Raw genomic sequence first — 115,343 nt, 5'->3', positions numbered from 1 at the left:
TGGATAGGCTGCTCTTGATTGAGACACTTAATTCCACACTGATCCATTTTATTCTCAGTTCGCAGGTCTCAGGGAACGTGGACCCGGACAGGGTCGATTCGCTGACTCAGGGACTGAAGAGAACACGCAAATGGATCGAGGAGACCCTCACCAACGAAGCAACACCTTCATCCACCGCGAACATTCTTAGCCTGATCGTCAAGAGGATGGCCCAGCTGGAGAGCATCTTACCCAAGCTCTCTCAGAAGGCAAAGGATGTTGAGACCCAAAGTACGGCTGCGGAGATCCTCTCATTGCTTGAAGGGTCAACCCCTGCAAAGACTGCTCCAGCTGCAGGTGCAGAACCAACAACGACTGCCGCTCCTCTTCCGGGAGAGAGGGCGGCTGGTCTTGTACCACTATTGCCCGATGAGCATGCAGAGGAAGAGGCAAGAGAGCCCTTTAAACGGGTCGATATGGAGGATGATGAGTGGGGACTCATATCACAGGCGAATCGCCTCATCCAACAATACTCTCGCCGTTGTCATGTCCTACTTCCGACCTTCTGGTTCGAAGTGATGCGGGAGATCCACAGATATCAATCAGACTCACCGTATATTGGCGACGTGATCCAAGTTCCCTCGGAATTCCTGACCCGGATCATCAAGGGCCTTCTCACAGAGGCACCCGGCGCCCGACTCCTACAGGACCTCATGAAACACAGACCACAGGAGAAGCAACTCTCTCCATCCGAGACTGAACGAATAGAACGGGCAGTCGCACGATACTTTACGGGACTGGAGAACTTGCTGAAGGGCGAGGACCTTCGAGTTCAGGACAAGATCTCTGAGGCCCAGACTGCCTTTGACGGCTTTGGCTGGGGTGGTCCCGAACTAGAAAAGCGAATCATCAAGCGGATTAATCAGCGATGCCAAGAGGCACTCCAGAACGCGGAATCGGACTCGGATGACCATAGAAAAGTAATCTATGCAGAAGTAACGAAATTGCTCTGCAAACTCCAACATGCCATGCTGGCCGAACCAAGACTTCGCGAGATCCTTGCATTGATGAAGCCTTAGTCGCGGTTCACGTTGAACTGTGCCACAGTGGTCAGCCATATCGCATATAAGTAGAGAGAGCTAGTGAAAATTATCAAGCCGAGGGAATTAGAGTGAGCGGTCTCAATAAGATGCTTAACCCAAATGTGACGGCGGTCGTGGGTGTTTCCACATCAAACCCCTTCTCGCCGGGAAATGTGATCTTCCGAAAATTATGTTTTGAGAACGGTCTCAAGACCTATCCCATCAATCCCAAAGGTGGTACAGTTGAGGGCCAAAAGGTCTACAAGTCCATCGAGGAGGCCCCCAATGACATAGACCTTGCGGTCATCTCGGTCCCTGCAAAATATGTTCCGGGAGTTCTTGAACAGTGTGGCGAAAAAGGAATCAAATCAGTCATTGTTGTTTCTGGAGGTTTTAGTGAGACCGGTACAAGTGGAGCAACTCTTCAGGAAGAGATCATTGAGATTGCCAACAAGCATGATATGACAATGGTGGGCCCCAACTGTATCGGGGTCTATGTTCCGGATGTCGTGGACACCTTCTTTCTCCCATCTGAACGAGTTGCCCGTCCACGCAGAGGCCATGTGGCGATCATATCCCAGAGCGGAGGCTGGCTGGTAGAGCGACTAGAAGAGTTTGCTGAACGCGATGTGGGAATTGCGGCTGCAGTCTCTATTGGAAATCAGGCACAGACAAAGACCGCCGATTTTGTCAGGTTCTTTGGCAAAGATAAGAATGTGAGAGCGATCCTCGCATACATTGAAGGTTTTGGAAAAGAAGAGGGTCGTGACTTTGTTGATGCATGTGATGAGATTGCACCAAAGAAACCAATCATTGTCTTCAAGGGTGGCCAGTCCGAGGCGGGGCATCGTGCGACTCAGAGCCACACTTCATCCCTTGCTGGAAATGGTGCGGTCGCTACAGCGGCATTCAAACAATACGGAGTCATTGAGGCCACCGATGAAGATGAGGTCATGGCATATTCGAAGGTGTTCTCATTTCAACCAAAACTCATGAGCGGACCGAACATCGGGTGCCTGACCGTTAGTGGTGGTCACGGAGTCATTGCCACCGATGAGGCTGACTTCTATGGTCTCAAATTCCCCAAGTTCAACGAGGAGGATCAAGAGGCTATGCGATCGGTCATGAGCCCTGCATATCAGGCAATAGCGTCATTCAGAAACCCGTGCGATCTCACCGGAAGCGCATCAGATGTTGATTATGAGCAGGTCCTTGACAAGATGCTTCAAGTAGAATATATTGATGCAGCCCTGCTCTTGCTTCTACCGTACGCGCCCGGCATCTCATTACAGATCGGAGCCCGTGTGGCGAACGTTGCAAAACAACACGAGAAGACAGTAGTAGCATATGTCCCGGATTTGGAGAAGTACGAAGTGATCATCAGAGGTTTCGAACTGAATGGTATCCCTGTGGGAGATACTATCGAGGAGGCCGTCCAGATGCTTAATGGTATCTGGAAGAGATCGCAGTATCTCATGAGAAAGGGACTGTTAAAACGGAGATAAAAAGCAGAAATCGAGGGCTCTCATGCCCTCGAATATTTACCGGGATCGATTCCTAGCGAACTCAGTGTTGATATGAGTTCAGGCGAGAGGATGAGGGATCGCTCAAACAAGTCATCAACGGTTCGGCACCCATTAAGATACATAACAGTCTTGAGACCCTCGATGAGTTTTTTCAGGTCGTTAATCACATCCTTTGTCGTCCCTTCTACTGCGGACTTGAGGAGTGGATGTGCGACTCCGGCCGCGTTTGCACCAAGAGCGAGGGCCTTTGCAACATCAAGTCCACTACGAATGCCGCCTGTTGCGATGACATCCAAGTCAGTGGCATTAGTGACCATTATGACAGAGAGAGCAGTGGGAATGCCCCAGTCCCAGAAGTCAAGACCAAGCTGTGCCTTCAGCTCGTCACCATCTCGCAGAGCACGATAATATTCGACTGCCGCCCAACTGGTGCCGCCAACACCACCAACATCCACCCCATCAATGCCGATCTCTTCAAGAGCGAGAGCGACTTCGGCACTGATACCTGCACCAGTCTCCTTGATGATGATAGGAACATCTACGACATCCATGATTGCAGCAATGTTCTCAAGGACGCCAATAGAGTTACAATCACCCTCTGGTTGGCAGGCCTCTTGAAGTGGATTCAGGTGAATCGCCAGAACATCGGCCTCGATCATGTCTACTGCGGCCTCAGCGGCGTCAACATGAGTAGCACCAATATTGGCAATGAGAGGAACAGACGGAGCGGTCTCTCGAACCACGCGAAACGTGTCCTCCAAGGAAGAGTCTTCGACAGCAGCCCGCTGGCTTCCAACCCCAATAGGGATCCGGAGTTCCTCCGCAGCCTCAGCAAGCCGCCGATTAATCTCGATCGTCTGAGGATGACCACCAGTCATTCCCGCAATGACAATTGGAGCATTCGCTCGGAGACCAAGAAAATTGATGGTCAGATCAATAGAGTCTTTATCAATCCGTGGCAGAGCATTATGGATAAAATCGATATGCTCGAACATTGTGGAACGATGACATTGTACGTCTTCTTGGAGACAGATTTCAATATGTTCGAGTTTTCTTCGACGAGTCAATTCTGCCTCGCTGGGACCACCCGATGACTTTTTCATCTTGCGAGTCTCTCCTTCTGCCATTGTTGCAACCAATACATATAGAGAGCCCTGCTTATAGATAGAGGTTTTGGTAGATTTGCGTTATGCGAAGACTTTATCCTATAAATCAGCACCTGCCGGGTACAAGTGGCAGAGATGAGCGACGAATCACGTTATCGAACAGAGCCCCCAATTGAAGACGATGATGAAGAGAGAGCAAAGACGTTTCTACGACCCTTACCGAGAGAAGAACGGCAACTCAGTAAGAGAGGAGTGCCCATGGTGCGTTTTCTTTTCTGGACGATGCCAGAAGACAGACGCGACTTAATCGTCATGCTGCTGATGCCTCTACTCATAGCCGTTATTGATACAGCGATTTTTGCCGCAATTGTGATAGACGCGCTTCCTGATACGGCTGTCTTCATGTTTTATCTGCCTATTGCGCTTGCAATCCCCATCGGAATGACAGTGCCACAATTAAAGCACACACTAATCTCGTCAATTCTTGCCTCAATATTCTTCGTCATCCTGCTCATCCTGTTCCTTGCGGTGCCAGGCATGCTTGTTCCTGAAATTGGCATTGGAGAATTTATCATCACCGGAGCCTTTGTGGCCGCAGTCTACTTCTTCTTTGTCTTGTTCGCGTCCATGCTTGGATCATTTATAGGAATAATATTTAGAGAGTTCATGTAGAGAACCGCAAGATATCTCTGAAATAAAAAAGAGTGTGACGGGCCCTACAAGAGTATAGGGCCCGCAATCTTGTTCTATGAAGGCAATCGATTCATCAATGCAAAATAGAGATAGAAGACGGGAACCTGCAAGATCACAAGCATCGGCATGTAGGTCTTGATGATCTGGTCAAACCCACCTAGAGCATCCCCAAAGAATGCAAGGATGAATCCCGAGCCGACGACCAGTGCAGTCGCAACTGAGACCACAGTCTTCAGAATGCGTACTTGACTTGCCGTTATCCCGCCAAAGGCTGGTTCTCGGGCAATGTATCTGAAACGTTCTACTGCGAGCGTATTGGCCTCGAACTTTGGTATCAGATTGCCGTCCGCATCAAAGAGGTCAGCAAACTCAATCGAGATCTCACGCTCTCCAACAGCGATCGGCACAAGCTGGATCTCAATGGCCTCGGTCTCACCAGGTGCAAGTGGCAGGTCGATACTTGAGGGAGAGATATGATCCATTGAGTGGAAACGCACACGCAGACCCAAGCTCGATGAGATGTTCCGCACCGTGATCTTCACAGTCGTGGCATGATACTGCACAAATGGCTCGTCCACATTAATTGCGATAATGGGCTTACTCTTGGCTGTTGGACCGTAACGGGAGATCATCTCTTCATGTGTTTTTGCGCCCATTATGCTAAAGGGTGACTTGAGAAGAATTGAGATCAGCATGGCAAGGAACAGTATAGCAAAAAGCACGCCTGCTGCAACTGCAAGGACATCACGTACAGCACTATCAACGTCCTGCATAAAATACACATAGACAATAGCCACAGAAAATCCGAGCATCACCAGATTCAGAAGATGAACCAAGACACTCCAAGGTCTGTGACGTGATGGAGGCGGTGTCGGGACAGAAGCGCTCTCGGAGGGCGTCTCAGTAGAGGTGGGTTGCTGCTGTAGGTCTTCATGTGTGATCCCACGTGGCTCAGGCTGCTCTGGTTGAGTCAGGTCTTCTGTCCAGTCTTCTTCATCGGATGGGTTGTTATCTCTTTCAAAGTCCATTTATCACACCTCCAATTGTTTCTTTTTCAGATAGTACCACAACAGCACAAAGATGACTTCGGCAAGCACCACACCAAGTGTTGCAAAGAATGCCGATGAACTGCCGCCGGTCTCACCAACGGCAATGCTCTGGATACTACGTAGAGCCTGAGCGATACCGGCAATCAGAGCCATGATCCCTATGAGCGAAATCAATACCCTGAAACGCCTATTCCCGGGAAGCATCACACTATACGAATATTCATACAAGAACTCGGTATTCTCTTCAAAGACTCTCCGGAGTATCTCACTCTGATCCACCCAAGGTCGAAAGACGAGCTGTATCTTGCGGTCAGCATCATCAAAGGGATAGAGCTGCAAGTCAACAACATCCACACCGCCGGGGGGAATCTTCTCGGTATAGAAGACATTCGGATCCACATGATCCTGCCCTCGGACCTCCACGCGGTACCTCATCGGGAAGTCAAGTTTATTTCGAACACGGAGCCGTAGCGTTGACCAACTCCGAAGTACGAAACCATGACCGGTCCCCTCAAACTCTTCAATACTGAACGGGACTTTGTGGGGCCAATGCGTGGCGACCATCTTCCGAGATTCTTCCAGTAATTTATTATAAAGAGCAATCCGTCGTCGCTCGATGAACATGAAAACAAGTTGGAGAGGAATCATGGATACAAGAAGAACAAATCCATTACTTGTCACAATGATTCCCGCAAGCCAGAGGCCGTTCTGCAAGGTGTACGAGTCAAGGCCCACGAACGTGAGCAGCCAACGCCCATAACCGATCATGACACCGGTTATGACAGCCAGCCCGAGCACGGAAGCAAATGTATTGCGGATGACCAAGAGTAGCTTGTCCCTTGTAAAGATGGCATCATCCTCCTTCATGGCAATACGTCTCGAGTAGAAACCTGTCACCATTGCACCAATCATATTTGCGAAGAACCCGAGTACATGACGCGCTGCGAGACCCTCGTGGGAGAGAACCATCTTGTCGAAGATGTCAAAGAGTAGATTTCCGAAACCAGTGCCTAGACCTCCGATAAGCGGCCCAAAGATCACCGACGCAAAGGCCGGCACCATGATGGCGATCCGTTCATCGTGGGGAAAGAGGCTGCTGGCGCTGTCAAGAAGAAATGCATTAAGAGAATAGATCACGGCCACGGCAACAATGACCTTCCAGTCAAAGACCTTGATCTTTTCCTCTTCATAGACTGCATCAGCCATAATTATACCACCTTACGCCTAGGTGACTAGATATGTACCATCGGGAATATTTATTCAAATCTCGTTTATGCCAGCTCACAGTTCAGTCCAGCATATGCACTACTACTAGTGGGTTGACAACAGTCGCAGAAAACTTGGACATTTCGGGACATTGAAAATAGGAGTGTATATACTCCCAACCACATCTCATTCATGACCTTAACCATGATGGTGAGGTAGGTAGTACCCACTGCCGTTGGTGGGCGGACTCTGGACATACTGTCCACTATTGTCCAACTTACAATCAACGGTCACACCACATCTAGGCAAGGTCAAAAATAAAGAAATAAATCGGTGCGATGAAATTTTCGAGAACGCCTGATAAGATCTATCGCAATATGTTATTGGCGAGTCCGTACGTGTTCGTCAGGAGATCTAACACCCCCTCGCCAACATAGCTCCAAAAGTATTGCAAACACGATAAATCCGGCAATGGTCGAAATCTGTTCAACAGAAATTGATGGAGTAGTAGCTGTAAAAGAGAAAAATAAAATTGGAATTACCAATATCAATATCTCGCATACGTACTTAGAAACGGTCTTTCTAAGTTCGGTTCTGCGACGCAGACGCTCCTGCTCCTCTTCTTCATCATCGACATATAGCAAACCCATACTCGAATCATGTTCGCCCATAAATCATGAACCCCTGTATCATTTCTCATAAAATCGTTTTAACCTTATTGTAGAATAGATATGGCACGACTGCAAGTAATTTTTAGATAATGGTGGGGCGAATAGGTATGTATGCCAGCGACAGTATCCTTATAGGCAATCGAAATCTTGAGCAAAACTAGCCTGAAATTGGAGGATTCTAAAATTTGTCTCTTGGTGGTTTCTCCGGCGTCATCTCCTACCCGACCTTTACCGAACTAGATGCAATTCTCACACGTAGATTCGAGGTCTTGGCCAGTGCTCTCGAATTTGGACAACCAACATTTCTGTTCCGATGGCCCGGGGGGCAGATCCCACACCGCGATGTCCAAGAACAGGTATTCAACGAACTTGATGAGGTAGCCGAGGAACTACGTGTCTGGCCAGTAGTCCGCTGGAAGGATAAGAACGAAGGAGTATACATCGTCAGATTTGTCCCGATTCAGAAGGAGGGCGAGTCGGACATCAGGATCAATTACGCACTCTTCGTCACGACCCTTGCAACCATCTCGCTGGGGGGTTTCATGCAGGCGGTGAGTCCAGTGTTCCTCTCTCTGTTCTATCCGTTGGGGTGGACCACTTGGGACTTGTTTTTGGTCACGGGGACATTCCTCCTTGGTCTGATGGGCATCATTGGAACTCATGAGATGGGACATTATCTGACCGCAAAACGACGAAAGATCGAGGCCACACCACCATATTTTATTCCTGGACTTCCCGACATCGGAGGCACTTTTGGAGCGTTCATCAAACAGAAGAGCCCACCAAGAGAACGAACCGATCTCTTTGATCTGGGGTTGGCAGGGCCGTTTGCAGGTTTCATTGTCACCCTAGTAGTGCTTTTTGTGGGATTCTTTCTCTCGGTCCCAGTCACAGCAGATGAGCTCACGGCCATTGACGAGGCTTTCCCGAACATGACGGGGTCCCTTCCGGTACCACTTCTCTTTACGCTACTTGAGATCGCATTTCAGGGATACATCCCGGATGGCGGAACTCTATTCCTACATCCACTTGCCTTTGCCGCGTGGGTCGGTTGCTTAGTCACTGCGCTCAATCTATTTCCGGCAAGCCAACTTGATGGTGGTCATGCACTTCGAGCCATAGTCGGTCCCAAGATCCACAAATACATTGGGTGGGCAGCTCTCGGGTTGATGGTCATTTCAGGATTCTTTCTGATGGCGATCCTTGTGTTCATGCTCTCTGGTGGCGGGGAACATCCCGGTCCCTTGAATGACACAGTACCGATCTCTAGGAGCAGGATCGTACTGTTCGTGATCGCAATGATAGTGCTGGTCTTATGTATTCCACCGTTGAGCTTTTCATTCTTCTAAGATTTGCCTGAAAAGCAAAGAGAAAAACAAGACGGAAGTCCGGGATCGGCCGGACTCCGTAGTAGATTTAGTTCACCAGTTTTCTCAAAATGAAGTGAGGATCAGTCATCCTCTTCTTCTTCATCGTCTTCTACAACATCCCAATCTTCGCCCTCTGGAATACGCATGACTCCCAGTTCGATAAGCCGATCCATGACCTTCTCCGCAGCCTCATCGATCTGAGGCTCGAACTTGGCTCCGGTGATCACCAGTTTCCCAGAACCAAAGAGGAGAATAACGACCTTCGGATCACGCATTCGATAGATCAGACCAGGAAATTGTTCTGGTTCGTAGAGAGTATTTTCGAGTTTCATTGCCGCAAGCTCAAGATTGAGTTCGGCTCCGAGGCTGGCACTGGCTACAATATTCTGTACAACGATAATCGGACGACCAATGATCTCGATTCCGGCCTCTCGAAGGTTCTTGACGATCTTGTGGACTGCTCGCCGTGATTCTTTTTCGGACTTGGCACCAGTACACACCATCTTACCGCTGTTGAAGATCAGTGTGGCGGTCTTTGGTTTCTTGAGCCGATACACAAGACCAGGGAATTGCTCGGGATCGAATTCGATATTTGGCATAGTAGCCGCGATCTCGTCGAGATCCAACCGTTGGTTCAATATAACTGAGGCGACGACATTCTCAATCTTTGTCTTAGGCTTTGGTCGAGGCATAATGCTCCTCCTGCCCCTTTATAAAGGACTGTAGGGTCCTATATAAATCGCCTTATAAATGGTGCCATGTGGCGCGATTTCCGTTATAAGATTCTTATAAATGGCACTATGTCATGCATTTCAAAAGCGATCGTCAGAGGCACTCAAGCCACGTATCAGGAACATCAACATGGACAAACGTATCCAGAAAAAGATCACTGAATATTTATGGGACCTGTACGCTCAGTACACAGTTTTTTATTCTCACAATTCTTCCACATTCAATAAAAAAAGCCTTATTCAGTTAGTGATTACAGAATGCATTGGGTTTGCTAAAAGGTGACAACTGTGACAATGGAAGAGAGCGAATATACAGGGTATGATGGTTCAAAGATGTTCCTGAGAGTCTGGAAGCCTGACGGTACACCAAAAGCAGCAATCGTCTGCCTACATGGTCTGGGAAGCCACAGCGGGCTGATATCCCCAGTAGGAGAATACTTTGCGTCCGCGGGATACATCGTCTATGCACCTGATCTAAGGGGTTTTGGTCACTGGTCAGGGGTAAAGGGTCATGTCGAGAGCATTGATGAGATTGTTGAGGACACAAATCATCTCATTCAACTTGTGCGAGAGAAGCACCCGGACCTGAATGTGTTCTTGTGGGGACATTCCTTTGGAGGCCTGATGACAGTCTTGTATTGCGCCGCACATCAACATGAGATTGACGGATTTATAATTATTAACCCGGGCCTCGGTGAACGGTTGGAGGTCAGCTCATTTGTCAGAGGGATCGTCAAGTTTCTATCAGCCCTTAATGTCAAGAAGCTGTTCAGCAATGGGCTTGACTTGGAATTGATCTCACGGGATCCCAGAACTGTTCAGCGTAATAAGGAGGACCCACTGCGATTTGACTTTGCGACCCCCCGTCTGGCCGCTGAGGGTTTTGCCAGTGTTGAACGAGCGATGGACATGGCAGTAGAGATCGCAATACCAGCACTCGTCCAACAGTCCGAAGAAGATCTTATTGTCCTACCGGAGAAGACCAAGGAGTTCTATGAGAAGTTAGCCTCGGCGGATAAGACATGGCGCAGCTATGAAGAGTTGTATCATGAACCATTTGAAGAGGAAGGAGGAGAGCAGACACTCATAGATGCAGTCGAATGGGTCGAAAAACATCTCAACACAGGAGAATAGTACGAAGATACATCCTGAGAAACGCTTTTATTGACCACAAAGGTGGAGGCGCCTTAGACAGAGCCAGCATTAGGTATGCTGGGCCTTTGAGAGTGACCATTCATGAGACGACTACAAGGAGCAGTTGCGTTTCTCATATTGACACTGGTAATTGCAGGGTCAATGAGTTCTATGCATCTAAACCCGAACAAGATCACTGTGACCCAGACGAAGGCGATTCCTGCCGCCACGGATCTTCGTGTCAACGTTCGTGTTTTCAATTACCAAGAGGAGTTTAATGATGATGATTTCGAGTTCCGTGTGTGGAACTACACATATGAAGTTCAAGGCGCGAATGTGACCCTGTGGAATTCAACAGATGGCACAAAGTATGATTCGAAGGTGACCGATGGAACAGGTTATGCCATCTTCTACAACCTGCCAAATGGGACCTACAAATGGAATGTGACCTGGTCCGCGGCTCCGGGTACTGTCAAGGAGGGCCAGATCGTGTCGGACGGCCCCGAGGCCACTGTAAATTGGGAAGTCGGCAATCTAGATCTCGAGAATGATGATGATGACCTCAATGCCACAGTCTTAGATGTGACAGGCAATCCGGCTGAAGGTCTCAATTTCTCGATCCACTTCAGAGAGAATAATAGCATCTACACACAGTTAGTCTTAGGAAGTAGTGGTGTAGCAGATATCACAGATATCCCAGATGGGAACTATACATGGAAGGTGACTGTGATCTCTGGCCCCTTTGCTGGTGAGGTACTCATAGAGGCAAACTTTACAGCAGATGGCACTCTCATCATTGCTCATCAGATAGTCGGGCTTCTTGCAGGCGACATGGACTATTATGATCTTGAGATCTTTGTAGCATTCGAGACCTCAAACGACCCCGTAACGGGGGCCACGATCAATCTCATGTTCAAGAATGGAACTGCGATTGACTCGAAGGTGACTGAGAGCAATGGCACAGTTCTGTTTGTGGATCTCCCAATATCTTTTGTCAACTGGACCATCACTTATGGAGGCGAACCGGTCGGTGATGGAATGTACAGCAGAAATCTCACTGCTCAAACATATGATGTACGTTCTCCTGTGATTACCAGTCCGGGTGATCAGGAGTTCCTCGAAGGCCCCGCAAATCTCACCATCACATGGCATGTCTATGATGAATATCCAAAAGAGATTCGTGTGTATCGTGATGACACCTTGCTAGAACAAGACACATGGACTAATTCCAGCTTTGACTATCTACTGAATGTGTCCGACTATGATCTTGGAGCCTACACGATTCGTCTTGAGGCCGAGGATCAAAACCAGCATATATCCGAAGACACAATCACTCTGCGCATACTTGAGAACGTCACTCCTGAGATCTCACACCCCGATGATGTGACATTCTATTACACCGAGTCCGGCAATCAGATCCAATGGAATGCGACTGACGAACACATCAACAAATACATGGTCACACGAAACGGGGATAAAGTGGTAGATGGGACTATTAATCCTGAAAACCCAGTGATCACAGTCTCACTGAATGATCTTGAGATCGGCGTATACACATACCTCATCTCTGTCAATGACACAAGTGGGAACACCGCCAACGATAGTGTGATCGTCACCGTCAAGGCGGATGACATAGCCCCGGTCATTGTGTACACGCCCAAGAACTTCTCGTGCTTCATTGGAGATCTTGGGCTCCGCTATAATTGGACAGTGACTGATGACTTCAAGGACACATACACCATTACTGTTGATGGACTGGTTGTCGAAGAGGGCGATTGGGTCGATGAGAACATATGGTTTGACTTTGGAGGCCTCTCCCAAGGGCAACATGTGATTATACTGACTGTCACAGACCTTGGAGGTAACACCGCTAGTTCAAGTGTCTATGTCACCGTGAACCCACCATTACTGGTTGCCTTTGGCATCGTGGTGGGTGGTAGTATGACCATTGTTCTTCTAATCGCGGGAATCTACCTCTATCTGAAGAACCGATAATGGAACCAAGAATGCGGCGGCCACTGCGCCGTCGCCTCCCCCCTCTTTTTTGACTCAGCTCTCTCGCAGTCTATTTTTTATTGGTCTTTGAAATCCTCTCACGCTTAATGGTCTCATGCATTTTTTCGAGAGCCTCAAGATCGCGTTGCCTTTTTCGTTCGATGAGTTCACGCTGATGGACCCGCACCATATGAATAGAATAGAGAAGCGCGATAAATCCACCAACTATACCAAAGAGCCATGGTTCATTTGGGATTGGATGACATATCAACTCGGATATGATGTAGATATTGAGGCTTGCAAAAAACACGCCAAAAGAGATGATTACTGCATAAAACGACCAGGGCATCTTAGTCTCGGTCATATTTATCGTATAATTACGTGCTTGACCGTTTATAGAACTTTTCAGATATAGGCAATAAATAAAGTCGTCTATGTATTTGCCATCTCTTCTCCTTCTTCTGATGCCTGCGGGACCTCCGTTGCTGACTCATCTAATGGTTTGATAAGCAGACCCTCAGGTGTCACACTAAGTACGACACGTTTACCCAAGTTTGCTAAGCGCCGTACCGACTCGGGAATGACCAGACGGCCCTTCGCGTCGATCTCCGAGATGTCCCCGAAGAGAACATGTCGTTGCCCCTCGATCAGGCCATCACGGATACGCAGGACACGATCTGCATACTTGGTGACATTAGGGTTGTGAGTCACATTGATGACGGTGGTGTTAAACTCCTCATTCATCTCTTTGAGCATTTGCATGACAACATCGGCGGTCTCAGTATCAAGTTCGCCAGTAATCTCATCAGCAAGTAGGAGTTCTGGCTTGTTGGCAAGAGCAACACAGATCGCCACTCGTTGATTTTCACCACCACTGAGTTGATGAGGCCGATGGTTCAGTCGCAACTCAAGGCCGACTGCTGCAAGCAACATCTTAGCCCGTTTCTCAGCAGCACGCTTGGGAGCACCAGCCAATCGCATAGGGAGCATCACATTTTTGATAGCGGTCAGTCCGGGCACAAGATTACCAGTCTGCCAGACAAAGCCTACCTTTTTCCGTCGATAGAGCATAGCATGATAGTCATTCAGCAGGGTAATATTATGGCCTTCAAAGAGGACCAGTCCAGCAGTGGGTCTATCAAGTGCACCGATCATCCGTAAGAGCGTGGTCTTTCCCGATCCGCTTGGACCAATAATGGAGAGGAATTCACCCTCATGAACTTCAAAATCCACACCACGTAATGCTATGACCTCTGTGGATCCACGCTTGTAGACCTTCATGAGGTCACGAATGACAATCTTGTATTCCTGAGCTAGTTGTTCAAGATCTTCAGTCATGTTTTATCACTCCGAATATTGGATCTCCTCTGCGATGTTCCGATTCAGACTAAGTCGATTTACCATAAAGTTCGCAGCCAATGAGATAATGAAAGCGCCTATGATAATCGCTCCTAGAAGCGTATATGGTATTGTCAATTGAATGTACAGCCGATTCCAAGCAAGGTTGCTGTTTATACCAGTGTACACCAACTGGATATTACTAAAGGCCCAACCTAAAAATAGGCCAAGCAGCGACCCTATGACCAGGGACACGAGCAATGTGAGCGCAGTGTCAATGATCAGAGTCACACCCATAGGAGAGGTGTCAGCACCAAGGGCACGCAAGATCGAAAATGATCTGCGTAGTTTTCTCGTTCGTAATGTCGTAACAATAACAATCCCTACAACAAGGAATAGCATTGAAAAGACAACATCGAGTGTATAGATACCATACACAACCTGCCCCGCTCTACTCTCTAATGCCTCATCAAGATATTCTTGCACGACTTCAACCTTAGAGAAAGACTTGGGGGACAACCCAATTAAATCGTGTTTGACCTGAGTAATGTTGGCATCAGGCTTAAGTGAGATATAGAATTTTTGAACTTGCGTCTGATTTGTGACAGCAACCACATAGTCAAGATTCATAATGACAAATTGATTTTCACTGGGCTGGCCGGGGAAGAATGTGGGATAGCCCATATTGGTGGTCATGAGATCCACAATAGTGCACTCTGAGGTATTTGTCTGATCAAGACTCTTGTTAGTGTGACGTAACTGAATCTTCATCTGATTCGAGTAGACAGGGATTTGTCTATATCCTTGAAGTTCGTAATGATCGATGGGTCGAAATGAAGAGATGATACTCGTATTGTCTTGAGCGACCATGTTGAACGCAGTAGTAGGATCATTCCACAATGTGAAATAGGGCAATAGAAAAGCTGTACGCAACCACGATGATGCTTCGATCCCCCACACAGTCACCGTGCGATTCACATTACCTTTGTATCCAGTAAAGTCCGACTGCCTGTATAATGCGTGACCTACGACTCTGACAACTCCGGATGCATCAGCGACTCCGGAGATATTCCTGATTTTATCAACCAGATCAAGTGTGATATTTGTCGCGGTCTGCGAGACCTCGAGTGAGATGTCCGCCCCGACTTTAAAACGTATTAGACTCGTGACATGATTATAGCCAGTAGTCGCAGACACCGAGGCCAGCGTACTGGCTGCAAAGACCATTGCCACAAACATAACGGCGGTTGCCTCGGTCTTCTTGTGCATCCGGACGGATTTTGCTAGGACCGTCATACTGACTCTGAGTCTTCCAAGTCGCAGGCGATTCAAGACTCGGCCCTTCAGTCCAGAAGTGGGGCGAGAGGCCAATCTGGTACCGGTCACTATGAATATGATCAATATGGGCGTGAGAATGGTCATCACACCAAAGAAGGACGATGGGTTATACATGGCATATCCGCTTAGTAGCAGAAGAGGAACAAGACAATACAGCGTCACTGCAAAAAATGCGACCTCTGCAACAGGGGCGTTCATGAACTCGCGACCTAACAGCACACGTCTGTTAATGATCTGATGTGCTTCAGCGATGGATTGGGTCAGTGAATGATATGCAATCGGAACGCTCGCGAAAAGGCCCAACATGAATGAGAACAAAAATGCAATGACCACCGTGGTTGGTTCTACAAAAAAGGTCAACGTGGCCAAGCGGGACAGATCAAATTCTAAAAACGTCCGAACCGTCCCTGCGAAAAATGATGCAAGAACACCTGTAAGTAGTGCACCAAAACCTCCCAAGATAGCTACCACTGAGGATCGAGTCATGATCCAGAGAAAGACCTGTTTTCCGGAGGCACCTCTTGTCTTCAGCGTACTCGAGTCGCGGTGGATCTCATCACTACCCAGAGTTGAATCATAGTAGACAAGTAAGACGCCCATCATGATCGTGGGAATGGAGAACGCGATCGATACGAATCTCATAGCCACTGCCCATGCAATATACCCCTGCAATGCAGTACGCAATGGGAACCCAGACCAGTCAACAGAGGCATATGGCAGGACAGCCTGCTCAATTCGAACTTCCAATGAACTTAAGGTCTCATCGACTTTAGCCGGATCACTTGCCAGCAAGGATGTCTTGTCCAAACGCGCCCAGACAGAAGTAGTAATCCTGTACTGGTAAGAGCCATATTCTGGCACTTCGCTCCAAATCTTATGGATGGTAACATTATCGGTGATCACACCTAGCGTGCTCACAGCAGGCTCATCCCACTGAATACGTTCCTTAAAGAGTGTGGAGGTGAAGGTCCCTACAATTTTGAGAACGTACGTATGAATCTCGTGACCATTTATCCCCCACGTCTCGTACTCAATAGTATAATTATCTCCAATATTCAACGAGTTGTAACTCAGCTCGGAACTACTGACCCAACAGGTGTTTGCTATAAGTGGACCATTATCAGGGGGAAGGTCCAGTGCTCCTGGAAATGCTTTGAAAAAGTTGGTATCAATACCCAAATAGGAGATCACAGTATCTACAGGATGCTCCTGACTCCAACGCCATTCTTGACGATAATAGACCACCGCTGTCGAACTTACAAGATCCTCTTGTTGCACAATCTTTTGGATATCATAGATGGACATGTTTGAATTCTGTAGAGAATAGGACGCATCGACCATTAGATCTATGGAGACATCTGAAGTGACTTCTTCATAGACCTGAGGGGTCGTGTTATCCACATAGAAGATCAGACCACCAAGGATTCCAGAGGCCATGGCAAAGACGACCAATGTGAGCACGATCTGAGGTGCTCCGGCGCGCAGACGAGTTGATAGAAACATTTCACAATTCTCCTCCTAATGGCGTCACACCTGTCCATGTCGTGTTCAAGGATTCAGCCAAATTGATCTTGGCACCATAGCGTGCCACAAGAATCACAAAGAGAACAATCGAGATCACAAATGTGAAGAAGATACCAACAAGATGCCAGACAGGCAGGGTAATGGTGGACAGAAATGGCCACTGATAAAACGAGGGCGAAGTGTTCAGCATTGCATTGTAAATGAAGATCGGCGCAAATAACAGAAGCAGTAGAGTAGAAGTCAAGAGAATAGTGAGCATCTCAGCAACCTGCACACGCTGAACTCCCTTTTGCCCAGTGCCCATGGCTCGAAGAAGTGCAATCTCTCGTCTACGGTTATGGATATCTTCAGTCCCATATAGTATGAAAACGACAAAGAGCACAACAATAGAACCGATGACACTGATAGTATCAATCGCACCATCAAACATGTAGGTAGAATGATACTTGTAGTTCTGCAACTCTACATCGTCACTCACATAGGGAGTGGTCAATTGTAGAACGCCCTGCCAATCATCTACTATTCGTTCCGCAAGTTCAGTACTGTTCACACCGGACGAGGAGTGCACAAGAACTTTGTACGTCACATCCCAGCTGCTATTTGCAAGGGTCTGCACATAGTCCCAATTGGCCCATATAGTATTCAAGCCGACGAGCCTATACGTGTAGGGGCTCCATCCGTATATCTCCGTCCCAGTATCAGTCAAAGTGAGAGGTGACAGAGCGTCTGCGATCCCAATCACGGACCAAGAGGTCACAGTAGTGTTACCGGAGCTGGAGGTGAACCCGCGGATAATATTGCCCTCGCTCAATGACAATGTTGATGCAAGGTTCTCCGTTATGATCGCGCCGTGTGGGGTCTTGGCGAGCCGTTCCAAGACAGGTCGAAGTGGAGAGGTCTTCATCGGCTGCCCATTCGTATCATATCCGGTCTCAATAAATTCGGGGGGTTTCATTCCAACAACTGATGCACTATGCTGCTGGTCCGAATCAAGCGAGACTGAGAAACACGAGATCTGAGTGAATGACTCAATACCCTCATACGTGCTAAGGTTACCTATGAAATTGGTCCAATTGGCCTGTGCGAAGGAATCCAGTTGGAATGACAGGTCCGATCCAAATGCATAATGCGCCTGTGACATCTTTGTAGCAGGCAGCGAGGAATTCACAACGGCATTGGTCCAAGCGATACTGATCGCAAGGACAATGATCATAGTGACAGGCACTGCCGAAGAGGAGCGACGCCCGACCCTGCGCACACCGATCATCGATGGAATCTTGCCAAATACACGTTTTAGGAAAAGAGATAGGCGATAGGAGATACCTCTGATCCATTTCATATACAAGTTCGTGACTGCAAGGAAGAGGATGAGCGGTGTTAGCCCAATACCGATGTAGATAAAGAGCGCCAAGAATCCATAGGAGAGAATTGTATTGCCACTTTGATAGAGTGATAGCATGAACAGGGATGTCAGAATAATAGTCAGTACATCCCATCGAATCAAGGTCAGGAAGCGTCCGAGTTTAGCAAGCTTGCTCACACGCTCTTCTTTTCGAGGCTTGGGCGCAAGGACAATGAGATAACCAGTAATACCAAAGAAAGACAACAACACCGTAAGGATAACTGAGAGGATGATAGAGTCCATCGAGATCAAGAGCGGTGTGGAGGTAAACAGCGACAGGTCGTACATGAGAAAGCCCGGACTGATGAGACCGAACCTACTCAGGACAACCCCAACTCCGAGACCTCCGATACTTGCGATCACCGAGAGCGCCATGATCTCCTTATAGGTCATCATCTGCGTCGAGGCCAAGGAAGCACCCCGCGCAATGAGCATCTCCGATTCATACCGTCGATCATTAACATTGTATCTCACGGCAATCATAATGGTCAAGATGAAGAGAAGAAGGACTCCCGTATTCCGCAAGAGCTCACTAAAACGTGTCATCATTATCCATTGTGTATAGGAAGCTATCGATGAGGAGAGGATGGGGCTCATGCTGTAATCTGAATTCCATGACCGTGTCGGATCATAGTTGGGATCGAACTTCTCCATGACATTGTTCTCTATCTTCTTCACGTAGGAATAGGAGGCACTCCTATCTAGAGGGGACAGGGGCGACCTGTCGATATCGATAAGAACGGTATCCCTATTAATTGAACAATAATGACCAGTGAACAACCCTTGATCTACGATCAAATCTCCTAAATATTGGTTATACGAATAAAAATTAATATCAGAGAGCATATTGGTAGTGTATAACCCTACAACTCGAACAGTAAAGTTACTTGTTTGAATGCCCTGATAGGAGAGGGTCAGATTAAGATAATCATTAATTCTAATATTTTCGTATTGGGCTCTCCAGATACCTACAGCCACCTCAGTCACACTACCGGGAAAACGACCGAGCGTCAGAGTCGCAAAGTCGGAATATTGTTGGAAACTAGTCTTATTGTAAGCAATCACTGTTGCATATCGAGACCAAGGCGTCGAACCATCTGAGGGTACTTCATAAGAGGCCTCCCCAGTCCAAAAGGCTGTAAGTCTAGTGACCGCACTATAGCTTTTAACGCGCGACAGAGCCTGAGTTGAGTGAGGGCCGGTAACGATCATAGCAGGGGCATCATCAGAAATAAAGTCATTCCATCTATACACAGAGTACGAATCGATATAGATGAACATGCCAGAAAAAATGGCAGACCCCATAAGCAGACAGAGCAGAGTTACTCCTTTACGACGGGCGCCTTGAAAGGCATCACGTTCTACCGGTGCTAATGCCACGATAAACACCTCACGAATCGCTCACGATCAGACCATCACGCATTGTCAAGATCCGATCCAACTTTGCACCAACATCCGCATCATGCGTGACAACTATGAGTGTGCTATTCTCTTTCTGAGTGCTCTTGAGAAGAACGTCCATGACCTCTTCGCCAGTGCTCGTATCAAGATCGCCAGTCGGCTCATCTGCAAGAATGATAATCGAGCTTGTCGAACCGGGAGGCTTGGCGAGAGCCCGTGCAATAGCAACTCGTTGCTGTTCGCCGCCTGATAATTCATCGGGGTGATGAGTGGCCCGATCGCTCAACCCAACAAGTTCAAGCAGGCGTTCGACTTCCTCTTTTCGTTCAGCCTCATCAACGCCAGCAATCAATAGGGGGATCTCTACATTCTCAAATGCAGTTAGGACGGGAAGGAGATTGAAAAACTGAAAGATAAAACTGATCTTATCCCGACGAATCTTTGTCAGTTCCTTTTCGCTCTTTTGGGTGATGTCGATTCCATCAATGTAAACAGTTCCAGAAGTCGGTTTATCAAGAGCACCAATGATATTGAGGCAAGTGGTCTTGCCGGAGCCACTAGGACCCATGATCGCAATCCGCTCGCCGCGCTTTATCTGCATATCAATACCACGAAGAGCATGGACTTCCACCAGCCCCATTCGATACACTCGCGAAATAGAATGTAAATCGACAATAGCGTCTGAATTCAATCTCTCCACCTAACCAAATGTCGGTCTTGTTTAACATTACAAGTTTATAGATAAACTATTCGGCTGACATAATCCTGTTGTAGAAAACGCACCATTGCAAGTATAAATCACAGATTCATGACTTAATTTTTTATTTCTTTGGCCATCATAAATGTTTCCAATAAATTATTTGTTATTCGAGATAACTCTATATTTGAATTCTTTGTGCATACCAAATATAATCAAAAATAGTTACTTGAAAAGCAATAAGCTGAATCTATAATAGAAAAAAATATGCATAGATATATCGACTGATTTAAATATCTCTATGAATCATTATCCATAAACAGCAAAGGCCGCTTGACAAAAACGAATGAGAGAGAAAAGAAAAAAAATAATCTCAGGTTTCACGGAAGCGATACGGAGAATCTAACAACTCTTCAAAGTTCTGAGGAAAATCAAGTCGCAGCTTTGGAATCCCTGTCCAAGAACCGATTGTTCAGATATGCAACTAACTGGTTTACTTCGAAATCAAGCAGTGATGGAACATCTGTCCTGCTGCGGTCGCTCGATTTAATGGCGGGAGAATCAGAAAAAAAATGTTTGTCGTGTTGGATGGGATCTATTTTTCTCAAGGTGTCCATATAGCTGTACTTTCTGTTCATCTTCCAGGATTACAGGTAAGAGATGGAGAGGTAGGTCTCCAGAAAATGTTATTCGTGAGGTCAAGCTCCTTGAAAACAAGTATGGTGTGAGAGAAATTGAGTTCATTGATGATCTTTTCACATTTGACACTAAAAGGGTCCGTGCAATATGCAAAGAATTCAGGGAGGAAGGTTTCAAGATTGGATGGACTTGTTCTACAAGAGCCAATATCCTATCGCGTCATCCTGAGATAGCCGAGTGGCTGCATTCAGCTGGGTGTCATACACTGTATATGGGAGTGGAATCTGGAAGCCAACGAGTATTGAATGCTATGAAGAAGGGCATAACAATTGAACAGGTCAATCAGGCAGTGGAAATCGCAAAGAAAGCTGGATTAGAACTGGTTCTCTCCTTCATGGTTGGATATCCTACCGAAACAGAATTAGAAGCAAATGAAACTATTGATCTTGCATGTAGATTGGACCCAGAGTTAGCACAGTTTACTATTTGTACACCATATCCAGGCACACCACTTTATGATCAGGCCAAACAAGAAAAGTGGATTCGAGTAAAATCTTGGAAAGATTTCTCAGTATTGGGAGCGGTCATGTCACCTCCGGGGATGACCATAGAAACCATTAAACATCTCCTACATAAAGCATATTTAAAGTTCTATTTTCGTCCAGCCTACATATTGAAGCAAATCAAATCAGGGAACGTAGATTATGTAGGACTCATATTTCGAGTGATGTAACAGTATATTCAGCACCAGTACATTCGATAGTTGGATTGATCGTGATGATGCAAGAAATCCTGATCCCAGATATAATTGGAGTCATTCTTGCGGAGCTGTGTGAAAAGTCCACAGACATAGATCGTTCAAGTCAGAATGGATCCCGAAACGTTTTGAATTCAATCGCAAAATGGTGTTCATGCTTCTCATAATCACTATTTCACTGACTTTTCACACAGAGCCGATTTGATGTATGTCGTTTTTTGTGGATCTGTGATCGTGGAACTTCTCAATCCGCCGTGTTTGTGAACATGTCTCACCATTGCTATCTGGTTTTACAGTAATATCCTGCAAAACAGTTATCTATCCCCCCTACCTATCGCCAAGACACGAAGCCACAGCAGTTTGGAGATATGCTTCCTGTGATTGTCCCCGGAACAACTATTGCGGTCACACTCGCATTAGGATACATAGAGATACGAGACAAAGGGATCATACTCAAGAAGATAAAAGCGAAGAGCCGCTCTTTTGATGAAGTGGTCAAAGATCTTGAGGTGTTCTTTAAAGCACGTGGAAAACGGCTTGCACCGGGGATTATAGAAGAAACATTGACTCGTATTGGTGTTCCACGTGCCCGCTCAATACTTGTAGGTCCACCTGATGAGGATGAAGAAACGCGGAAGCCCCCATCGAAAAGTGCGGCCAAGCAGAAAGCAAAGTCTGATGCTTCCAAACCCGCGGCTCCTGTTGAGAAGGTTACACCTACGGCTGAAGAATCCGAAACCCCTGTTCCTTCTAAGATTGATACACAGAGTCCTTCTACGGCCTCCGCCACAACGAGGGAATCGGTACCAGCCTCGTCATCTAAATCAGAGCATAGAAATGTCCAAGAAGAGAGTGTTTCCACTGATCAGATGACACCTTCCGAAAAGGCGGCCGCGAAGCCTACATCCGAATCCGCAACGGCTACCAGTCCTCCTCCTGATAAAGCGGTCTCCACCTCGGTCACTACCACTGACGCGATCGATGCGACTGGAATAAAGTTCCTCTCAGGGAACGATTTCTCAGACATTATGGATGCACTTGCTGCTGTTGAGAGTCTAAGTGATGATTTTGTGCCTCCTACAGAGGAGCAGCCATCCAAACCCGCGCGTCCGCAAATCCGAATCAGTGTATCAGGAGCTGAAGAGCTCCGCGCCTCACAAAAGACCTATGCAGCCGAAGCGGACAAGACACCCCATGTTGAACCCGAAACGCTTGTTGAAGAGGCTAGTGCTGAAGCGGCTAAGGAGCCCGAAGTCTCAGAGGCCACCGTACCTGCATCTGATAAGGCTGCTGACACTAAGGACCATATCATCAAGCCCATTGTCACCGCAAAGGTCATCGTCTTAGGCGAAGAGGGTGTCGGGAAAAAATCGCTTCTTGAGAAGGCTAAGATGGGCCATCCTAAACTGGATGGTGTCGAGCAGGTTCATATCTACGAGAACATATACGAGCTGGCCACACACAGGGTGCATCTGCAGTCTTGGTGTTTCGACGATGCTGCAAAGGCGCATGTCAGTCGGACAGAGTTCTATGAGGACACTGGGGTTGTGATTATCGTCTATTCTGTTACTGATCGTTGGTCTTTTGAGAGTGTTGACTTTTGGATCAAGGAGTCCACAAACTCTCTGGGATACACTCCTCCGATAATCCTTGTTGGAAACAAGATGGATCTTCGTGCTGCTGGTGTTGATAATGATGAACCCCCTGTGAGTCAAGACGAGGGCTACAAACTTGCCGAGGAACTTGCAAATAGATTCGGGTCGGAGGGCAAGTTGCATCCTATTGGTTTTGTTGAGACCTCCTGTCTCTCAGGAGCTGGTGTTGATAGTGTCTTTGTGACCGCTGCAAAGCTTTGGCTCATGTCGAAAGGTCACTGATCTATTGTATTATGTTGCAGTGTACATTCGCACCGAATGAAAGCGCACGTATTTTTTACATTTTTTGTAGTACAATAGAGTTTATACCAGTATAACACCATAATCAATCGATTCAAATACTACGTTTGTAGAAATAATTTCACTGTTCAATACCCAAATTGGGACGTTGGTGATAACGATACCGGACTTCTGTGAGAGCTGTGGGAAAGAAATTGTGCAAGGTCCGCCACCAAAGACGCTAGAGGAGAATTTTATTCAAGAAGAGCAACGTAAATTATCATTATGCCGTGAATGTTTTGAAAGGCGTTTCAAAGTTATCACACGTAAGAGCAGTGGCTATGGTGGTACCATCTATGAACTCGAACCTAAGTCACCACCCCGTTTTGGACTAGGTAGCAAAAGTTTTACCTGCCTCAAATGTTCGTGGGTCGCATGGACTGAGGAGGGACTGGCTGTCCATATGAAGAAGCATCATAGTACCTGATTTTGAACTTTTCCAAGTGTGTTCTCCCATTTCCCATAAATAATTTTAATGCTGTTTTTTTTTTTTGAGAGTTATTCCGTGACAGAAAACATCTTGGTTTCACGAATGATCATGTGACCTCTGACAACGAGGCCCGGTATTTTTGCAGCTGCGCTCTCGAGCATACCCATTCGATAGATTGCTGTCCGTGCACCGTATTGATGGAGCCAGTCTAGTGTCACCAAGTCGAGACGAGTATGATCTTTGAAGTACTCCCGAAGATCACGAGCAATCGCCCCCATTCTATCATACATGGCAGTGGCAAATCCTGCACTGGGTGCGGCAAACGCTAGCAACACCCACAATGGCGCAAAGGGGTCGATGCCGAAATAATCAAAGAAGAGAACGAAGCCTGAGAACTCAGGCTGAATCAAGGCAAGAATAACGAGGAACAGGGCAATATGTTGGGAGATTGAATCACTCCCTAGTCCGGCCACACCAATGACATCTTGATCTGGAGGGATAAGATACACAAGGACGCTGCCTGATGCGATCCCAACAATTATGGCCGATACAATAACGAAGGTCATATACCCGGCGGGGTTGTCTTGCCAGATTGAAGGAAAGCCCAACTGGGACTGCAATATCAGTATTATCACCGTCAGTATTCCCCCAGCGGCAAATCCTTTCTTGCTGAAGAATTCGTACGCCATCTCAAGATTAGTGCTATTCATCTCTCTCTTTCTCGATGGTATTCTATCGGTGTAGATGTTCTCATCCAGTGATAAATCTTCGTTTTATAGAACTGAGCTCATCAATTAAGTTCGCTATCTGATGCATCAGAAGGATTTTACCAGCCGTAATTTTTAGCAACACTACTATGCTGTCAACCTCATAAATCAATTGTACAAGCTTATGTCAGCCGGAGCTGTGTGAAAAGTCAGTGAAATAGTGATTATGAGAAGCATGAACACCACTTTGCGATTGAATTCAAAACGTTTCGGGATCCATTCTGACTTGAACGATCTATGTCTGTGGACTTTTCACACAGCTCCCATCAAATCGGAGATTAAAAAAGCATGAAATGATCATACGAAGTATCCGACAGAAAGAAATATCATGCTAAACAAAATAGTCCAATGTGGGAGATACGAGATGACAGACATTAACTTCGCTAACTACGTTGAGGTAATCCCTGATTGGCCCGAGCCCGGAATGGCCGTATGTGATATCAGTATGCTTCTAGAGGACCCAACAGTCTTTCACGAGGCTGTTGTCAAACTAGCAAAACCCATTGTAGAATTGAGACCTAACAAGGTCATTGGAATTGAACAACGTGGACTTGCTCTTGGTAGTGCTATTGCGTATTATCTTGGGTGTGGTGTCGTTCCTGCAAGATCAATAGCGTATCTTCCAGAGGACTATCATCGCCCAGTGGAGCTTCTACCATCTAGTAGATTCGCAGACCATCGCCTTGCACTTGTTTCCGAATCAGTTGATCCGGGTGACCGCCTCATTATCGTCGACGACTGGATCACACAGGGTACAACAGTTCTTGCAGTCCAGAAGATCGTTGAAAAGCTCGGGGCAACAGTTGTGGGTGTTGCGTGTGTGATCAATAATCTCACAGAGACCCGCAGAAAACTATTGGGTAGACCAGAGATTCACTCACTCATTGAAAATTTCGAGATGGACAAGTTTTCAACCACTGAATGAATCAGATAGTATCACATGCAGTTCGTTAATATGCGAACTGCACCTTTTCTATTATTCACGTGTACTGGTACTGCACTAGTACACGTATGATCTTGGAGAGTACACGTATAACTCATATATCCGACAACGAGCATTATTTTGACGGCGTTTTTTAGCTTGAAACCGTTGTTTTGAGGCATAGGTCTTGCTGGCAGAAACTCACGTGTACTAGCGACAATCTCGTTTTACTAGCACTATGTGAGTACACGTATGAAAAAGATACTAAAAATAAAGAGAAGTGCTGCCGATATTGACCGGCAGCATCATGTCACTAGTCTTGCTCTCGGTCACGAAGTTCTCTTCGAAGGATTTTGCCAACTGCGGACTTTGGAAGCTCATCGACGAACTCGACATCGGTTGGAACCTTGTAAGCAGACATGCGTTCCTTACAGAAGGCACGGATCTCCTCAAGAGTGGCGGTCTCACCAGGCTCAAGAACAATATAGGCCTTCACGGTCTCACCACGGGTCTCGTGAGGGACTCCAATGACTGCCGCTTCCCGAACCTTCGGATGCTCGAAGAGTACCTCTTCTACATCTCGTGGCCAGACCTTGTAGCCGCTCGCGTTGATCAGGTCTTTCTTACGATCAACAATGTACGTCCAACCTTCTTCATCCATCTTAGCAATGTCACCAGTGAAGAGCCAACCATCAGGCGTGAGCACGTCAGCGGTTTCATCAGGACGATTGTGATAGCCCTTCATCACCTGTGGCCCCTTGACCGCAAGCTCTCCGACCTCACCGGGTGGAAGTATCTTTGAGTGGTCATCAAGATCCACGATACGACAATCAGTACTGGGCATTGGAAGTCCAATAGCACCAACCTTTCGAAGGTCCTTGTCCAGCGGATTGGCATGAGTCACAGGACTTGCCTCAGAGAGACCATACCCCTCAATAATGATCGAGTTGGTCACGGCCTCCCACCTGCGAGTGACTTCCACAGGTAGTGCCATTGCTCCTGCAATGGCCATCTTTAGGGAGGTCAGATCGTACTTGGACACTTCAGGATGCGAATAGATAGAGATCGCCAAGGTTGCGACGATCGGGAAGAATGTCGGTTTCTCCTTGTGAATCAACTTGAGCAGACCCTTGATGTCACGGGGATCCACCACCATGAGTAGCTTTGACCCCCATAGAATGCTCAGGTTCATGGTCACGGTCTGTCCAAAGATATGCTGCAACGGTAATGCCGCAACAAAGATTTCCTTACCACGATCGGCCATCCATTCCATCCACGCGCCGCACTGCGCACAATTAGCCTTGAGATTATTATGTGTGAGCATTGCAGCCTTGGGGATACCAGTCGTACCACCTGTGAATTGATAGACAACGAGATCTTCATGAGGATCAACTGTGACTGTCGGCGGTTCGGGCAGTGCATCGGCCATGAACTCTTGCCAAGTGATATCACCCTCGCGCATCGGAGGTACTTTCTTCAGAGCTTTTCTATAGACGACCTTCTTTGCAAGGACTTGCATGACCTTACTGAGCATATCCCAAGCTGCTGCGACAATGACATTCTCAAGATTGGTCTCATCACGGATTGCTTCAACGATACCATAGAAGAGGTTAAGGACGACAAGTGTCTTTGCACCAGTATCCTGAAGGTAGATTCTGAGTTCCTTAGGCATGCTAAGGGGATTAATTGGAGCAATGACTGCTCCACACTTCATAGCACCATAATACGCTATGACAAATTGAGGTACATTAGGGAGCATAAGAGCTACTGTGTCACCCTTCTTAACACCCAACTTTGTAAATGCGTATGCTGCTTTGTCAACAAGTTCTCCAAGCTCGCGATAGGTTATTTCGAGTCCTCTAAAATGCATGGCAATGTTATCAGGGAACTCCTTAACCGAACGATCCAGTTGCTCCCATAGTGGAGCATCATCAAGTTCGATATCCTGAGGCGTGCCGGGAACGTAGAAATTGTACCACGGCCTATCCAATTTGTTATTCTCTCCTCTTAAGTTATTTTTACGGAATACAATCCCTTTCTGCTTGCATACATTTATTCTTTGCGTATGACCGTTCTTGAGCATATTTTTCTACGATTGTGCTCTCTTCGTACCAAAATCGAGAGGAGAATGACAATAAGACAACTATCACTCTAGTAAGACCATATGTCATAACCCCGCAGAGATAGATACACGACTACGTAAGAGCCTCTCGCAGAATCACATGTATGGCCCTTAAGAGAAGACGCGACACACTGATCTCGGACTGCTCATGCCCCGCCATGGCCTGAGAGACCATATGTTGAAGTCTTTCATCACGATTGCCGATCTCCAGCAACACGTCGATAAAATCACTGGTCACTACCTTCTGCACTTTCAAGAGAGAAGAGAAGTCATTTCCAAAATCCTGCATCCAAAGCCGTTGATAGACTGCGAGCGCAGAATCAGTAAGGTCGCCCAGTTCCAACCCCCTAGAGAGAACGAACGCAGCATATTTGGCCGCGACCATAGCATAGTGTATTCCTCCACCAGTGATCGGATTGACCATACCAGCCGAATCGCCGACGAGAAGAGTTCTATGAGCATACGTCTGCGCGATGGGTCCACCTGTCGGTACAAGAGCACCACGAGCAGAGGCGAGATCAGGATTCCGGGGCAAGCGATCGGTCTTGACGAGAAACTTCACGAAGCCACGAAATCGTTCGGGGAGCCCGGCTGCGTGCGTTCCCACAATACCAAGACCTACATTCACCGTGGTCCGCTTTGGAAAGATCCAAGCATAGCCGGGAAGACCTCCAAAATTGGCGAAGAAATGGGTCTCGCGGTCCTCGGTGTATGCCGTAATGATGTCCGACTCAGACATGGGAACCTCCGCGACCCAGCAGGCAGTTATTGCCGTCGAGGGCCATCGCTTATGGAGACCCGCCTCACGAGCAATGATGCTCCCAACACCATCTGCCCCAATGATCGCGGCACCCTCTATACCCGTCCCTCCTGCAAGGGTCACTTTGACGGACTGCTTACCGAATATGACACTCCGCACGCGCTCGCCCACGATCGGGGTGGCCCCCTGCTCCACAGCGGTCTCATAGAGAGCAGCGTCGAATTTTGTTCTCAGGACCATATCGAGGTCAGTGTCGCTACGCATAGCGATGAGACGGTTAGGCGAATGCAGGACAGCCGAATGACTGGAAACCTCAATAAAGTCACCAAGCCTCGGTCTCAAATGAGGAAAATCAGAGGCCAGTTTGGGATTTATGCCTCCACCGCATGGTTTGTCCCGGGGGAAGATCGCTTTGTCTACAAGTGCCACAGAATGCCCGAGTCGTGCGAGATAATATGCAGCCGTAGCCCCAGCAGGCCCAGCACCAACAACAATTACATCATACATCGTCCAATCGAGGAACAACAGTCCAGTCCTCTATTTCAGAGTAGTGATTTAGTGCATAGACCTGTCGAGAGGATTAAAAGCGACCTCCTGTAAAATAAGACGGAGGCCATCACCCAATTGTCAAACCTTAGAGAGAGATTGAACAATCGTCTTACACTTTTGCGAGAGTCCGTGACCGAGAGAGAAGGGATGACCAAGATACTTGTGCGATATGTCTTGCTCATGCTTGTTGTAAATACACTGCTCATCTTCTATACAGTGCTCACACTGATCGGTAGAATGACCTCTGGAGGCATGCCACTCCTCGACTCGTTACCGTTGCTCTTGTACATCCTTCCATTGATCGTCATACTGTTTTCGATACTGAGAGGATACTACCTGACACATGTTGGCCTTGGGGCGATCTTTATTCTACTGATAACAGGGCTTGTCTTCGGCCTCGTATCGATCCTCGTCAGGGGATTCATTGCCCTTGCAATTCTGGATATAGCTGCCGTCATCATCATACCATTAGTAGGAACAATTCGAGCCAAGACCAGCTGGAGAGATGCGGGACGTAAAGGCATAGCATGGATAATCATTCTGAACGTTCTGGGCGCAGGGTTCCCAGCCGCAGTGTATGTGATGGGGCAGTCCCCAATCGCCTCTGTTGACGCCACAGCACCAGCACACATAGGCATTGACATTCCACTCTTGTCAAATAATACACCCACGAACAAGACAATCCAGATGTTAGAATCGGCTGGTGTGGAAGCCAATCTCCACCTCTTCGACTACCTACCTCAATCATGGGAGTCTCTGACAGACTGGCTATCAAACATGAGCGGCCATAATACTCAGGTCAGTATCACGATCAGTCCAGATCGAGAAAATGTTGCAAGCTCAATTGCGCTGGGGTCTAACGCACTCTTTGCAAGCATCTACAACACGATGTCAGCGGATATCGATAGGATTAGAAATGTCGTAGACAATATCAGCACGGGAATTTCTAAGATCACAATAATGTTTGATCTGCGTCTGTCCTCGACCGAATGGAATACGCTGATGACCAACACCCGAACTCTCAACATAATGAACTTCGCAGCATTGATACGTGCCACGGTGGACAGCACGGATCACACTGCGATCCAGCAGGGACTCACATCTCTGCTCTCAAACGCTCAAGAGAGTGGATTTGATACAGGGGTCGTAATCGATACTATTGCCTTTGACGATTATCTTGACGGGGACGGAACTCTCATGCTTGCGTGTGGGATGACTCCAAATCTTATCAATAACGTTTCACGAATCGAAGTTGACGCATCACGCACAAAGTTCTCAAATGCCATGCTTGGAGATGTTGGAGAATATCTCGTCTTCAGTTACGCAAGAACTATGGGATCGCTTGCAGATGACAAATGGAGCCTCCGACTAGGAACGGTTGATCCGTCAGTCAATAGTACCGGCTACAGGTCAATTGAAGGAATCGGCAGCGATATGGCACTAGCAGGAGGTTGTGGCGTCCAACGGGTCACGATCGAGTCACTTCAGGGTCTCATCGCTCTGGGCGACGACGCGCTCTCCGACCTGACCGGGCTCGTCGATGTTTCACAGTTCGTTCCTGTCACGTACACATTCCGTATCTATGCATTCCGGGCTGTGACCCTGGCCATAGATTCATTTGATGGAATCATGTTTTAGGAGGACGAACATAGACCTCAAAGACACCGGACCAGATATCGCTCTCGGGACCGATCTTGATGAGGAGATCACTGAACCCAACACCAAGAGGCTGGGCAGTGCTCTTTTTCCACAGATCTGCAAAGATCAATGAGTGTACATTATTCTGAAAGTCGGCCGTCACACGTGAGATCATCGTTTCCGAGTATGCCTCATCTATCCCGAGTGCCTCTATATTCTGACCGACGCGGAACAATCGTTCCTCATGAACAGCTCCAATTGTCTTGTCGAATCTGTAGCCGATCCCCCCCACAATGTAATAGACCACATGTGGAATAGCAGGTACGTCGTCAATGATGATCATGTCGTCACCAGTCAGGAGTAGATAGTCCGGATTTGCCACGTTGAATGGGATTGAGGCCGCCTCTATTGTGACCTCATCGAACTTGAGGTCCTTTTCTAAAAACGTATTGAGCGTCTTGATCTTTTTGTCCACACGGAATGGAGAGAAGTCACCCTGGTGAACGATATTCTTTGCCTTCCTGATCAAAACATCAATGATCCTCTGGCATCGCTTGAGAAAGTTGATGCGTTCTGAACCGGAATCCAATAGCTTTCCTGCACCCACCACAACACGCAGATATTGGAGGCCCTTTACATTTTTGAGTATGGTCCTACTCAGATACGTCTTATTTTCGACCTCAAGAAGACCCTCATGCTTGGATATCTCCGGCAGAATGGGATTGTTGATGTATATCTGTCGAGGATCCTTTGAACGCCTAGACTTGAAGAAAATACCCACATCGAAACCCTGATCAGGTATGTCAACAAACTGCCGCGTAAAAGCCCCAGGAGGAACGACTTCTTTCGCCCTTGACTTTGCATATATACGGGCATACCGAGAAAACACATCAGACATATCTTTACCGGACAAATTCTGCCACTCCTTTGCTGGCAGTGTATCCTTGTTGGTTATTATCTCTTCTTGTTCTCAATTGAAACTCAGTTTTAGCCGAATTAGCTTCCCCCAAAGAGCTTCTTTAGAGTATTAAATAGATTCGTACTTCGTACAGGCTTGATAAGGAAACCCGCTGCACCAATGGAGATAGCCTCTGCCATAGCAGACTCGTCAGCGCTCACGAACAAAATTTTCGCTTTGGAATTATAACGGAGAATCTCTTGAGTAGCCTGTGTCCCACTCATGATGGGCATTCGATGATCCATAATGACCACGTCAGGCTTGTCATTCATTGCCTTGTACATATCCACGGCCTCTCGGCCATTGTAGGCATGTGCAATGACCTCATATCCCCCCAGAGAGAGAATTCGAGTCATCACACGATGTAAAAACTCATCATCATCAACTATCATCACTTTTGGCATTAGTTACTCCGCACCCCCTTGATTTTTCAAAGACATGGTATAGGGTAGTCTCAAAGTAAACTGGACCCCACGCGATGGCTCGCCCTTAACGAGATCGTGAACATGAAAATGCCCACCGATGCGTTTCACGATCAAATCCGCAAGAGTGAGTAGGCGACCCATTGTTCTATTGATCCCCTCTGCTGGTTCGGCCAGTAATCTCTGTTTTTCAATATCCGAGATACCGTTCCCGGGAATGGAAAAAATCATTGTGAAATGGGATCGTTCCGGCTCTTCGTTCACATCAAGTCGAACAACAGCCTTCTCAGGGCGATTTAGAACAATAGCCGTCATCAATATAGCTCGAAAAACTTCGACCAATTGATCCATACCTTGGACCGAATATGAGAGGCTCGGAAAATCAACCAGTTCCAAAGCATCTTTGCCAAACTCGGACCATATCCCTTCTAGGGCCTGTTCAAAGAGCGTTGAGATATTGACCTCACTCAGTTCCAAGTCCGCTCGTCCGACATGAGCAAGCTTCACAATATTTGTGACGATCCGCTCTCCGCGATTGATCTCCTCCAGTGCATCAGCAAGCAGATTCGCAATCGATTCGGGTAAGACATCTTGGGCAATCGCAAGTTCGATTGCAGAAAGAACCTCCTGATGAATTGAGGTGAGGTCGTGACTTAGGATGCCAAGTAGCTCCTCTAAACGAGAACTATCAAGCTTGAGAGGCGCACCTGCGATAGTGGGACTGATCAGATGAATAAAGAAACCACGTACGCCCGTTTCGCCCAGCCAAGAACACAGGTGGCCACTCGTCACTATCTTTGTACCATCGGATCTCTTGAGAGAGAACACTACCTTTTTCGAAGTATTCGTTTCATCAAGCCCTAGCGAGAGAATGTCCCAAGATGAGGTGGGTTCTGTAAGAAGGGTTTCAATGTTCTTGCGCATCAGGTCAGTAGACGAATAACCAAGCAATGATGCAAAAGAGGGATTGATAAAAAGTATAGTGCCCTCTCTATCTACGACTCCGACAAGATCAGGTGTAATTTCAACGAAGTCCATACACCAACTTGAATCATCCATTTTTGTCATCTCGGCCCAACAATTCCCTGTATCCACCTACCTATTTGATACTATACAATATTAGCATTGCTATGATGTCAAGAAAATCAAAGAACACACATACCATACTATCCAATCATCTATGCAGGATTTTATGGAATTTGAGCGGAGAAGACAACAAAACCACCTTGACCATGCCCGGATCTGAACGGTTCAACCGCAGTAATTTTTGAGAGATCCTTGAAGAGCGTCTGAAAGCTCTCTACATGAGTAAACCCTGTCTCGCTAAGCCACGATGAGACCTCACTTGCAGAATAAAACGTTGCAGGCTGGTAAAACTTGCTCTGATTCTTCCTCGATTCGTACTGTCGGCCCAAGAAACTATCTCGATCGACCAGACCAACAATTATCGTTCCACCGGGAACAAGAACTCTCGCGGCCTCTCTGATAGCTCGAAGGGGATCTTGTACAAAACAAATGGTCACGACCATCACAACAAAATCAAAAGAGGCATCCCGAAAAGGAAGGCGCTCAGCAGTTGCCCCAAGGACTTCAATTCCACGACTCTGCGCAATCTCGGCCATCTCTCGCGCAGGTTCAACACCAACCCTAATTCCGAGAGGCTCTGCAAATCTTCCGGTACCAACACCAATCTCAAGACCTCGGCCACTTGCTGGAAGAACGCGCCGCACTGTTTTGATCTCTGACTCGTAGACGAAACGATTTGCCTTGAACCATTCATCATATTCCTGTGCATTCTTTTCGAATACCTCAATACTTTGCAAGGAGAACCACCAGTCATAGATAGTTACTCGACTCTGTGATCAAGCACACGGGAACATTGTACGAAGCCGATAAATAAATGAGCATTCCAAGTGCCCTCTTATCTTGCCCACAATAGATCAACATAGACTTGTGAGCATAGGTATAAGAGCCATCAACGTGGCAGTTCTCAGATAGTGATGTAAGGTCGTGTGACAGTTGGTCAAAGAAATCCTCGTGCTGCGGGACACCGGCATTCCACTCTTCCACTACAGTTTTGATGGAACGCGGAAGGTCGATGAGATCGTCGCGGCATTTCTCTCTGCCATTGGGTCATTCGCTCAAGAGGCCAGTGATCAACAGTTGCGCGTGATCTCATTTGCATCAAACAAGTTCATCTGGGTCCAGAAAGGAGACATATACTTCATCGCCTTCGTTGCTGTGGAAGACAGCGCTGAGATCTATTACGTCATCCTTCAAGAGATAGCCGAACAGTTCATCGGCCAATACTACGACATTCTACGCAATCTGGACATGGATGGAGTCAGATCGACCTTACACAAATTTGACGACTTTGCCGACAGTATTGAGAGAATACTTCGGAGATTCGACGGAATCCCGGGGCTGACCCGTAGACACAAGACGCTCCTGCTTCCAACTCAGACCACAAGCATCTTGAAAAAAGCCCTTGGGAAGACAGAGGGGAACATAATCTTCCGTGGGGCAGCGGTCACATATGATGGGTACATTGTGGTCTCGAACTTGCGCGTCTATGAAATCGAGGCCGTCTTGGATATGCTTCCGACGATCTTGGAACAGAAATGGGAACCAAAGAAACCAATGCTAATAGGACATGCGTGCCTTGATCCCAAGACAACATTTATTGTTTATAAATTACCTGAATGTGTCTGTGCATTTGTTGGCCGTGTCGGACTAAGTGGCGAGGAGTATTTTGAGAATATATCGCCCTGTATCCATGTGTTGGAGGGACTCTCATTTGCCTCAGCAAAAAGAGTAGACCTCGAGGCATCAGAAAACTTTGTGGCATTCCATGACCTCGATATTGTCAAGCCTCTACACGACACCGCAGACATCATTGAGAACGCACGTGTCCATTTCTCAGGACTTGACGAGTCGATCCGCAGCACCGTGCTACGTGTACTCGGGAAAATCACTTCTGAGATCATGGTCGGTGACCTGAGTGATGTGACAGGTCTAAATAAGAACCAGATATCAGAAGTATTGGCAATTCTTGTTGCACGTGGAATAGTGCGAGTCAGTAGAGTATATCCACAATTGGTATCGCGTGATGAGCGGTTTACCGCGTACCTAGAGATCATTGGGATGCCCAAAAAGGACTATGATATAATTAATGCAATATGGAAATATTGTGATGGCAGCTTTTCGATCTTAGAGATCTCCAACAAGACAAATATCCCAACCTCCAGAATACTGGAAGTTCTCAGAGCTCTGGGAAACCAAGTAGAATGGAAGACAGAGAGGTCTCTTAGTCATACTGACTGAGCCAATCGGAATTCATAGGAACTCTGAACAGTACCTGCTGTGTAAATGACCATAATAAAAAAGAAAAAGATGGCCTCTTTTGAGGCCAGTATATTCTACAGGCTTTATCGTCGGGTTATTGCAACCGCAACTATAACAACAACACCCAAGAGGATGATCACGAATAGCATATTATCTTGGATAAACTGCGAGATGTCCGACAATCCCGGTGGGCCCGGTAGGTCGGAACCACCTGTAGTCACAGTTCCTTCTGTAGTGGTTGTGGTAGTCCCAGTAGTTCCTGTAGTAGTCGTGGTAGTTGTAGAGCCGGATGATGTATTGGTGACTGTGACAACAACCTCATCAGAAGTAACAGTACCATACTGATCGGACACTGTTAGAACAAAGATGTACGTTCCGACTCCTAGACCATCCACACTATAGGAGATGGGTCTGCCATTCCAGATATCCGCTGCTACAACTGTTCCATTCAATTTGATCTGATATGTCAGAGTAGTATAGCCTACAATGGTCCATGTAATAGAATTCCCAGTCGAACCTACTGTATAACAAATGTCAGGGGGATGATCCACGATCGTCTTCATCACGTAGGCGATCTCATTGATGTACAGCTCAAACGAATCGGAGTACCCTGATTGGTCAGTATCATTCAGCTCACTAATGAGGACACTGTTGCATACTACCAGTCCATCATTGCGAACTGTAATGAATGCCTCACCATCGGTTGTGTGAGAAGTTCGACCTGCAATCGCAGTAGCGTTCGATAGGACATGGACCGTATCGCTGTTATCGACATAATTTGACTTGCCCGTAGTGTAAGAGAGGCCAAATTTGAATGGCTGATTGAATATCGGGTTGGCTGTATCCCAGAAGTGTATCACAGGAAAGTCTTCAGAATCCTCAGAGAATGAGACCCCAATGTCGGGCCATATCGGATGATCCTTGTAAATATCAATGCCAAAGGTACTCAGCACAAGCTTGTGTCCGTGATCAATGTGATACTTTATCGCGTCAAAGGCATTTTCCCAGAAGCTAAAACCCATTGGCGCATCGACGACCAACAGTTCAGGTTCTACATCTTCAATAGTGGGAGCCAACCAGATACTGTCATGGATAATACAGAATCGAAGACCGAGTTCCAATAGTGCATAACCTGCGGGTGAAAGGTGCTGATCGACATCGATGTCGCCGTAATACAACAATATTGGAGAGCCATAGTTTATCAGCCAATTTGCGATATTAAGAACCAGTTTGCGTTCCGACTTGTATCCCAAAAAAGTAAAGGAGATCTCTGCAAACCAATTCATGTCACCAGACACTATCAGTCGGCCCTTTCCATAGGTTGTGCCTCCAATAACTGTGACAGTCGAATTATATTCCCATAATGAAAATGCATTATCACCTGTAGGCAAAATTCGGGCGCCGTACAATTTGTTTAGTTGGTTAATCTCATCATTAACAAGATGGGGGATCCGATACGCGCTTTCGAAGGTTAAAGACGCATTAGCATCAACGGGAATGCTAAAAGTGGTCAGAAATCGATTCAACTGGGCCACAGGTTTAACAAAGCTGGCGAGCGGACCATCAGCTGCAACAAATAAGGAACCGCCGCCATTGACCCAAGTGATGAGCGCATCGATCTCGGCGTCTGTATAATTATAATCGGGTACAACAATGATCACCATGTCATACTTGCTCAACCGCTCTAAGGTCAGATTACCAGAGGTGCGTGGATATATCTTCTCAAAGATGTACCCATGATGGACCCACAGGTTGCGAGCCGTCTTATATTCTCCAGGGAACTTGGAGAGATCATCCCAAGCATCTACACCCAAACGTGGTCGATGAGAGAGATCAAATCCAATACGACCTCTAGGTCGAGGTGCCAACCACTCGACCGAATCCAAATAGATCTGTTTCAACGAGTCAGGTACGACATGGACACTGCCAACGATCTGCACGGTACGTCCACCTTGATATGGTGAGTCATACGTGAGACCTGCAATGTTATTCGGATCATTTTTATCTTTTAATATAGGTGTCATATACTTGGCATTTGCAAGGGAGGAAATAACCGACCAATTAAAGGTGGCATAATCAGTGTCAGCAATATTCAGCTCTTCATTTAGAGCCTTAGATTTTGTCGGGGGCTGGATATTGGCCACAGTGACCACTGAGCCGCATTTGAAATTCCAGTAGTTCCCAAAGCCATTATCTCCAGCGGTGTCCTGTGGAAAGATCCCCGCATAGACTATGAAATTGATAGAGCCATCTATCGATAGGATGCCACCACCGCCCAGCCAAAACTCCAATGTGTGATTGACAATATCGTCATCCGGAAGCATATCCGGCAACACTAGAACATCATAATTTGTCGGTTGCAGTTCATGGTTGAGGATCATGGATCGTGTTAGTGTGGTCACAGTATAACCAGCACCTACAAAGAGATTCTTTAATCCTGTAAAGTCACTTGAATATGTCCCGGTTGCACTGTATGAAACACCAGTCGCAATGTCATCATCGTAGAAGAGGGCAACACGAACATTTCGTGAGGGTAACCCCGAAGCGATCACGCTCGACGCTCCATCCTGAGAAGGGGTCTCGCTCATCGCTCCATTTTGAAAAACAACTACATTATTTCCCAAAGGCACTAAACTAGCCAGCAAAAAACTTAGGATCATCAGTGAAAACATTTTTGCCTTCATCCAGAGTCTCTCTCCTTTTAGTAGCACATCTGAAGTGTAACTGTGCGGCATTCTCGCAGTTAATTAATAAATTTTGCTTACTACTATTAAATGATTAAATTATGATTTTGATAATCTGATATTAGGAAGCCTGAGAGAGCACCGGAGAATTTCGACAGTTACATCAAAAAAATGTAATTATGATGATCCCCAATGAATGTCGGACCATCAGAGCAGTACAAAGTCAGGTCTGCGAGTTCAAGTCCAATGACGCCAATGCAATGTTAAGGGAAAATCAAAATATATGGCACAAAGACTATTAAACACTCCATTGATATCAAGTGTGACAATCAAAGGAAGGATGAATCAAAGTCTTTACCTGTACGCTTGACAAAGACTCGGTTTGCCATCTTTTGGTTTAAATATATTTAAGAGAGAACAATAATTAATCGGAATGGATAAGAGGGATTATGAGGCCCTAAACCAAATATGAAACTACTGTGATGCCAAAACATTACTCATGGAAACTGAGCAAAACACTTGAATCCCCACTTTGAAAAACATAGAAATCCTGAAAGGCTTGGTAACCTTGTGACATGGAGAACCTAAAGAGATCTAAGGGAATGCGACTGAAAGGTGTTCAATGGTGAAAGGAAAGATAGTAAGCATTCATTCGTTTAGAGGCGGTACAGGAAAATCAAACATAGCGGCTAATCTGTCAGCAACTGCGGCCCTTGAAGGAAAACGTGTTGCAGTCATGGACACCGATATGGCAAGCCCGGGGATTCACATCATATTCGGTAAGGGTCGTCAAAGACTAGAGTACACACTCAACGACTATCTCAGAGGAGAGTGTGACATCGGTGACACGTGTCTCGACCTCACAGAAGAACTTGGGATCAAAAAGGGAAAACTCTTTCTCATACCATCATCGATGAGTGCCTCAGACATTACTCGCATCCTTCGTGAAGGCTACGAGGTCAGTGATCTGAGAAATGGGTTCCACGACGTGATCAAACAGAAAAAATTGGACTATCTTATTATTGACACTCACCCGGGTCTCGACCGGGAGACCCTACTCTCAATGGCCACCGCAGATTATCTCTTTGTCGTTGCGAGGGTTGATGAGCAGGACCTGCTGGGGACGGCGGCCACTCTAAGCGTTGCAAGAAAATTGCAGGTCCCCGACATTCATATAGTAATTAATAAAAAACCGAAGATCTACGAGGACAAGGACATCATCAGACAAGTCGAACAGAAGTTCAAGGCAAAGGTGGCAACCATTATCCCATTGCTCCCTCTACTGATCGAGGCTGGAAGTAGATACGTGGTGACCTTACGGCACCCGGATAGTGTGTTCACTAAAAAGATGGAAGACCTCTATCGCATATTTGCCAAATGAGACTACTGCTAGGGACTGGTGATCATATCGGGAATGTACATGATTGCCAGTGCCGAGAGTAGGAGAATTAGAGAGATCACTAAGACAATTAGTAACAGACTGTCTTTTGATCGATATCGCGGATACGAATATGCCATGTCGCTCATTACTATAAGCCCATGAGTACTAAGTCACGAAGGTATATCAATTTCACGTATGAGTATTAGTTCAAAAGAATCCTGAAGAACTCAATGAGCCAAGACCGATCGACAGCCCGTTCATATGGATCAGAGGCTCATCGAGTCCAGTCCTAATTGCTTGACGGTCTCAGTCAGTGGAACACCATCCTTACTCCAACCACGAATCTCGTAGAATCGATCAAGGCTCTGCTCGAAGTCATTACGATCTATGTATGCAGCAAGTCCCTTACGTGGACCTTGTGTCTGGGGTTCCCAGAACCGCTTCGGCAGATCATCATCCTTACGAGTCACGCCCTCTCTGATATTGAACAGCCGGGTAAGAGTCGCCACACGATGAGCAAATCGGAATATGTCCTCTTGCGTATAGCTCGCCCCGGTCGCTGCATTAAGCAACCGGATCTTCTGCTCGAGTTTGAGAGGCAGATGGTACGTGAAGTGACAGACGATCAACGAGTCGGTCAGGACTTTTTCATCACGGGAACGAACCATGGATTCCACCATGTCCACCGCTGAAGAATCGGGAGGTTCCGTCGTTGCAGGCCAGCCACGTAGATGACTTGCACCCACCTCAGCAGTGGCGTATGACAGACCCATACCTCTTCTGCCTCGGGGATCCCACGCAGCGCACTCAAGTCCTTTTACATGGACTGCAAGATCGGCACTGCCATGTCCGATCACCTCGGCCGCACGCCGTACTCCAAGCGCCAAGGTCGCACCAATCCTCTCACGTTTCGCAATCATTGGTACGAGCCGGAGCGCTGCTGCAGCATCACCAAATCGGAGATCAAATCCCAGATCGTCACGTGTAATGAAACCACGTTCAAAGCACTCCATAGCAAAACCGATCACACTTCCACAACTGATCGTATCGAGTCCGAGATCATCACAGAGATAGTTGAGTTGAAGAACGGTCTCCGGATCAGATATCCCAAGGTTGCCGCCCATGAGACCTAAGGTCTCGTATTCCACAGTCGATTCGATCTCTTCTGTGGGATTACGTGGGTCTTGAGCTCGATAGGCATGTGTACAGCGCATGATGCAATGCGGACACGAAAAGTGATCTCCGAGAGCGTTCGTCTTGTGAAGGTCATGCATATCGAGATCTTCGTACTTCTCAAAGAATCCGGCCTTCCAGTTTCGTGACGGGAACTGTCCAAGTTCGTTTGCGATCTCAACAAGGGCGGCGGTTCCAATTGACTTGAAGCCCTCCGTGTTCTCACGCCACGTGGCAGTCACTTCACGGTTCACAGCACGTAGCTCATCGGGATCAGATGCTTCGAATTTGATCGTTCCGTGAGCGACCACCGCCTTTAGACGCTTGGAACCAAGGACTGCTCCAACTCCACCTCGCCCGGTCTGATGTGCGATCTCACAGGCACCAGTGGCAAAGGGGATTTGATCTTCTCCGGCAGGACCGATCGTATAGACCGCTGCCTGAGAACCATATTGCTCATGAAGCCGACGCGTTGTTGTATAGATCCCCTCGCCCCAGAGAGAGGGCGCATCATCTATCGAAACACCATCATCAGACAAGACAAGAACACTCGGAGAAGAGGCGACTCCAGTCACACAGACCGCATCGTATCCAGCTCGTTTGATCTCCCGGCCCAGCGGTCCACCGCAATGAGAGTCTAGAAAGAGTCCGGTGAGAGGAGATTTTGTGACCATGCTCCATCGACCTACACTGGGACCGGGAAGGGCTTGGAGGGGGCCTGTTAGAAAGATGAGCATGTTCTCGGGACCAAGAGGATCCACGCCTGCACTGAGATGCGTGAACAGAAGATAGGCACCAAGCCCCTTACCACCGATAAAATCATGATAGACTTCCGGGGCAAGGGTCTCACTGCGAGTTGTCCCAGTCGTCAAATCGACCCAGAGAATCCTTCCATTTCTGCAACGGTCCACGACTCAGCCCTCTCTCAATGACCTGTTGGTCAGGATATCTCGATCTTGGAGATCTCGCCGACCTCAACATCGTGTAGATTGTTCAATACCGCAAGAAGAATATCTCTCAAGACATCACGAACAAATCGGTTTGTGGCGATCTTTTTCCCCTTGACATAGACTTCAAGTACGCTCATGTTTAACACCACAGCTATCTGTCAAGAACTAACTTTTGTACTATATGGTCATTCGATGACATACTGTCCGATACCCACTCACAGTCTGACCGATCATAGAAACGTAAGACCATCTTTATCTGAGCTAGACGATAGAACTTTGAATGTTCACTCTTTTTAGAATTAAGACGTGTAAGAATCCACTCAGTTGTTAGTTGTTCAAGTGGTGGAAGAGAGTCTAATAGAGTCCTGAAGGACTTGGCGTATTCTCGTGATACATTGAGTGTCTTTATCTTATAGAATTTTATATATTCCACATACATGTTTCCAGTCCTGTAGGTGTTACGAAAGTTAACCCGCAATTCGTTCAAAACACGGAAAACGATATGCATATATAACCCGCAAAGTTCTCACAAGTCGTTCAGAGACCATCCTTAGTGAGGATTGACAGATGGCACAGACGGTTGATACCTTCAAGTCTGTTTTCACACAGACAGATTCTCAGGGCCAGAGATACAAACCTATCAGTAGGATTGCTGGCTTTGGAGGTCTACTTGGTGTGTTCGCTGCCCTCGTGGGCATCGTGACGATTATTCTTCCTGGAACATTGCCGGCGGGATCGTTAGTTCAACTTCCGTTCCAAGCGCAGCAGTACCTATTGGAGTATCCTTTGAGCATCACTCTAAGTGCATTGTTCTTAGGGCTTCTAGCCATTGGGGCTCTTTTGCAGGCGACAGCAGCAAAGAGACTTGGTCGGCTTCTCGAATCCGGTTACCCCAGTATCTTCTGGGTGACAGGCTTGGTACTTGCTGGAGTTGCAGCAGTAGTTGTGAGCGGTTTGGGAATAGACACTACCCGACTGATTGATGTTGAGGATTATATCAGTAATATGGCACTGATCACCGCATTCGTTGTGATCATGTGGCAGCTTACTTCAGTGATTTATATTGACACAAGCAAATCATACATAGGAATGCTTGCGGGTCTGCTTAATGGATTCTTCTGGCCCATCTACGCAATCGCGTTTTCAACTCCAGCATTGTATGGAGTTGGGGTCACAGCAGCTTTTGTTGTTCTACTCGTGGGTCAACTTTTTACTGCCATGTATTGGTGGATGCCTGAAACACATATTCGAGAATATGCCAGAAGCACCCCGACTGCAAGATTTGGATTTGGTATTGCTGGACTGATGACATTCATAATCGGCTCAGTAGCAGTATTCACTGGACCATTGACCGCAAAAGGCAATACGATAGTTTGGATACCTTGGTCAACATACGAGTCAGTCACTGTAAACGAGAAGGTCTACTTCTCCTCATGGATCACTGCACCATGGCTAGTGCAAGGCTTCTTGGCCGCAATAATAATTTGGGTAATGTTGGCACCTCGACTGGGATCTGTCGAACTATCTACGAGCGAAGCATCTGGTGACATCATAAGTGGTGGAATGAAATGGTTCATGGTCTTCCTTGCAATAATAGGGATCTTTGGTACGACCATTGGGTCATCCTTGACTCATCAATCAACAGCTCTAGCATTCTTCATCACAGTATCCCCAGCCGCAATCTTGTTCCTTGTGGGAGCAAACTATGCAAGTAAGAACGATCTGGTAGTTGGACTACCACTTGTCGTGACCTCAATCTTTCTCATGGTGTCACCATACACACTGGCACCATTTGTTACGATTCCATGGATTCTGATCATCATCACTCAATTTGCATTGATGATTGAGACCAAGATTCGTGGCGAGGCCATGTTCGCCCAGACAATCCTGACTGTGATCGTCACAGGGATAAGCTCCATTGCATTTATCGCATTCATGCTGGGAGCGTTTGGCACAGGCCCACCAGCTATTTGGCCAGCATACGTCTGGTTCAACATAGCAATGTTTCCAAATGTGCCAATGGCAGTACAGGCCCCGACAGTCCTGACCCTCGTGCTACTCACACTCATCGTACGTAACGTAGCAGTTGTTGGGTACACTCGCGGTACAGAGGGTAGTGGAAGTCCGATCATTGGAATCCTGAGCCTCCTCTTCGCATTCATGGTGGTTACCTTTGGTGATGCGAAAGATATGACCCATCAGGCCCTCACAGCAGCAGCGGTCATATTCATGCTCTACACGATCAGCTTTGTGTTGGTCATCTCATTGAACCTGAGTCTTGGGAGCAGAATTCTGAAGCAGGGACATGAACTTGAGGGTAACCTCATCCGAATGTCAGCTTTGTCAGGACTGATCATCGGTGCAGGGATTGCACTCTATGCATTTGCACTCTTTTCGGGATTCCCAACACCACTGGAAGTAGCAAGCGTGATCACAATCGTGCTTACACTCGTTGTGGGCCTTGAGATTCTGAATCTGATCACTTGGCTATCGGCAGGTATTCGTTTGGGCCTCATGAAGGGTGGCTTCAAGTACAAAGGATTACAGTAGTACATCTCTAAGGGGTGTACTACCCCTTCCTTTTTCTTTTCTTTATCTTATACCATTACAGCAATAAAAACACAGAAGGTAAAAGGTATGACTGAAAAACCTCGCGGCGTTGAGCGACGACCAGATGAAGCAGAGATCGGATTTTTGTTAGTCCATGGCTTCTGTGGGAATCCCCTGGACATGAAGAGCCTTGGAGAATTCCTCGAAGAAAATGGGATTGCCAGCTTTACCATGATCTTGGCGGGACATGAGACCAGTCCTGAAGATTTAGCAAAGACAACTATTGAGGACTGGTACCAGTCCGCAGCGGCAGCCCTTGAGTATGTCAGAACGTGGAGCCTGAAACACATCTACGTTGCAGGTCTATCTTTGGGAGGCCTTGTCACCCTAGACCTTGCATATCGACAGCCACAACTTGAGGGAATTGTCTTGCTCTCGCCCGCAATAAAAGTAGGGGGCTTTCTTGGAAAGCTCGTACCATTGATCAGGCGATTCCACCCCTATAGGACCATCGACACCTCATATTTGACAGAGCTTTATGATCTCCCACGTAGACGCTATGAACGAGAGCCACTTATTGCAATCCAACGACTTATCGCCTATGCCAAGAGAATGCAAGAGAAATTACCAGAGATCAAGACGCCAACTCTCATCATCCAATCGGGAGCGGATAAGACTGTCAATCCTGAAGGTGCGAAGCTGATCTATGACCGCATCGGGATAGAAGACAAAGAGCTACATTATATCGAAGGCGCAGAGCATGTTATCACATGCCATCCTAAACGCAGTGAGGCATATCCTCTCATCATGGATTGGATCAGACAACACGCCTTAGAGTGACAGGAGATCTCTACTTCTGTAGAAAGGCATCTACAACACGGGCTGCAATGTCAGGAAGGTCTGTGATGATGCCATCGACACCTATCTGCAGGAACTCGGTCATCATGTCCTCATCGTTGACGGTCCATGGATAGACCTTGATCCCGGCCTTGTGAGCGGCCTCCACCAGTTCAGGAGTGATCGTGAAAAATAAGGGGTTGATGGCGTTGGCCTTGAGATCGATTGCGTACTGAATGGTATTTTCGGGAGGGTCATTATACAATATTCCTGTCTTCGCCTTGCTGTCGATCTCGCGGATATTCTTGAGCGTGTCATGGAAAAATGACGAGAAGAGCACGTCATCAAGCATGTTACGTTCTTGGACTAGGCGATAGGCTGGTTCTTCGACACCGGGCTCTTTTATTTCTATATTTATACCCACTTTCCCCTTGCAAAAATCAAGGACCTCTGAGAGAAGGGGAATATGTTCTCCGCTCCCAGCATCGAGAGACCGTATCGTATCATAATCAGTATCATGAATGAGTGCATCAAGACCACAGACTCGGGACAGGTCGTAGTCGTGAGCACAGATGATCTGGCCGTCACTCGTAAATTGAATATCGAGTTCGACCATATCGGCGCCCATCTTCCACGCGGTCTCAAAACTTTTGAGCGTATTCTCGGGTGCATGTGCAGAAGCACCTCGATGACCAATGACCAACCGATCACGCATATATTTCGCCTCACTGTTCATTCGTCAGTATAACTATCTGGAGAGATTCCTGTCCCCCCACATCGTGGACAGGGCATCCGTCCGCCGTCCGGCGCATCAACCATTCCAGTACCATTACAGAAGTAGCAGGCCTCAGAGGGAATATCAATGCTCCTATCAAAACCCAATGCCAAGGCACCTCCAACTCCGATTAGAATTACTGCAACAAACAGAAGAAACAGAGCGGCAATATAGAGAGTTTCAACAGGTAGAACAAGGAAGAAGGAGAACACAAAGAGAAGAGCACCAGCAATCGCAAGCATTAATCCCTTCTTCGTCCGCTCAGTCATTGTCAGCACTACCAATTTTATCATTCCTAGAGAGTATGTAATTCGCCTATGAAAGCCACCTTTATACTTTACCAACTATAGGGCTCTGTGTGAAAATTCGGAAACATAGTGAGTGTGAACCAAATGATCACTTTTTTCTGTTCGAATCCAAAACTCTTCGGGATTCATTCTGACTTGAATGATCTATGTCTGTAGACTTTTCACACAGCTCCCAACTATAGAAAAGATGAAACTAGAGAAGAGGCACTCTAATCCGGAATACCGCACCCTCCCCAGGACCTGAGTCTAGAAGCTCAATGGTACCACCCAACATTGTGATGATCTCACGAATGAGATAGAGTCCCAGTCCGGTCCCTCGTGTTGTGACCCCTCTCTGAAATAGGCGTTCACGAATCCCCTTGGAAATCCCCGAACCGTCGTCCTTCACAATTATTTCCACATCCTCATCATTCTTCTTCACTTGAAAGGTGATATGTGCATCATCCCCGACATAGGTCACAGTATTTCGGATAAGGTTTTCAAACACCATTGGAAGAAGTGTGGTTCCAACAACTGGAAGCTCTTGATTCTCAGAAAGACCGGTCACGGTTATGGTCAGTCGGGGGTAAGTACTGAGCTGACTCTCGACTAACTTGTTAATTATATCGCGTAGATCACCAGATCCGCTCTCACGCGGCTTCCCAAAGGTCGAGAGGATTCGAAGAATTCGAGAACATACACTCTCAGTCGATTCGAAGACTTCGATCAGTTCCGGGCTCATTTCATCGTTCAGTAGAACTCTTGCAATGTCAATGTTAGAGAGTATCAACCCTATCTCATTACGTAGATCATGTCGTAGGAGAGATGCATAGAGCTGAAGCTCACGGTGCTGTTGTTCTTGCATCTTCTCGGACTTCAACTTGTCGGTAACATCTCGAAAGATTCCGATGGTGTAACGCGTACCCTCAAGCTCAAGATGGCCCATGTTAATCTGGACATCGACAAACGTCCCATCTCGTCGGGGGATTCGTATATTTTGAAGACGCTTGGGAACTGTGGTCGATCCAACAAGTTTCATTGCACGCTTTACGACTTGTTTAGTCTGCTTGCTGGAAACAATATCGACGACCCTCTTGAAAAGCACCTCTTCCGCGTCATAACCAAAGAGAGCAGAGGCGGCCTTATTCCAAAACACTACTCTGAAGTCATCATCAATTATGACAATTGCGTCATTTGAGGCTTCGGCAATAATTCTTAATTTTCCACGTTCAGCGTCAATAGTCTTCTGAGCCTGGATCATAGACGTGACATCTACAATATATCCGAGTGTGTATTCGATGATGCCCTGAGAATTCTTGTAAGGTGCGGCCTCGATCTGGATATAACGAATGTCGCCCTGCCCATCAGCGATGCGCACGGTATAGGAAGAGACCTCGCCCCGTAACCGTTTCTGGGTCTGCTCGCCTACTATATGCTTATCCTCATCAAGCACCAAGTCCGTAAACTTCGTATGAATTAATTCATCAAGAGACTTGTCCAAGATCTGGGAGGCAACTGGGTTTGCGTACAGAATCCGTTCGTCTTTATCAACCAACAATACTCCCGTTGGAATCTGCTCGATGATACCTCTGTAGACAAACGGGTCATCACAACAGTCGGTGATCAATTGAATGACATCATCAACAACAACACCAGTAGCCCGAATGCCAATTATCAGGGATTCTGAAACGATTGGGGAGAGAACCCATTTGATTATACCATCTTTCTCACCATGCATCTTGGTGACAAGTTCATACCGCTCAAGTTTTCCCGAGACCAACTGTTGCCTCACATCTTCAAGATCAACTGCATCAGGAACTCTTGAAATAAAGTCCTGAAAAGAATGACCAATAACATCACTGTGGTTCAGTTGCAGAACCGTGAAAAACCATTCATTTGCAACACGAATGATTCCATCTGGATCGAGGCCAAGTAAAAGTAGGCCCAAGTCATCGACCATTTGCACATTGGCATCTAATACATCTCTCAATCGGGAAGAGATGGAAGTAGTAGATCGATCTCGAGCCATGAGTATCACAGCCTCTCTTTTTTTATCGCTTCAAACCAGATGAGAATACTGATGCTGCACGTCGTGGTCAAAAGCGATATGGATTATTGACTAATAAAAAGTATGTAAGATACGTAAGTCTTATCGTCTGATACTATAGCGCAAAATAACTTACAGAGTGCGAGGCCTGCTTACACCACTGATCTCTAGCCGTTCCCAAACGACTTGATCACCAAGTTTGACAAGCACCGAATACAGTCGATCGGGAAGCACATCAAGTCTCCTGCTGATGTCCTCTATAGACCGAGAACCATTACAGAGCATTCGAGCGCGTCGCAATAACCGGTAATCTTTCTCTGGAAGACCAATAATATCTAAAAATGTATCAAACCGCGCATCATCTTTCCGAACAAGAGGACACAAGCGATAGACACGGACAACGCCCCAGATTGCAAGGAATTCAATAATACGCAACAGCTGGTCGACTTCCAACCCTAGCTTCTCACCGATATCGCGAATTGTCAGTTGGCCATTTATCATATCAATGACACTCCGCCCTCCGGCAAAGGTCCGATGAAACTCATTTAGAAGATCGGTGGACTGTAAGAAGAGATCAAGTGCATCCGGATTGATCTCGGGTACAACAAAGGGCCCCAGTTTGCCGGTCACCAACAAGAGTGCCTCATAATAGTTGATGGCCCGATGAACTTCGGTTTCAAAGTCATCAAATAACTCCTTGACGATTAATACACCGCCAAGCTCTGTGGAATAGTTGTTGAGGAACTTTTTACTGAGATCGCGCAAGACTGCACGAAGGATATGAATGGGAGCACCCGCATCAACTAACATGATAAAGATAGTATCTTTGTCCGCCTGCTCATAAAGAATCTCGGAGCCTTTAAACGAGAGACTCTGCACCGAACGTTCCCCAAATTCACTTGCAAAACTAGTGATCGCACTGAGAAAACCCGAGAGCAGTTCGTTCAAGCGTCGTTCGCCTGTGAACGAGTAATGGAAAATGGGTACTCCACCTGATGCGATCACCATGAATTCATGTACTTTCAGTCGGCCGGACAATTATTCATTCGCTCTCCTTCATTGTCATGGGGAAAAGTTCACATTTAAGGCATATCGTTTTCTGCATTATAGGTATGGACACAAGAATATCTTATTTGGATGAATTTGTGGTAGACCCATGTGTGTATAAACAGGTGAGTCTATGCTTGAATACAGAGAGTACCCTATAAAGAAGGCACTGACCCTCATTTGTCTTGCGCCCTTTTTTGCGTTTGTAACGAATTCGATCTATGCGCTCTCCATGGGAACATTGTTTTCCGGACTGACAATAGGCGACCACCTCTTTCTTCTGGGAATAGGACTGGTCGCTGCGATTCTCTCATTACTTGCATTGGCATTGATATTGGACAGAATTCACAACCCCACACTCATCATCTATGGATTCAGTTTTCCAGTTCCACTACTGTTCTTGATAGGGAATCTCTTCGGACTACAGACAAATTACATTTCAGGATTTTCAATAGCCGGTGTGATTATCCTCTTTGTGGGCCTTGTATTCACGCTGGCTGCTGTAACCGTATTCATGAACCAGACCATAGTCATTCGCTATCGTGGCCGTACAGTTGCACTCATGATCGTGATTATGCTTCTTATCGTACTGGTATCCAATCTGCTCGCACTTATCGGGTACCCAAGTTGGGAACCTGCAAATTCAATCACTGATATTTTAGTGATTGTAAGCATAGCCGTCAGCTTTTTCACTTCCCCCTGGAAATGGGATCGTCACCCACTCGCTGTGGCTGAAGATTCGAAGCAATATTTCAGACCGACTCTCTTCATTCTTATTGCATACATGCTCTGGTATTTCTCAACTCAAAAGAATATAGCAAATATATTCTCCATTGCAGGTGAACAGTTTATAAGCCTTGGGACATTTAGTGGCCTAGGAGCGTTTGAGCCGCTCATGCTCGCTGCGGGTGGAATCATAGCGGGGCTTGTTTCTGACATGAGGGGGCGCAAAGTGGGATTCAACCTTCTTGTCTTGCTCACTGGACTGCTTGCGATATTTGGTTCGACGTTTTACGGCATTGAGAGACAAGAAATCGCACCAGGAATCTACAAGACCGCTGTGATCCTAAATGCGGCACCATTGCTGATCTTTGAGCGCTTTGTGGAAGGCTTTATGCTTGTACTCCTTGTGATGCTAATCTGGTCGGAGATGGGGTCTCCGAAGACGCGAGCTCTAAGAATCGCTATAGTATGGTCATTCTTCTTGGGATATATGGCATTGTTCTGGGCTGTACAACTTGGTGCCTTTGGTTGGGTCATTCCTGATGTTGTAGGAGTGTATGGTCGAGAGTTTGCAATTCTGCTTGCACTTATTGCCTCATATTTGACATCTAATGTTCCCGAGATTCTTAATCGAGAGGTCGAGGTTGAGGCCCTAGAACTCAACTTTGATGAGGAACTCATTGAGGACACGGTAGGCGCCTTTGTAGGTGCTGATGATTTTGAGTCGATCCAGAGCCAACTGGACATCGGGGATGGAAAGATCAAGACCCCTGAGGGGACCATTGATGTGATGAGTGAGGACTTTAACAAAATCCTACCGTTCCGGAGTATTCCCGGGGTCGGCGAGTCCATGGAGTCACGACTCAAGAAAGCAGGATACAAGAGCGCGGCCCAGCTTGCTGGAGAGACGCCACAACGCCTAGCCTCCAAAGTCCCGGGCCTCAGTAAAGACAGAGCCAAGAAGATCCTTAGCGCAACCCGTAAACGAGTGAGAGAGATCCTCAGGAAGTTTGATCAGTAGAGTCGTACGGACCTAGAAGACCTCGCTTTCGGAGGGTTAGCCCTGCCGGACTATGAGGGGTCCTCAGGAGCGAGTCGTTAGACTTCTCAATCTCCCGGGCCTCATCTGCCAAGATAGCAGCAGCCCGCATCATCTCATGACCAGCCGTGACCATAGGCACATACCGTTTTTTCTTCTTGACCTTGAAAGAGGCGGTCGTTGTGACCTTTGCAATTCCCTCCAAGATCTTAATGGCCGCATAAGCCTTTGCGGCTGCATAGGGATTTGAGAAGTCACCAGAAGCGATCACGTCCTCCGCCGAGACCTTCATAGTGGGGAGAGATGGAGGTCTGTTTTCTTGTAGACTCGTGATGATATCATCAATGATGGATGTGAGTAGGCGAGTGACACCCGTTGCTGCAAAGACCTGTAGGAGATGTGCATTAAACAAGACCATCTCAGAGGGGTCTAGGAACTCGCGTCGTGCTCCTATCATAGGATCCATTGGCAGTATCACGAATCCTTGCCTGTCAAGTACAGAGGGGATTTTTTTGCCCGCCTCATCCTTTGTATAGAACGTCTTCTCAGCAGGACCATCAGAAACATTGAGCGTGGGTATCCCAGTAGCATGAAGCTGTTCACGCACTTTGGTCGGCCCGGGTAATGAAGCATTGGGACTAACGACAACCACCAAATCAGGGCCGTATTCAAGAAGAGATCCAAGAGTCGCGAGGCAGATATCCGGATCCATCTTCGAACCACTTGTAAATGCACGGGTTTCAATATCATTCCGTTCTGCACGCTCATCAAGCATAACATCTGCAAAAGGGACTGCCCCAATGCATCCAAGTTTAAGAATGCCAATCTTGATCCTCTCACTAGACATCGCAGAATCTCCATGAATTTGACCAAAGGCCTAACTCAAAATGCTTCCGGTGAAAAAGTGCACCGGATACGGATAGATCGAACTATCCCTCACTGTGCTTTTTGAGTCCAGCAGGATTGATCTCAAAGGACAGGCCAGTCCCAGCAAGAAGATCAAGTGAAGAGAAACGTTTGCCGCAGGAGACACAGGTCAGAACTATGAGAGGATCAGGTGTGACTGTGGAGCAACTGTTACAGAGAAGCTCGATACCCAGAACTTTAATCTTGCCTACAGGAATAGCCGTCTTGCAATGCTGGCATGAGATCTCTTCCATATCATCCATGATGACGCCATGAGTAATCTTTCCACAGGCGGGGCAGTGAAGCATGTAGACTTTGTAGAGATCAGTGGAATGACAATTCGGACAGCTGAGCGTGAGAGCCACCTCGGTCCCGCCACATTTTGTACAGACAAGTTTGCGCCCGTGACTCTTGGGAACAAGAATCCCCACGGAAACAAGATCGTTGAGAGTACGAGCAATCTCTTCATCTGACCCGGTGAGATATTCCGCAGCCTTGGGATATCGATCCGCAGCCTTAAGGATGTGCAAGGGCTCGATCTTTCCTACCCGGCCATCAATCATATCGTTAACAAGACGACGAACATCTTCCCGCTTGAGCAATTGGTCGCGTGATGAACTCTGCGACAATTGATTGATACGCTGAAACGCCTGAGCAATCTCCGAGTCCCAGTCTGAAGAGTTGAAATCGATTTCATCTACGAGTCGGATGAGATTTCGCTCTACAAGCTGTGGATCTTCGTGCTCGTCCAACAAGACCGCAATACAATTGGGCGTGGAGAGTAAAGAAATCACAAGACCACGCGAGAGGTTGGTATAGCCTATTTTGGCCTCTTGATTGATCCCATGCCCCATGAATATCCGAAGGGCCTCTTCTATCGTGAGAGAAGCACCTTCAGGATAAGAACGCCCAATCATCGGTCCCAGATTGTCGTCCCACCAAATTGCATGCATCTCTTTTGGCATCTCAGTCACGGTTCCAAGAATTAATACAAATACCGCATCATCACTTAATATCTTATGTGGGATTTGCTTAGCAGTAGGCCTAGAGTAGACAAGCCTCCTAGGAGCGGAGTAGAAGAATGACCATTTTGGTAGAATGCACCATAGGGACGAATGATTAGGACCAAGTGCTAAACTAAGAACTAAATATAAAATGAAAATGCGATACTGAATACGAACCATATAAAATGAGAACATCAGTACAACCGCTATCGCACCGAAGAGTATAAAACCAGAGGGCAGAGTTCGGGCGGGCAGTCAACGCGTTCAAGGGAAGCTGATTTAATGTCTACGCGTCAGATTCGGAGAATGGCCTTTAGTATCATCGTTGCGTGGGTTGTACTATCACCAGCAATTACTGTGTTCATTGGAATACCACAGATCTCGATAGCGAATAACGGTCACGTTATCGCAGAGATTTCGATAAATCACCCTCCGGATCTGTCGTTTGAAAATGGCACACACGGCAAGAATATCGTATGGAATGCTACAACGTCAGACCCGAAGAATTACACGATCACCCGCGATGGCGAAACATTTCTCTCAAATGAGTGGTTTGGAGAAGAGATAATAGCCAGCATGGATCGGCTCTATACTGATAATCTCACGTACTCACTGCCACGAACCTTCACGTTTGTCTGCACAGTCTTCAACAAGCAGAATGAGTCCGCTTCAGATGAAGTCATAGTCACTGTCGTTCCAGACAATGCAGCACCCATTATCACGCAGCCTGCCAACTTCTCATATGAAGAAGGTAGCTTTGGCCACTACATCAAATGGAACATCACTGAAACCAATCCTGATGTGTACAATGTCACTCGTGAGTCAAATGATCCAAACAGCCCTTCCAAAGTGATCGAAGCGGGTGATTGGGATGGCAGCAATATTTCGATCAATATCGATGGCGGTAATGCATCCTACTGGTACATCTACACGCTATTTGTCAATGACACCCTTGGACATAATTCCACAAGTGTCGTAAACATCACAGTTTATGAGGACCTGACCAATCCGACTGTCACATCTCCCGATGACATCTCTTATGAGTATGGTGCGAAGGGCAACAAACTTGAGTGGACCGTTTACGACAGTAATCCCAAGAATTACACAATCACGATCACGTATACGTACATCAACAAGACCTATGGATACTTCAAGGAGTCTGAAGTCCCACTTGACAACATAACGAACACGGACTGGACCCTAGTTAATCCTCAAGGCGACCAGATCTTTGTGTACATCGACAAACTGTACGTGGGAAACTACACTTACAATATCACACTGTTTGACAAGTTCGGACATTCAGCCAGTGATGCTGTCAATGTCACAGTCTACAAAGATGTCCGAGCGCCTGTTGTGAATGCCACACCAGACTATTCCTATGAGGAGGGATACACGGGATACTTCGTCAATTGGTCAATTGATGAGAGCAACCCAAAGACATTCAACCTTACTCGAGATGGCGAAGTAATTGAAGCAGGCACATGGGAGAACATGGCCTTCAACGTGACCGCGGATAATATGACTGTGGGCATGCATATCTTCAATCTCACGCTCATTGACTACTTTAACCAGACGACAATCTCGTTGGTCAATGTCACCGTCACTCCAGATGCACATCTGCCACTGGTCACGGACATTGCAGTGATCCAAGCGTACAATTCTCCTGAAGAGAATAACCTCACTGTCCAAGCGTATGCGTGGGATCTGAACAACATCTCAGATGTGAAAGTCGAATGGCGCATCGATGAAACGAACATTCACCAGAAGAATATGACCCTGTTTACTGATGGAATGTACATGGCAGACATAGGAGCATTTTCAATCGGCTCTACTGTCTACTATCGAGTTCTTGTGACCGATAACTCCACAGCGCACAACGTCTACACGTCAGAGTGGACACCCGTTGTAGTGACAGGGTTTACCGAAGACATCACTCCCCCATTGCTATGGGTGCCAATTCTCATACTTGGTGCGCTATCCTTACTGGTCATCACATACTTGTATATCAAGACCAAGACAAGATAGACCAACTATACATCGAGCAGGCCCAGTACTTTTTCAGGGGCCTGCACTCTATTCTCTTTTGTAAGTGTGAGAAGTAAGACATCAGGTCTCGCTCGTACAGCATCAAGAAAATCTAGAGAACGTTGTTGGATAGTCCCTATGACACGACCCGTATCCAGACAGCGTGAGACCTCATCTCTGAAGGACTGAGAGAAGAGTTCCATCTTTGCGATCTCGTCCACAATAATGATCTTGTTGGTTTCGCGTGCTGCACGCATCGCAGGAACTGCCACTCGTTCAATATCCGCAACATTGATTCGATATTTCCCAAGACGCGGTCCTGTCACGCCCTTAACATGTGCCAGAATGCCAAGTTCGCCAGCCAGTGAGATAATCTCGAAGCCTACACGCTGGCGGTCTTGACGAATCTCCCGTGACCAGAAGCCGCCTGCAACAGCAGATCCTAATCGTTCTACAATGGTCTGGATCGCTGTGGTCTTACCGATTCCAGGAGGGCCAGTCAGAAGAATGTTCATCATCATCTTTTCGTGCTTGCATATTTATCTATTAAACTGTGGGAAGAGAATAGTAACGCATTGCTTTTGCACGGGCCATATTCCGTATGGTTCTGAGTGGTTTCCCCTCGATGACCTCGGCCTCAAGAATTCCAGCCGCGACCATCTCTTGAAAGATATGCTCAGCCTCTACGGAACGAATGATGACTGAGGTCCACTCATCATCAGAGCCAAAGTTGCCACAGGAGATATCACTATTCTTGGCAGTGAGATCGTGACAGTACGAACAAGAAGAAGCACCTATCGAATCAAAGACAGAGAGGGGCCACTCGCGGACCTCATCACCAACAAAGACACGAAACTTTCCGGCTGTAATCTCCATCTTGGTGATCTCGGTCATCCCAAGGTGCGACTCGGCCATGAAATTTCTCAGTCGTTTATAGTCAAAGGCCTTCATACAAAAGAGACCGATCTTGAAGACATGAGCAGCAGACTCCACTTGTAACAGACCCGCAGGATGGGTCTCAAGTTTGTGAATGGCGTCAATGTCACACGAAGTCCCGACAACAGCAATACGCGAGAAACCCTGTCTAAACCCGTTCATCATCTCCTGAACAACAGGAGCGTGTGTATACCATGTCCCGCCTGACGCTTGAACCTCTTCAGGAGTTCTGACAATGGTGGAAACTGGCCGCCATTTCCGTCCATCATCATGACGCACGACCACAGCTCCATCGGTGAGATCATTCTCCAACATATAGGCAAGAATGGCAGTGACCACACCACCGTTTTGTCCACCATGGCCTTCCTTTACACGGGCCTGCCAGACACTCCGGAATTCGCCAAGGAGATCGTCCCAAAAGACATGGGTCCGTGGACAGACGACATAACAGATCCCACAAGCACTACACTTACCAGTCAGCGTGGGAACGAATCGATCATCGGTCTCTACTAGGGCCAATGCATCCTCAGGGCAGTTCGAAACGCACGCCCCACACTCGGTACACGCTTCACGATCTATAACATCTTTCTTTAGTCGTCTGAATGCAAGACGCTTCGTGTTTGCCTTTAGCCATCGTGACCCACGGGCAAGGCCTCGTGCAACATCCACTGCCATATGAACAGACTCCAAGTGAGAACAAAGTGTGTTGCTTTTAGATATGACGGAAACACTGACCGATATTTTTCGCGTTTTTCGTTTTGGTGGTTCATAAGCTCTAAGGAATACAGTCAAAGAAACATAATATGGCGAGAAGCACTTATTTTTCCTATAATATTCAACGATTGCTCCCAAGTTGGTGTGTCAAGTGATGCAATTAGAACCCGAGAACATGGTCGTTCTCGCACTCTGGATCGTTTTGTTAATACTGGTTCTCCTGTTCATTTACCAGACATTCAGAAAGAACCGACGAGCACATGTATTGACTATTGCCCTCATCTTCGGAATCATTGGTCTGACACTGTGGGCGTTCCGGCCATTCCTGCCAGACTTCCTGAACTCGAATACATCAGTCTTAGCCAATGGCTTTGCGTACATTTTCATGTACTACGCGATATACATTCATTTTGAACAAGTATCACGTCTGAGACCTCAGCTTATCCGACTCGCAATAATGAGTGCATTTGTGGGAATGGGAGTAATCACTACGGCAGTCATGATCACGCAGGGGACAAGCATCCATCAGCTGACGATGGCCAACGACTTTGCTCATGATGCAATCCGCATGAACGCATTCTTGTTCGGAGCGTCAGTATCCATCAAGAGCTGGATGATGACGCATGAGCGTGAAGGGATGGTCGAGACCTCAGCACTGCTGGTCTTGGCAGTTGGAGGGATTCCCCCGATCATCGGGAACTTTTTCTCACTCAAGTCTATCGCTGAAGTATCGGTCTACGAGATAGGAGATCTGGTCACCTTTATCGGATTGGTCATGTTGATAGGAGTGTACCTTGGAAATCCAAATTATCTGTACAGGCTACCAACACCACTCTTTCGGATCATCATCTTCAACACTACTGGGATCGCGGTCTACTCCCGGGCAATACAGTCACGAGGCTTCGAAAAAATCGTTGTCTCAGACCAGCTCATGAGTATGTCAATTGCTGCGATCTCCTCTGTCCTCTCGGAGAGTCTTCAGACCAATGCGCAGCTACGACGAATCGACATCACCCATCGAACTCTGCTCTTCGAATGGCGTGAGGATCTCACGGCCCTGCTCATCTGTGAGCGAGCCACCTACTTCGCACGGCGTTCACTTCAGATGGTACTTGACTCGATTCCCGAGCCACTCTTCCTTGACCTAAAATCCGATTCCGTGAGAATGAATCCGGATATAGAGAGCACTCTTGACAGCCTTGTCAAAGCATCATTTCCATATCTGGTATTCTTGGACGAATCCGTACAGGAGAAACATCCTGTGATCGAAGCGGCGGATGTTGAGGAGGAGAAGGAAGAGAAGGAAGAAAAAGAGGCAAAGGAAGAAGATGTGAAAGAAGAAGAAGAAAAAGAGGACGCGGACTCATCAGTTGTTGAAACAAGTGAGTGATAAGTTGCAACAGGGAACGGGGGCCCGTTCATCATCATAGGGCCCCACTCTTCCATCCAGTATGTCACAGACTAAGTGGCATCACTAGGAGTACTTCTCGACGTGAGATCGTAATACGTCCTCGGAATTATCAGCCTTGACAAAGATCGGTACATTATCAAGTCCTGTGGCAATATAGCTTGAGAGCAACCACGAACCTGGCGGAAACTCTAGGGTCTTGTCGAGGATGCTAAGATCAATCTGAAATGAGCTGCTGACCACAGTCCGATCATAGGGTCGCGGAAGAGTCCCCACAAAGAAGGTATGCAGTTGCTGCAAGATGTTCGTATTCAGATAAGCAATCCGCTGCGTGGCAATAGCACCACCAAGCCCGTATTTTCGTCCCTGCCTGAGCAACCGCTCCACAGCACGACTGCAATCATCAAGCAGACCTGAGGCACGGCTAGGAATGAACTCCTGCGCCTCATCGAACACAAAGAGTATGTGAGGCTTGATCTCAAAGGTCTTCTTCCTGTATTTTAGAGAAGCACTGGTCAGACGGATCACAAGTTCTCTCAACGTGTCTGGGTCTGCAATGGAGATAATGATGAGCCGTTCGTCTCCGCCTAGCATCTTAAGAATCTCAGTAGTCGTCACACCTTTTTGGACAGCCCCTTGAGCTCGTTGAATTGAAATCTTCAACGAGTCTCTTGTCGATGCCCAAGCGTGAATGGTCGCACGTTCATTGACCTTGAACTTGGCCATTGCATCCATAGACGCCTTGGAGAGATGGTCAACAAAGTCATCATCGATCATATCACCCTCGTTCTTGCCCCACGAACCCATCCAACCAACCACCGAATACAAGATGTCATCCATCGCCTGAACATAGTTGGGCCGGTCAAGACTTCCATTCCGTAGCGTCCGAATCTCGCTCAGGATCGCACCATACGTGGGGATCTGAGTCGAGGGCGGACTGTAGAAGGTCACAACACCACGATCAAAGACCGATTCTAAGACCTTAGACGCGCGAGGGTCGTCCTCAAAGTCGCGGGGTTTGACTATTGATCGCGCAAAATCTGCCCCACTAGTTGCCTCTTGTTCGAGAATGACGGAGCTGGAGATCTTTGGGTCCAGAAGAACATCGCTGAGAAGGAAGGGATACTCACAGCTTATGTCAAAGATGACGAGCTTCGTATCGGGGCTGTGATAGAGGATTCGCCTGAAGAGGTTGGAGAGCAGGTTGCTCTTCCCACCACCGGTAAATGAGAAAATCCCAAAGTGATAACGAACGAGTTTCTCAAGATCAACATAGATAGGAATCTCTACGTCCGATTCCTGAAACATTCGTAACACACCAACCCGCGGATCTTTACGTGGGTTCGAAACCGTCTTGCCCGTCTTTACTCCAAGGGCCTCACGTACACGAGCATTGTACACGTAGTCTATGGTCTCCATACTCAGGACGTGAACCTTCGAACCAACAAGGGGATAAGAAAAGCCCTTCCGGAACTCAATCGTCCCATCCGGTAATACCACGAGGTCTTGGTTTATGGGAATCGCGGACATCTCAACAAGCATGGTCGTCTGGTCGTCCGTGTCCCAGTCATCAACCGCCTGTTCAGTGACCTCAAACTGTAGAGGGAAATAGTGGCTATCACTCACACCCTTGAGACCATAGTGCTGTGGCCAGACCTTTGAGATGACCATGACGGTAAAACGCTGAATGTTATCTTTGACACTCTTTTTCGACACGCCTCTGAAATTCGGTACTGCAAGCATCATGCCCTCTTCAAGCAAGGACATCAGTTCCTTGTTGTACCGGACTTTGATCTTGCACTCATACCGTGCAGCAGATCCCGCCCACTCTGAAGTATAATTCGCGGGCACTGTCACCACTCTGGCAAGGGTGCCATCAAAGATCCCATCAAAATCTGTAAACAATGTTTCAGGAATATTTTCGTGTGTGTTCAATGTCTGACCTCCGTTCTCTAAATGAACCCAGATAGAACAGATACTCTCTCAGCTCTGGCCGGGCGACCAACCATGCCTGTGTACTATTGATCACACGTACCTGTTCATCATAATGATACTTTGCGATCTTGTCCGCCTCGAAGAGCGGCCGTATATGACCGAACATCTCTGGAATACTTGCCTGCGTCATATGAGCAAAGAGCGTGATGATAAACTTCTGAATAGGATTGTCTGCCCCCTCATAGAAGATGACCGGAAGTGGCTCAGGCCCATAGTTATAGTCGTGCTGTAGAACCACCGTCTGAGGGTCGCCCACATCATACTGCGGATACGCAAGTCGATCATAGAGGAGCACATTACTCCGGAGCTTGGGATCACTACGTGCCTGCGATAATTGGAAATACGCCTTGATGAAAGTGCGATTGAGCGAGACCTGATTTCTCCGCGCACCAGAAACGAGACCCGGCTTCCTATCAAAATGCGGGACGATCGTCTTGAACGCTGTATCATATTCACACGTGGCCCAAGGGGTCTTCAAGCGGTTAAACTCCTGAAGAGAGACCCACTGGAGAATCATGCGGTCTGTGTCGGGGACATCGCCATGAGGACCAAAACCGCCCCGAAAACGACCTACATAATTGAGAACTGGCAACAACTGAGATTTGAGATCACGAGCCGAAGAGTCCTTGGCAACACCTACGAGCAGAGTGGGATTCTTCCAGCACTGGTCCATTGTAAGATACAACGACATCAGGCTAAGAAATGCTAAGTCGTTTGTAGTGATCCAACGCCCATCAATCTTGAAACGCTGGTCGTACAAGACACTCTCGTCAAGAGAGAAGATCCTCTCACATACGTCATCAACAAGATGAGCTATCCGTTGAAGGAGACCTCTCAGTTGAGGAATTGCATGATAATAGTCCTGCTTTCTCTTGATCACAGGGCCCACACCGTCTCGCGCCCGAACAGCCTCTTTAAGCACCTTATCAAGACGCCGTTCCCACATAGGTCCGGTAAGACCAAGATTGTTCAAGATTTCCTCCTTAGTCATAGGGCCTTTTGAGAGAAGATCACTAATGATACGCGGTAAGAGAAATTCGCCTCTGGCCGGGGGCGTATCAAGACCGGGATTGCCGATCAGACGACGCGCATAGGACCATTCGGTCTTGGTGAACTTTTTACCATCCACCTTACAACCAATGAGGCCACAATCTTTGTCAAGATCAATCCTCAACGGGGAGGTCTCAGCATAGAACGAAGACACCTCTGAAGAGAGAATCCGATCCATGAGAAGAATATCAACAGGATGCTCCTGCGTCACGAGCTTGTAACCCAAATAGAATTCCGAGAGCCCCATCATGTAATCTGCAAAAGCTGTGTTGTCGATGATCCAGTCATCCGAACGAGTCAAGGTCTCATCGATACGACCTTCTTCGTCACGGGTCAATATTGTCTGATCAATCATTGCCACTTCATTGATATAGACCGGCAGGACTGAGGAGATTCCAGTTCCTGACTCAAGACGCGACTTGCGGTAAGTAATTTCTAATCGTCCATCATCAGCAACAATGATTGTACCCTCAGAGGAATAGGCTCCAGCAAAGAAGACAATCAAGTCGAAGGTCGGGTACTTGTAGATCGTGCCATCGACTCCTGCAAAGGTCAGGTCTCTCTTTCCAAAGAATGAATCGACGAATTTCACGTCTGCCAAATCCGTCTGATATTGAATGAGTAAACGACTGAGAAAAGAATCGTATACATCCTTGAGCCGATCGAACCGCGCCTTGTAATCCACCACCTGCTTTTGGGCACCGGAGAGAAGCTGTGTACCAGTGCTTCGAATCCTTCGGGCAATTGTCGAACGCGGTTCTGCCAAGTATATCCCTCGCTTACCGGTTTACATTATCAGTTGGCACAAGGGCCTAATAAGAACCACTCTCCGTTTCAGCGAGTGATCCCTTAAGCATTTGAGTCAGTCTTGAGATAATTTGCACGGACCTTCAGAAGTACAGCCAGCAGAAGTGTACAGAGCACAGTTGCCACCGTGGCAAAGACATAGAGTGTACGCAACGAACCGGTCACCTCCCAGATATAGGCACCAATATTGGCGGCCACAAGTCCTGCGATCATCATTACGACACGGTACGTCCCCAACGCACTCCCATGCCGATGTTCGGGAATCCCTTCAATCACAAGAGAGCTCTCGGCGGACATCCAGAGCACGAGAGGTGCAGCCCAGAGTATGTTGATGAGCACAAGCATCCATGCACCAGAACCTATGGCGAGCAGGCCCATAATGACGGCATTCCCCGCAATCGCAAAGAGAAAGGCCCCCGTCTTATTTCGGTCCGCAAAGCCACTGATCGTATATGATAACAGAGCAGAGGTAAAGGAATAGGCACTCCAGCTAATCGCGTACACTCCCTCATCGATCCCCCATTCACCGACACAGAGATTTCCAAAATAGGGCATTGTCATCCTGAAGAAAAAGGCGATTCCCACAGTGCCTGCCACAAGCAACCAGAACGGCCGCCCCAGCTTGGCAAAGGATCTGAGACCCTCAGTCTTAGCCTTGTCCTTCGCACCTGAACTTAGCGACTCCGAAACAAAGACCATAGTTGCAATCATTGCAAGAAGAGCAACAAAGAACGCAATGAGATAGAGTGTGGTCGGAACACCACCAGTCGTTAGTATATATCCTCCGAGAAGCGGCCCCATGCCATCAAAGATGTAGGTCGGGACAAGCACCATGGCAAAGATCCTGATAGAGTCCGTGCTCGCACTCAAAGAGATCTCGTCGGCGGGAATAGCGCGCGAGATGATCATGATGATTCCCCAGCCAAGGCGGATGAGACCAAAGGCAATGACTACATGGGGCCACAGGGGTAATGCATAGAGGAGTGCCAGTCCAAGCAGTATTGGAATGAAGGCCGAAATCAGTGTCACCTTACGGCCGAGCCGATCCGAGACAAAACCCGAGACCGGTGAGGCCACGAGTATGGCAACGGTCCCTGCTGTGAAAGTCACCCCCATTTGCCAGGGAACAATAATGGTCTCAAGATGAATTGAGAACTGCCAGAGCCAGAGGCTTGCAGAAAATTGAGCGATCCCAAGCACAAATGCCAATCTCCAGAGCCGCGAGTTCAGACCCAACACGGTGTCAGACCTTGGAGCGGGAAGAGATTGACCAGATCGGTGCATTTAGGACCTCCTTGATGACAGAGTTCTGGGTTCCTCTGGCTTATAGCCATACCGAAACTGGCCTGAGAAACGTGGAACGAATACCGAAAATCAAGTGCCAGTGAGAGACCGTAGCAACTCAGAGCAATATTCTATCAGGCATCTTTAAACGAGCGACCGGATCATAATTGCATCAGCAGCAATCATAAGGGGATGGGAATCAACAACACAATCCTTTATGTGTCGTGAATACGTACCTACACTGAAAATAATCCGAGAGGAGACCTTCATGAGCGAGGACATTGAACCAGCAACCGTGGATGAGGAGACTAAGATAGATGTGACCTCCCTCTTTAGAGGCACCGCCACTGTGGCGTTTGTAACACTCCTCACCAGTGGGATTGCAGCCCTAGGCTCAATTGTGGCCTATGCTGTAAGTAGGCCGGGAGGAGTCATAGAAAATATTGGTACGGACACTGCAATCTTTCTGCTTCTTCTCGGTGCAATGATCACGCTCTTCTTCTTTCTCGGAGCCATCGGTTTCTTTGTACGAGCAAACCGCCGACTCGGACGAGTCGTCATCGGCCCAGACCTCGAGGCTGTGGATCTCAGCAAACCGGGAGTCAAGACTGTGATCATCATGTATGGTCTTGCGGTGGGTCTCATTCTGATCATGGGCCTGTGGGGATACTGGCTGGTCTACAAATACTACCTCATCACCCTTGCCACTACATCGCTCAGCTTCTTCGCATTCACAATCGCAGTCGGAATCGTCATCATGTCCATCTTGATAGAGATCGTGCTGATAGCAATTGGCCGCACTGCAACAGGTATGGTCCACAAGGTCTTGGGAATCGAAGAATAAAATAGCATACGTGACCATTTGGTCAAATAGGGAGCTAGTTACTCACGTGTACTAGCAAGAGTCATACGTGTACTAGGACATGACTAGTACACGTATAAATACAAGAAGTGAATAAATTCATCGGAAGAGATTTACCTCGTAAGGTTTTAAGGGATGTACACCGCCGTTTCTATGTAGAGCCGTTGGAGACCCACGCCTTGCCAATTGTGTTAAAAGATGCAGACCTCAGACTGAACAGAGCCGTCACATTTGAATGGCTTAGCACAAATGGTCTTGGAGGGTATGCGTCATCGACAATTGTAGGTCTCAACACCCGAGGCTATCACGGGCTGATGGTCGCAGCCCTCAACCCACCAGTTGATCGCTGGCTCACACTCTCGCGACTGGATGAAGTGGTGATTACTCCCAAGGAAGAATACAATCTGTCTACTGAACAGACAGAAGAGGGAGTCACCCACCGCGGCTATCGGATGCTAAAGGGGTTCGCCCTCAACCCGCTGCCCACAATGACGTACTGTACAGGCGCAGTGACCCTGAAGAAGACCGTATTCATGCCCTATCGGCGTAACATCACAACCGTGAGCTATGAGATCTCAACAAACGATGAGATCGTCTTTACAGTGACCCCGCTTCACACAAACAGAGGTCTCCACACTCGACCCACATATCTTGACTTTACTCCTCAGTATGAACCAGTCAATGAACACTCGTACTACGCATTTGATGAGAGACTAAGCAGTCCGTGGATGTATTGTTGGACCCCAGATGCCGAGTTCTCTCCGAGTAAGATCCGAGTCACCGAACCACAGGTCTATCGACGCGACAAGGCCATGGGACTGCCACATAAGGAACAGCTCTGGATCCCCGGCGTCTTTCACACGGTTCTTGAGCCCGGTGAGCATTACCTCTCTTTTCTATTTGCAGCAGGCCCCTCACGAAAGGACCTCACACGCGATCTCGGCCCATTGATGAAGGCGACCCGCAAGGACTTTCTCAAACTTCGCTTTGACGAGCTTCGCCGACGAAAAGTTCTCAACGACCGTGCCTATGCTCTGACGGACAAGCCTCGTGAGGAGGATATCGAATGGCTTGTGTTCAATGCGGACTCGTTCATTGTTGATCGGGCGACCTCTCGTTCGCGCTCGGTCATAGCCGGATACCATCATCTTGAGGACATTGGTCTTGACTCACTGATATCATTGCCGGGTCTGACGATCTCACTGGGACGGTTTAATGATGCACGAGAGATCCTGAAGACATACGCACGCCATTCACGCTACGGACTCGTTCCAAACGACTTTCCTCAGAGAGGTATCCAACCTGAGTACGATAGTGTAGATGCCTCGCTCTGGTATATCCTTGCGGTCTGGCATTATGTGAAGTCAACAACTGATACCGAATTCCTTTCAGGAATAATCTGGGACACTCTTGAATCAATAATCAGCGCATATCGAATGGGCACCAAGTACAATATCCACGAGGATGTTGACGGACTCATCTGTTCAGGAATTGAGGGAGTCGAGGTCTCGTGGATGAATGAACGTATTGGAAACTGGGTTGCGACTCCGCGGATAGGAAAGTGCGTGGAGGTCAACGCGCTCTGGTTCAATGCCCTCATGGCCATGGGCGAGATGAATGAGATGCGGGGGTATGATCCTTACGAGTACCTTGCAGTCGCGCAGTGGGTGCGAGAGGCATTCATCCAGACCTTCTGGGATGACGAATTAAAATATCTATACGATGTGGTCAGTGATGAGAAGGTGGACAAGTCCATCAGACCAAATCAGATCTTCTCTATTGCTCTACCCTTCAATCTCTTAGACAAAGAGAGGGCTGAGGCAGTTCTCAAGGTCGTCACTGATGAGTTACTGACACCATATGGACTTCGAACACTATCCCCACGAGATCCGCGTTTTGCACGAGCAGTGACCGGCGGACCAAAGAGCAGAGCTGGAGCAGTCCATCAGGGTGCCGTCCATCCGTGGCTCATCGGCCCATATATCTCTGCATACTTGAAGGTCAAAGGCAAGACAAAAGAAAATATAAAATATGCGGACAAACACTTTTTCCGGCCAGTGCTGGACACCATTCGCACAGGTTGCCTTGGTACCATATCCGACATGTTTGACGGATCAAAGCCATACCGGGATCGAGGCTGCGTATCGCGGGCCAGATCGGTCGCTGAACTGTTACGGATCTATTTCGAAGAACTTTGAAAGGACATACAATACACCGTCAGTAGCCCGTAGCGACGAGAAAGAGGAGTGCAAAGCAAGACTGAGAAGATTTAACAGAAGGAGAGTCAGGTAGAATAGGTGGTGATATCATGCAAGATGGCCTGCTGGATCCACAGGATCTTCCATTAATCAGTATAGAATTATTAATTGCAATTGGCTTTCTCATGGCATTTATCTTTGCATTCATGGTTCAATCAAAACATCCCAAGCTTACATCAAAAGGATGGAATAAAATCCTTGCAGGCTTGTTCTTTTTAATGCTCCATGGAATCTTCGACGCTCTCGACACCCTACAGTTCGATGATTTCACTGTGGATCTGTTAAATGTCCTTGATGGGTCATGTTTTGTAATTGGCCTACTATTATTCGCGTTGGGAATCTATGGCATCGCTGTTTATGGGGCGAGCCTATGGGAGGTGCAATGATGCAGGTTGGCACGATATTTCATCCACCAGACACACCACTTGAATTGTTCAAGGCGTTCTTGGATGCAGGAGCAGCGATCGCATTTGTCATCGTACTGGTGAGTATCTATTATGCAAAGAATCGATACCCGGTCATCGAACGAAAACGGACGTTCTACTCCCTCATGCTGTTTGCGATCCTCGGCCTCGTTAGCACCATTATGGATGCGATTGATGAATGGATATGGTTCACCCCAAAGGAGTTCTACGATCTCATCTGGAAACCAACGAGATTGTTTCTACTCTTAGGTGGGATTTTCATTCTCATCTTCGCATTCCGTCAGTTCTATGATTTCAGCCATCGTCTATTCGGAGAAGACACGAATGAATAGCATCATTCAAACAGTCATGATCATCCATATGGATGGTCTTCCACTGTTGAGCATAGACCTTGACCCCTCGACCACGGAGGGAATAGAGGGCTTTGTCAATCTCTTTGGAGGGTTCTCCAGCGCCATCAACGCACTGATGAAGGAACTCGGCCACAAGGAGATCAAGTCAATAACCGTATCTGACGGGGTTCTTGTATACAGCTCACATAGTCCGCTGTTATTCGTAGTCCACGCCTCGGACGAGAAACATGAGAAGTTCGCGGAGATCTTCATCAACCAGATCAGACGGGAGTTCTTCTCCACGTACGGGGACATTCTTCATGATGACGGAGCTATCGCAATAGCGGACACATTTGAGGCATTCAAGTCACGTATTGAAGAAATCTACCAGAGCCTGAGAAATATCATTGAGAAGTATCCCGCATTACAACAGTATCTTCCAGTGGACATTCCTCTACAGAGCTTGTATGAACTACTGCATGTGGGACTAGATATCATCGAGGGATATCCTGAAGATACTATTAAGATCGTACGCAGACTTGATCAATATTTCACAGAAGATGAAGAAACCGTTGACAAGTTATCCTACGCGATAGGTCTCTACTCGGGTCATATGATTGCTAAAGAGCGGCTGAGTGGAGAGTATGTTGTCAATCTTCAACACGTACTCAAATTACTTGATGAGATCTCCGTTGTAAATCTTGACACGAAACACGAACTCTTCGACATCAAGCTCTGCCCAATCTGTCGGGGCAAGACCGCAGATAGGCCGATCTGTGGGTTCTTTAGCGGATTCATAGAAGGAGCACTCAACAATCCGGCGATCACCGTCAAAGAGGTGGCTTGTCGAGCAATGGGCGATGAGAGCTGCCAATTCAAGCTCTATCGAAAATAGCGTGGTCGCCAGAAAAAAGTATTATAATAAATGGAAACTCTTTCTGAAAATAAGACTACAAAAAACTGTAAAATATCAGTAACATATATTGAGATACGGACAACTCTGCACTAGTGCTGCAGGAGCAAGTAAAGGAGTACCGAATTGTGCCTGAGATAATTCACGGAGTGCATCTATTTGAGATCCCCACACCATTTCCTGTGGGCACCGTCAACAGCTATCTCATCGAAGGAGAACCACTCACACTCATTGATGTGGGACCACAATATCCACCAGCCATAGAAAAGATGCAAGAAATCTTGTCGAATCTAGGCTACCATTTTGAAGACATAGAACAGATACTCCTCACTCACGGGCACATCGATCACACAGGCATGGCTGGAATGTTTCTAGACGCAAGAAGATCACACGGTCTAAAAGAGCCACTGATTGCAATTCATAGCGAGGATGTCTATCGTCTCGCATATCATAATGAGTACATGCCAGAGAGAATGAAGGCATACATGAAGATCGCCAAAGAGGGAGGCGCACCCGAAGAGGCGATCGCGGCAATCAATACAGAACAATTGGCAAAATACTTTCTCTCACTTGCACAGGCAGTCCCATCTATTCAGACGCTCAGTGAGGGGGAGATTCTTGAGTCCGGAATCGGAATGCTGGTAGTGATCTGGACACCGGGACACACTCGGGGGTCGGTGTGCTTTGCTGCGGATGATGCAAGACTGCTCTTTACGGGAGACCATGTACTTGGAGATATCAGTTCAAATCCCAGCCTAGATTTTGAGGGGCCCGGGATATCAATGCTGACCTATCTGGACTCGTTAGATCTGATCCTCAAGTACAACGGTTATCGAATTCTTCCCGGTCATAGAATGAACGTCCAAAGTCTCAGAGAACGTGTTAGTGAATTAAAATCCGACATCCAGAGAAAACTACAACAACTCCTTGAACTGCTCACCGATAAGCCAACATCAATCTATCAACTCTCACGTAGACTCTATGGTGACTATGATGTCACGCAACTTGTCTTGGCACTGGCCGAAACCCTTGATCTTGCGCGAGTTCTGGAAAAGGAAGGCAAGGCTCGTGTAATAGAGACCGCAAACGGTAAGTCGGTCATCGTTGCTGAAGACGCGTGATCTTTATTAAGAAATAAATAAACTGTGCAACGGAGCCGAGGCCCCGTTGAAAAGAGAATATCTACTCGAGCTTCCAAGTCGGGCCATCTTTGGTATCGCCAACAATGACGCCCAGTTCCTTGAGGCGGTCACGGATACGATCGGACGTTGCCCAGTCTTTGTTTTTCCTAGCGTTCTCCCGGACCTCAAGCAGAAGTTCGATCACTCCCTCAAGGCGCACCGAGTCACCAGCACCCGCATCGGAGTCAGTACTCTTTGTCACATCAATACCGAGGACTCCAAGAAGTTCAGAGAGCGTGGCCAGTGCCTTTCTAAGAACCGCTGTCTTTTCAGCATCCTTCACAAATGTGTTTAGCACTCGAATGAAAGCGAAGACCTCTGCAAGAGCACCTGGCGAGTTGAAGTCATCATTCATCTCTCTCTCAAAACCAGAGCGGAGCGCATCAATAGCCTCAACGATCTTGTCGTCAGCCTCCGTCTTGCCACTTCCCCGTTTTTCGAGGATCGAGATGCGACCGCGTATCGTATCAACTGCGTTGCGTATTCGCTCAACCGATTGTGTGGCCTGCTCAAGGGCCTTCGTGTTGTAATCCAGTGGCTGACGATAATGACCAGAGATGAGAAACAGCCGGACCGCCTGATGATCGAAGTGATCAAGGACCTCTCGGGCAGTAAAGAAGTTACCTTCACTCTTGCTCATCTTGTCGGACTCGATTGTCAGAAAGCCATTGTGGAGCCAGTACTTGATCGGGGTCTCGACACCGTAAGCGGCTGATGACTGAGCTATCTCATTCTCGTGATGTGGAAAGATCAAGTCTTGTCCACCACCATGAATGTCAAATGGCAGTCCTAGATAGTACGCACCCATGACTGAACACTCAGCGTGCCAACCGGGTCGACCCTTTCCCCACGGACTGTCCCACGAGGGCTCACCGGGCTTTTCAGACTTCCATAACGCAAAGTCCCGTGGGTCGGTCTTTCGCTCATCCACATCCACACGAGCTCCCGCAGATAGTTCATCGGGTGAGATCCGTGAGAGCACTCCATAATTGGGATGCTCGCTCACGTCAAAATAGACATCTCCGTCAACCACATATCCACGGCCGTTCTTGATGATCAACTCAATCATCTCGATGATATCATCAATATGTTCTGTGGCACGGGGATTGACAGTTGCGGGTTTGATATTCAGCTCGTGGGCAATCCTATAGTACTCTGAGATGAACCGTGCGGCCAACTCCTGCACTGAGATCCCAGCCTCATTTGCGCGGGAGATCATCTTGTCATCAACATCTGTAAAATTCGTGATGTAGGTGACTCGATATCCGCTATACTCGAGATACCGGCGGATCATATCAAAGACGACAAAGGATCGTGCATTGCCGATGTGTGGATAGTCGTACACGGTCGGGCCACAGACATACATTCGAACATGATTCTCTTCAAGTGGCTTGAACTCTTCCTTTGACCGTGATAGCGTATTGTAGACTTTTATCATTGGCACTACCCATGAAGACCGCACATCATCTGCATAAAAAGGCCTCTGCAATAATTGCCAGTATCTGAAGAGAGGCTCCTCTCTATCAATTGCGGTCGGTTAGACTGCAAGGTCTGAAGACCAGATCCTCAGAGAGGAATCATCTATTTTTGACCAGCACCAGAACCCCTGCATCTGGCACCACATAGATCCGTGGGTCGGGGATATCAGGATTCTCTTGGACGTATCGCTCCACAAGCTCGCGTAGAATCCTCTGCACATCCTCCGTAGACGAGGGATTGAGTCCCTCCATGCGATAGACCTCGCGAAGGAGCTTGGGGTCTTCCCCGGTAATCACTTTGATGTTACCCTCTTCGACATCGAGAAGTATCCGATAGAGGTCAGGTGGTTTCTGGTTTCCGATCTTGAAGGTCGTCTCAGAGCAGTAGGTCTGGATGACAAATTTGAGAGCCTCTTTCACGTTCATACCTTTGGAGGCCTCCATTGCCTCTGCGTAAGCCGCACTTCCAATACCATCCTCGCAGGGGGCCAGCAGCACGATCCAGCCTCGTTTATCATGACGCACTGCATTCCATGCGGCATGTATCCCTTTGCCTGCCTGATAGAGATTGATTCCCAGATCACCAACTGAGACAAACACAATATCTCCGGGCTCATCGACCTCAATGACACGAAGCCTCCGCAAAGGTTCAGAGGCGGCCTTATGGCACTCAATGATGTCACCGGCCTGAACGTACACGACCTCCCCACTATTTACAATGGTGTCGATACAGAAGATATTGATGTGCTCCTTCATCCTCTTTGCGATATCGATCATGTCCTCGATCACAGGATTGCCCTTTGTGTTTCCGAGCCGGCACTCGGGCTTGAATCCAAGCTCAAGATCAAACATCTTTGGATGGTTGATACGAATGGTCTCACGCCCGGCCACACCCGGACAGAACGACTTGACGGTCCCGGCCTGCCCTGCGAAATAGTGATACTCCGAATCGCTCAGTGTGATGACCAGACAAGCATCCATGATCCGCTCATCGATCAGAATGGGAGTACCCATTGCTGAGACCCCCATGTCACGATTTCCGGAGTCGCAGTTGTGAATCAGGATATTGTCCTTCCAGTCAGCATAGATTGAAGGACCAAAGATCTTCTCTTCTAACGCCTGCTTTGACGGTGGAGTGTGAGTCCCACTTGCCACCATGATCTTAAGATCGTCCCGTTCCACACCTAAGGATAGAAGATATTTTGTGAGCGGGGGAATGATCAGCTTGGTGTGGACATTAGGACGTGTGTTATCGTCTACAACAATGATTATGTCATTACCCTTCGAATAGAACTTTTTCACCAATTCCTCAAGTGGAGGCGAGCCAATAGGGTTACGCATAACGTGATCAAGTCGCGTTTCAAAGTCATCAAAATCCGGTATGAACTCTTCGACCTCAAGCACCTTGGTCTTGGCAAACTTGGTCGGGATAAATTCGTCAATTGTCGCGGTTCCATATTTCAGAGGGGTCTTGTGATATGACATTGTTGTTCGTGATTTTAAGAGCATAATCCATGTTAACGGTTATGGTCTGGTCTAGTGAAACATGTCGCATTAACAAGCTTTAAATCTGGATAACTGCATCCTTTGAGTTAGACAAGACTAAAATATTTAGACGAAGCTAAAAGTATAGGGTGCCAAAGAGATGGTACGAATAAATAGACAACATGGAGATTGATACATTGGCGCACAAGGTCAAGGGGAAACCAAAGATTCTCACCACTGTACCATCAGGAAGAGTATGTAGACTCGTTGGGATCGCACAAGACTCATTCATAAGAGGCCATCAACGTGCCGCACGTGGACGAGGAAGACACAAGGTTCGCGGAGGAAGACATGGTCTCACAGGACGAAACAGGGAGATGCTCCGACGCCTCATGGACCTCGGATTCACATGGGGCTGTGTGTTCGAGATCGTCCAAGGTGGGAGAAGTGGTCCCGTTCTGGTTGAGATACGAGGCACCCGAATTGCTCTCGGCCACGGGATTGCTAGTCAACTACTTGTAGAAGAGGTGTCATAGAAGACATGAAGATCCGAGTCGCATTGATCGGGAATCCAAATGTTGGAAAATCAGTTGTCTTTAACAATCTCACTGGTTCACGACAACATACGGGAAACTGGCCCGGTAAGACGGTGGAGATGAAGTCAGGATACTACAAGTACAAGGGCTACGAGTTTGAGCTCATCGATCTTCCCGGGGTGTACAGTCTAAGTGCGCTCTCCGAGGACGAGCGTGTGGCCAGAGAATATCTCATCGACAACCGTCCTGATGTGGTAGTAGATATCTTGAATGCATCCCAGCTTGAACGGAACCTCTACCTCACACTCTTACTGATCGAACTCCAGTTGAGGCTTGTTGTAGTACTGAACATGTACGATGTCGTACGGTCGAGGGGCGATAAGATTGACATCGAGAAATTGTCCGAGCGACTTGGAGCTCCCGTTGTTATCACAACGGCCCCAAAGAAAGAGGGCATGGAGGAACTCAAGGAGGCAATACTGAAAGCGGTACCGCCTCATGTTCTCACTGGCGAATCCAACGCAGATGAACATCTTCCGGGCGATATCGATAAGGACCATCTGCATTATCATCCACGCTTACATCATCATGGGCAATACGAGCGTCTCCATCCGCCATCCATCAAATACAGTCCCAAGATCGAGAAATCGCTCAAAGAGATAGTCATGCTTCTGGAAAACGAGAGGGAGCTGTTGGAAAGATACCCTCCAAGATGGGTTGCACTACGACTGCTGGAGAGAGACCCAGAGATACTGCCTCTTGTGGTCGATGACGAGTTACGAGAAAAGATCCTGGCGGTGGGAATCCAATGAGTGACGACCAAGAGCCCTTTCTAGAATTCAGTGAGGAAGACATGGCAGATCCTCAAATAGTGTTAGCGGATGAGAGATACAAGATCATTGGTGACATTCTCTCCGATGCCTACAAGGCAGGCAAAGAAAAGTGGACCATCAGCGACATGCTGGATCGCGTCTTTCTCCACAAGTATCTGGGGATCCCCGTCTTCTTAGTGGTCATGTGGGCAATGTTCACGTTCACTTTTGAGGCCTCACGAGTCTTCATGTCACTTATCGAACTCCTCTTTGATTGGCTTGGCGGATTCACATCACAAATCCCCATCCCATGGCTGGCCTCATTGATCACGGACGGCGTTCTGGGAGGAGTCGGATTCATTCTCACGTTTGTCCCTCCGATCTTCTTTCTGTACTTGGCAATCTCAGTCCTTGAGGACACAGGGTATCTTGCCAGAGCAGCCTTCGTCATGGACCGTTGGATGGTCAAAATCGGACTTCATGGGAGATCATTCATACCCCTACTCCTTGGATTTGGATGCAGTGTGGCTGCTGTCAGCGCCTCACGGACCGTTGATGGCGAGGCAAACAGACTGACCACCATCCTTGTAGCACCACTCATCTCATGTTCCGCAAGACTCCCGGTCTATGTGCTTCTTGCAGGAATCTTCTTCCCAGCATATGCAGGCACGATCATCTTCTTCCTCTACATCTTCGGAATCGTCATGGCAATCATCATGGCCACCCTCTTCAAGAAGTTCCTCTTCAAAGGAGAATCATCACCACTGGTCATGGAATTACCACTCTATCAGCTTCCCACCGTTCACGGATCGTTCCGCCACATGTGGGAACGCGGAGTCATGTTTCTAAAACAGGCAGGAACATACCTCTTCATCGGTAGCCTGGTCATATGGGTCGCCTCATCCTTTGGGCCCGCAGGCTACGGTGTGCCCATCGAGCAGTCATATGTGGGATTCCTCGGAAAACTCTCGGAGCCAATCTTTGCACACATGGGATTCAGTTGGCAGATCGTGGTGGGCCTCATCTTTGGCATCCTTGCAAAAGAGGCTGTCATTCAATCGCTATCGATCATCTTTGCAGTGCAAGGGACCAGTGGTCTTCATGCAGCACTTCTGGGAACCATGACCCCTATTTCGGCGTTCGCACTCATGATCTTTGTATTGCTCTATGTGCCGTGTGTGGGAACGATTGGTGCTGTGAAGAAGGAAACTGGCTCGTGGAAATGGACAGCATTCTCAGTGACGTACCAGATGCTCCTTGCATACTTTATTGCCACACTTGTGTATCTGATAGGAGGCCTGTTCATTGGCTGATTGGCTGCAACAAGATCAAGACCTGTGGAGAGTTCTGTCATTCATATTATGCCCCATATATCTCATAGTGGGATTGGTGGAGTTACTCGTATCTTTGGGAGGCTTCTCGGTCAGCCTATTCAATCCAGACCTAATGGATAGTTTCCTAATCATTGTTATTGGAGCAGTGTTCTGTGAAGGGTTACTCCAGACACGCCATAAAGAACCCGAGGCCTTCGCATTCATCATTGTAGGACTGATTCTTGCAACAGTAGTATTTCTGCTCAGGGTCATTGTGATCTCATCCAACCTTCTCGGATGGGCATTGCGCCTTGAGGACTGGGCGAGCTGGTCGATCACAGAGGGCCTGACGTGGTCGCTTGTCGTCTATCTCGTGACTATGCCAATAGTGGTGGTTGTATGGTTATCTAGAAAATTGGCAAATGAGCCGGAGGAGGCAAAGTAATGATTGGCACGATCCTCAAGACGATGATGGAAGACAGGATCATAACCACTCGTGATCTGGCACAGGAGGTTGGCGTCCAGCCCGAGACCTTGGGGGACATTCTTGTCTTACTAGTACGCCGTGGCCTTATCGAGGAGGTCGCAACTTCTTGTGACATTGGATCCACGTGCAAATCATGTCCTATGTACGCGGCCTGTACACGCAACCAGAGAGAAGGTAGGACATTCAAGATTACCAAACGGGGTGTTCAGCATGTCAGGAAGACGAGAGGCTGAGGACGGACTCACTGACGCTCTTGAGATGTATATTAAGACCATCTATGAGATCGAGAGAGAGAACGGTGCGGCCTCAGTGACCGATATTGCAGAGAGGCTCGGTGTACGAGCACCAAGCGTCACAGCCGCCCTCCAGAGACTTGCAGAGATGGAGATGGTCGGCTATGAAAAGTACAGAGCGGTAAATCTGACCAGACGAGGACAACGCATTGCCAAGCGGCTGATGCGTACTTATGATGTCCTGCAGGACCTCTTTGTTCTTCTAGGAGTTGACGAGCAGATAGCTGAGAGTGATGCCTGTGAGATCGAGCATTTGATCCATCAGGAGACCTTTGACAGGATCGAGGCATTCACAGAGTATCTGGCTAACAATGACCAAGGACGAAAATTGTTGAACGCATTTCTGAAGACAATAGGATCTGCTAGAGCACACAAAAAGTCAGCATAGCGACCTTGATCTCGAGAATAATTTTGGGGCACGGAGATTTTATTTCCATATGTTGATTAACAAACAGCATGGCTAACAGCACGAACGGCGAAGGTGTTATGCAAACTGAGTCCGATTCACCTTCAACTCGGAGGTTACAACCACTACAGGCACTCTGAGGACTGGTAGTCATTGTAAGCATCATTCCCGCCGAAAAAAATGCACGTTGTTTGACCTCCGCCACCGATTCGGCGATGTGGACCTACATGTCGCCCGAGATATCATCACACTTGCAGGGGGGAAATTGTCCGTCACAAATCGAGTTCAAGATGATTGGACCCAAGGTACTGTATATCACATCTGGATCCCGCAGGCTCCGCTTGCCCCACGCGGATCTTTGACAACAGACCAACACCACCAGTAGCTGAACGTCCAATATTCTGTATATGAAGCAGTAAGACTATCCATTAGATCTGCGTTCATCCGACAATGATCTAAACATGACCTCATTATCTTGACCAATCTTCATGCGTTTTGTTGCCGGAAAAGTAGCGCCTGACATATTTTTATTGACAGCAATAGATTTAAATCCAAATTTGGCAATACTATAGATGGGGGAAAATGAATAGTTATATGTGGAAATCATTCATTCATACCGAAACCTTTATATAGTAATTCTGTACACTATATAAATGTAGCGGATAAGCAGGTGTCAATGCCATTTGAAGACAGAGTTTTTGCTGCCACCACAGCTGCATACTAGTGAAGACAGTGTACCGCATACCGCCTGCACGAACGGAAGGTGAAAGTATTGGCATCACGAAGCGAACGACCAAGGAAACATCACGAGAAGTCTAGAAAAGAATACGAGTTTACATGCCCAGAATGTGGAGGACACGAAATAGTCCAGGATCTACAAAAAGGGGAGAGAATCTGCGCGACTTGTGGGCTGGTCATCAGCGAGCACAGAATCGACACTGGCCCCGAATGGAGAGCCTTCACAAGTGATGAGAGAGATGCACGCTCAAGAACTGGCGCACCAACGAACTATTCTATCCACGACAAAGGTCTCTCAACAATGATCGATTGGCGAGACCATGACAGTCAGGGTAAAAAGTTCTCTGCACATAGACGCTCAGAAATCTACCGCATGAGAAAGTGGCAGATTCGGACACGGGTGCACAGCTCAGTTGACAGAAATCTTGCACAGGCCATGTCAGAACTTGATAGACTGGCATCACAGCTTGGACTGTCAAAGAGCATCAAGGAACTTGCCGCTCTGTTGTACAGAAAGCTCATTGTCCGAAGACTTGCCAGAAGCCGGTCCATCGACGCCATGGTCGGGGCTGCAATCTACGCAGCATGCAGACTGAGAAATGCACCACGTTCACTTGAAGAGATCTCACGCCACTCACGAGTGAGCAAGAAGAAGATCGGTCAGCACTACAGGTTACTGGTCGAGAAGCTCAAGCTCCGGATGCCGATCTCAGACCCTGCGAACTATGTTCCACGCTTCATTGCCCAACTCCATCTTCCTGGTGAGGTGCAGAAGAAAGTCTTAGAGATCCTCACCAAGGCAAAGGAGAACAGAAGCCTCGTGACGGGACGCGATCCTCGTGGCCTTGCAGCAGCAGCGATCTACATCGCATCGATTCTCACAGACCATAGGGTCACTCAGCGAGACATTGCGATGGCGGCTGGAGTCACAGAAGTGACCGTGCGGAACCGGTACAAGGAACTGGTACAGAAACTTGGCATCACTATGATGCCTGTATAGTCTAAAGAGATAGGGGGCTGCTAAGTACAGCCTTCTATTATTTTTCTTTTCATTTCATTTCTCGTTTTACTTTTTCACTCACACTTGGTTCAGTGGAGACCTAATTGATCCATCGTCTCGAAAAAGGATCTGCTGAGGAATGCACGGTACGCAAAGCCACCCCATCCCGATCTGAGCATGGCCTCTTCGACATCACCAAGAAGTTCCTCACGGGACATAAGACGAACAGCATGGATCTCGTGCGTATCGATGATGTGAAGATCGCTACTGGTAGCATCCGCGAGAAAGACAAGAGACCTCCACGGTATCACGCCGTCCGCACACCGCACATCCAAGGTCACATCAAGAACGAACCGTCGCAGTTCAACATCCAGACCAGTCTCTTCCCGCATCTCGCGTCGGGCCGCAACGTCAAGCGGTTCTCCGGGATTAGCACCACCAGAGGGTGCACGGAAGATGACAGTGCCCGCATAGTCATGCTTCTGGATCACTGCGAACTTGTCCCCGACACGGATAAAACAGGTGATATCATGATGTCGACCCTTTGCAGCACTACGCTTGACCAACTCACATTCGAAGTCAAGAAAGTCAGCTGAGAAATGTAGTCGTCGCGGACGGCCATACCTCTCAATCAATGCAGCAATCTCGTGATTATCAATGTCGTTCAGTGACCTCGCCAAGAGAGGTCTCGCCCCGGTCCTTTTAGGATTTATGACAGAATGTTGACAACAGACTTTTACGAATAAGCGACTATCCCTACCATGGATGTGAATGCAATGGAGTTGCAGATCGGGAGGATCACGATACAGGTCGAGAGCGGTGACATCTCCGAGTTGGATACAGAGGCAATAGTGAATGCTGCAAACTCGGACCTCTGGATGGGCTCGGGAGTAGCAGGAGCAATCAAGAGCAGGGGCGGCCCGGAGATCGAGAAGGAGGCAATGGCCCAAGGACCCATCAGGCCGGGAGAGGCCGTGATCACCAGTGGTGGCAGATTACGGGCAAGGTATGTCATCCATTGCGCAGGGATGCCGCCGGGGGGAAGGGCCACCTTAGAAAACGTCCAGTCCTCTGTAGAACATGCCATGCGATTGGCTGCTGAGCGAGGGATCCGAGAGATAGCATTTCCAGCAATTGGGGCAGGAGTGGGTGGTCTCACAAGTGAAGAGGCGGCCCGTGCGATCATCAATGGTGTAACGAAATTTGCAGAAAATCCCGGGTCGGTAGAGAGAATAGTATTGGTGGGGTATGACGCACAGGGCACGAATGCATTTGAGAGGGCCCTTCACGAGGTCCGTGGTGATCGCTGATGGAACCGCGGACATGGGTCTTTGGCCGATTGACGATCACGCTCAGACTCGGGCCCTATGATGACTCCGAGATGGACGCTGCTCTAAAGGCAGACAATATCCCTCTTGGGGTCTCGTTATCACCGACTGGTACCAATGGGCATATGGGACTGACTGCAAAAGAAGACAGTTCAGCAAAACGAGTTGAGTACTGGACACGAATCACTATCCATGACGAAAAAAGGCGTACTCTGATATTCAAGGCGGTCACCAAATTCCTTCAGGAAGCAGATAGAGAAGGGGATCGGAGAGTAGCAGTCTCCACACTGGGACCGGAAATCGGGATGGTCCCGAGTTGGGAGACCGCTGAAGAGATCGCAAAGGCAGCCTATCTTCATGGGAACACCGAGGGAACAGTAGACTCAGTGGACATCATCACTACAGCTGCGAGCCAGTTCAACTCATTCATCTTTCCATTGAATAATATTGAGATGCTTGTCGGATAGGCTAACAGCATTTCACAAAAAAGCGGAGCGAAGTACCCAACCTTGGAGAGTACGCTGAAGATTTCGAGCCTCGATCACACTCTGGCATGTCTCTCGTAGCAGGGGGATTATCTCTCGATCATCATAGAGAACACGGCCCTGTGTCAATGCATCAAGCAATACTGTGTGAAGACCAGATATCAACTCGGTGGCTAAATTCTCAGGGACGACAAATAGATCGACGCGGAATTCTCGTGCCCACATTCTCAAAGCTTTCGCATCAATATCGGAGGGAGTGATCAATAAGACATCGAAATCACTCATGAACGAGGCCTCACCACGAGCACGGGAACCAAACAGAATTGCAGAGGTCGGCCCCCACTTACCTGTGCGTAACTCCTCGATAAAGCGAGGGAACTCTTCTTTTGATCGTTCATCTCGTTCACGCAGATACTTCACGAACTTTGCGAAGGAAATCCAATGTCACCTCCAGTACCAATGTGCTAGGCGTTATCTCTAATGCTGTAAGCGATTTTGAGTATGGCTTCAACCTACGTCAACAAGACAAAGGCCGTGGTAGCGGCTCACATCTTAAGCCGTCTACGCGCAGCCTCTGCTGATGTCACAATAGGATCCCAAGTATCACACACGGCGGGAGCATAGCAGTTCTCGAAATCAAAGAGTTCTGCTGCATTGATCTTGGTCTGAATGCCAAGCGTGATGACGTTGATCCGCATGGCCGCATCCTCGACCCCGACGATCTGGCCACCAACCAACCGCCCTGTTCCCTTTTCATAGAACGTCTTGACCTTGATGTCTTTTCCACCTTGATAGTATGGGGGCTTGGTGAGACCTTTGACGGAACCTTTGACAACAGGGACCTCAAACCGCTGTGCAAGATTTTCTGTGAACCCGGTACTTGCGATCTCAAGACCAAACAGGTTTGTTACCTTGGCACCAACGATCCCGGGGAAGACCACATCGCCGCCAGCAGCGTTGATCCCAGCAACTCGACCCTGACGAACTGCAACTGTCCCGAGACCTCCGACCATCGGTTTACGTGTGACGAACTCCACATGCTCGCAGCAATCACCACAGGCATAAACGCCCTCAACGTTGGTCTCCATCTTGTCATTGACCTTGATACCATGAGCGGGACCAATCTCGACACCAATGCTCTTTGCAAGATCGACTACAGCTCTAACACCAGTTGCGACAATTACAGCATCAGCAGGGATTTCTTGAACTTCACCAGACTCACGATTTTTGACACGAACTGCAGTGGGACTGTTCTCACCAAGAATCGCCTCTGCCGCAGTGTTGGTCAGAAGTGTGACGCCTTGTGCGGTCACGTGTTCCTCAATGATTCGTGCCATGTCGGGATCGACCATTGCGAGAAGAACGTTAGGTAAGAACTCGACGACGGTCACATGTACACCGCGTTCGTGGAATGCCTCTGCGGCCTCCATCCCAATAAGTCCGCCACCAATAATGACCATATTCTTAGCTTGGTCGGCCTCCTTCACCAAGGCCTTTGCATCATCTATAGTCCGCAGACCATAGACACGTTCCTTGTCAAGACCCTCAATAGGTGGGTCCGCATTTCTGGCACCAGTAGCAAAGATGAGAGCATCGTACTTGAGCGTGCCCTCTCCGTCTTCTCCGACGTACTTCAGCTCACGAGACCCATGATCAATCTCAGTCACACGGGTGCTAAACTTAGCATCCACTTTTAGGCCAGCCCAGTTCTCGGGTGGTGTCAGAATCAGGTCGTCAAAAGCGGCAACCTTACCAGAAATCGTGTATGGGAGCCCGCACCGGGAATACTGAGAATAGGGTTCCTCGTTAAAGATGGTGATCTGTACCTTCCTGTTGAATTTGCGGGCCTGCATAGCAGCAGTAGCTCCAGCAGCACCACAACCTATGATTGCAATAGTTTCGACCAAGATCGTATCACCTGAATGTCAGAGCATTGCCATAGAGTCGAGAACCATCAGACTTCAATCTTTGGATAGTGATGATTTCACTTGGCGCAATTCGGATGGTTTATCTCAAAGAAGCGAACAAGTAGACATTGTTTGAATTGACCGAAGCACACGATCTTGCTGAGTATTGCGTCGAATTCGGACGCGGACTCGGTGCAAAATATGTTGAGGCCAGATACGAGCGAAAAGTCGGACGCGGCCTTGCCTACCGGAACGGCGAACCGGTCTCTGGAGGTACCAGTCCAGAGTCAGGCATTGGCGTGCGGCTGCTTGTTGACGGCAATATCGGATTCGCTGCTTTCGATCGGATCGACAAGTCATTGGCCGAAGAGGCGATCACAGCCGCCTTCAAGATGGCTAAGAACTCGCATCGAAAGGAGCCAATAGATCTGGGGGAGCCTGTAACCAATGAGGACACATGGTCTGTTCACGCCAAACAACCACTGAGCAAAGTGGGAATCGAAGACATCATGGATCTCGCTCAACAGATGAATGAACAGATGAGTGGTCTGATGCAGTATACCATGATGCTCACGCCCACTGTGACGGACAAATATCTCGTGACCAGCGAGGGAACAAAGATCATGGGGCACCTAGAACACATCTTCATGATCGTCCTATTGACTGCCGCCGCCGAGTCTGGGTCGGAACAGAGGTTTCTCGACTTCACCCGCTGTGGGGGCTGGGAACAAATCAAAGATGCACAGGTCATCGAGAAGATTGGCGACGAGGTGGAGCGCTTAAAGAAGGCAGCCACCCAAGCCAAAGCAATGAAAGAACTACTTGATGGTCCTGTTGATATCATCGTGGGACCTGAAGTGGCAGGGATCATATCACATGAGAATGTCGGTCATCCAAGCGAGGGCGATAGAATCATGGGCCGAGAGGGAGCACAGGCCGGAGAGAGCTTCTGGCGCGATCTCAAGTTGGGCGAGTCGCGTGTCGGCAGCGAAGCGGTCACTGTGAGCGAAGACCCGACCATTCCGAATACCGGGGGATTCTACCTCTATGATGATGAGGGCGTCAAGGCAAGAAAACGGACACTCATCAAGAACGGCATCATCAATGAACCACTTCTCAATCGTGAGTTCGGTGTCCGATTCGGTATGGGTTCCAATGGCGCAGCAAGAGCATCTGCGTTCAATCGAGAACCGATCATCAGAATGGCGAACACTTTCTTTGAGCCCGGCGACTACTCGTTCGAAGAACTTGTGGAAGATGTGAAACTTGGGATCTTCATGAGGAGCTTCCAAGAATGGAACATTGATGATCGAAGATATCAATCGAAGTATACTGGGTCCGAGGCGTACCTGATACGGAATGGCGAATTGACAGACATCATGGTCAAACGACCAGTGCTTGAAACCACCAGTGTGGGCATGCTGAGTGCTGTTGATGCCGTGAGCAAAGAACTCCGATTCGACTTTCCAGGGACCTGTGGTAAGAGCGATCCCATGCAGGGCGTGCCAGTCTATGCTGGGGGCGGCGATGTGCGATTCAGAGGGATCAGACTGGGAGGTGTTGGATAATGGTCGGTATTGACGAGATGAAGACAATTATTGATGCGACTATTGACTATGCTGCGGATAAGACAGAAGGGATCATCATACGTGGGACCATAGGCAAGGAATCACAGATCCGCTTCTCGCAAAATGCCATTGACATATCAAAGCGCTGGCAAGAGATGAAACTTGAGATGTTCATCATTCTCAAGGGCGCTCAATCAGGTTTCACTGAACGTTCTGTCACCAGCATTGAAGAAGCAAAGCAGACGGTCGATGATGGCATTGAGTTCATCAAACATCTTCCAGAATCATTCTTTTTTGCAGGTGTCGAGGAAACAGTGAGCAAGTACACACCAGTCCCCGATCTTGTCGACCCCAAATTTGATGACTTCACCGAGAAGGCTCCGGAATACGTCAATGCGGCCATAGATGCAGCAATTGAAGAGGGAGCCATTCGAGTCGCGGGATCACTGGCCTTTGGTAAGCGGGAGAGATACTTCCGTTCATCGTACGGTCCAAGTGGCGAGTCGACATCTACGGTCTATGATCTCAATGTACGTGCGTTCCAAGACGAACTTGACTACTCAGGTCAGGGACTCTCGTGTGGGACCAAACCCACTGCTTCAGAGAAACAGATGGTCGAGGCGGGAACAAAAGCAGGGCGCCTATCAAAACAGGCCAGTACCGCAGTGCAAGGTGAACCCGGAAAATATGATCTCGTCCTGAGTCCTACGGTGGCTGCCGATGTCCTCGGATTCGTGCCCGGCGCGGCAAATCCGTTCTACGTCATGATCGGGATCTCACCACTCGCGGATCGCATGGGGCAGAGCATTGCACCTGAACATGTCACAGTGTGGGATGACCCGGCCATGCCAGAGGGTCTGGGAAGTAGGTCGTTCGATTTTGAGGGCACACCATCACGCAAGACCACGTTAGTAGAGGAAGGCGTACTCAAAGGGTTTGTGCACAATACGACCACGGCCCGGATGTTCGAGACCGAGTCTACAGGAAGTTCTGGTGCGGCATCACTGAGCCAGAGCCTGAAGATGTTACTACCGGTCTCCTCGAATATCGTCTTCAATCAGGGTGATCACACACTGGAAGAACTTCTTGAGAGTGATCGCCCGACCATTTACGTCACCTGTAACTGGTATACGCGCTTCCAGAACTATCAGACGGGCGAGTTTTCGACAATTCCACGCGATGCGATGTTTCTCGTCAAGGATGGAGAGATGAGACCGATCAAAAACCTCCGTATCAGTGATAACGTAATGCGGATGTTTGCGAACATCGATGCCATGGGAAAGGATCGCACACAAGTATATTGGTGGGAAGTCGCCACCCCAACGTTCATTCCCTCAGTCCGAGTCAAGGACTGTCGAATGAGTGCTGCAACACAATAAGAGAGAAAGAGATGTGACGGGGTCTCCCCGTCACGTGTTCTATTTTTTACTACCTACTCGTTGTTGTCCGTATTGTCCGAAGAGCCGCTAAACTCATCTGAGTCAATAGTCGTAGATTCACCATCAACATCATCATTAGTGGCATCTTCAGGCGATTCAGTGGGATCAAACTCGAGTTCTGAAGGTTCCACCGATCCGTCTGATTCTTCCGTGTCCACTGGCGAAGACTCATCAGAGATATCAAGCAGCGAGTCGGAAGCGGGTGCGCTCTCAGGAGTGTCATCAGGAACAGTAGCACGGGCCTCTGCCTGTTTCGCTTCCGTCTCGGCTTGCAGTTTCTCAATCTGCATCTTTCGAGCAAAGTACAGTGCTACAATCACAGCTAAAGAGAGAGCGCCTCCCACAATAGTGAGAGTTGTCTGCCATTTGCTCGATGCACCACCAAGCAGTTGCTGCCATGTGAGTATGAGGAATGCAAGACCTGCAATGTTCAAGACGAATCCTTTAATGGGGGTCTCTATCTTTGTGACCTCACACAATCCAGCATCGACCATTGCGGCTCCAATCACTCCAGCATTGTACTGATTGGACTTGGTCTTCTTTGCAAGTTTCTTGATCGATAATGCCTTTTTCTTTCCCAGCACCTTGATAGCACGGGGGACTTTTGAGACGAGTAGCTCCGCGTAACGCCGACGCGCCTCTTCTTCATCAATGTGACACTTCTTACATGTGTTTGTCTTTTCATGCCATTTACGGCCACATGTGGGACACCGATCTTTTGGCCATGCAGCTGGTGCAGCTTCGCGGAGACGCTGCTTCAGACGAAACTCCGAGACACTCTCAGACTCTTTCACGTCTTTCTTCTTTTTCATCTTCATACTTGCAAATATCGAGAAGAGCGTGGGGAGTGCACCGATGACTGCAAGATTTGGAAGGGCCCTTAGTTCATGCACCTTCTTTTGAATACTGCGAAACTTGTGAGCCGTCTGGAGTCCATCGAGAATGGTATAGATCTGGCTGCCAAGACCTGTGACAACACCCACAGTAGAAACAGTTGCAACAATACCGACTGCTGATGTCACGGCATCAATGATACCATTAGGCGGAAGCAAGACATAAAATCCGCCGCTGATAGTGTGGGTCGGCGGGCCTGTATAATCGTCACCCTGTAAATAATAATAGATATCGACAGAGGTCTCATAGATCCCTGTTGCAATGTCGATGGGTATGTCCCCAGATGCACTTGAGAGATAACCGCCGATGTTGACCTCAAGATCCTCAAAGCCAATCTGAGTCCCCGGTAGAAGCTCCTGAGTCTCGTTCTGACGAATCTCATAGGAGAATATTTTGGCTCCCTGATAATAGAATGCGACTTTAGCCGTAAGATTATAGATCGGCACGGGAGCCGTCACATTGACCTTGAAAGTGAGTGTGTCGTGACCTTCAGGGTCGATGGTGATCGGATTGGTCTCAGAGGCATCCTTGATATTGACACCGTTCACTGTGATGTACGCCTTGATATTTTCATCACCGTACCATTCATCTGAACTCTGAGCCGACGCCAGAGAACTTGACATGAAAAGGACTAATGTAAATACAGCTATAGCCAGTAGTAAGGACCTTGATTGTTTGTATCGCACTTTTTTGACCGCCTGAAATGTGCACTCGGGAGATAAAATACGATTGTCTACTCAAAAGGATTTCCACGACAAGGTAAATAGCAAAAATAACGGATAGATCATCTAAAACGTTTGGATTTCTCAGCTGCTAACTCCTCTTTTTCCTGTTCTATTGCGTTCACTATTGCAGCAGTGGCAGTAGCAATGGATTTGAGACCTGCACTCTTCTTGAAGACGGTCTCGGCTCCTGCTGTTATCACCTTAGGAACGAGATCCGGAGTCAGGGTGGCTGTCATCATCACCATACGTGATACACCCAGATCAAGCAGACGCTCACAGCATTGAAACCCATCAATGACTGGTAACCGTGCATCAACAAGTACAAGATCGGGGACGATACGTTTCTTTCGAATACGACCCGTCTTCATCTTGTCAATCGCCTGAATACCAGTCATGCAATCGTGGGCAATGATAATCTTGGCATTGGGAACCTGTCGCTTGATCAGGATCGTGAGGATCTTCGTAATGGCTGGATCGTCATCGATGATAAGTATGTTCACGGTCATTGTCTGGAAACCACACTTGCTTGGGTCGTGTTTCACGAAAACATGGGCAATACTGCAACAACGCTATGTACTGGTAATTCAACTTATGAAAGAATCTACGACTGATTGACTGATGACACACTTGTAGTAATGCCTAGCAGTAAACAATTCAGGCGTATAATAATAATTTGGCGAGGGCAAAATTAAATATATGCGGTTACGCTTTACCAGATATCACGATAGTATGCAAGTCGAAGAGTCTTGAATCAAACCGTAATGGTATCCGACCATGCAAGACAGATTGGAGTAGACTAGGACAAACACGCGATGTATTCGTATCCCTCAATCAATGATCCCATAATTAATAATATATTCGTCCAGATTTGATCAAATTACGAACCATAATTTAATTTAATCCCCTCCACAATAGTAACAATTGCAAAACTTTATAGGTATATCAATAAAGTCGGATTCAGCCAAATTTGGCTATACGATTGAGGAGAAGAATACAGTTGCTCTCAAAGAGAGGAAAGGAGAGATACATTATACTGGGAGCTATACTGTTGCTCTTCTCTGTCTGGACGGTATCGCTATTTGGAAGCAATATGTTTGCATTTAATAGCACGCCATCAGTTTCAGAGAACACAACAGGTACGACTCCAGATCAGGCGAAAAACGTTCAATTTGACGATGTGCAGATTGAACAACCAACAACACGCTTTGCAACAGCCGCAACAAGTGATTACGTCGATGATTATACCTACGACGGAAATGGTTCGGTCACGGACTTCGATAATATGAAGGCGGACACTGAGGATTATGCCACCCTGTCTGAAGAGGCATTGGCGTTTACAACACTTGATGAAAAGTCAAATTGGAACCCATGGCCCGGAACAGGCTGGACTGAAGTGGCATATGGAGGGTACACCGACTGGGCCATAAACACACATGATGCCCAAGTTGGAACCAACTGCGCATCCATCAATGACGTCCATTCTGATGGACATGGCACCTATTTTGGACAAGGAGAGTTGGTAAGCCCAACATATGATACTAGTCATGTAGAACGGTTCAGGCTCTCATTCTTTGCAAAAGGAGAAAAAATCCATTCCGGAACAATATTACTCAGAGTTCTAATAAAAGATTCAAGCGGATCATGGGACACATTAGTCACCTTGTCAATTACACAATTAGGCGCAACATGGAAACAATTTAAATATAATCTTACAGACACACAATATCTTCACAGTTCATTTCAAGTAAAATACAGAGGAACTGTTAGTGGAGCGGACATGGGGGCATACATTAGTCTGGATGACCACAAAATTGAGGGAGGGACGAATCACCAATTAGATCAGCATTTCAGATTCAATACCGTCAACTACAATGAATATTCAATAGAACAACTAAAGATAGACCTTCATTCAACTGTTGATGAAATGCTCTACGTTCAATGTTGGTACAATGATGATTGGGTCACAGTTGGTAGTGTCAGGGATGGGGGAATCCATTCTTTCAATATTCATTCATATCTGACCTCTAACACTTTTTTGGTCAGACTCTATGATGCCGCACCAGGCTCTGATGCGATCAAGACTTCGTGGCTAATAGAGCGGATGTATATCTATCTGTTCAACCACATTCCATACAACAGTGGCACACCTACGGCCATCAATTCGCTATACGATCTAGATAACCTCTACGCAATGCGAACTCAAAACCCTAACAACTATGCATACATTAGAACATCGCATGTAGATGGTGATGGTTATGCCAATATCCACTATTGTTACATAGCCGGATACTCAGGAGGGGCCGTCCTCTGGGAGGCACGGTATGATAGAAACACAGCATCATGGAATATAGTATCAGGTGCTCAATACATCCAACTCGGATCTAGTTCGGTAAGTAGCAATACATACAGCCTTACAATCACTTGGCACATCAGGTTTCTCTGGAAACATCCAGATACAATAAACATGGACATCCGTACTCGCGTTGCTGATAATAATGGTGCATCAGACAGCGACATATACAATCTGAACTGGGATGTTGAAACTCGATTGGCATTGCGATCATATGCGCTATCCGACTACCGTTGTGATGTAGGCCAGTCACTGAGAGCAATGGGAACTATCGAATACTATAGGTCATCATCCCATGTTGCACCAGACCCGGCAGAGGTACTTGTGAAGATTAGCCGAAATTCGGCTAATTCACATAATTGGACGGGTCCTCCCGCATCAAATGGCACATTCAACATACTCGTCACAACTGACAATTATGTGGGAACTAACAGATTTGAGTACTATGTCTATGACCGCACCAATAGCTACAGCCTGCTGGACACATCCTATAGCAAGATCCCTATAGTAGATCGTGTAAAGGTCGCCTCATTGACAAGTAATGATACCCAAGATAGAACAACGATAGATCAAACTGTCACCATCTCTGCGCATCTGGTCTACGAATACGATAGCAATCCAATAACAGATGGCACGGTCACCATTAACGGAGCCGCTGCAACCTACTCTGGATCTGGCGGGATCTGGACGATCACTCACTCCGAGAACGACGTGGGGTCTGTGACCTTTGACAGCGTGAGCGTTTCAGGAAATACCTATAACATCACAACAGTCAACCAGAACTCTCAGAGCGTGACTGTCATCTGGGATCGGATCAAGGTCATCTCGTATACGGTCGAAGACACATGGGTGAATACAGGAACTGCTGTGAACATAGATGTGAAGCTGCAATATGTCTATGATTCAACAAATGTGGTCGATGGTACTGTGACCATCAACGGATATGCCACGAGCCATCAAGGCGAGGGTGTCTGGCGTGCCACGGTCACCCGGGACAATGTAGGTAGTATCCAATTCGACACAGTTGCCACGAGCGGTGACCAGTATGACATCTCAAGCATTGACCAGAACTCTCAGAGCGTAACGGTCATCTGGGACGAGGTTGTTGTCCAGTCATACTCAGTAGCAGACACTCGTGTTGACATTGGCACCTCGGTACTCATTGAGACCACTATCACCTATGCATATGATGGTACTCCAGTAGTCGATGGTACGGTCACCATCAATGGAGCCTCTGCCACCTATTCAGGAAGTTGTGGAGTCTGGAGACTGACCCAGACCTATAGTAGTGTCACCAGTGTGACATACAATACAGTTCAGTCGCTAGGCAACGCACATGGCGTCACCAAGATGGATCAGAACTCTCAGAGTGTGACGGTCATCTGGGACGCGGTCAACGTGGAGTTTGCAGGACCCACCGATCAACGAATAAACATTGGCGACAATGCCTCCGGAATCGTCGTGACCGTCACCTATGCCTACGATGGACAACCCTACGATGGCACAGTGAATCTTAACTCAACGACCTTCCTGTACGATTCAGTAGGTAAACGTGGTTACACGGTCACGAGCGTGGGTGGTGATGACTCCTATGGCATATCGGTCATCCAGTCCAATGATGAAACCTACTGCATCTGGGATGCACTCATCGTGCATCTCACGGGACCAAGCGATCAACGCATCAACATCAATCAGGCAGCAACGGGGATCACAGCGAGCGCGACCTACGTCTATGACGGTGCATCATATGACGGGACCCTGAACCTCAACTCTACAACGTTCGTCTACAGCACAGTAGGGAAGCATGGTTACACCGTCGCTAGTGCAGATGGTGATGACTCCTATGGTATCTCAGTCATTCAGTCCAATGATGAAACCTACTGCATCTGGGATCAAATAGTTGTTCAGTCATATACTGTGTCTGATTCACGGACAAACATCAACGACAATGTAAACATCGATGTGCTACTGGTCCACAAGTTTGATGGTTCATCGGTGACCACTGGAACAGTGACTATCAACAGTGTGACTGCCACATATCAGGGCAGTGGCGTCTGGAGGATCACTCAGACTTCAAGCACGGTTACTGGGCAGACTTACGACTCAGTCCAGTGTAGTGGAACTGATTACGGCATTACTGCAATCGACCAGAACGGCCAGTCAACAACAGTCATCTGGGACGCCATTGAGATCTATGACCTGTCCTCACCCGAGTGGGTGCTTGTCGATACGACCTGCACGGTCATCTTCAGAGCGCGACTGGTCTATGATGGCCTCACTGTTGGTCCCGGTGACTTGGCAGTCATTGCTAATGGACCCGCAACATGGAATGGTTCGTACTTTGTCTACTCGATAGTGTACCATTCTGTTGGAGACCGACTGTTCTATGTCAACTCGACAACAGAAACCGGTTATAGCATTACTACTTTGCAGAATGCCCCAACAACTCGGACCCACGTCACGGACATACCCTCGATAACTGATGTTGATAGTACCTTTGCTCCCATTGGTGGGCTCTATCAGGGCGTCTACAGTGGAGAACCATTATGGATCCACTGGGATCCTGTCAATGATCCCACACCTCCAGAGTTCTATTTCACAATAACAGGAGGATATCTACATGAATGGACTGTCACATCATTGTGGTCAGGACATATCATCACAACGGGAACTAGCGCAGGAACATTCACAAGTCAGGTAGAGGCTGGTCTGCCATACAATACTGGTAACTACACATACCTCATTCGAGTAACAAATGAGGCGGGGTACCAGAGTGAAAAGTACGTTAGGGTCACAGTCAGAGACTATACTGCTCCAGCTATTATCTCAGCCGGAGATCTGGTCTATGGATACGGAACTACTGGACACAGCCTTGCATGGACCTTGAGCGACGCGCACCCGAACCAGTACCGAATCACTGGCAATGGAACAACTCGTGATTGGGCGTCATGGACGAATGGGACCTATAACATCTCTGTAGATGGTCTTGGTGTTGGAGTCTACGAATACACTCTGGAGGCCAATGATGGCAGCAGTAATACTGCATATGATACGGTATATGTGACTGTGATTGAAGACTCAACAAGCCCAGATGTGACCAGCCCAACAGATATCTTGTATGAGCTAGGTACGACGGGTCATACAATTGCTTGGACTCTTGGAGATATCAATCCCGATACGTACAGAGTACACCTCGATGGCGTAGCCGGAGACTGGACCAGTTGGACAAATGGAACCTATACAGTCGATGCCGATGGACTGGCGGTAGGAACCTACAACTATACGATCGAGGCCAAGGACAGCGTGGGCAACATGGTGGTGGATACTGTCATAGTAACGGTGACTGACACCATTGCACCGGACATCAATAGTCCAGATGATCTCGCCTACGAGTATGGAACCACCGGTCATATTATTAATTGGACCTTTGGCGATCAAGACCCCGATACGTACAGAGTATACGTTGATGGCACTCCTGGTAGCTGGACTGCTTGGACGAATGGTTCACACATTGTAAGTGTGGACGGGCTCGCGATAGGTACCCACAATTACACTGTAGAGGTCCGTGATTCCTCAGAGAATACTGTTACCGATACAGTCGTAGTTACAGTGTCCGATACAACCGCGCCCACTGTCAGCAGTCCTGACGATCTTACATACGAACTGGGAACCACAGGTCACTCCATAACATGGTCACTCAGCGATCTCGATCCCGATACCTACAGAGTCATCATTGACGGAACAGCAGGTGAGTGGGCCTCATGGACAAATGGGGATTACTCCGTGACTGTCGATGGCCAGTCTGTTGGCACTCACACCCTCTCTATTGAGGTGAAGGACGGCTCGGGTAATACAGCGACGGACAGCGTGACCGTGACCGTTGTTGATACAGTCGCTCCAGAGATCAACCATCCTGAGAATGTCACAATGGAGTTCGGCGAGACCGGACTGACCATCAGCTGGAATGGAAGCGATTTTGATCCGGCCACCTATAACATCACTTGTGATGGTGTAGTGATCAAGGCGGGATCGTGGAATGCCAGCTCAGAAGTCATCACAGTACCGCTTGATGGGCTCGCTGTCGGCGAACATGTGTTTGTCATCACTCTACAGGATGGAAGCGGCAATTTTGTTACAGACTCTGTCACTGTGACTGTGACTGCACAGACGACTACCACTACAACGACTACAACCACTACCACCACTGCAACAACGACTACATCTCCAACGACCACTACGAATACCACAGCAACATCAACGCCAGGTCCAAACATCATGATCATTACAATTGTTCTCGTCATCGGTGGTGTGACAGTAGTAATTGTAATTGTAGTGATCATTGGCAAGCGTGGAGCGCCATAGAGAACACACAGGACTAGCAGTCTTGTACCTCGTCCCCTTTGGGGGCGGGGGCTTATTTTTATTTTCTCTTTTTTTAAAAACGATGTTCATTGATAGAGGAATAGTCAGTACATCAAGTCGTCTTCAGTGGGGGATTATGAGAGGCAAAGACACAGAAAGAAATAATCAGTAGAGTTTTGAAGTGCAGAGTGGCTTGATGAAAATATGAACATACACAAAGATCATGACACTCACGCCCCACCGCCATTCCCGCACATCATAGTGTATGGACGACTAAGACTTGCAGGAGTCAAGGACGACATCGCATACAGAATCACCACTGAGGCCATAAGATCAGCTCCTCAAAAAGACAGTATCGACCTTGAAGAGTATATTTTCAACGACACATTAGAACGGATTGAAGAGATCGATCACAACTGGTATGAACATCTTAAAATAATCAATAAATATGAGATGCAAAGACGAAAGGATCGAGACGTGCCACCAATACTCCTTGTACTTGAAGGGGCATCAGCTACTGGGAAAAGTATGCTTGCACTCACACTTGCAACGGACATTGCTGCAACGAGACTTCTGAGCACAGACACGATTCGTCAGATCCTTCGAGCCACATACTCGAAACAAGACGCACCCGAATTATTTTGCCATACCTATCAGGCATTCAAATACAGGCAGACTGGTCCGGACAGGCTTTCGCCAGTTGTCCGGGGATTTCTGGCACAATATGAGATCATAGACCCACATCTTCGAAAGACTGTCAGGAACGTTTCTTCCGAGGGGGCAACCGGACTTGTAGAGGGTGTACATATCATTCCGGGGGAGTTCCGTGATATCGCAGGAGCTGTGGAGATCCTCATCGAGCCGGGACCAGAACTACACAAGAATATGTTCATGGACAAGAGAGGCAAATCGGGATTGACCACCATTACCAAGGAGTACAAGACGCGCATGGAAGAATTTGCAGCGGCACGGTTGATCCAAGAACATATGCTTACGGAGGCCAAGGAACACGGCGTGCCCATTATCCGGTTCGCAACATATTCTCAAGCAGCGTCCGATATTAGAACCATCATCGTCGAACATATGAAGCGATTGACCGAGTAGGCCGTTACGCACATCGTGGCATTAATACCATGAATTCGAAGGTCTCATGGTGGTGAGCGACATGGGATTGCGCGTCATAGGAGAACGATGTAGGCCAACCGAGTGCGAACTGGAATGTCTTGTGGCCTGTACCCAAGTTCATGGAGAGAGATCACCACTAAGGGTCCTTCATAAGGGGCAACCCCCCGTGATTGATGCGGCCCGTTGTACTGAGTGTCTCGCTTGTGTTCGTGCATGCCCACTAGGAGCTGTAACTACTTCTATGTCACAGTCCCTACTTGCGTCCTCATCACCTCAACCAGTTCCACACTCGGACCATCCCAAAAACCATCGGCCACTCGATCTTGCAGGGCGACCGTACGAGGTCAGCGAAGAATTTGCACAGTTCCCTGAGAGTAAGACGATTTTCGCACGCGCAATATACGATACCAGTTTTGTACACTACCAACATGATGAGTACTGGGGCGCAGAGGCAATGATCTCCAAGCACATACCCGAATATGAGAGGTATGGTAGCATACTTGGCGCCGCGGCGTGGGAGATCCATGACCTGCTTAGAAATCGCCATGAATACATAGAGCGTGCACGAGAAGAACTGAAAACAAAGCGAAAGCGACCACGACTTGACCCTGAAGCTCTCACACGGATGATCAAACGCACAGCCCGATTCTTTGGAGCATCCCTCGTTGGCATTACAGAATTGGACAGACGATGGCTATACACTGCGGATAGACGCGACCAACCGTATGACGTTCCTGAAGAGATCGATCATGTCGTTGTCATGGCCATCGAGATGGACTATGACGCCATTGCCAGTTCTCCGGGGTTCACAGCCTCGGCCGAAGTGGCAAGATGTTATTCCGTGATGACATTCATAGAAACCGAACTTGCCGCATTCATCCGACGCCTTGGATATAGTGCGATCCCTTGCGGTAACGATGTGGGTCTGAGTGTCCCGGTGGCGATTGATGCAGGTCTCGGGCAGTACGGCCGACATGGACTGCTCATCACAAAAGAGTTCGGCTCGCGAGTCCGCATTGCCAAGGTATTGACCGACATGCCTCTTGTTCCGGATAAGCCAGACCTGAAGTTCTGTTCATCGGTCGTCAAGTTCTGCGAGGTATGTGAGAAGTGTGCCCGTACCTGCCCATCACAGAGCATTGCCTATGGGAAGGGGCGAACATGGCAAGGCAAGACGATCTCCAATAATCCGGGTGTCAATAAGTGGTACATCAATCCAGAAACCTGTTACGGATTCTGGATGGCAAATGGAGCAGACTGTTCGAACTGCCTGCGTTCGTGCCCGTACAACAAACCGAACAACATCTTCCACAAGTTCATCGTCTGGCTCACAATGAATTTTCCATGGCTTGATAGACTCGTTGTCAAAATGGATGACCTGGCCGGATTCGGCAAACAGAGAGGATCCAGCAAGTTTTGGAAAAAGATAGGGGCTTAATAGAATAGTACCGAGGTGACTAATTGTTCTAGCACTGTTCGTAAATTTAGAATTATAACAAAGCTCAAAATATATATTAAATATGGTGATAAATAGTAAACAACATCCTCATTTCAATATGCATTAGTGCAAACATTTATACGAATTTTTTGATGTTCCTACTACAGCCAGTTTATGGCAATAGAGATGAGGAGAGATACTTTTGCATTCATTTAGAAAGCGAGAGACATACATGGTACTGGGAATGCTCCTGCTGTTTCTCTCCCTCTGGGCTGTTTCACTAAACGGGAACAATACAACGATTCCACAGGAACAGACCACAGGAACAGAAAAGTCAACAGGAGATACGGTCAATATAATAAAAGATATTCAAGTTGAACAACCAACAGCACGCTTTGCAACGGCGGCAACAAACGACTATGTTGACGATCACTACTATGATGGGTATGGTGCAGTGGCAGACTTTGACAATATGAAAGCAAATAACGACAACTATGCGACATTCACTGAAACAGCCACTTCATACACAACACTCGAAGAGAAGACAAACTGGAATCCTTGGCCAGGAACTGGTTGGTCTGAGGCTGCTGATAGTTCTCATACCGATTGGGAACTAAAGACCTCTGGTGGAAAGGTTGGATCGACCTGCGCATGGATCCAATCGGAAGGGAGTGGGGGCGATGATAACAAGGGGTACTTGCTCAGCCCAACATATGATCTAAGCCATGTTGAACGATTTAAGATGTCATTTTATTATAAATTAGACGCATATTTGACATCACATCCTTCACTTGATATTTATTTTAAGGACTCTGATGGAAATTGGGATCTTCAGGGACATTTAACGGGCGACACAGCAGACTGGACTCTGAAGAGTTATGGACCTATCACTGATCCGCAATATCTGCATAGTGCATTTCAGGTCAGATATCGTGGAAAAACGGGAGGCGATGCAGGGTTTGTATACCTTGATGTTCACAAGGTCGAGGCTGGAACCGACCACCAAATAGATCAGCGATTCAGGTTCAATAGCGTCACGTACAATGAATATTCCTACGAACGACTATACATCGACTTTCGAACTTCTGTGAGCGAATCACTCGTAGTTCAATGCTGGGCTGGCAGTAGTTGGCACACACTTGGAACCAAGTCAAGCAGTGGAGTTACCTCGTGGGATATCCATTCATATCTCACATCCAGTACCTTCTTGGTACGACTAACGGATGCGTCTCATACAGGAGACGGAACCAAGAACACATGGCTTATCGAGCGGATGTACATCTATCTGTCAAACCACATTCCTCATAATAGTGGTACCCCCACAGCGATCAATACGCTATATGATACGGATAACATATACGCGATGAAAAGCGGAAATACCGATAATTATGCATACTTCAAAACATACTATCATGATGAGGACGGCTATTCAAATATTCATTACTGCTACATTGCGGGATACAACAGCTCATCAGGATCCGTACTCTGGGAGGCACGGTATGATAGGGGGACAGGCTCATGGACAGAAGTAGCTGGTGGTTCCTATATCGATATTGGGACCGGATCCACTTCGGGTAGCGGGAACGATCTTGTTGTCACATGGCATATCAGAATTCTCTGGAACCATCCGGACATAACTGACATGGACATTCGTACCAAGGTCATTGATTACTACAGTGCCTCAGACACAGATATCTATAACGTCAACTGGGATGTTGAAACTCGACTATCACTTCTCACGCACACATTATCCGACAGCAGGTGTGATGTGGGTGGGTCTCTTACTGCATCGGGAGATATCCAATATCACGGTTCGGCTAGCCATGTGGCACCATACCCCTCGTACATAAAAGTCGAGGTCAAGAGAGCAACAACTCATTCTGTTACATGGTACCCACCCGCTCATCTAGATGGCACATTCAGTACCGCAGTCACCACAGACAATTATGTTGGGCCAAATACTTTCCAATTCTTTGTAAGAGATAAGACATCTGATAACAATTTACTCGATACGTCATACTCTCGTACTACCATTGCGGATCGAGTAAAGATCGTATCGATGGAATGCACCAGCGACCCTGAAGACAGAGTGAATCTAAATGCAGAAGCGACCATAACGGCGCATCTCATATACGAATACGATCATGCCTATGTGACAACTGGCACCGTGACCATCAATGGCACTGCCGCAACCTACACAGGTAGTAATGGTGTCTGGTCCATTACACACACCGAGAGCACAGTCGGTAGTGGTATATTCAACTCAGTAACAATCTCTGGGGATACATACGGTCTGACTGTGGTCAATCAAAACTCACAGAGCGTGACGGTCATCTGGGACCAGATCAAAGTAGTCTCGTACACAGTGGAGGACACTTGGGTCAACATTGGAACCACAGTGAACGTAGATGTAAAGTTACAATATGCCTATGATTCTACTGACGTGACCGATGGTACCGTGACCATCAATGGGTACTCGACCACATATCAGGGGAGTGGTATATGGAGAGCAACCATCACGAAGAACTCCGTGACCAGTATTCTCTTTGACACTGTTGCTTGCAGTGGCAACCAATATGGTATTTCTTTAGTGGATCAAAACTCGCAATCGATCGGAGTAACATGGGACGAGGTCGGTGTCCAATCGTATCATGTGAGTGACAGTCATGTCAATATTGGTACGCTTGTGACCATCGAGACCACCTTGGTTTATTCATCCGATGGCTCGCCAGTGACAGATGGCACGGTCACGATAAACGGAGCCACCGCGACCTACTCCGGATCTGGCGGGGTCTGGAGAATATCCCAGAATTACGGCTCTGTCACAGGTGTCACCTACAATACGGTCCAAGTAAGTGGAAACGCTCATGGCATTACTACTGTCAATCAGAATGGAAAGAGTACGACTGTCATCTGGGATGCGGTCGTCGTGGACATTACTGGCCCAACTGATCAGAGAATCAATCTCGGCGAGAATGCATCAGGCATCGTAGTCACTGTGACCTATGCGTATGACAACACAGCCTATGATGGAACTGTGACACTCAACTCTACAACGTTTCTATACAACTCAGTAGGCAAGCATGGGTACACGGTCTCAAGTGTGGGTGGTGATGACAGCTATGGGATCACTGCCATCCAAACGAACGATCTCACGTACTGTATCTGGGACGCACTCATAGTCCATGTCGCAGATCCAGCAGACCAGAGAATCAATATTGGTCAGACAGCCACTGGAATCGTGGCCAGTGCAGTGTACGCCTACGATGGCACGAACTACGATGGTACATTAAATCTCAATTCCACAACCTTTGCCTATAGCACAGTCGGAAAACATGGGTACACTGTCACATCAGCGGCTGGTGACGACTCGTATGGCATCATGGTAATCCAGTCAAATGAAGAAACCTACTGTATCTGGGATGCGCTGGTCGTCAGCATTACTGACCCCCTTGATCAACGGATTAACACTGGTGACAATGCAACGGGTATCGTGGTCTCCGCAGTATACGCCTACGATAACGGAGTATACACAGGAACGCTAAACCTCAACTCAACGACCTTCGTGCATAGCACAGTTGGAAGACGTGGATATACTGTTGCCTCTGCGGCTGGTGACGACTCATATGGCATCACCGCAATTCTCACCAACGATGAAACATATTGTGTGTGGGATGAGGTACTGGTCCAGTCATACAGTGTCACAGATTCCAGAGTCAACATCAACACTTTGGTGAACATAGACGTACTGTTAGTCCATGCATACGATGGCACATTCATCACTATCGGAACTGTACGCATCAACGATCACGTTGCCAGCTACCAAGGCAGTGGAGTGTGGAGGATCAGTCGATCTTCAAGCACGGTGAAGGCCGAGACCTATAACACAGTCCAGTGCAGTGGGACCAACTACGGAATTGTAACAGTTGACCAAAACGGCCAATCTGTAACAGTCGTCTGGGATGCAGTCGAGATCTATGACCTGTCCTCACCTCAGTGGGTACTTGTTGACGAGACCTGTACTGTCGCATTTCGCGCACGACTGGCATATGATAGCCACTGGCTCGGAAGCGATGACACAGCAGTACTTGCAGACATGGTCACCACGTGGAACGGTTCGTACTTTGTATTCACGGCCACATACCACACGATCGGGGATCGCTTGTTCTTTGTCAACTCTACGACTGAGAACACATATGCCATCACCGTACTGCTAAATGGTCCAACAACAACCACTCATGTGACCGATCGTCCCACAATCTCGGATGTGGATAGCAGCTTTGCGCCAGCAGGTGGACTCTATCAGGGAGTCTATGCTGGTGAACCGCTATGGATTCATTGGGATCCCGTAAATGATCCTACTCCACCAGTCTTCGAGTTCACAATTGCAGGAGCCTATCTTAGCAGCTGGACCGTCACTTCGTCATGGTCTGGACTTATGGTTGCGTCAGGTAGCACCACTGGATCGTTCACCTGCGATATTGAACATGGCCTACCGTATAGCACGAACAACTACACTTACACGATCCGTGTGACGAATCAAGCAGGCTACCAGAGCGTCAAGTACGTTCGTGTGGCCGTACGAGACTATACTGCACCAAGTGTCAGTTCTCCCGATGACCTGTCATACGGTCTCGGAACTACGGGCAATGAATTGTCATGGACCCTGAGCGACGCGCACCCGAACCAGTACCGGATCATCAGTAATGGCACAACTCGTGACTGGACATCATGGACGAACGGTACCTACAGTATCTCAGTGGACGGCCTTGCAGTTGGAGTCTACGAGTACACAATAGAAGTGAATGACGGAAGCAATAACGTTGCAACTGACACGGTCTACGTGACTGTTGTTGATGACACAACGAACCCGGATGTGACAAGTCCTCCGGATACCTCGTACGAGCTCGGTACGACCAGTCACAAGATCGTGTGGACTCTTGGCGACGTAAACCCAGACACCTATCGCGTCTATGTGGATGGAGTTGCGGGTTCTTGGGCCAGCTGGACGAATGGAAGCTATGAAGTCAACATTGACGGTCTGGCAGTTGGACAACACAACTACACTATCGTGGTGCAAGATGTAAGCGATAATGTTGTAACTGACACCGTAATGGTCACGGTCTCAGATTCAATTGTTCCAGAGGTCAACAATCCTGACGACATTGCATACGAGCTCGGTACGACTGGCCACTCCATTACTTGGACATTAGGCGACAGAGATCCTGACACTTACAGGGTCTATGTTGATGATGCTTCGGGTGCGTGGGCAAGCTGGACAAATGGGTCATACAGCGTCAATGTAGATGGCCTGTCCAAAGGTACCCACAACTATACTGTGGAAGTCCAAGACGGATCCGGTAATGTGGCAGTGGATACGGTCATCGTAACAGTGACTGATACAACTGCACCTTCTGTCAGTAGCCCTGAGGACATTACATATGAACTTGGCACGACTGGCCACTCCATTACATGGTCGCTGAGCGATCTCGACCCCGACACCTACAGAGTTGTGGTGAACGGCACAACAGGATCATGGACCACGTGGACGAACGGAGACTACACTGTTTCTGTGGACGGGCGTTCTGTGGGAACATACCTCTTCACCATCGAAGTGCGTGACAGCTCGGGTAACACTGCAGCTGATAGCGTGACTGTGAAGGTGGTCGATACTACTGCACCTGAGGTCAATCATCCAGCCGATGTCACAATGGATCTTGGAGAGACTGGACTGACAATAGTGTGGAATGGAGATGATTTTGCTCCTGCCACGTACAGCATTGATCTTGACAATGAGACTGTTCGGACGGGATCATGGAACGCAAGCTCCGAACAGATGGTTGTATCACTTGATGGTCTTGAAGTGGGCACTCATGTCTACACCATCACTCTCAGTGATCAGAGCGGCAATACTGTACAGGACTCTGTCACTGTCACGGTCCAATCTACTACAACCACGACAACGACAACTACGACGACGACTACAACAACAACCACGACAACTACTACACCCCCAACGTCAACCACAACGACAGCCACGTCTCCGACCAATTCAACTACGGGGACCACTCAACCAGGACCAAACATCATCACAATCACGATCGTCCTCATCATCGGAGGAGCAACAATTGTAATCGTGATTGTGGTCATTCTGGGCAAACGCGCAGGACATTAGGTCTAACTAACAGACTTACATAACTCGCCCCTGTAACACGGGGCGAGGCTTACTTATTTTTCATTCGTCTGGTTGCGACTTTTCTGGCAGATTGGTAGATATTAGAAAATGCAATCACCCGAGAAATTACTTGCTTGAAAGCCAGCTCAGACTAAAGTAATGAACGTGACATCCCATATTAAGGATAGTCACATTATCAAGAGGGGCCAAAAACAGTAGAAAAGAGATCAAGACAGAGAAACAAATCCCTGCCTTGACGTAAGTGACCCGCGATTTGATATCATCCAATCAGAGCCATTGCTGCAAGTGTAGCATAGTCCAGCACGAGACCGGGTATGATAAACAACACAAAGACACCAAGGACACCGATACCGACTGCGATCAGCGAGAGCCTTGAGATCTTTATGGTCTCGTCGGAACGTGGTTCGAACATGTAGCATACCTTCAGCACTCGCAGATAGTAGCCGAGCGAGATCACCGAGTTGAGGACACCAAGCAGGGCCAGCCACCACATGCCAACTTCGACAGCACTTGCAAAGAGGATCAGCTTTGACCAGAAGCCAGCAGTAAGGGGCATCCCCGAGAGAGCAAGCATCAAGACTGCCAAGAGTGCTGCGGCCACAGGAGACCTCTTGTTGAGACCTTCCAGATCGTCATAGGTGACTCTCTTTGCCAGACGAAGTGATAGTGCCCAGACAAGAATGAAAGCTGAGGTCTTCATCAGAGCGTGAACAAATGCATGAAACATCGCCGCTGACGCACCAAGCTGAGTACCTGCTGCAAGACCGATGAATAGGTACCCCATCATGGCAATACTGGAATATGCAAGCATGCGCATGATATTCTTCTCTCTGAGAGCAAGAATGTTTCCGATGAACATCGTGAAAATCGCCCCGCCCACCAGAAGGGGCATCCACTCAAGACGGGCCACAAAGAACCCAGCGAACAAGATCCGCATGATGGCACCTACACCCGCCTTTTTGGTCCCGCCAGCAAGGTATGCAGAGACCGTACCATCCGCACTCCCGTAGGTGTCAGCCACCCACATCCAGCCGGGAAAGACACCGATCTTGAATCCAAAGGCGATCACAAAGAGCACTACTGCCAACAATAGAGTGGCCACTGCGGATGTATCGAGCGTAGGATTCGTCCAATAGACCTGAACGACTTGAGCGACCTCAGCAATGTTCACAGTTCCAGCAACACCATAGACCAAAGCAATACCAACGAGCATCAGCATCGATGCAAGAAGGCCCATGACAAAGTACTTGATCGCACCATCCACGGCTGCGCGTTTTGGCCCCATTGCGGCCAGAGCATATGTGGGAGTAGACATCATCTCCCACGCGAGAAAGAGCCCGACCAGATCAGTGGCCATGACGATCCACAGCGCACCTGCGACTGACATCAGCAACAAGAAATGGAAAGGCCCCTTATCGCCAATGAACGAGTTGGAGGCAAGCACCACCAGAAACGACGCAATCAGAATGATATAGATGAAAAAGTCAGCAAAGGCACCTCTGACAAAGAGTCCACCAAATGAAACCCCATAGAGACCGCTGTCGATCACGACCATCTCAATACCCGCAAGGACAACACCGATGAGACTGAGAATGAACGGATTGTACCGCATCCCCACCGCAAGTGAGATGATAGCGAACGCAAGCAACGTGAGAACAGGAAGGGATCCCAACCACGTCGCAGGGATGTATCGCACCATCAGGTCGGTCAAGGGGGCGAACAGGGAACGAATGAGATCGGCAAATGTGGATACGAGTTGCATCATGGTGTTGCACCTCCGACAATGAGTTCGGCGAAGGGTTGTATGAAGGTCATGATCAGGTCCGGCCAGAACCCGAGAAGAATGACCGGAATCAGGAGAAGCACAGGAGCAATGAGATCCTGCCACGGAGCCTTCCTGATGTAGTGTTCTGGATCAGGCTCAGAGAAGACGATTCGGTTCAGCGTCCACAGCAGATAACCGACCGTGAGAAAGACTCCAAGTGTGATGAATCCACTCCAGACGAAGACGGGAACGGCACCCATCAGCGTGAAGAACTCCGCGAGGAATCCGCTGAACCCGGGTAGCCCAAAGGCCGCAAGCGAGCCCAGAACAAAGATCGCAGAGAGGCGTGGTGCCTGTTTTCCAAGGCCTTTGATCTCAGGAATGTTTCGTGTGCCCGTCAAGTGCTTGAGTTCTCCGGCCACAATGAACATGATCGAGATGATGACTCCGTGAGAGAACATCATGTATACTGCACCCTGAATGGCCATTGCCGATCCAACCGCCACACCGAGCAGCACCCACGCCATGTGATTGATCGATGTGTATGCGACCATGCTCTTGAGGTCAGTCTGGGCAAGGGCCACAAAGGCGGCGTAGATACAGGTGAACACCGCTAAGGCTGCAAAGGGTATGCTCAGTCGTGCAAAGCCCTCAGGCACCATCCAGAGGCCAAGACGGAGAAAGCCATACCCACCCATCTTGAGGAGAATACCTGCAAGGATGACCGAACCCGGAGTAGGAGCCTTGACATGCGCCCACGGAAGCCAGTTGTGCAGCGGCCAGACGGGGAGTTTGACACCGGCACCAACGAATACGGCCAGTGCAAAACCGATCTGAATATCCGGTGAGAGACCCGCACTTCTCAGGACAAGCATATTGAAGGTATAGAGTCCAGACACAAAATAGAGGACAAAGAAACCAATCAGCATCACTGCCGAACCAAAATGGGTGTAGATGAAGAACTTGATCGCAGCGTGCTGTGAACCCTCTTCACCCCAGCGTCCGATGATAAAGAACATGGGAATAAGGACCAGCTCCCAGAAGATGAAGAACGCCATCAGATCGACAGCAAGGAACACTCCGATGAGACCTGTCTGTAAGAGCATGAAGAGTGAGTAGTAGAGCTTTCGTGATTCGGTGATATGATTGGAGCAGAGAGCTGCGGCAAGTACAACAATGTTTGCAAGAAGGACCATGACCGCGGAGAGCCCATCAACACCGAGTGCGATCTGGAGAGATGTGGTATGAGAGCCATAATTGATGGTGCCCATGGTGAACTCCCAGAGATAGTTCATTCCGACATTAGGGTCAGCGGGATTGATCTGTGGGTCAATTGCGCCCATGAGAGCCAGAGCAAGAACCAGTTCTACGACCGTGATGAGGAGGGTGATCACACGAGACCCCCGCTCACCAGCAAGATAGGCAATGACTGCGCCGACTGCCGGGAGGAGCATCATAAATGCCAAGATGTTCATGGGAACCAATGAGATGATTGAGAGAGCGAGTTCGTTCTGCATCTTAGATCACCCCCAGCATGATGAGTAGGACAACCAACAGGATGCCCATACCAAAAATCACCATTGCAACATAGTCGTTGATGCGCCCAGTCTGGAGCTGGAGGCCATCATCAGAGGCACGATAGCCAGCAGTACCGATCCCCTCGGCAAAGCCATCCACGACCTTCTCATCGAACCAGCGTATGCGACGTGATGCGCCACGCGCGGCATCTGCCGACTTGAAGTCGATACCGTCTATGATCCGTTCGTCGATCCGAGTACGCCACCAAGACGCAAGCGAGAGGAACTTGTAGAGGATCCAGTAGTAGGCCTCATTGATGTACCAGCGATGGCGGAGGAAATTGTAGACACGGCGAAGGATCCCCTTCTCGGGAACGATCGCGTTCTTTCTGTCCGCGTGTTTGATGTAAATTATGTATGCCGGGACACCACCAAGAGCAAGAGCGCCCAGAGTGAGAAGGAAGGGAACGGCACCAGTTGTGAACTTGGCCACTGTCATCTCGACAAGGATGCCGGTCCATGCCTCAGCAGTGTAGACTCCACTCTCAGCTATGAATATCTCAACGAAGGGATAGACCAGAAAGGCAATGATCGTAAAGGCCGCAAGGATGTAGAGCGGGATCATCATTGCCGGGCCGGGATCGTGAATTGCACCGTGATGGTCACTCTCATCATGAGCCTCCTCGATAAGATCGTCACCGTGGTCCTCAGAAGAGGTCTCGTGATGACTGTGTGGTGGACCATAGAAAGTGAGACCCATCATGCGAATGCTGTAGAAGATCGTGCACGCCGCTGCAAGGACTGCAAACCCGAACAGAATCCAGCCGAGCATGCCATGAGCCGTCAGCTCGTATGCGTACTCAATGATAGAATCCTTTGACCAGAAGCCCGAGAACGGCGGAATGCCCGAGAGAGCAAGCACACCGATCCACATGACCTTGAACGTCTTGGGCATGTACTCTTTGAGACCGCCCATCTTCGTGACGTACTTGGAATGTAGCGCATGGATGATCCCGCCCGAGGCGAGGAAGAGGAGCGCCTTGAATGCACCATGACTGATCACGTGCAGGACGGAGGCGGTAAAGGCAGGCTCGTAATGCTGAAGCAGTCCGGCAGTACCGATTCCCAGCATCATGTAGCCCAGTTGACTGAGCGTCGAGAATGCAAGAATCTGTTTCAGCTCGTTCGATACCAGACCCATCGTGGCCGTCATCAAGGCGGTAATCGCTCCAATGATCGCAACCACTGTGAAGAACGGAATTGCTGGTGTCAGCCCGACGAGCTGCGTTGGCACAAGACCAATACTCACGGTCTCGTGACTGCTCTCTGCTGCGCCCACCATTGTGACAAGGAATCGGGCTGTGATGTACACACCTGCCTTGACCATTGTCGCGGCATGAATGAGGGCCGAGACCGATGTGGGGCCGGCCATTGCCTCTGGGAGCCACACCTGAAGTGGGAACTGACCAGACTTGCCAACGGCACCTGCGAAGATGAGCAAGAATGTAGGAACCAGCATTCCACCCGCCGCGATGAGCTGCCACCATTGCTGGTAGTCTTGCGCCATCTCGGTGAAGGAGAATGTCTGTGTGAAAGCAAAGAGAATGAGAATGCCCCCAAGCATGAAGGCGTCACCGATCCTTGTGACAATGAAGGCCTTTGTCCCGCACTGCGTATTGTACTCGCCCTCGGTCTCGTACTGGAGAAGTGGGTTAGTAGAGACGATCGCATCCGGCTCGGTCTCGGGTGGATTCTTCTTATCGTTCCAGAAACCGATGAGACCGTAGGAACAGAAGCCCATGATCTCCCAACCAATGAATGCAATAAGCAGGTTGTCACTGAGGACAAGGGTAAGCATCCCGCCACCAAAGGCAAGCATGAGGAAGAAGAATCTGTCACGATCCTCTTCGTGCGCCATGTACTCGGTCGAATAGACATAGATGAGGAAACAGAGCGTACTGGCAAGCACGGCCATAATGATGGAGAGAGGATCGAGGAGGACCGTGAAATTAAGACCAAGTGCATTGATCCACGGCCAACTTGTGGGGCCCTGTGGTGAACCAAGGTCTCCGAGCAAGGACCATGCAAGGACCATTGATGCACCCATGAAGATGGAGGGAGTCCAATCACGAAGGCGCTCACTGAACTTGCCCATGACGGGGACAAGTAGAGAACCAACAAAGGGGATCACAAGAATCAGGTAATAGGGTAGTCCGAACAACATCTTGGCTCACCTCACGGAATAATATTCGACACGGCCTCCACCGCGGGAACTATGACGTTCAATGCTATATCGGGAAATATTCCAAAGAACACGATAAGGAAGCCCAGAATTACCATGGGAATGACCATGGAGCGCGAGGCCTCCGTGACCGACTCAAGGTCGTCAGGAACGGGTCCGAGAAAGACCCGCCAAAGAAATCGTAGCATATAGCCTGCACTAAGGATCGTACTTGACACAGCAAGGATGGAGAGTATGAAGAACGGAAGAATTCCAATACCACCATCGCCCAACATCGAGGCTTGAAAACCGCCGTAGAACATCATCCACTCACTGGCAAAACCGGAGAGAGGAGGACTGCCTGCAATGCTCAGGGCCCCAATTGCAGCCGCGAAGGCTGTGATCGGCATCTTGTTCGAGAGACCTCCCATCTTCCCAATATCGCGAGTATGCGTCTGATGGATCACTGCTCCTGCGGTCATGAAGAGTAGACCCTTTGAAAAGGCGTGATTGATGAGATGAAATAGGCCACCCTCGACACCAAAGGTCGTCATGACACCGAGAGCAAAGAGAACGTAGCCCATCTGCGAGACCGATGAGTAGGCCAGTAGTCGCTTGATGTCCACTTGGGCAAGGGCCATGAACCCGCCATAGAACATGGTGACAACACCAAGTGCAGCGATCCAGAAGGACAGCGCCAGTGCCGCAGGACCGAGCATGATCGACCCGAACCTCACAAGCGCATAGGCACCAGTCTCGATCATTGCGCCTGAGAGAAGCACCGAAACCGGAGTGGGAGCCTCTGCATGAACAGGAGGCAGCCACCAATGGATCGGGAACACTGCCATCTTGACCAAGAAACCGGCTGCGAGAAGCACAAAGATTAGCTTGAGCGTGTTCAGGGCGGTCTCGGACAGAAGGGCGGTCTGAATAGTAGCAAGGACAAATGATCCGGACAAGAGGTAGATGAGAGCAAAGCCAACAAGAATGGCAAGAGCTCCGGACTGCGTGTAGAGCCAGAACTTCATGGCTGTACGTTTCCGGGTCTCGGGAAGACCCCAGAAGAGAATGAGGAAGTATGAGGGGACAAGCATGAGTTCCCAAGCCATGAAGAACTCGATGAGGTTCGTTGCGAGTGTGACCCATTCCATGCCCATGATGAAGAAGAGCAGGTTGGCAAAGAACGTGGGCTTGTTCTCACTGTGTTCGGTATAGCCTACGGCATAGACGACTGAGAGAAATCCCAACACGACGACTGCAAAGGTGATCGGGAAAGCAATGCCATCAAGGAAGAGACCGAACTCTCCGAGATATACTGACCATGTGTATGCCTCCATGGCCACACCGCCCTCGACCATCAGACGATAAAAGGGAGGTGCCATCATCACAAGGGAGAGAAATGAAAAGAAGACTGCGACTTTTCCAGCAGCCTGTTCAAGGTGTCCCTTGAGGATGTAGATGAGGATCGCTCCGATGAACAGAAGCAACAATGATGATGTCATATAGGGGAAACCGACTAACTGCATTACCTGAACCTCCTTCCACGCCACTCCAGTGGCTCTCGGTCAAGGGTCTCGATCTTGTCGGGACCGAACATGAGGTCGTCACGGGTCTCCTCACTGAGATCCACGACCGGTGTGTGGTACAACGCATCAAACCTGCAGGCTTCAACGCACAGACCACAGAAGATGCATCGTGAGTAATCAAAGTAGAGGGCTGCATCTTTCTCGTACTTGCGATCGCTCTTGTCAATGCGGATGGCCACAACAGGACAGGCACGGACACACTGACCGCACGCCGTACAGTTCTCTCGAATATGGATGTGCCGGCCTCGGGTGCGCTCGGGATACTCTCGATCCTCAAATGGATAGAAGTATGTGAAGGGTCTAGTGAAGACCTGTCTCACAATGTGACGAAGTACCTGAATAAGATCACGAATGACTCCTAGCTTACTCATAGCCTAACCTCCCATTACAAGCAACCCTGCAAGACCGGGTAGATACACCAGTGCAACCAGCACGATGACGATGTTAATGACAGACAGTGGCATCAGGTACTTCCAACTGTACTTGACGATCTGGTCCTGTCGAATACGGTAGAACGATGATGTCACTATGATGAAGAAGAACAGCACAACGAGGAACTTGAGGAAAAAGTTCAGAACGGGTGGGAAAGATGGAACACCATAGCTGCCTCCAAAGAAGAAGGTCACCATCAGTGCAGAGTAGAGTACCTGCTTCGCGAACTCGGCAAAGTACGTCATGGTGAAATAGATTCCTGCAAGTTCCGTCCTCCAACCGAAGATGATCTCGCTATCGGCCACCGGGGCATCAAGAGGCACGAGCCCAATACTCGCAATTCCAGACACAAGAAATGTCACAAAGCAGATGGGGAGAAGGAAGATGTACCAAATCTGCGACTGCGCCTGTGAGATGCTCAAGATGCTCAGAGACCCGGCCAAGAGTGCAGGACCTACTGAAGAAACAATGAGGGGGATCTCTGCTGCGAACTGATTGTTAGCTGCGCGAAAACCACCGATGAGCGTGTACTTTGAACCGCTCACCCAGCCTATCAGTAGAGCAGTGACCGGTACTGCGGTCAGAAAGGCAAAGACGAGGACAAGGCTGACTGAGAGATCAGCAATGACCCAAGTGGTACTCCACGGAATGAACACGAACGGGAGCAACACAACGACCAGAAGGAAGCCGGGGAGAAACCGGAACATCCAGCGTTTCGCACCCTCGGGGATGATATTCTCTTTTGCCACGAGTTTGATCGCATCAGCAAAGAGTTGGAGTCCACCGTACTTTCCAATATGGAGAGGCCCACGACGTGCCTGCACTCGCGCCCACACTTTTCGCGTGAACCATACATCAAAGATGATCAGCATGAGGATAAAGACAAGACCGGGAAAGACAATGGCCTTGAAGAGGAGAAAGAAGTTGGCCCAGGCAAGATCCCAGACCCACACAATGACTCCCCCCACATAGTCAAGAATACCACCAATAAGGGCAAGCCACCACGAGATCACTCCACCGACCCAGTCAAGGATCCCGGATATCCAAGCGAATATGTCAAACTGCAAGAGAATTCCTCCGTTCATCGGTCCCACCACCCGGGGTAGGGGTCTAGGCTTCCAAATACTACAACAAAGTCTGCAAAGGTCGAGCCCGGCACCAAATGCTTCAACGAATAGTACGAGGCAAAACACGGGCCTCTGATCTTCGCCCGCCACGCAGTCTTGGCCTTGTCCATCGTCTTAAGCCAGACCGTCGTGATCCCCCGTGTTCCCTCAACTCGACCATAGGCCTCACCCGCAGGTAGTCGATTCACCTTCGCCCTTGCCTTCGGGTCAACGATCGGCCCATCGGGAATCTGGTCCAACAATTGTTTAATGATATTGACCGAGTTCTCGACCTCCATAAACCGCTGGACCATTCTGTCATAAGCGTCGCTCTGACCGGGATGCTCAGGATTCTCATAGACCGGGACCTCCCAGTCCACTCGATCGTACGCAAGATTCGGGTCGGGCCAGTCCTTACGCAAGTCCATGGGAACACCACATGCCTTGATGTTCGGCCCGCTCAGACCCCACTTGATCGCCTGCTCCGCGTCATAGAGCGCTACGTCCTTTGTCCGCATCTTAAAGGTCGGACTGTGTAGAAGCATGTCCTTGAACTTGGGCAGGTTCGACTCCAGTCGGTCTATGGCCTTGAGCAGTTTCGCTCGCACTTTGTCCGTGAAATCAAAACGAATCCCACCGGGAGTTCCGAACGAGGCTGCGTGCCGCGATCCCGTCAGCTCCTCAAAGGTGTCAAGGAAGAACTCTCGGTCAACCCATGGCCAGAGGGTCATCGCAAAGAGCCCAAGTTCTGCAGAGAGCTGCCCCCACCAGAACTGAAGACTGTGAATTCGGCTGGCCTCCATCATGATCGTCCTCAGCACCTTTGCGCGCTCGGGGACCTCAAGACCAGCGATCTGTTCCACTGCGCTAAGGTACGGATATTCGGCAAGAAAGGCCTCAAGCATACACATCCGCTCAAGGACAAGACTGCCCTGCTTGAAGTCACGGAACTCAAGTACCTTCTCGGCTGACCTGTGGAAGTATCCCGCATTCGGGTCGCACTCGACAATATAATCGCCAACTACAGTAAGCTTTGCAGCCCAGCCATGAGCAGACACGTGCTGTGGCCCAAACCAGATCTCTACTGCCTCGTCGCGGATGTCAGGACTCATTTGCTCTCAGCCTCCTTCTTGGGTCGTGGTCGAGGTTTCACAACCGGAAGACCTGACTCTGCAAGCCGACTACGATCTGTCTTGAATCGCTTACGCAGAGGGTACTTGCCCTCCAGTTCTTCCGGAAGCAAGAGTAGCCTGAGATCGGGGTGGCCCTCAAAATTGATCCCGAACATCTCATGGGTCTCTCGCTCGTGCCATTCCAGCCCGGGGAAAATATCACTGACCGTGGAGATCGATGGTGTGGCCCCCTGCAACTGCACTCGGATCTGACAGAGAAAGCGTGCCGGATGTGACCAGAAGATGTAGATCAGTTCGTAGTTATCGTCCTCAAGGTCCACTCCGAAGACCGACTCGGGAAGGGGTTGTGGAACATTGTCCGCGATGTACTGCACCACGTCCCGGATCATTGATGCGGGCACACTGAACTTGACTAGACGTTCACTCACGGACTCAGTGGTCACTCCCGGGAAAGTGTGAAGGACCGCTCTTGAAAAGTCGGATGCTGAAAAGTCGCTCATCTATGCACTCTCCTCCATCTTTGCAGCTGCCAGACCGAGATCGACAGTATGGTATCTTCGATTGTATAGAAGCATGAGAACCATTGCCAGAGCAGTATGAGCCGCGGAGACCGCAATTACTAGAATCACTAGAGCCTGTCCGGTCATGCTGTATGTGGGACTGAAGAGGGCTGTCGCAATAATGGCGATACTGACCCCATTCCCCATGATCTCCGCGCTGATGAGTATCCGGATCAGATTACGTTTCACGATCATGCCATAGGCGCCCATGCCAATAAGCACGAACGCAACTACGAGGTACCAACTTAACGGAATCATTCTTCCTCGACCTCCGCGTCAACTGCCTCAATCTCAGGAACCACGCCAGCCGGGGGAGGGGCCGTTCCCAGCTCGGCAAAGGGCGGATGGAAGTCTTTAGTGAAGGGATCGAGATGCTCCTCTTTCTCCATCCGCACAAGGACCATCGCCCCAACTAAGGTAGTGAAAATGATCAACGCTATAATTTGAACGTAAATGCCATGCGTTCCCCACAACCACTGCGCCAAGCCCTCTAGGCTCTGCGAGATGTCAGGTCTATCGGAGGGAAACGATGAAGCCCAAGGGAAGAGCAGGGCGGTAAAGGCTGAGAGAATGGCCACCGACCCCGAAAGGGCCAGCCCGATCTTCCGCATGCGAGGTGTCTGAATGATCTCAAGAGAGGAGTCTTGAGCCCGGGGAATGAGAAGCACACCAAAGATAATCAGTGCCGTGATGCCGCCCGTGTAGACTGCGATCTGCATACCGGCCACGAAGGGGGCCTCCAATAACAGAAAGAAGCCAGCAACGACCGAGGCCATCATACCAAAGAAGAATACCGAATAAACAATGTCCTTGTGCTCAAGTGCCAGATAGGCCAGTATGATCACTATTGCAGCAATGGCGATGAACTCCGCCTGTTCGAAGAGTAACTCGATCTCTTGCATCAGTGGTGCCTCCCTTCCTGTTCAATCGCCTCTTCCTCTTTGTACCGACGCCAGAGCTCAAGGGTCTCGGACCCGCTGAGGATCGTCGAGGGAATGTGCTTGAGCATGTACCCGATGCCAACCATAAACAGGCCAATGAAAATGACCATCTGCCAGACGACCACCGCGGAGAACCTGAGCGTTGATGCCGCGTAGAGCCAGAGAAATGCACCCATGAGATCAACTACCAAGAAGAGAATCGTGTAGGTTATGTAACTGTACGGAAACGAGATCCGTGCTGGTCCGATCGGGTCTTCACCACATTCGTATGTCGCAGTCTTCTCCGAGTTCTGTAAAATATGAGGCCGGAGCACCCACGATGTCAGCAACATGATAATGACAAGGGCAGCAGCCAAGCCGGCCCAGAGCAGGACGGGTATGAAGTCGATGAAGAGCCTCATGATCGGTTTCAACTCCTAAACGGGTATGACAGACTCAATTGGGCCATATTTATGTGAACAAGTTACAAAATCGTAACCTGTATCCCTTTAAACTGTTCGAGCACTGTCATTTCGTTCTTTCTTGAAACCTGCACTCCTAAGATGCTGGATAAAAACACTTCGACTCGATAACAATACATCTGTTTCAATTAACCGATGGTTATTGTTGTGATTGTGGAAATATTCGACTTAATCTTAACCGCCTCAAAGAGGTTAAATACAGGAGGGAGAGAGGAGGGGAGCAAAGGTGAAGAACATGTCACTGATGGACACGAAGCGTATAACGTATTATCTGGTCTTTCTTGGGGGTTTAGGATTGGTGGGATTCTACATGTTCAACGCATTCACGACATTTGGGATTAACGACCTGATGGATCTCCTGTTTCTGGGCAGTGCAGGTCTCTTCTGGCTCACGACGTTCATAGTTGCGTTCGTCCACTCGCGGCCGCTGCGACTGATATTCACAATAGGATCGGGCAGCATCGCCGGAGCGCACTACCTTCTTGCGACAATGGTCTACGGGCAGATGGCGACGCTATGGTTCATGATCCTCGGACTTGGAGTCGTCTTGAGTTGCTCCACGTTCATCTGGCTAAGAGAGTGATGAATTTATAGTGAGCCGAGTAATAAGATAGTGACCGTCATTGAGAGTAAGAGGGAGAAACGATTTAGACTGACGAGGGAAGACCGTGAAGGAACAAGATCAACACGATTCGGCGTTCAAGGGGATCATGGAGCATGTACTTCCGAAAAAATGTGTACGGACGATTGCGGGGCCGGAGGTCGCTAAGTTCCCCTTGCGTGTTGACCTGATAACGCAGCGCCAATGTCCTGCACCATCGAATCTTGGGATAGTGGCATGGCTCATCAACAACCTTCCACCATATGTGGTCTACGAGTTCAAGGGGCCGACAGATACGCTACAAGAGGAACACATATGGCGGCTTGTGAGTTACTGCGGGCTATTTGCAATGGAGAAGAAGATCGCATTTTTTGGGGAAGGAATAGCATCAGTTCTGATATACGTAGGCGTCTCAAAGCGATTACAGGAGACCATAGACAGCCAGACACAAGAGATCATTCCGGGCGTGAAAAAACATACCGCCATCATGGACTTCAAGAGCCTGCAACTTCTGTTCATAGACGTAAATCAATTGGAGATAAAACTGGAAAACCTTCCATTTCTCATGTTTAGAGTAAATGACCTTGAGCAGATAGTGGATCTCATTTATCAAAATTCAACAACTAAGTTATATGGCTACACGCTCTATAAGATTCAAAGAAAAGATATCCAGCAGATACTGAAAAAGAAGGGGATCGATGTGACCGAGGTTGCAACACTAAAAGAATTAATTGAAGATTTCGGAGCCGAAAACGTCATCAAAGAACTCGGCCTCAAAAAGATCATTGAGGAGTACGGCCTCGAACAGACGATATTGATATTCGATGAGATAATCTCAACCAAGGAACTCACTCCTGGAGAAAGGAAAGTTTACAGGAAAATGTTTCAAGATATATTAAAGAAACTCGGCCTATAATTAAGAAAAATAAAATCACCATTAGTTCGAAAGAAAAGACCCTACTAATAGGAGATGAATATGAACGAGGTCGCCACACTCAGAGAATTGATCGATGATTTCGGACCTGAGAACGTTATCAGAGAAATAGGCCTCAAGCGGATCGTTGAAGAGTATGGCCTCAAACAAATAGTCGAGGAAGTCGGCCTCATACGAACATTTATGCTGGTGGACAAGTTAATAGCAGAAATGAAACTCACTGCTGAAGAGAAAGAATCTTGCAAGAAAATAATTCAAGATATGGAAAAGAAACTGGGGATAAACGTAGCAGAAGAAGAATGATCACATTGCAATAGTTACAGAATACACACCCAGAATCCTCAGTAATATCTACGCCATGCAGATCGCCTCTAAAAAAGAAGTCAAAATCTTCAGATTATGGGAGCTAACCGAATAAAGACTGAAACGCATTGACCTGACAACGATCGGCATATCGTATATATTTTGTTTGCGGCGTTTCAATCTCTAATTCTATCCACGGATATCGTTGATTGTAAGTTGGACTTTCTTGGACAGGAGGTCCATAGTCCGCCCACCAACGGCAGTGGGCAATAACAACCTCACCATCAGAGTGAAGGTCATACGTGACTTGTGGCCGGGAGTAATTAAACTCCTACAAACA

The 115,343-nt window shown here is 48.2% G+C and carries 90 protein-coding genes (1 of these 90 running past the window's edge); 41 read left to right on the top strand and 49 right to left on the bottom strand.

Features of this window, described 5'->3' with window-relative positions; genetic code table 11:
- Both K9W43_12220 and K9W43_12215 read left to right on the top strand, forming a co-directional pair.
- Positions 1–1,058: the 3' portion of a hypothetical protein gene (locus K9W43_12220; protein ID MCF2137990.1), read on the top strand. Its footprint begins 31 nt before the window's first position; the window shows 1,058 of its 1,089 coding nt (coding positions 32–1,089); its start codon lies beyond the left edge, outside the window; its stop codon occupies positions 1,056–1,058.
- Positions 1,059–1,150: 92 nt separating this feature from the next.
- Positions 1,151–2,566, top strand: coding sequence for a CoA-binding protein (locus K9W43_12215; GenBank protein MCF2137989.1), 1,416 nt, complete (start codon positions 1,151–1,153; stop codon positions 2,564–2,566).
- Positions 2,567–2,586: 20 nt separating this feature from the next.
- Here K9W43_12215 and fni read toward each other — a convergent pair whose 3' ends face one another.
- Positions 2,587–3,714 (bottom strand): type 2 isopentenyl-diphosphate Delta-isomerase, encoded by a 1,128-nt coding sequence (gene fni / locus K9W43_12210; GenBank protein MCF2137988.1) that lies wholly within the window; start codon positions 3,712–3,714, stop codon positions 2,587–2,589.
- Positions 3,715–3,828: 114 nt separating this feature from the next.
- On the opposite strand from fni, the gene K9W43_12205 reads away from it, so the two are divergent.
- The gene (locus K9W43_12205; protein ID MCF2137987.1) at positions 3,829–4,365 is read left to right on the top strand and encodes a hypothetical protein; all 537 of its coding nucleotides are present in this window, start codon (positions 3,829–3,831) and stop codon (positions 4,363–4,365) included.
- 74 nt (positions 4,366–4,439) lie between these two features.
- On the opposite strand, the gene K9W43_12200 is transcribed toward K9W43_12205, so the two are convergent.
- Both K9W43_12200 and K9W43_12195 read right to left on the bottom strand, forming a co-directional pair.
- Positions 4,440–5,414 carry a hypothetical protein gene (locus tag K9W43_12200; GenBank protein MCF2137986.1) on the bottom strand — a complete coding sequence of 325 codons (975 nt, stop codon included), beginning with the start codon at positions 5,412–5,414 and terminating at the stop codon, positions 4,440–4,442.
- A gap of 3 nt (positions 5,415–5,417) precedes the next feature.
- Complete coding sequence (locus K9W43_12195; protein ID MCF2137985.1) at positions 5,418–6,641, bottom strand: hypothetical protein; 1,224 nt, start codon at positions 6,639–6,641, stop codon at positions 5,418–5,420.
- 856 nt (positions 6,642–7,497) lie between these two features.
- On the opposite strand from K9W43_12195, the gene K9W43_12190 reads away from it, so the two are divergent.
- Positions 7,498–8,661: a site-2 protease family protein gene (locus K9W43_12190; protein ID MCF2137984.1), complete on the top strand. Its 1,164-nt coding sequence runs from the start codon at positions 7,498–7,500 to the stop codon at positions 8,659–8,661.
- A gap of 101 nt (positions 8,662–8,762) precedes the next feature.
- Here K9W43_12190 and K9W43_12185 read toward each other — a convergent pair whose 3' ends face one another.
- Positions 8,763–9,374, bottom strand: coding sequence for a TATA-box-binding protein (locus K9W43_12185; GenBank protein ID MCF2137983.1), 612 nt, complete (start codon positions 9,372–9,374; stop codon positions 8,763–8,765).
- A 333-nt stretch (positions 9,375–9,707) separates the two neighbouring features.
- Here K9W43_12185 and K9W43_12180 point away from each other — a divergent pair, with 333 nt between their 5' ends.
- Entirely contained in the window at positions 9,708–10,547 is an 840-nt protein-coding gene (locus K9W43_12180; protein ID MCF2137982.1) for an alpha/beta hydrolase, read from the top strand.
- Between the two features lie 102 nt (positions 10,548–10,649).
- On the top strand, positions 10,650–12,542 hold the full coding sequence (locus K9W43_12175; protein ID MCF2137981.1) for a hypothetical protein: 1,893 nt from the start codon (positions 10,650–10,652) through the stop codon (positions 12,540–12,542).
- A 70-nt stretch (positions 12,543–12,612) separates the two neighbouring features.
- Here the strand turns inward: K9W43_12175 and K9W43_12170 are convergent, their stop codons facing one another.
- The 5 genes from K9W43_12170 to K9W43_12150 all read right to left on the bottom strand — a co-directional run bounded on the left by K9W43_12170 (position 12,613) and on the right by K9W43_12150 (position 20,236).
- The gene (locus tag K9W43_12170; GenBank protein MCF2137980.1) at positions 12,613–12,906 is read right to left on the bottom strand and encodes a hypothetical protein; all 294 of its coding nucleotides are present in this window, start codon (positions 12,904–12,906) and stop codon (positions 12,613–12,615) included.
- A gap of 68 nt (positions 12,907–12,974) precedes the next feature.
- Positions 12,975–13,880, bottom strand: a complete 906-nt coding sequence (locus tag K9W43_12165) for an ATP-binding cassette domain-containing protein (protein MCF2137979.1) — start codon at positions 13,878–13,880, stop codon at positions 12,975–12,977.
- Between the two features lie 6 nt (positions 13,881–13,886).
- Positions 13,887–16,721: a hypothetical protein gene (locus tag K9W43_12160; protein ID MCF2137978.1), complete on the bottom strand. Its 2,835-nt coding sequence runs from the start codon at positions 16,719–16,721 to the stop codon at positions 13,887–13,889.
- A 1-nt stretch (position 16,722) separates the two neighbouring features.
- Positions 16,723–19,524, bottom strand: a complete 2,802-nt coding sequence (locus tag K9W43_12155) for a hypothetical protein (protein MCF2137977.1) — start codon at positions 19,522–19,524, stop codon at positions 16,723–16,725.
- A 10-nt stretch (positions 19,525–19,534) separates the two neighbouring features.
- Positions 19,535–20,236, bottom strand: coding sequence for an ABC transporter ATP-binding protein (locus K9W43_12150; protein ID MCF2137976.1), 702 nt, complete (start codon positions 20,234–20,236; stop codon positions 19,535–19,537).
- 652 nt (positions 20,237–20,888) lie between these two features.
- Between K9W43_12150 and K9W43_12145 the strand changes: the two genes are divergently transcribed.
- The gene (locus K9W43_12145; GenBank protein ID MCF2137975.1) at positions 20,889–21,614 is read left to right on the top strand and encodes a B12-binding domain-containing radical SAM protein; all 726 of its coding nucleotides are present in this window, start codon (positions 20,889–20,891) and stop codon (positions 21,612–21,614) included.
- A gap of 392 nt (positions 21,615–22,006) precedes the next feature.
- Positions 22,007–23,515 (top strand): hypothetical protein, encoded by a 1,509-nt coding sequence (locus tag K9W43_12140; protein ID MCF2137974.1) that lies wholly within the window; start codon positions 22,007–22,009, stop codon positions 23,513–23,515.
- A 555-nt stretch (positions 23,516–24,070) separates the two neighbouring features.
- Here K9W43_12140 and K9W43_12135 read toward each other — a convergent pair.
- Positions 24,071–24,712 carry a hypothetical protein gene (locus K9W43_12135; GenBank protein MCF2137973.1) on the bottom strand — a complete coding sequence of 214 codons (642 nt, stop codon included), beginning with the start codon at positions 24,710–24,712 and terminating at the stop codon, positions 24,071–24,073.
- A 421-nt stretch (positions 24,713–25,133) separates the two neighbouring features.
- Between K9W43_12135 and K9W43_12130 the strand changes: the two genes are divergently transcribed.
- Positions 25,134–25,694: a hypothetical protein gene (locus K9W43_12130; GenBank protein ID MCF2137972.1), complete on the top strand. Its 561-nt coding sequence runs from the start codon at positions 25,134–25,136 to the stop codon at positions 25,692–25,694.
- A gap of 310 nt (positions 25,695–26,004) precedes the next feature.
- On the opposite strand, the gene K9W43_12125 is transcribed toward K9W43_12130, so the two are convergent.
- Both K9W43_12125 and K9W43_12120 read right to left on the bottom strand, forming a co-directional pair.
- A complete protein-coding gene (locus K9W43_12125) occupies positions 26,005–27,681 on the bottom strand; it encodes a long-chain fatty acid--CoA ligase (protein ID MCF2137971.1) in 1,677 nt (558 codons plus the stop codon).
- A 205-nt stretch (positions 27,682–27,886) separates the two neighbouring features.
- Complete coding sequence (locus K9W43_12120; GenBank protein ID MCF2137970.1) at positions 27,887–29,080, bottom strand: NAD(P)/FAD-dependent oxidoreductase; 1,194 nt, start codon at positions 29,078–29,080, stop codon at positions 27,887–27,889.
- Between the two features lie 117 nt (positions 29,081–29,197).
- Here K9W43_12120 and K9W43_12115 point away from each other — a divergent pair, with 117 nt between their 5' ends.
- Positions 29,198–30,760, top strand: a complete 1,563-nt coding sequence (locus K9W43_12115) for a hypothetical protein (GenBank protein MCF2137969.1) — start codon at positions 29,198–29,200, stop codon at positions 30,758–30,760.
- On the opposite strand, the gene K9W43_12110 is transcribed toward K9W43_12115, so the two are convergent.
- From K9W43_12110 to K9W43_12095, 4 genes are all read right to left on the bottom strand, one after another.
- On the bottom strand, positions 30,750–31,673 hold the full coding sequence (locus K9W43_12110) for a hypothetical protein (GenBank protein ID MCF2137968.1): 924 nt from the start codon (positions 31,671–31,673) through the stop codon (positions 30,750–30,752). The two genes, K9W43_12115 and K9W43_12110, sit on opposite strands and share 11 nt — an antisense overlap.
- Before the next feature lie 83 nt (positions 31,674–31,756).
- Positions 31,757–32,122 (bottom strand): response regulator, encoded by a 366-nt coding sequence (locus tag K9W43_12105; protein ID MCF2137967.1) that lies wholly within the window; start codon positions 32,120–32,122, stop codon positions 31,757–31,759.
- A gap of 3 nt (positions 32,123–32,125) precedes the next feature.
- On the bottom strand, positions 32,126–33,178 hold the full coding sequence (locus K9W43_12100; protein MCF2137966.1) for a PAS domain S-box protein: 1,053 nt from the start codon (positions 33,176–33,178) through the stop codon (positions 32,126–32,128).
- Between the two features lie 152 nt (positions 33,179–33,330).
- Positions 33,331–33,963, bottom strand: coding sequence for a class I SAM-dependent methyltransferase (locus K9W43_12095; protein ID MCF2137965.1), 633 nt, complete (start codon positions 33,961–33,963; stop codon positions 33,331–33,333).
- A 196-nt stretch (positions 33,964–34,159) separates the two neighbouring features.
- Here K9W43_12095 and K9W43_12090 point away from each other — a divergent pair, with 196 nt between their 5' ends.
- Positions 34,160–35,464 (top strand): hypothetical protein, encoded by a 1,305-nt coding sequence (locus K9W43_12090; protein MCF2137964.1) that lies wholly within the window; start codon positions 34,160–34,162, stop codon positions 35,462–35,464.
- 104 nt (positions 35,465–35,568) lie between these two features.
- Here K9W43_12090 and K9W43_12085 read toward each other — a convergent pair whose 3' ends face one another.
- Positions 35,569–38,169: a hypothetical protein gene (locus K9W43_12085; GenBank protein ID MCF2137963.1), complete on the bottom strand. Its 2,601-nt coding sequence runs from the start codon at positions 38,167–38,169 to the stop codon at positions 35,569–35,571.
- Positions 38,170–38,791: 622 nt separating this feature from the next.
- Between K9W43_12085 and K9W43_12080 the strand changes: the two genes are divergently transcribed.
- Entirely contained in the window at positions 38,792–39,550 is a 759-nt protein-coding gene (locus K9W43_12080; GenBank protein ID MCF2137962.1) for a MinD/ParA family protein, read from the top strand.
- Positions 39,551–39,558: 8 nt separating this feature from the next.
- Here the strand turns inward: K9W43_12080 and K9W43_12075 are convergent, their stop codons facing one another.
- From K9W43_12075 to K9W43_12065, 3 genes are all read right to left on the bottom strand, one after another.
- Complete coding sequence (locus K9W43_12075) at positions 39,559–39,696, bottom strand: hypothetical protein (protein MCF2137961.1); 138 nt, start codon at positions 39,694–39,696, stop codon at positions 39,559–39,561.
- A gap of 120 nt (positions 39,697–39,816) precedes the next feature.
- Positions 39,817–41,634, bottom strand: coding sequence for an aldehyde ferredoxin oxidoreductase family protein (locus K9W43_12070; protein ID MCF2137960.1), 1,818 nt, complete (start codon positions 41,632–41,634; stop codon positions 39,817–39,819).
- A gap of 29 nt (positions 41,635–41,663) precedes the next feature.
- Positions 41,664–41,810: a hypothetical protein gene (locus K9W43_12065; protein ID MCF2137959.1), complete on the bottom strand. Its 147-nt coding sequence runs from the start codon at positions 41,808–41,810 to the stop codon at positions 41,664–41,666.
- Between the two features lie 430 nt (positions 41,811–42,240).
- Between K9W43_12065 and K9W43_12060 the strand changes: the two genes are divergently transcribed.
- Entirely contained in the window at positions 42,241–44,223 is a 1,983-nt protein-coding gene (locus K9W43_12060) for a hypothetical protein (protein MCF2137958.1), read from the top strand.
- Positions 44,224–44,310: 87 nt separating this feature from the next.
- Positions 44,311–45,063 (top strand): alpha/beta fold hydrolase, encoded by a 753-nt coding sequence (locus tag K9W43_12055; protein MCF2137957.1) that lies wholly within the window; start codon positions 44,311–44,313, stop codon positions 45,061–45,063.
- 10 nt (positions 45,064–45,073) lie between these two features.
- Here K9W43_12055 and K9W43_12050 read toward each other — a convergent pair whose 3' ends face one another.
- The 4 genes from K9W43_12050 to K9W43_12035 all read right to left on the bottom strand — a co-directional run bounded on the left by K9W43_12050 (position 45,074) and on the right by K9W43_12035 (position 49,207).
- The gene (locus K9W43_12050) at positions 45,074–45,796 is read right to left on the bottom strand and encodes a hypothetical protein (GenBank protein ID MCF2137956.1); all 723 of its coding nucleotides are present in this window, start codon (positions 45,794–45,796) and stop codon (positions 45,074–45,076) included.
- Positions 45,793–46,104, bottom strand: a complete 312-nt coding sequence (locus K9W43_12045; protein MCF2137955.1) for a hypothetical protein — start codon at positions 46,102–46,104, stop codon at positions 45,793–45,795. The genes K9W43_12050 and K9W43_12045 overlap by 4 nt, the downstream gene beginning before the upstream one ends.
- A gap of 232 nt (positions 46,105–46,336) precedes the next feature.
- Positions 46,337–48,151 (bottom strand): PAS domain-containing sensor histidine kinase, encoded by a 1,815-nt coding sequence (locus tag K9W43_12040; GenBank protein MCF2137954.1) that lies wholly within the window; start codon positions 48,149–48,151, stop codon positions 46,337–46,339.
- Between the two features lie 150 nt (positions 48,152–48,301).
- The gene (locus K9W43_12035; GenBank protein ID MCF2137953.1) at positions 48,302–49,207 is read right to left on the bottom strand and encodes a hypothetical protein; all 906 of its coding nucleotides are present in this window, start codon (positions 49,205–49,207) and stop codon (positions 48,302–48,304) included.
- A gap of 142 nt (positions 49,208–49,349) precedes the next feature.
- Here K9W43_12035 and K9W43_12030 point away from each other — a divergent pair, with 142 nt between their 5' ends.
- On the top strand, positions 49,350–50,960 hold the full coding sequence (locus K9W43_12030) for a hypothetical protein (GenBank protein ID MCF2137952.1): 1,611 nt from the start codon (positions 49,350–49,352) through the stop codon (positions 50,958–50,960).
- Here the strand turns inward: K9W43_12030 and K9W43_12025 are convergent.
- Complete coding sequence (locus tag K9W43_12025; protein MCF2137951.1) at positions 50,941–51,825, bottom strand: F420-dependent methylenetetrahydromethanopterin dehydrogenase; 885 nt, start codon at positions 51,823–51,825, stop codon at positions 50,941–50,943. The genes K9W43_12030 and K9W43_12025 overlap by 20 nt on opposite strands.
- A gap of 82 nt (positions 51,826–51,907) precedes the next feature.
- Positions 51,908–52,849 carry a hypothetical protein gene (locus tag K9W43_12020; protein MCF2137950.1) on the bottom strand — a complete coding sequence of 314 codons (942 nt, stop codon included), beginning with the start codon at positions 52,847–52,849 and terminating at the stop codon, positions 51,908–51,910.
- 321 nt (positions 52,850–53,170) lie between these two features.
- Between K9W43_12020 and K9W43_12015 the strand changes: the two genes are divergently transcribed.
- A complete protein-coding gene (locus K9W43_12015; protein MCF2137949.1) occupies positions 53,171–54,913 on the top strand; it encodes a hypothetical protein in 1,743 nt (580 codons plus the stop codon).
- 5 nt (positions 54,914–54,918) lie between these two features.
- Here K9W43_12015 and K9W43_12010 read toward each other — a convergent pair whose 3' ends face one another.
- Both K9W43_12010 and K9W43_12005 read right to left on the bottom strand, forming a co-directional pair.
- Positions 54,919–55,434, bottom strand: coding sequence for an NTPase (locus K9W43_12010; protein ID MCF2137948.1), 516 nt, complete (start codon positions 55,432–55,434; stop codon positions 54,919–54,921).
- A gap of 25 nt (positions 55,435–55,459) precedes the next feature.
- The gene (locus tag K9W43_12005; GenBank protein MCF2137947.1) at positions 55,460–56,524 is read right to left on the bottom strand and encodes a Coenzyme F420 hydrogenase/dehydrogenase, beta subunit C-terminal domain; all 1,065 of its coding nucleotides are present in this window, start codon (positions 56,522–56,524) and stop codon (positions 55,460–55,462) included.
- Positions 56,525–56,717: 193 nt separating this feature from the next.
- Here K9W43_12005 and K9W43_12000 point away from each other — a divergent pair, with 193 nt between their 5' ends.
- Complete coding sequence (locus tag K9W43_12000; protein ID MCF2137946.1) at positions 56,718–57,953, top strand: hypothetical protein; 1,236 nt, start codon at positions 56,718–56,720, stop codon at positions 57,951–57,953.
- An 84-nt stretch (positions 57,954–58,037) separates the two neighbouring features.
- On the opposite strand, the gene K9W43_11995 is transcribed toward K9W43_12000, so the two are convergent.
- From K9W43_11995 to K9W43_11985, 3 genes are all read right to left on the bottom strand, one after another.
- Positions 58,038–59,906 (bottom strand): ATP-binding protein, encoded by a 1,869-nt coding sequence (locus K9W43_11995; protein MCF2137945.1) that lies wholly within the window; start codon positions 59,904–59,906, stop codon positions 58,038–58,040.
- Entirely contained in the window at positions 59,881–61,782 is a 1,902-nt protein-coding gene (locus K9W43_11990; GenBank protein ID MCF2137944.1) for a hypothetical protein, read from the bottom strand. The genes K9W43_11995 and K9W43_11990 overlap by 26 nt, the downstream gene beginning before the upstream one ends.
- A gap of 83 nt (positions 61,783–61,865) precedes the next feature.
- A complete protein-coding gene (locus K9W43_11985) occupies positions 61,866–63,107 on the bottom strand; it encodes an MFS transporter (protein ID MCF2137943.1) in 1,242 nt (413 codons plus the stop codon).
- A gap of 268 nt (positions 63,108–63,375) precedes the next feature.
- Between K9W43_11985 and K9W43_11980 the strand changes: the two genes are divergently transcribed.
- From K9W43_11980 to K9W43_11955, 6 genes are all read left to right on the top strand, one after another.
- On the top strand, positions 63,376–63,951 hold the full coding sequence (locus K9W43_11980) for a hypothetical protein (protein MCF2137942.1): 576 nt from the start codon (positions 63,376–63,378) through the stop codon (positions 63,949–63,951).
- 206 nt (positions 63,952–64,157) lie between these two features.
- Positions 64,158–66,167 carry an amylo-alpha-1,6-glucosidase gene (locus K9W43_11975; protein MCF2137941.1) on the top strand — a complete coding sequence of 670 codons (2,010 nt, stop codon included), beginning with the start codon at positions 64,158–64,160 and terminating at the stop codon, positions 66,165–66,167.
- 110 nt (positions 66,168–66,277) lie between these two features.
- On the top strand, positions 66,278–66,613 hold the full coding sequence (locus K9W43_11970; protein MCF2137940.1) for a hypothetical protein: 336 nt from the start codon (positions 66,278–66,280) through the stop codon (positions 66,611–66,613).
- Positions 66,598–66,984, top strand: coding sequence for a hypothetical protein (locus K9W43_11965; GenBank protein ID MCF2137939.1), 387 nt, complete (start codon positions 66,598–66,600; stop codon positions 66,982–66,984). Before K9W43_11970 ends, K9W43_11965 begins: the two co-directional genes overlap by 16 nt.
- Complete coding sequence (locus tag K9W43_11960) at positions 66,977–67,879, top strand: hypothetical protein (protein MCF2137938.1); 903 nt, start codon at positions 66,977–66,979, stop codon at positions 67,877–67,879. Before K9W43_11965 ends, K9W43_11960 begins: the two co-directional genes overlap by 8 nt.
- Before the next feature lie 146 nt (positions 67,880–68,025).
- Positions 68,026–69,018 (top strand): MBL fold metallo-hydrolase, encoded by a 993-nt coding sequence (locus K9W43_11955; protein ID MCF2137937.1) that lies wholly within the window; start codon positions 68,026–68,028, stop codon positions 69,016–69,018.
- Positions 69,019–69,079: 61 nt separating this feature from the next.
- Here K9W43_11955 and cysS read toward each other — a convergent pair whose 3' ends face one another.
- Entirely contained in the window at positions 69,080–70,516 is a 1,437-nt protein-coding gene (cysS, locus tag K9W43_11950; protein MCF2137936.1) for a cysteine--tRNA ligase, read from the bottom strand.
- A gap of 139 nt (positions 70,517–70,655) precedes the next feature.
- Positions 70,656–72,041, bottom strand: coding sequence for a lactate racemase domain-containing protein (locus K9W43_11945; GenBank protein MCF2137935.1), 1,386 nt, complete (start codon positions 72,039–72,041; stop codon positions 70,656–70,658).
- Between the two features lie 182 nt (positions 72,042–72,223).
- Here K9W43_11945 and K9W43_11940 point away from each other — a divergent pair, with 182 nt between their 5' ends.
- The 7 genes from K9W43_11940 to K9W43_11910 all read left to right on the top strand — a co-directional run bounded on the left by K9W43_11940 (position 72,224) and on the right by K9W43_11910 (position 77,626).
- Entirely contained in the window at positions 72,224–72,577 is a 354-nt protein-coding gene (locus K9W43_11940; protein ID MCF2137934.1) for a ferrous iron transport protein A, read from the top strand.
- Positions 72,578–72,582: 5 nt separating this feature from the next.
- Positions 72,583–73,389 (top strand): 50S ribosome-binding GTPase, encoded by an 807-nt coding sequence (locus tag K9W43_11935; GenBank protein ID MCF2137933.1) that lies wholly within the window; start codon positions 72,583–72,585, stop codon positions 73,387–73,389.
- Positions 73,386–74,702 carry a ferrous iron transport protein B gene (feoB, locus tag K9W43_11930; protein ID MCF2137932.1) on the top strand — a complete coding sequence of 439 codons (1,317 nt, stop codon included), beginning with the start codon at positions 73,386–73,388 and terminating at the stop codon, positions 74,700–74,702. Before K9W43_11935 ends, feoB begins: the two co-directional genes overlap by 4 nt.
- Entirely contained in the window at positions 74,695–75,147 is a 453-nt protein-coding gene (locus K9W43_11925) for a hypothetical protein (protein MCF2137931.1), read from the top strand. Before feoB ends, K9W43_11925 begins: the two co-directional genes overlap by 8 nt.
- Positions 75,147–75,422: a FeoC-like transcriptional regulator gene (locus K9W43_11920; protein ID MCF2137930.1), complete on the top strand. Its 276-nt coding sequence runs from the start codon at positions 75,147–75,149 to the stop codon at positions 75,420–75,422. Before K9W43_11925 ends, K9W43_11920 begins: the two co-directional genes overlap by 1 nt.
- Complete coding sequence (locus K9W43_11915; GenBank protein MCF2137929.1) at positions 75,400–75,870, top strand: metal-dependent transcriptional regulator; 471 nt, start codon at positions 75,400–75,402, stop codon at positions 75,868–75,870. Before K9W43_11920 ends, K9W43_11915 begins: the two co-directional genes overlap by 23 nt.
- 781 nt (positions 75,871–76,651) lie before the next feature.
- Positions 76,652–77,626, top strand: coding sequence for a transcription initiation factor IIB (locus K9W43_11910; protein MCF2137928.1), 975 nt, complete (start codon positions 76,652–76,654; stop codon positions 77,624–77,626).
- A gap of 89 nt (positions 77,627–77,715) precedes the next feature.
- On the opposite strand, the gene K9W43_11905 is transcribed toward K9W43_11910, so the two are convergent.
- On the bottom strand, positions 77,716–78,306 hold the full coding sequence (locus tag K9W43_11905; protein MCF2137927.1) for an NUDIX hydrolase: 591 nt from the start codon (positions 78,304–78,306) through the stop codon (positions 77,716–77,718).
- A 96-nt stretch (positions 78,307–78,402) separates the two neighbouring features.
- Here K9W43_11905 and K9W43_11900 point away from each other — a divergent pair, with 96 nt between their 5' ends.
- Together K9W43_11900 and K9W43_11895 are read left to right on the top strand one after the other, a co-directional pair.
- Positions 78,403–78,936 carry a macro domain-containing protein gene (locus K9W43_11900; protein ID MCF2137926.1) on the top strand — a complete coding sequence of 178 codons (534 nt, stop codon included), beginning with the start codon at positions 78,403–78,405 and terminating at the stop codon, positions 78,934–78,936.
- On the top strand, positions 78,936–79,421 hold the full coding sequence (locus K9W43_11895) for a hypothetical protein (GenBank protein ID MCF2137925.1): 486 nt from the start codon (positions 78,936–78,938) through the stop codon (positions 79,419–79,421). Before K9W43_11900 ends, K9W43_11895 begins: the two co-directional genes overlap by 1 nt.
- Positions 79,422–79,433: 12 nt before the next feature.
- Here K9W43_11895 and K9W43_11890 read toward each other — a convergent pair whose 3' ends face one another.
- Together K9W43_11890 and K9W43_11885 are read right to left on the bottom strand one after the other, a co-directional pair.
- On the bottom strand, positions 79,434–79,859 hold the full coding sequence (locus K9W43_11890; GenBank protein MCF2137924.1) for a nucleotidyltransferase domain-containing protein: 426 nt from the start codon (positions 79,857–79,859) through the stop codon (positions 79,434–79,436).
- A 125-nt stretch (positions 79,860–79,984) separates the two neighbouring features.
- Positions 79,985–81,346, bottom strand: a complete 1,362-nt coding sequence (locus K9W43_11885) for an FAD-dependent oxidoreductase (protein ID MCF2137923.1) — start codon at positions 81,344–81,346, stop codon at positions 79,985–79,987.
- Positions 81,347–81,483: 137 nt separating this feature from the next.
- Here K9W43_11885 and K9W43_11880 point away from each other — a divergent pair, with 137 nt between their 5' ends.
- Both K9W43_11880 and K9W43_11875 read left to right on the top strand, forming a co-directional pair.
- A complete protein-coding gene (locus K9W43_11880; GenBank protein ID MCF2137922.1) occupies positions 81,484–82,914 on the top strand; it encodes a TldD/PmbA family protein in 1,431 nt (476 codons plus the stop codon).
- Complete coding sequence (locus tag K9W43_11875; protein ID MCF2137921.1) at positions 82,914–84,293, top strand: TldD/PmbA family protein; 1,380 nt, start codon at positions 82,914–82,916, stop codon at positions 84,291–84,293. The genes K9W43_11880 and K9W43_11875 overlap by 1 nt, the downstream gene beginning before the upstream one ends.
- Before the next feature lie 53 nt (positions 84,294–84,346).
- On the opposite strand, the gene K9W43_11870 is transcribed toward K9W43_11875, so the two are convergent.
- A complete protein-coding gene (locus tag K9W43_11870; GenBank protein ID MCF2137920.1) occupies positions 84,347–85,870 on the bottom strand; it encodes a hypothetical protein in 1,524 nt (507 codons plus the stop codon).
- A gap of 161 nt (positions 85,871–86,031) precedes the next feature.
- Positions 86,032–86,478, bottom strand: a complete 447-nt coding sequence (locus tag K9W43_11865) for a response regulator (protein ID MCF2137919.1) — start codon at positions 86,476–86,478, stop codon at positions 86,032–86,034.
- A gap of 491 nt (positions 86,479–86,969) precedes the next feature.
- Here K9W43_11865 and K9W43_11860 point away from each other — a divergent pair, with 491 nt between their 5' ends.
- The 4 genes from K9W43_11860 to K9W43_11845 all read left to right on the top strand — a co-directional run bounded on the left by K9W43_11860 (position 86,970) and on the right by K9W43_11845 (position 101,422).
- The gene (locus K9W43_11860; GenBank protein ID MCF2137918.1) at positions 86,970–92,684 is read left to right on the top strand and encodes a hypothetical protein; all 5,715 of its coding nucleotides are present in this window, start codon (positions 86,970–86,972) and stop codon (positions 92,682–92,684) included.
- A gap of 204 nt (positions 92,685–92,888) precedes the next feature.
- Complete coding sequence (locus K9W43_11855) at positions 92,889–93,788, top strand: hypothetical protein (protein ID MCF2137917.1); 900 nt, start codon at positions 92,889–92,891, stop codon at positions 93,786–93,788.
- Between the two features lie 61 nt (positions 93,789–93,849).
- Complete coding sequence (locus tag K9W43_11850; protein ID MCF2137916.1) at positions 93,850–95,247, top strand: reductive dehalogenase; 1,398 nt, start codon at positions 93,850–93,852, stop codon at positions 95,245–95,247.
- 202 nt (positions 95,248–95,449) lie between these two features.
- Positions 95,450–101,422, top strand: a complete 5,973-nt coding sequence (locus K9W43_11845) for a hypothetical protein (protein MCF2137915.1) — start codon at positions 95,450–95,452, stop codon at positions 101,420–101,422.
- Between the two features lie 280 nt (positions 101,423–101,702).
- On the opposite strand, the gene K9W43_11840 is transcribed toward K9W43_11845, so the two are convergent.
- Genes K9W43_11840 through K9W43_11790 form a run of 11 tightly spaced genes read right to left on the bottom strand, consistent with a single transcriptional unit; the run spans position 101,703 to position 113,105 of the window.
- Entirely contained in the window at positions 101,703–103,208 is a 1,506-nt protein-coding gene (locus K9W43_11840) for an NADH-quinone oxidoreductase subunit N (protein MCF2137914.1), read from the bottom strand.
- Positions 103,205–104,725 carry an NADH-quinone oxidoreductase subunit M gene (locus K9W43_11835; protein ID MCF2137913.1) on the bottom strand — a complete coding sequence of 507 codons (1,521 nt, stop codon included), beginning with the start codon at positions 104,723–104,725 and terminating at the stop codon, positions 103,205–103,207. The genes K9W43_11840 and K9W43_11835 overlap by 4 nt, the downstream gene beginning before the upstream one ends.
- 1 nt (position 104,726) lies before the next feature.
- The gene (locus K9W43_11830) at positions 104,727–106,949 is read right to left on the bottom strand and encodes a hypothetical protein (GenBank protein ID MCF2137912.1); all 2,223 of its coding nucleotides are present in this window, start codon (positions 106,947–106,949) and stop codon (positions 104,727–104,729) included.
- Between the two features lie 11 nt (positions 106,950–106,960).
- Positions 106,961–108,472, bottom strand: a complete 1,512-nt coding sequence (locus K9W43_11825) for an NADH-quinone oxidoreductase subunit M (GenBank protein ID MCF2137911.1) — start codon at positions 108,470–108,472, stop codon at positions 106,961–106,963.
- Positions 108,472–108,903, bottom strand: coding sequence for an NADH-quinone oxidoreductase subunit I (locus K9W43_11820; protein MCF2137910.1), 432 nt, complete (start codon positions 108,901–108,903; stop codon positions 108,472–108,474). The genes K9W43_11825 and K9W43_11820 overlap by 1 nt, the downstream gene beginning before the upstream one ends.
- A gap of 3 nt (positions 108,904–108,906) precedes the next feature.
- On the bottom strand, positions 108,907–110,049 hold the full coding sequence (locus tag K9W43_11815; protein MCF2137909.1) for an NADH-quinone oxidoreductase subunit H: 1,143 nt from the start codon (positions 110,047–110,049) through the stop codon (positions 108,907–108,909).
- Positions 110,046–111,182: a hypothetical protein gene (locus K9W43_11810; GenBank protein MCF2137908.1), complete on the bottom strand. Its 1,137-nt coding sequence runs from the start codon at positions 111,180–111,182 to the stop codon at positions 110,046–110,048. The genes K9W43_11815 and K9W43_11810 overlap by 4 nt, the downstream gene beginning before the upstream one ends.
- Complete coding sequence (locus K9W43_11805) at positions 111,179–111,703, bottom strand: NADH-quinone oxidoreductase subunit C (protein ID MCF2137907.1); 525 nt, start codon at positions 111,701–111,703, stop codon at positions 111,179–111,181. The genes K9W43_11810 and K9W43_11805 overlap by 4 nt, the downstream gene beginning before the upstream one ends.
- Positions 111,704–112,021 carry an NADH-quinone oxidoreductase subunit K gene (locus K9W43_11800; protein ID MCF2137906.1) on the bottom strand — a complete coding sequence of 106 codons (318 nt, stop codon included), beginning with the start codon at positions 112,019–112,021 and terminating at the stop codon, positions 111,704–111,706.
- Positions 112,018–112,665 (bottom strand): NADH-quinone oxidoreductase subunit J, encoded by a 648-nt coding sequence (locus tag K9W43_11795; protein ID MCF2137905.1) that lies wholly within the window; start codon positions 112,663–112,665, stop codon positions 112,018–112,020. Before K9W43_11795 ends, K9W43_11800 begins: the two co-directional genes overlap by 4 nt.
- On the bottom strand, positions 112,665–113,105 hold the full coding sequence (locus K9W43_11790) for an NADH-quinone oxidoreductase subunit A (protein MCF2137904.1): 441 nt from the start codon (positions 113,103–113,105) through the stop codon (positions 112,665–112,667). The genes K9W43_11795 and K9W43_11790 overlap by 1 nt, the downstream gene beginning before the upstream one ends.
- Positions 113,106–113,391: 286 nt before the next feature.
- Between K9W43_11790 and K9W43_11785 the strand changes: the two genes are divergently transcribed.
- The 3 genes from K9W43_11785 (at position 113,392) to K9W43_11775 (ending at position 115,003) form a co-directional block, all read left to right on the top strand.
- Positions 113,392–113,748 (top strand): hypothetical protein, encoded by a 357-nt coding sequence (locus K9W43_11785; GenBank protein MCF2137903.1) that lies wholly within the window; start codon positions 113,392–113,394, stop codon positions 113,746–113,748.
- 85 nt (positions 113,749–113,833) lie between these two features.
- Positions 113,834–114,682 (top strand): hypothetical protein, encoded by an 849-nt coding sequence (locus K9W43_11780; protein MCF2137902.1) that lies wholly within the window; start codon positions 113,834–113,836, stop codon positions 114,680–114,682.
- A 60-nt stretch (positions 114,683–114,742) separates the two neighbouring features.
- Complete coding sequence (locus K9W43_11775; GenBank protein ID MCF2137901.1) at positions 114,743–115,003, top strand: hypothetical protein; 261 nt, start codon at positions 114,743–114,745, stop codon at positions 115,001–115,003.
- Positions 115,004–115,343 lie beyond the last annotated feature (340 nt).

The organism is Candidatus Thorarchaeota archaeon (assembly GCA_021498125.1).
In the GTDB taxonomy this organism is placed as follows: Archaea; Asgardarchaeota; Thorarchaeia; order Thorarchaeales; family Thorarchaeaceae; genus B65-G9.
The sequence above is the reverse complement of the archived record's forward strand: the minus strand, read 5'-3'. Positions and strand labels throughout refer to the sequence as shown.

Coding starts and splice junctions, on each gene's coding strand:
- K9W43_11960 (MCF2137938.1), top strand. CDS start 66,977: ATGAATAGCATCATTCAAACAGTCATGATCATCCATATGGATGGTCTT.
- K9W43_11775 (MCF2137901.1), top strand. CDS start 114,743: ATGAACGAGGTCGCCACACTCAGAGAATTGATCGATGATTTCGGACCT.
- K9W43_12050 (MCF2137956.1), bottom strand. CDS start 45,796: ATGAACAGTGAGGCGAAATATATGCGTGATCGGTTGGTCATTGGTCAT.
- K9W43_11815 (MCF2137909.1), bottom strand. CDS start 110,049: ATGAACGGAGGAATTCTCTTGCAGTTTGACATATTCGCTTGGATATCC.
- K9W43_11850 (MCF2137916.1), top strand. CDS start 93,850: ATGGGATTGCGCGTCATAGGAGAACGATGTAGGCCAACCGAGTGCGAA.
- fni (MCF2137988.1), bottom strand. CDS start 3,714: ATGGCAGAAGGAGAGACTCGCAAGATGAAAAAGTCATCGGGTGGTCCC.
- K9W43_12015 (MCF2137949.1), top strand. CDS start 53,171: ATGTCTACGCGTCAGATTCGGAGAATGGCCTTTAGTATCATCGTTGCG.
- K9W43_12160 (MCF2137978.1), bottom strand. CDS start 16,721: ATGTTTCTATCAACTCGTCTGCGCGCCGGAGCACCTCAGATCGTGCTC.
- K9W43_12130 (MCF2137972.1), top strand. CDS start 25,134: ATGACAGACATTAACTTCGCTAACTACGTTGAGGTAATCCCTGATTGG.
- K9W43_12075 (MCF2137961.1), bottom strand. CDS start 39,696: ATGAGCGACATGGCATATTCGTATCCGCGATATCGATCAAAAGACAGT.
- K9W43_11840 (MCF2137914.1), bottom strand. CDS start 103,208: ATGATGCAACTCGTATCCACATTTGCCGATCTCATTCGTTCCCTGTTC.
- K9W43_12105 (MCF2137967.1), bottom strand. CDS start 32,122: ATGCCAAAAGTGATGATAGTTGATGATGATGAGTTTTTACATCGTGTG.
- K9W43_11865 (MCF2137919.1), bottom strand. CDS start 86,478: ATGACCGTGAACATACTTATCATCGATGACGATCCAGCCATTACGAAG.
- K9W43_11980 (MCF2137942.1), top strand. CDS start 63,376: ATGAGCGAGGACATTGAACCAGCAACCGTGGATGAGGAGACTAAGATA.
- K9W43_11810 (MCF2137908.1), bottom strand. CDS start 111,182: ATGAGTCCTGACATCCGCGACGAGGCAGTAGAGATCTGGTTTGGGCCA.
- K9W43_12000 (MCF2137946.1), top strand. CDS start 56,718: ATGCAATTAGAACCCGAGAACATGGTCGTTCTCGCACTCTGGATCGTT.
- K9W43_12180 (MCF2137982.1), top strand. CDS start 9,708: ATGGAAGAGAGCGAATATACAGGGTATGATGGTTCAAAGATGTTCCTG.
- K9W43_11855 (MCF2137917.1), top strand. CDS start 92,889: ATGAACATACACAAAGATCATGACACTCACGCCCCACCGCCATTCCCG.
- K9W43_11900 (MCF2137926.1), top strand. CDS start 78,403: ATGGAGTTGCAGATCGGGAGGATCACGATACAGGTCGAGAGCGGTGAC.
- K9W43_12085 (MCF2137963.1), bottom strand. CDS start 38,169: ATGAAGGCAAAAATGTTTTCACTGATGATCCTAAGTTTTTTGCTGGCT.
- K9W43_12195 (MCF2137985.1), bottom strand. CDS start 6,641: ATGGCTGATGCAGTCTATGAAGAGGAAAAGATCAAGGTCTTTGACTGG.
- K9W43_11915 (MCF2137929.1), top strand. CDS start 75,400: ATGTCAGGAAGACGAGAGGCTGAGGACGGACTCACTGACGCTCTTGAG.
- K9W43_11970 (MCF2137940.1), top strand. CDS start 66,278: ATGCAAGATGGCCTGCTGGATCCACAGGATCTTCCATTAATCAGTATA.
- K9W43_11835 (MCF2137913.1), bottom strand. CDS start 104,725: ATGCAGAACGAACTCGCTCTCTCAATCATCTCATTGGTTCCCATGAAC.
- cysS (MCF2137936.1), bottom strand. CDS start 70,516: ATGATAAAAGTCTACAATACGCTATCACGGTCAAAGGAAGAGTTCAAG.
- K9W43_11820 (MCF2137910.1), bottom strand. CDS start 108,903: ATGAGTAAGCTAGGAGTCATTCGTGATCTTATTCAGGTACTTCGTCAC.
- K9W43_12065 (MCF2137959.1), bottom strand. CDS start 41,810: ATGAGCGTACTTGAAGTCTATGTCAAGGGGAAAAAGATCGCCACAAAC.
- K9W43_12175 (MCF2137981.1), top strand. CDS start 10,650: ATGAGACGACTACAAGGAGCAGTTGCGTTTCTCATATTGACACTGGTA.
- K9W43_12165 (MCF2137979.1), bottom strand. CDS start 13,880: ATGACTGAAGATCTTGAACAACTAGCTCAGGAATACAAGATTGTCATT.
- K9W43_12005 (MCF2137947.1), bottom strand. CDS start 56,524: ATGGCAGTGGATGTTGCACGAGGCCTTGCCCGTGGGTCACGATGGCTA.
- K9W43_11945 (MCF2137935.1), bottom strand. CDS start 72,041: ATGTCATATCACAAGACCCCTCTGAAATATGGAACCGCGACAATTGAC.
- K9W43_11825 (MCF2137911.1), bottom strand. CDS start 108,472: ATGCAGTTAGTCGGTTTCCCCTATATGACATCATCATTGTTGCTTCTG.
- K9W43_12080 (MCF2137962.1), top strand. CDS start 38,792: ATGGTGAAAGGAAAGATAGTAAGCATTCATTCGTTTAGAGGCGGTACA.
- K9W43_12170 (MCF2137980.1), bottom strand. CDS start 12,906: ATGACCGAGACTAAGATGCCCTGGTCGTTTTATGCAGTAATCATCTCT.
- K9W43_12055 (MCF2137957.1), top strand. CDS start 44,311: ATGACTGAAAAACCTCGCGGCGTTGAGCGACGACCAGATGAAGCAGAG.
- K9W43_12135 (MCF2137973.1), bottom strand. CDS start 24,712: ATGAATAGCACTAATCTTGAGATGGCGTACGAATTCTTCAGCAAGAAA.
- K9W43_11795 (MCF2137905.1), bottom strand. CDS start 112,665: ATGCAAGAGATCGAGTTACTCTTCGAACAGGCGGAGTTCATCGCCATT.
- feoB (MCF2137932.1), top strand. CDS start 73,386: ATGAGTGACGACCAAGAGCCCTTTCTAGAATTCAGTGAGGAAGACATG.
- K9W43_12140 (MCF2137974.1), top strand. CDS start 22,007: ATGCTTCCTGTGATTGTCCCCGGAACAACTATTGCGGTCACACTCGCA.
- K9W43_12045 (MCF2137955.1), bottom strand. CDS start 46,104: ATGACTGAGCGGACGAAGAAGGGATTAATGCTTGCGATTGCTGGTGCT.
- K9W43_11870 (MCF2137920.1), bottom strand. CDS start 85,870: ATGTCAAGTTCTCTGGCGTCGGCTCAGAGTTCAGATGAATGGTACGGT.
- K9W43_12030 (MCF2137952.1), top strand. CDS start 49,350: ATGCTTGAATACAGAGAGTACCCTATAAAGAAGGCACTGACCCTCATT.
- K9W43_11800 (MCF2137906.1), bottom strand. CDS start 112,021: ATGATTCCGTTAAGTTGGTACCTCGTAGTTGCGTTCGTGCTTATTGGC.
- K9W43_11895 (MCF2137925.1), top strand. CDS start 78,936: ATGGAACCGCGGACATGGGTCTTTGGCCGATTGACGATCACGCTCAGA.
- K9W43_11920 (MCF2137930.1), top strand. CDS start 75,147: ATGATTGGCACGATCCTCAAGACGATGATGGAAGACAGGATCATAACC.
- K9W43_11940 (MCF2137934.1), top strand. CDS start 72,224: ATGGAGATTGATACATTGGCGCACAAGGTCAAGGGGAAACCAAAGATT.
- K9W43_12060 (MCF2137958.1), top strand. CDS start 42,241: ATGGCACAGACGGTTGATACCTTCAAGTCTGTTTTCACACAGACAGAT.
- K9W43_12020 (MCF2137950.1), bottom strand. CDS start 52,849: ATGCCAAAAGAGATGCATGCAATTTGGTGGGACGACAATCTGGGACCG.
- K9W43_12120 (MCF2137970.1), bottom strand. CDS start 29,080: ATGTATGATGTAATTGTTGTTGGTGCTGGGCCTGCTGGGGCTACGGCT.
- K9W43_12185 (MCF2137983.1), bottom strand. CDS start 9,374: ATGCCTCGACCAAAGCCTAAGACAAAGATTGAGAATGTCGTCGCCTCA.
- K9W43_12200 (MCF2137986.1), bottom strand. CDS start 5,414: ATGGACTTTGAAAGAGATAACAACCCATCCGATGAAGAAGACTGGACA.
- K9W43_11935 (MCF2137933.1), top strand. CDS start 72,583: ATGAAGATCCGAGTCGCATTGATCGGGAATCCAAATGTTGGAAAATCA.
- K9W43_11985 (MCF2137943.1), bottom strand. CDS start 63,107: ATGCACCGATCTGGTCAATCTCTTCCCGCTCCAAGGTCTGACACCGTG.
- K9W43_11830 (MCF2137912.1), bottom strand. CDS start 106,949: ATGTTGTTCGGACTACCCTATTACCTGATTCTTGTGATCCCCTTTGTT.
- K9W43_11805 (MCF2137907.1), bottom strand. CDS start 111,703: ATGAGCGACTTTTCAGCATCCGACTTTTCAAGAGCGGTCCTTCACACT.
- K9W43_11790 (MCF2137904.1), bottom strand. CDS start 113,105: ATGAGGCTCTTCATCGACTTCATACCCGTCCTGCTCTGGGCCGGCTTG.
- K9W43_11965 (MCF2137939.1), top strand. CDS start 66,598: ATGGGAGGTGCAATGATGCAGGTTGGCACGATATTTCATCCACCAGAC.
- K9W43_12025 (MCF2137951.1), bottom strand. CDS start 51,825: ATGTCTAGTGAGAGGATCAAGATTGGCATTCTTAAACTTGGATGCATT.
- K9W43_11875 (MCF2137921.1), top strand. CDS start 82,914: ATGGTCGGTATTGACGAGATGAAGACAATTATTGATGCGACTATTGAC.
- K9W43_12100 (MCF2137966.1), bottom strand. CDS start 33,178: ATGGACTTCGTTGAAATTACACCTGATCTTGTCGGAGTCGTAGATAGA.
- K9W43_12010 (MCF2137948.1), bottom strand. CDS start 55,434: ATGATGATGAACATTCTTCTGACTGGCCCTCCTGGAATCGGTAAGACC.
- K9W43_12205 (MCF2137987.1), top strand. CDS start 3,829: ATGAGCGACGAATCACGTTATCGAACAGAGCCCCCAATTGAAGACGAT.
- K9W43_12040 (MCF2137954.1), bottom strand. CDS start 48,151: ATGGCTCGAGATCGATCTACTACTTCCATCTCTTCCCGATTGAGAGAT.